The organism is Pantoea sp. S62 (assembly GCF_016658625.1).
In the GTDB taxonomy this organism is placed as follows: Bacteria; Pseudomonadota; Gammaproteobacteria; order Enterobacterales; family Enterobacteriaceae; genus Pantoea; species Pantoea vagans.
This window is the reverse complement of record NZ_JACVVI010000006.1, coordinates 109,680-225,022: the sequence shown is the minus strand read 5'-3', so window position 1 is coordinate 225,022 and position 115,343 is coordinate 109,680. Positions and strand designations below refer to the sequence as shown.

103 protein-coding genes (1 of these 103 only partly in view) are annotated in these 115,343 nt (G+C 56.8%); 61 read left to right on the top strand and 42 right to left on the bottom strand.

Annotation, left to right across the window (positions count from 1 at the left end):
- Positions 1–78: 78 nt before the first annotated feature.
- Positions 79–894, top strand: a complete 816-nt coding sequence (locus IBT54_RS11785) for a sugar phosphate isomerase/epimerase (RefSeq protein WP_201252196.1) — start codon at positions 79–81, stop codon at positions 892–894.
- On the opposite strand, the gene IBT54_RS11780 is transcribed toward IBT54_RS11785, so the two are convergent.
- From IBT54_RS11780 to IBT54_RS11770, 3 genes are all read right to left on the bottom strand, one after another.
- Positions 891–1,496, bottom strand: a complete 606-nt coding sequence (locus tag IBT54_RS11780) for an alpha/beta hydrolase (protein WP_013359412.1) — start codon at positions 1,494–1,496, stop codon at positions 891–893. The genes IBT54_RS11785 and IBT54_RS11780 overlap by 4 nt on opposite strands.
- Positions 1,497–1,507: 11 nt before the next feature.
- Positions 1,508–2,449: a glutathione S-transferase family protein gene (locus IBT54_RS11775; protein ID WP_201252195.1), complete on the bottom strand. Its 942-nt coding sequence runs from the start codon at positions 2,447–2,449 to the stop codon at positions 1,508–1,510.
- Between the two features lie 98 nt (positions 2,450–2,547).
- A complete protein-coding gene (locus IBT54_RS11770) occupies positions 2,548–3,453 on the bottom strand; it encodes a LysR family transcriptional regulator (protein WP_013359410.1) in 906 nt (301 codons plus the stop codon).
- A gap of 141 nt (positions 3,454–3,594) precedes the next feature.
- Here IBT54_RS11770 and IBT54_RS11765 point away from each other — a divergent pair, with 141 nt between their 5' ends.
- A complete protein-coding gene (locus IBT54_RS11765; protein ID WP_147789627.1) occupies positions 3,595–4,719 on the top strand; it encodes a GNAT family N-acetyltransferase in 1,125 nt (374 codons plus the stop codon).
- On the opposite strand, the gene IBT54_RS11760 is transcribed toward IBT54_RS11765, so the two are convergent.
- Positions 4,716–6,548, bottom strand: coding sequence for an ABC transporter ATP-binding protein (locus tag IBT54_RS11760; RefSeq protein ID WP_013359408.1), 1,833 nt, complete (start codon positions 6,546–6,548; stop codon positions 4,716–4,718). The genes IBT54_RS11765 and IBT54_RS11760 overlap by 4 nt on opposite strands.
- 72 nt (positions 6,549–6,620) lie before the next feature.
- Between IBT54_RS11760 and IBT54_RS11755 the strand changes: the two genes are divergently transcribed.
- The gene (locus IBT54_RS11755) at positions 6,621–7,121 is read left to right on the top strand and encodes a GNAT family N-acetyltransferase (protein WP_013359407.1); all 501 of its coding nucleotides are present in this window, start codon (positions 6,621–6,623) and stop codon (positions 7,119–7,121) included.
- Positions 7,122–7,156: 35 nt separating this feature from the next.
- Here IBT54_RS11755 and IBT54_RS11750 read toward each other — a convergent pair whose 3' ends face one another.
- Entirely contained in the window at positions 7,157–8,074 is a 918-nt protein-coding gene (locus IBT54_RS11750; RefSeq protein WP_147789626.1) for a sugar ABC transporter substrate-binding protein, read from the bottom strand.
- Positions 8,075–8,494: 420 nt separating this feature from the next.
- Here IBT54_RS11750 and IBT54_RS11745 point away from each other — a divergent pair, with 420 nt between their 5' ends.
- From IBT54_RS11745 to IBT54_RS11705, 9 genes are all read left to right on the top strand, one after another.
- Positions 8,495–9,886, top strand: coding sequence for an MFS transporter (locus IBT54_RS11745; RefSeq protein ID WP_110331033.1), 1,392 nt, complete (start codon positions 8,495–8,497; stop codon positions 9,884–9,886).
- Entirely contained in the window at positions 9,867–10,823 is a 957-nt protein-coding gene (locus IBT54_RS11740) for a 2-hydroxyacid dehydrogenase (protein ID WP_147789625.1), read from the top strand. The genes IBT54_RS11745 and IBT54_RS11740 overlap by 20 nt, the downstream gene beginning before the upstream one ends.
- Positions 10,824–10,980: 157 nt before the next feature.
- Positions 10,981–12,147, top strand: a complete 1,167-nt coding sequence (locus IBT54_RS11735) for an HD-GYP domain-containing protein (protein WP_201252194.1) — start codon at positions 10,981–10,983, stop codon at positions 12,145–12,147.
- Between the two features lie 108 nt (positions 12,148–12,255).
- A complete protein-coding gene (gene kdpF / locus IBT54_RS11730; RefSeq protein ID WP_010253443.1) occupies positions 12,256–12,345 on the top strand; it encodes a K(+)-transporting ATPase subunit F in 90 nt (29 codons plus the stop codon).
- Entirely contained in the window at positions 12,345–14,033 is a 1,689-nt protein-coding gene (kdpA, locus tag IBT54_RS11725; RefSeq protein WP_201252193.1) for a potassium-transporting ATPase subunit KdpA, read from the top strand. The genes kdpF and kdpA overlap by 1 nt, the downstream gene beginning before the upstream one ends.
- On the top strand, positions 14,030–16,078 hold the full coding sequence (gene kdpB, locus IBT54_RS11720) for a potassium-transporting ATPase subunit KdpB (RefSeq protein WP_033784240.1): 2,049 nt from the start codon (positions 14,030–14,032) through the stop codon (positions 16,076–16,078). The genes kdpA and kdpB overlap by 4 nt, the downstream gene beginning before the upstream one ends.
- Positions 16,079–16,088: 10 nt before the next feature.
- Positions 16,089–16,655 carry a potassium-transporting ATPase subunit KdpC gene (gene kdpC, locus IBT54_RS11715; RefSeq protein ID WP_201252192.1) on the top strand — a complete coding sequence of 189 codons (567 nt, stop codon included), beginning with the start codon at positions 16,089–16,091 and terminating at the stop codon, positions 16,653–16,655.
- A gap of 16 nt (positions 16,656–16,671) precedes the next feature.
- The gene (kdpD, locus tag IBT54_RS11710; protein ID WP_095706541.1) at positions 16,672–19,350 is read left to right on the top strand and encodes a two-component system sensor histidine kinase KdpD; all 2,679 of its coding nucleotides are present in this window, start codon (positions 16,672–16,674) and stop codon (positions 19,348–19,350) included.
- 54 nt (positions 19,351–19,404) lie between these two features.
- On the top strand, positions 19,405–19,902 hold the full coding sequence (locus IBT54_RS11705) for a TIGR00645 family protein (protein ID WP_003852093.1): 498 nt from the start codon (positions 19,405–19,407) through the stop codon (positions 19,900–19,902).
- Positions 19,903–19,939: 37 nt separating this feature from the next.
- Here IBT54_RS11705 and IBT54_RS11700 read toward each other — a convergent pair whose 3' ends face one another.
- Entirely contained in the window at positions 19,940–20,908 is a 969-nt protein-coding gene (locus tag IBT54_RS11700; RefSeq protein WP_013359398.1) for a LysR family transcriptional regulator, read from the bottom strand.
- Between the two features lie 93 nt (positions 20,909–21,001).
- Here IBT54_RS11700 and IBT54_RS11695 point away from each other — a divergent pair, with 93 nt between their 5' ends.
- From IBT54_RS11695 to IBT54_RS11680, 4 genes are all read left to right on the top strand, one after another.
- Positions 21,002–22,204, top strand: coding sequence for an MFS transporter (locus IBT54_RS11695; RefSeq protein ID WP_013359397.1), 1,203 nt, complete (start codon positions 21,002–21,004; stop codon positions 22,202–22,204).
- 61 nt (positions 22,205–22,265) lie between these two features.
- Positions 22,266–23,612, top strand: a complete 1,347-nt coding sequence (locus tag IBT54_RS11690) for a sodium:proton antiporter (RefSeq protein ID WP_201252191.1) — start codon at positions 22,266–22,268, stop codon at positions 23,610–23,612.
- 22 nt (positions 23,613–23,634) lie between these two features.
- Positions 23,635–23,979, top strand: a complete 345-nt coding sequence (locus tag IBT54_RS11685) for a hypothetical protein (protein ID WP_013359395.1) — start codon at positions 23,635–23,637, stop codon at positions 23,977–23,979.
- A gap of 168 nt (positions 23,980–24,147) precedes the next feature.
- Positions 24,148–25,044 carry an alpha/beta hydrolase gene (locus IBT54_RS11680; protein ID WP_013359394.1) on the top strand — a complete coding sequence of 299 codons (897 nt, stop codon included), beginning with the start codon at positions 24,148–24,150 and terminating at the stop codon, positions 25,042–25,044.
- A gap of 110 nt (positions 25,045–25,154) precedes the next feature.
- On the opposite strand, the gene gorA is transcribed toward IBT54_RS11680, so the two are convergent.
- Positions 25,155–26,507 carry a glutathione-disulfide reductase gene (gorA, locus tag IBT54_RS11675; protein ID WP_201252190.1) on the bottom strand — a complete coding sequence of 451 codons (1,353 nt, stop codon included), beginning with the start codon at positions 26,505–26,507 and terminating at the stop codon, positions 25,155–25,157.
- A 127-nt stretch (positions 26,508–26,634) separates the two neighbouring features.
- Here gorA and rnz point away from each other — a divergent pair, with 127 nt between their 5' ends.
- Positions 26,635–27,546 carry a ribonuclease Z gene (rnz, locus tag IBT54_RS11670; protein WP_013359392.1) on the top strand — a complete coding sequence of 304 codons (912 nt, stop codon included), beginning with the start codon at positions 26,635–26,637 and terminating at the stop codon, positions 27,544–27,546.
- On the opposite strand, the gene IBT54_RS11665 is transcribed toward rnz, so the two are convergent.
- Both IBT54_RS11665 and IBT54_RS11660 read right to left on the bottom strand, forming a co-directional pair.
- Entirely contained in the window at positions 27,543–28,361 is an 819-nt protein-coding gene (locus IBT54_RS11665) for a CPBP family intramembrane glutamic endopeptidase (protein WP_201252189.1), read from the bottom strand. The two genes, rnz and IBT54_RS11665, sit on opposite strands and share 4 nt — an antisense overlap.
- Before the next feature lie 6 nt (positions 28,362–28,367).
- On the bottom strand, positions 28,368–29,210 hold the full coding sequence (locus IBT54_RS11660; protein ID WP_095706545.1) for a 23S rRNA (adenine(2030)-N(6))-methyltransferase RlmJ: 843 nt from the start codon (positions 29,208–29,210) through the stop codon (positions 28,368–28,370).
- A gap of 406 nt (positions 29,211–29,616) precedes the next feature.
- On the opposite strand from IBT54_RS11660, the gene prlC reads away from it, so the two are divergent.
- Positions 29,617–31,659, top strand: coding sequence for an oligopeptidase A (gene prlC / locus IBT54_RS11655; RefSeq protein WP_013359389.1), 2,043 nt, complete (start codon positions 29,617–29,619; stop codon positions 31,657–31,659).
- 8 nt (positions 31,660–31,667) lie between these two features.
- Positions 31,668–32,426 carry a 16S rRNA (guanine(1516)-N(2))-methyltransferase RsmJ gene (gene rsmJ / locus IBT54_RS11650; protein WP_147789623.1) on the top strand — a complete coding sequence of 253 codons (759 nt, stop codon included), beginning with the start codon at positions 31,668–31,670 and terminating at the stop codon, positions 32,424–32,426.
- 189 nt (positions 32,427–32,615) lie between these two features.
- Here the strand turns inward: rsmJ and IBT54_RS11645 are convergent, their stop codons facing one another.
- Together IBT54_RS11645 and uspA are read right to left on the bottom strand one after the other, a co-directional pair.
- A complete protein-coding gene (locus IBT54_RS11645) occupies positions 32,616–32,858 on the bottom strand; it encodes a hypothetical protein (RefSeq protein WP_147789622.1) in 243 nt (80 codons plus the stop codon).
- Between the two features lie 441 nt (positions 32,859–33,299).
- The gene (gene uspA, locus IBT54_RS11640; RefSeq protein ID WP_147789621.1) at positions 33,300–33,737 is read right to left on the bottom strand and encodes a universal stress protein UspA; all 438 of its coding nucleotides are present in this window, start codon (positions 33,735–33,737) and stop codon (positions 33,300–33,302) included.
- A gap of 415 nt (positions 33,738–34,152) precedes the next feature.
- Here uspA and uspB point away from each other — a divergent pair, with 415 nt between their 5' ends.
- The gene (uspB, locus tag IBT54_RS11635) at positions 34,153–34,488 is read left to right on the top strand and encodes a universal stress protein UspB (RefSeq protein ID WP_013359386.1); all 336 of its coding nucleotides are present in this window, start codon (positions 34,153–34,155) and stop codon (positions 34,486–34,488) included.
- Between the two features lie 37 nt (positions 34,489–34,525).
- Here uspB and pitA read toward each other — a convergent pair whose 3' ends face one another.
- On the bottom strand, positions 34,526–36,028 hold the full coding sequence (gene pitA / locus IBT54_RS11630; RefSeq protein WP_143813135.1) for an inorganic phosphate transporter PitA: 1,503 nt from the start codon (positions 36,026–36,028) through the stop codon (positions 34,526–34,528).
- Between the two features lie 243 nt (positions 36,029–36,271).
- Here pitA and IBT54_RS11625 point away from each other — a divergent pair, with 243 nt between their 5' ends.
- On the top strand, positions 36,272–37,456 hold the full coding sequence (locus IBT54_RS11625) for an NAD(P)/FAD-dependent oxidoreductase (protein WP_201252188.1): 1,185 nt from the start codon (positions 36,272–36,274) through the stop codon (positions 37,454–37,456).
- Between the two features lie 7 nt (positions 37,457–37,463).
- On the opposite strand, the gene IBT54_RS11620 is transcribed toward IBT54_RS11625, so the two are convergent.
- Positions 37,464–38,450, bottom strand: a complete 987-nt coding sequence (locus tag IBT54_RS11620; protein WP_201252187.1) for an aldo/keto reductase — start codon at positions 38,448–38,450, stop codon at positions 37,464–37,466.
- 292 nt (positions 38,451–38,742) lie between these two features.
- Here IBT54_RS11620 and IBT54_RS11615 point away from each other — a divergent pair, with 292 nt between their 5' ends.
- Positions 38,743–38,940 (top strand): hypothetical protein, encoded by a 198-nt coding sequence (locus IBT54_RS11615; protein ID WP_201252186.1) that lies wholly within the window; start codon positions 38,743–38,745, stop codon positions 38,938–38,940.
- Position 38,941: 1 nt separating this feature from the next.
- A complete protein-coding gene (locus IBT54_RS11610) occupies positions 38,942–39,769 on the top strand; it encodes a hypothetical protein (protein ID WP_201252185.1) in 828 nt (275 codons plus the stop codon).
- 32 nt (positions 39,770–39,801) lie between these two features.
- On the opposite strand, the gene IBT54_RS11605 is transcribed toward IBT54_RS11610, so the two are convergent.
- Entirely contained in the window at positions 39,802–40,884 is a 1,083-nt protein-coding gene (locus tag IBT54_RS11605) for a type I restriction endonuclease (protein WP_095706550.1), read from the bottom strand.
- Between the two features lie 332 nt (positions 40,885–41,216).
- Complete coding sequence (locus IBT54_RS11600) at positions 41,217–42,236, bottom strand: LacI family DNA-binding transcriptional regulator (RefSeq protein WP_095706551.1); 1,020 nt, start codon at positions 42,234–42,236, stop codon at positions 41,217–41,219.
- Positions 42,237–42,463: 227 nt separating this feature from the next.
- Between IBT54_RS11600 and IBT54_RS11595 the strand changes: the two genes are divergently transcribed.
- A complete protein-coding gene (locus IBT54_RS11595) occupies positions 42,464–43,141 on the top strand; it encodes an SDR family oxidoreductase (protein ID WP_095706552.1) in 678 nt (225 codons plus the stop codon).
- A gap of 15 nt (positions 43,142–43,156) precedes the next feature.
- On the opposite strand, the gene IBT54_RS11590 is transcribed toward IBT54_RS11595, so the two are convergent.
- A complete protein-coding gene (locus IBT54_RS11590) occupies positions 43,157–44,545 on the bottom strand; it encodes a sugar porter family MFS transporter (RefSeq protein ID WP_095706553.1) in 1,389 nt (462 codons plus the stop codon).
- Between the two features lie 271 nt (positions 44,546–44,816).
- On the opposite strand from IBT54_RS11590, the gene IBT54_RS11585 reads away from it, so the two are divergent.
- Entirely contained in the window at positions 44,817–45,476 is a 660-nt protein-coding gene (locus IBT54_RS11585; protein ID WP_013359376.1) for an epoxyqueuosine reductase QueH, read from the top strand.
- Here the strand turns inward: IBT54_RS11585 and IBT54_RS11580 are convergent, their stop codons facing one another.
- Positions 45,477–45,977 (bottom strand): helix-turn-helix domain-containing protein, encoded by a 501-nt coding sequence (locus IBT54_RS11580; RefSeq protein ID WP_013359375.1) that lies wholly within the window; start codon positions 45,975–45,977, stop codon positions 45,477–45,479.
- Between the two features lie 345 nt (positions 45,978–46,322).
- On the opposite strand from IBT54_RS11580, the gene IBT54_RS11575 reads away from it, so the two are divergent.
- On the top strand, positions 46,323–47,345 hold the full coding sequence (locus IBT54_RS11575; RefSeq protein WP_033784224.1) for an alpha/beta fold hydrolase: 1,023 nt from the start codon (positions 46,323–46,325) through the stop codon (positions 47,343–47,345).
- Positions 47,346–47,371: 26 nt separating this feature from the next.
- On the opposite strand, the gene IBT54_RS11570 is transcribed toward IBT54_RS11575, so the two are convergent.
- From IBT54_RS11570 to uxuA, 5 genes are all read right to left on the bottom strand, one after another.
- Entirely contained in the window at positions 47,372–48,340 is a 969-nt protein-coding gene (locus IBT54_RS11570) for a diguanylate cyclase (RefSeq protein ID WP_013359373.1), read from the bottom strand.
- Positions 48,341–48,443: 103 nt separating this feature from the next.
- Positions 48,444–49,421 (bottom strand): porphobilinogen synthase, encoded by a 978-nt coding sequence (gene hemB / locus IBT54_RS11565; RefSeq protein ID WP_201252184.1) that lies wholly within the window; start codon positions 49,419–49,421, stop codon positions 48,444–48,446.
- Between the two features lie 127 nt (positions 49,422–49,548).
- Complete coding sequence (gene proP, locus IBT54_RS11560) at positions 49,549–51,054, bottom strand: glycine betaine/L-proline transporter ProP (RefSeq protein WP_013359372.1); 1,506 nt, start codon at positions 51,052–51,054, stop codon at positions 49,549–49,551.
- A gap of 438 nt (positions 51,055–51,492) precedes the next feature.
- A complete protein-coding gene (locus IBT54_RS11555; RefSeq protein WP_201252183.1) occupies positions 51,493–53,100 on the bottom strand; it encodes an EAL domain-containing protein in 1,608 nt (535 codons plus the stop codon).
- A 282-nt stretch (positions 53,101–53,382) separates the two neighbouring features.
- Positions 53,383–54,567: a mannonate dehydratase gene (gene uxuA / locus IBT54_RS11550; RefSeq protein ID WP_013359369.1), complete on the bottom strand. Its 1,185-nt coding sequence runs from the start codon at positions 54,565–54,567 to the stop codon at positions 53,383–53,385.
- Positions 54,568–54,715: 148 nt separating this feature from the next.
- On the opposite strand from uxuA, the gene IBT54_RS11545 reads away from it, so the two are divergent.
- The gene (locus IBT54_RS11545; protein ID WP_201252182.1) at positions 54,716–55,399 is read left to right on the top strand and encodes a FadR/GntR family transcriptional regulator; all 684 of its coding nucleotides are present in this window, start codon (positions 54,716–54,718) and stop codon (positions 55,397–55,399) included.
- On the opposite strand, the gene IBT54_RS11540 is transcribed toward IBT54_RS11545, so the two are convergent.
- Positions 55,388–56,443, bottom strand: coding sequence for an AI-2E family transporter (locus IBT54_RS11540; RefSeq protein WP_201252181.1), 1,056 nt, complete (start codon positions 56,441–56,443; stop codon positions 55,388–55,390). The genes IBT54_RS11545 and IBT54_RS11540 overlap by 12 nt on opposite strands.
- Before the next feature lie 276 nt (positions 56,444–56,719).
- On the opposite strand from IBT54_RS11540, the gene IBT54_RS11535 reads away from it, so the two are divergent.
- Positions 56,720–57,934: an MFS transporter gene (locus tag IBT54_RS11535; protein WP_201252180.1), complete on the top strand. Its 1,215-nt coding sequence runs from the start codon at positions 56,720–56,722 to the stop codon at positions 57,932–57,934.
- An 84-nt stretch (positions 57,935–58,018) separates the two neighbouring features.
- On the opposite strand, the gene IBT54_RS11530 is transcribed toward IBT54_RS11535, so the two are convergent.
- Positions 58,019–58,834, bottom strand: coding sequence for a TIM barrel protein (locus IBT54_RS11530; protein WP_201252179.1), 816 nt, complete (start codon positions 58,832–58,834; stop codon positions 58,019–58,021).
- 420 nt (positions 58,835–59,254) lie between these two features.
- Here IBT54_RS11530 and IBT54_RS11525 point away from each other — a divergent pair, with 420 nt between their 5' ends.
- Positions 59,255–60,760, top strand: coding sequence for a CoA-acylating methylmalonate-semialdehyde dehydrogenase (locus IBT54_RS11525; RefSeq protein ID WP_095706558.1), 1,506 nt, complete (start codon positions 59,255–59,257; stop codon positions 60,758–60,760).
- Positions 60,761–60,872: 112 nt separating this feature from the next.
- Entirely contained in the window at positions 60,873–61,691 is an 819-nt protein-coding gene (gene iolB / locus IBT54_RS11520; protein ID WP_013359363.1) for a 5-deoxy-glucuronate isomerase, read from the top strand.
- A 79-nt stretch (positions 61,692–61,770) separates the two neighbouring features.
- Here the strand turns inward: iolB and IBT54_RS11515 are convergent, their stop codons facing one another.
- Both IBT54_RS11515 and iolC read right to left on the bottom strand, forming a co-directional pair.
- Positions 61,771–62,619 (bottom strand): MurR/RpiR family transcriptional regulator, encoded by an 849-nt coding sequence (locus IBT54_RS11515; protein ID WP_033784214.1) that lies wholly within the window; start codon positions 62,617–62,619, stop codon positions 61,771–61,773.
- A gap of 561 nt (positions 62,620–63,180) precedes the next feature.
- Positions 63,181–65,094, bottom strand: coding sequence for a 5-dehydro-2-deoxygluconokinase (gene iolC / locus IBT54_RS11510; protein ID WP_013359361.1), 1,914 nt, complete (start codon positions 65,092–65,094; stop codon positions 63,181–63,183).
- 544 nt (positions 65,095–65,638) lie between these two features.
- Here iolC and iolD point away from each other — a divergent pair.
- From iolD to iolE, 3 genes are all read left to right on the top strand, one after another.
- Positions 65,639–67,579: a 3D-(3,5/4)-trihydroxycyclohexane-1,2-dione acylhydrolase (decyclizing) gene (gene iolD, locus IBT54_RS11505; protein ID WP_098052131.1), complete on the top strand. Its 1,941-nt coding sequence runs from the start codon at positions 65,639–65,641 to the stop codon at positions 67,577–67,579.
- Positions 67,580–67,641: 62 nt separating this feature from the next.
- A complete protein-coding gene (locus IBT54_RS11500) occupies positions 67,642–68,652 on the top strand; it encodes a Gfo/Idh/MocA family protein (RefSeq protein ID WP_013359358.1) in 1,011 nt (336 codons plus the stop codon).
- A gap of 47 nt (positions 68,653–68,699) precedes the next feature.
- Positions 68,700–69,596 (top strand): myo-inosose-2 dehydratase, encoded by an 897-nt coding sequence (gene iolE, locus IBT54_RS11495; protein WP_013359357.1) that lies wholly within the window; start codon positions 68,700–68,702, stop codon positions 69,594–69,596.
- A gap of 49 nt (positions 69,597–69,645) precedes the next feature.
- Here the strand turns inward: iolE and IBT54_RS11490 are convergent, their stop codons facing one another.
- Positions 69,646–70,200 (bottom strand): DcrB family lipoprotein, encoded by a 555-nt coding sequence (locus IBT54_RS11490; RefSeq protein WP_033734745.1) that lies wholly within the window; start codon positions 70,198–70,200, stop codon positions 69,646–69,648.
- Positions 70,201–70,317: 117 nt separating this feature from the next.
- Positions 70,318–70,983, bottom strand: coding sequence for a 7-cyano-7-deazaguanine/7-aminomethyl-7-deazaguanine transporter (locus IBT54_RS11485; RefSeq protein WP_033784210.1), 666 nt, complete (start codon positions 70,981–70,983; stop codon positions 70,318–70,320).
- Between the two features lie 204 nt (positions 70,984–71,187).
- On the opposite strand from IBT54_RS11485, the gene tusA reads away from it, so the two are divergent.
- Positions 71,188–71,439 carry a sulfurtransferase TusA gene (gene tusA, locus IBT54_RS11480; RefSeq protein WP_201252178.1) on the top strand — a complete coding sequence of 84 codons (252 nt, stop codon included), beginning with the start codon at positions 71,188–71,190 and terminating at the stop codon, positions 71,437–71,439.
- Positions 71,440–71,491: 52 nt separating this feature from the next.
- On the opposite strand, the gene IBT54_RS11475 is transcribed toward tusA, so the two are convergent.
- Together IBT54_RS11475 and IBT54_RS11470 are read right to left on the bottom strand one after the other, a co-directional pair.
- Complete coding sequence (locus IBT54_RS11475; RefSeq protein ID WP_201252177.1) at positions 71,492–73,768, bottom strand: zinc/cadmium/mercury/lead-transporting ATPase; 2,277 nt, start codon at positions 73,766–73,768, stop codon at positions 71,492–71,494.
- A gap of 93 nt (positions 73,769–73,861) precedes the next feature.
- A complete protein-coding gene (locus IBT54_RS11470; protein WP_013359353.1) occupies positions 73,862–74,491 on the bottom strand; it encodes a lysoplasmalogenase in 630 nt (209 codons plus the stop codon).
- 137 nt (positions 74,492–74,628) lie between these two features.
- On the opposite strand from IBT54_RS11470, the gene IBT54_RS11465 reads away from it, so the two are divergent.
- Entirely contained in the window at positions 74,629–74,985 is a 357-nt protein-coding gene (locus IBT54_RS11465) for a DUF2500 domain-containing protein (RefSeq protein WP_147789612.1), read from the top strand.
- 24 nt (positions 74,986–75,009) lie between these two features.
- Here IBT54_RS11465 and IBT54_RS11460 read toward each other — a convergent pair whose 3' ends face one another.
- Together IBT54_RS11460 and rsmD are read right to left on the bottom strand one after the other, a co-directional pair.
- Entirely contained in the window at positions 75,010–75,282 is a 273-nt protein-coding gene (locus IBT54_RS11460; protein ID WP_003852192.1) for a DUF1145 family protein, read from the bottom strand.
- The gene (gene rsmD / locus IBT54_RS11455; RefSeq protein ID WP_033784206.1) at positions 75,272–75,871 is read right to left on the bottom strand and encodes a 16S rRNA (guanine(966)-N(2))-methyltransferase; all 600 of its coding nucleotides are present in this window, start codon (positions 75,869–75,871) and stop codon (positions 75,272–75,274) included. The genes IBT54_RS11460 and rsmD overlap by 11 nt, the downstream gene beginning before the upstream one ends.
- A 231-nt stretch (positions 75,872–76,102) precedes the next feature.
- On the opposite strand from rsmD, the gene ftsY reads away from it, so the two are divergent.
- From ftsY to rpoH, 4 genes are all read left to right on the top strand, one after another.
- Positions 76,103–77,797 carry a signal recognition particle-docking protein FtsY gene (gene ftsY / locus IBT54_RS11450; protein WP_201252208.1) on the top strand — a complete coding sequence of 565 codons (1,695 nt, stop codon included), beginning with the start codon at positions 76,103–76,105 and terminating at the stop codon, positions 77,795–77,797.
- A 5-nt stretch (positions 77,798–77,802) separates the two neighbouring features.
- Complete coding sequence (gene ftsE, locus IBT54_RS11445) at positions 77,803–78,471, top strand: cell division ATP-binding protein FtsE (RefSeq protein WP_201252176.1); 669 nt, start codon at positions 77,803–77,805, stop codon at positions 78,469–78,471.
- Entirely contained in the window at positions 78,461–79,450 is a 990-nt protein-coding gene (gene ftsX, locus IBT54_RS11440) for a permease-like cell division protein FtsX (RefSeq protein ID WP_013359347.1), read from the top strand. The genes ftsE and ftsX overlap by 11 nt, the downstream gene beginning before the upstream one ends.
- Positions 79,451–79,689: 239 nt before the next feature.
- On the top strand, positions 79,690–80,547 hold the full coding sequence (gene rpoH, locus IBT54_RS11435; protein ID WP_003852201.1) for an RNA polymerase sigma factor RpoH: 858 nt from the start codon (positions 79,690–79,692) through the stop codon (positions 80,545–80,547).
- 60 nt (positions 80,548–80,607) lie between these two features.
- On the opposite strand, the gene panM is transcribed toward rpoH, so the two are convergent.
- Positions 80,608–81,003 (bottom strand): aspartate 1-decarboxylase autocleavage activator PanM, encoded by a 396-nt coding sequence (panM, locus tag IBT54_RS11430; RefSeq protein ID WP_013359346.1) that lies wholly within the window; start codon positions 81,001–81,003, stop codon positions 80,608–80,610.
- A 395-nt stretch (positions 81,004–81,398) separates the two neighbouring features.
- On the opposite strand from panM, the gene IBT54_RS11425 reads away from it, so the two are divergent.
- From IBT54_RS11425 to ugpQ, 10 genes are all read left to right on the top strand, one after another.
- Positions 81,399–82,511, top strand: a complete 1,113-nt coding sequence (locus IBT54_RS11425) for a branched-chain amino acid ABC transporter substrate-binding protein (protein ID WP_013359345.1) — start codon at positions 81,399–81,401, stop codon at positions 82,509–82,511.
- 134 nt (positions 82,512–82,645) lie between these two features.
- On the top strand, positions 82,646–83,572 hold the full coding sequence (livH, locus tag IBT54_RS11420; RefSeq protein WP_009087789.1) for a high-affinity branched-chain amino acid ABC transporter permease LivH: 927 nt from the start codon (positions 82,646–82,648) through the stop codon (positions 83,570–83,572).
- Complete coding sequence (locus IBT54_RS11415; RefSeq protein WP_033734298.1) at positions 83,569–84,840, top strand: high-affinity branched-chain amino acid ABC transporter permease LivM; 1,272 nt, start codon at positions 83,569–83,571, stop codon at positions 84,838–84,840. The genes livH and IBT54_RS11415 overlap by 4 nt, the downstream gene beginning before the upstream one ends.
- Complete coding sequence (gene livG / locus IBT54_RS11410) at positions 84,837–85,604, top strand: high-affinity branched-chain amino acid ABC transporter ATP-binding protein LivG (protein WP_013359342.1); 768 nt, start codon at positions 84,837–84,839, stop codon at positions 85,602–85,604. The genes IBT54_RS11415 and livG overlap by 4 nt, the downstream gene beginning before the upstream one ends.
- 1 nt (position 85,605) lies before the next feature.
- The gene (gene livF / locus IBT54_RS11405) at positions 85,606–86,319 is read left to right on the top strand and encodes a high-affinity branched-chain amino acid ABC transporter ATP-binding protein LivF (RefSeq protein WP_013359341.1); all 714 of its coding nucleotides are present in this window, start codon (positions 85,606–85,608) and stop codon (positions 86,317–86,319) included.
- 435 nt (positions 86,320–86,754) lie between these two features.
- Entirely contained in the window at positions 86,755–88,071 is a 1,317-nt protein-coding gene (gene ugpB / locus IBT54_RS11400) for a sn-glycerol-3-phosphate ABC transporter substrate-binding protein UgpB (RefSeq protein ID WP_095706566.1), read from the top strand.
- Between the two features lie 53 nt (positions 88,072–88,124).
- Positions 88,125–89,012: a sn-glycerol-3-phosphate ABC transporter permease UgpA gene (ugpA, locus tag IBT54_RS11395; protein WP_013359339.1), complete on the top strand. Its 888-nt coding sequence runs from the start codon at positions 88,125–88,127 to the stop codon at positions 89,010–89,012.
- Positions 89,009–89,854 (top strand): sn-glycerol-3-phosphate ABC transporter permease UgpE, encoded by an 846-nt coding sequence (ugpE, locus tag IBT54_RS11390; RefSeq protein WP_013359338.1) that lies wholly within the window; start codon positions 89,009–89,011, stop codon positions 89,852–89,854. Before ugpA ends, ugpE begins: the two co-directional genes overlap by 4 nt.
- Before the next feature lies 1 nt (position 89,855).
- Positions 89,856–90,929: a sn-glycerol-3-phosphate import ATP-binding protein UgpC gene (locus IBT54_RS11385; protein ID WP_201252175.1), complete on the top strand. Its 1,074-nt coding sequence runs from the start codon at positions 89,856–89,858 to the stop codon at positions 90,927–90,929.
- Complete coding sequence (gene ugpQ / locus IBT54_RS11380) at positions 90,926–91,669, top strand: glycerophosphodiester phosphodiesterase (RefSeq protein ID WP_201252174.1); 744 nt, start codon at positions 90,926–90,928, stop codon at positions 91,667–91,669. The genes IBT54_RS11385 and ugpQ overlap by 4 nt, the downstream gene beginning before the upstream one ends.
- On the opposite strand, the gene IBT54_RS11375 is transcribed toward ugpQ, so the two are convergent.
- Positions 91,666–91,953, bottom strand: coding sequence for a DUF2756 domain-containing protein (locus IBT54_RS11375; protein WP_013359335.1), 288 nt, complete (start codon positions 91,951–91,953; stop codon positions 91,666–91,668). The two genes, ugpQ and IBT54_RS11375, sit on opposite strands and share 4 nt — an antisense overlap.
- Before the next feature lie 208 nt (positions 91,954–92,161).
- Here IBT54_RS11375 and ggt point away from each other — a divergent pair, with 208 nt between their 5' ends.
- Positions 92,162–93,913 carry a gamma-glutamyltransferase gene (gene ggt, locus IBT54_RS11370; protein WP_147789606.1) on the top strand — a complete coding sequence of 584 codons (1,752 nt, stop codon included), beginning with the start codon at positions 92,162–92,164 and terminating at the stop codon, positions 93,911–93,913.
- 123 nt (positions 93,914–94,036) lie between these two features.
- Here ggt and IBT54_RS11365 read toward each other — a convergent pair whose 3' ends face one another.
- The 3 genes from IBT54_RS11365 to IBT54_RS11355 form a co-directional block, all read right to left on the bottom strand.
- Positions 94,037–94,219, bottom strand: a complete 183-nt coding sequence (locus tag IBT54_RS11365; protein WP_041457131.1) for a hypothetical protein — start codon at positions 94,217–94,219, stop codon at positions 94,037–94,039.
- Positions 94,216–94,908 (bottom strand): hypothetical protein, encoded by a 693-nt coding sequence (locus tag IBT54_RS11360; RefSeq protein WP_013359333.1) that lies wholly within the window; start codon positions 94,906–94,908, stop codon positions 94,216–94,218. Before IBT54_RS11360 ends, IBT54_RS11365 begins: the two co-directional genes overlap by 4 nt.
- A gap of 451 nt (positions 94,909–95,359) precedes the next feature.
- Entirely contained in the window at positions 95,360–95,854 is a 495-nt protein-coding gene (locus tag IBT54_RS11355; protein ID WP_013359332.1) for a GNAT family N-acetyltransferase, read from the bottom strand.
- A 348-nt stretch (positions 95,855–96,202) separates the two neighbouring features.
- On the opposite strand from IBT54_RS11355, the gene IBT54_RS11350 reads away from it, so the two are divergent.
- From IBT54_RS11350 to gntU, 4 genes are all read left to right on the top strand, one after another.
- On the top strand, positions 96,203–96,898 hold the full coding sequence (locus IBT54_RS11350) for a pirin family protein (protein ID WP_013359331.1): 696 nt from the start codon (positions 96,203–96,205) through the stop codon (positions 96,896–96,898).
- A 102-nt stretch (positions 96,899–97,000) separates the two neighbouring features.
- Positions 97,001–97,996, top strand: coding sequence for a gluconate operon transcriptional repressor GntR (gene gntR / locus IBT54_RS11345; RefSeq protein ID WP_013359330.1), 996 nt, complete (start codon positions 97,001–97,003; stop codon positions 97,994–97,996).
- 140 nt (positions 97,997–98,136) lie between these two features.
- The gene (gene gntK, locus IBT54_RS11340) at positions 98,137–98,673 is read left to right on the top strand and encodes a gluconokinase (RefSeq protein WP_033784195.1); all 537 of its coding nucleotides are present in this window, start codon (positions 98,137–98,139) and stop codon (positions 98,671–98,673) included.
- 2 nt (positions 98,674–98,675) lie between these two features.
- Positions 98,676–100,016 (top strand): gluconate transporter, encoded by a 1,341-nt coding sequence (gene gntU / locus IBT54_RS11335; protein WP_013359328.1) that lies wholly within the window; start codon positions 98,676–98,678, stop codon positions 100,014–100,016.
- 24 nt (positions 100,017–100,040) lie between these two features.
- On the opposite strand, the gene IBT54_RS11330 is transcribed toward gntU, so the two are convergent.
- The 4 genes from IBT54_RS11330 to IBT54_RS11315 all read right to left on the bottom strand — a co-directional run bounded on the left by IBT54_RS11330 (position 100,041) and on the right by IBT54_RS11315 (position 102,080).
- Positions 100,041–100,358 (bottom strand): DUF805 domain-containing protein, encoded by a 318-nt coding sequence (locus tag IBT54_RS11330; RefSeq protein ID WP_081463855.1) that lies wholly within the window; start codon positions 100,356–100,358, stop codon positions 100,041–100,043.
- Complete coding sequence (locus IBT54_RS11325) at positions 100,355–100,780, bottom strand: hypothetical protein (protein WP_013359326.1); 426 nt, start codon at positions 100,778–100,780, stop codon at positions 100,355–100,357. Before IBT54_RS11325 ends, IBT54_RS11330 begins: the two co-directional genes overlap by 4 nt.
- Entirely contained in the window at positions 100,777–101,256 is a 480-nt protein-coding gene (locus tag IBT54_RS11320) for a hypothetical protein (protein WP_236263108.1), read from the bottom strand. The genes IBT54_RS11325 and IBT54_RS11320 overlap by 4 nt, the downstream gene beginning before the upstream one ends.
- 230 nt (positions 101,257–101,486) lie before the next feature.
- Entirely contained in the window at positions 101,487–102,080 is a 594-nt protein-coding gene (locus IBT54_RS11315; protein ID WP_013359324.1) for a YhgN family NAAT transporter, read from the bottom strand.
- 217 nt (positions 102,081–102,297) lie between these two features.
- Between IBT54_RS11315 and asd the strand changes: the two genes are divergently transcribed.
- From asd to IBT54_RS11280, 7 genes are all read left to right on the top strand, one after another.
- Complete coding sequence (gene asd / locus IBT54_RS11310) at positions 102,298–103,407, top strand: aspartate-semialdehyde dehydrogenase (protein ID WP_013359322.1); 1,110 nt, start codon at positions 102,298–102,300, stop codon at positions 103,405–103,407.
- Positions 103,408–104,318: 911 nt separating this feature from the next.
- Complete coding sequence (gene glgB / locus IBT54_RS11305) at positions 104,319–106,502, top strand: 1,4-alpha-glucan branching enzyme (RefSeq protein ID WP_013359321.1); 2,184 nt, start codon at positions 104,319–104,321, stop codon at positions 106,500–106,502.
- Positions 106,499–108,481, top strand: coding sequence for a glycogen debranching protein GlgX (gene glgX / locus IBT54_RS11300; protein WP_110331000.1), 1,983 nt, complete (start codon positions 106,499–106,501; stop codon positions 108,479–108,481). The genes glgB and glgX overlap by 4 nt, the downstream gene beginning before the upstream one ends.
- 10 nt (positions 108,482–108,491) lie before the next feature.
- A complete protein-coding gene (gene glgC, locus IBT54_RS11295; RefSeq protein WP_013359319.1) occupies positions 108,492–109,784 on the top strand; it encodes a glucose-1-phosphate adenylyltransferase in 1,293 nt (430 codons plus the stop codon).
- Positions 109,785–109,847: 63 nt separating this feature from the next.
- Positions 109,848–111,281, top strand: a complete 1,434-nt coding sequence (gene glgA / locus IBT54_RS11290; protein ID WP_013359318.1) for a glycogen synthase GlgA — start codon at positions 109,848–109,850, stop codon at positions 111,279–111,281.
- A 19-nt stretch (positions 111,282–111,300) separates the two neighbouring features.
- Entirely contained in the window at positions 111,301–113,748 is a 2,448-nt protein-coding gene (gene glgP / locus IBT54_RS11285; protein ID WP_013359317.1) for a glycogen phosphorylase, read from the top strand.
- A 228-nt stretch (positions 113,749–113,976) separates the two neighbouring features.
- On the top strand, positions 113,977–114,903 hold the full coding sequence (locus IBT54_RS11280; RefSeq protein ID WP_033784187.1) for a LysR family transcriptional regulator: 927 nt from the start codon (positions 113,977–113,979) through the stop codon (positions 114,901–114,903).
- On the opposite strand, the gene mdcH is transcribed toward IBT54_RS11280, so the two are convergent.
- On the bottom strand, positions 114,893–115,343 hold the end of the coding sequence (mdcH, locus tag IBT54_RS11275) for a malonate decarboxylase subunit epsilon (protein WP_201252173.1). It continues 452 nt past the right edge of the window; the window shows 451 of its 903 coding nt (coding positions 453–903); its start codon lies off the right edge, out of view; its stop codon occupies positions 114,893–114,895. The two genes, IBT54_RS11280 and mdcH, sit on opposite strands and share 11 nt — an antisense overlap.

Here is a 115,343-nt window from a genome sequence, read left to right as displayed (position 1 = left end):
TCAGCGCCGTGCATCGGATAATGCGCGGCGCTGACGCTGACCCTCACCGATTATTCCGGACGATTAAGGAGCCGAGCAATGCGAACCCATCCCACCTTCCTTAACCTGGTGTTGTTAAACGGTGAACCCGGCCAGAAGCTCCAGGCGGCGCGTGACGCCGGTTTTGATCAGGTCGAGATCTGGCGCGAGGATGTTGAAGCCTGTGAAGGCGGTGCAGCGACACTGGCTGAGATCAGCGCACGACAGGGACCTGGCTTTACCAATCTGCAGGTGCTGCGTGATTTCACCGGCGCACCCAGTGCGTTGCGATCTCAGAAGCGCGAAGAGCTGCGTCAGTTCATACAGATTGCCCAGGCGCTGGGCTGTGACACCATTCAGGCACCGGCCAGCACCCGTGAGGATTGCTGTGCCGACCAGATTGATGATGACCTGCGCTGGATGGCCTCTGAAGCCGCGCGCTACAACATGCGCATTATGTATGAGCCGATGGCCTGGTGCAGCGTGGACAATACGCTGCCGCTGGCTTGGCAGCGATTGCAGCGGCTCGATCAGCCTAATATCGGGCTAGTGGTCGATCTGTTCCACATCTGCGCGCTGGGCGGTGATGCCTCCCATCTGGACGGCATTCCCGCCGATCGCATCTATGAAGTGCAGCTGTGTGATATGGCCGCCGTTCCCGCGCAGGATAAGCAGAGCCTGATGGCGATGGCGAAGCACCAGCGTCTGCTGCCCGGCGATGGGATTATCGACGTTAAGCGCTTTGTCGATAAGCTCAAAAGCGCGGGCTATCAGGGGCCGGTGGGGATTGAAGTCTTTAATGATGCGCTGAAACGCCTGCCGCCCGACGTGGCTGCCCGCCATGCCTGGCAGGCGTTAACGCGCTGCTGGGGTTAATCCTGTAAGCACTGCCCGATAAACGCGGCGGCGTGCATGGCACCCTGAGCGGAAATGGTGTGGCCGGTGGCGGGTTCAAAGCGCGCGTCGACCGGCACCGCCGCGGCTCGCAGCCGGGCCGCCGCAGATTCGCTCTCCTGCCACGGGATGACTTCATCGGCCTGGCCGTGGATCAGCAGGGCGGGCACATGAGCCTGCGGAGTTAATTCACCGTCAACCGCCAGACGACCGGAAAAGGCGACCACGCCCGCCAGCGGATAACGGCCAGACGCCAGCGCATCCAGCGCCATGATCGACCCCTGAGAGAAGCCCACCAGCACCACATCCTGCCAGCGGTCGGCAAAGCCGTGCTGCGCGACAATTTCATTGAGTGTCGCATCAAACGCGGCCCGTGCCGCCCGAACCCGACCAGGCCGGTTTTCTGGCGTTACGTCTGTCAGGCTGAACCACTGCCAGCCAAAACCGGCGGGAAAACGTTCAGGTGCATTGGGCGAGGCAAAAACCACATCCGGCAACAGCGTCGCCCAGTGACGGCCAATCGGAGCCAGATCGTCGCCGTTACTGCCCACGCCATGCAGAAAAATCACCAGTGCTTTTGCCATCATTGCTCCTTTTATAAACCGTATTCACTCAGATCAGGACCCGCCGGAACGATGCCGTTCGGGTTCAGCGCCTTGATCGAGTAGTAACCCTGTTTGATATGGTCAATGTTGACCGTTTCACGTACGCCAGAGACCGACAACATGCTCTTAAGATAGCGGTTCAGCAGCGTATAGTCGCGGATCCGGCGCAGGTTGCATTTGAACAGGCCATGATAGGCGACGTCAAAGCGAATCAGGGTCACAAACAGCCGGATGTCGGTTTCCGTCAGCCGTTCGCCCAGCAGGAAGGTACGACCATCGCTGAGCAGCGCCTCCAGTTCATCGAGCTGGCTGAAAACGTCATTAAACGCCTGCTGATAGCTGACAGAGGTCGTGGCGAAGCCCGCGCGATAAACACCGTTATTCAGACGCGGATAAAGGCTCTCATTCAGCGCATCAATCTCCGCACGCAGCGCGGCGGGATAAAGGTCGATGCGGTTATCGGCCAGATCGCCAAAGCCGCTGTTAAACATCCGCACAATGTCCGCAGACTCGTTGCTGACGATGGTGGCAGTTTTCCTGTCCCACAGCACCGGCACAGTGGCCCGCCCGGTGTAGTCGGGCGCGACGCGGGTGTAAATTTCATGCAGGTATTGCGCGTTATTCAGCGGGTCCGGCTGCGCGCCGGGAAAGTTGCCGAAGCGCCAGCCCTGAGAGCCAAGCTGCGGCTCGACCACCGTCACGCCGATCAGCGATTCCAGCCCCTTGAGCTTACGGGCGATCAGCGCACGCGACGCCCATGGGCAGATCAGCGCCACATAGAGGTGGTAGCGATCGGGTTCGGCGGCGAATGCCGTGGAGCCATCGCTGCTGATAAAGTCCCGGAAGCCGGACGTCTGACGGACAAAGCCGCCCTGTTTATCGGTAGCCTGCACCGGATGCCAGTCACTACTCCATTTGCCTTCTACTAACATCGCGCGACTCCTCTCTGTTTTGAGAAGCAGCTTAACTTATGACTAAACGGCTGATAATCCGGTCATAAAGACAATCATTTCTTCCATTATGGAAGGAATCACGCGGGCGGGAAGTGGGTAAAGTGGGTCACCAGAAAATCGATGAGCAGGCGCGCCCGGTGCGCCAGATGACGGGCGGGCGGATAGACCACAAACAGGCCCAGCGGCGGTGTGTCGAAGTTATCCAGCAGCCGGACAATATCACCCTGTTGCAGCGCGGGAGCGGCGATGAAACCGGGCAGACGCGCAATGCCTAATCCGGCCATCGCTGCCTGCAGACAGGCTTCAGTGTTGGCAAATCGCAGACGGCCCCGGACCGGCACGGTGACAATCTCGTTGCTGCCGTCACCGCTGACAAACGGCCAGTGCCAGGGATCGCGGAAATTGGTGTCGATAATGCACTGATGCTGCGCCATGTCCCGCCAGTGTTGTGGCGTACCGAACTGCTCAAGATAGATCGGTGACGCAGCAATGCGGACATGCACTTCGCCCAGCTTGCGCGCCACCAGACTGCTGTCGCTGAGGTTGCCGATGCGGATCGCCATATCAAATCCCTCATCGACGATGTTCACGGCCCGGTCGGAAAAGCTGACATCCAGTTCAATCAGTGGATAGCGCCGGGCAAACGCCACCAGCACCTGAGAAAGCACCGCCGTGCCAAAAGAGCCGGGCGCACTGATTTTCAGCCTGCCGGTGGGGGTGGTGGCGCTTTCACGCACGCTGGCATCCAGCGTTTCAAACGCATCGAGCAGGTTTTTTACCCGCTCATAATAACTACGGCCAACGTCGGTGGGCGAGAGGGCGCGCGTGCTACGCTTAAACAGCTGGACGCCGAGCTGCTGCTCCAGCTTTGAAACCAGTTTAGAAGCCTGACTGCTGCTGGTACCGAGACGCAGCGCTGCCGCTGAAAAGCTGCCGGTTTCCAGCACCGTGACAAACATCCGGTCACAATCGAGTCGATCCATGGCGAAGTCCTGAAAGGGTAAAGTCGCAGTATAGAAGCTGCGGCCAGGCGTTGCAGCCTTCACTTTGCGTGCCTTAACCCTTTCGCTGCCGCGGAAAACCTGCTTGACTGACGCTCTGCCCGACGTTCTCTGGAGTAATTCATGTCGCTGATTCACCTGACGTCACTGGCGGCGATCCCGGCCGCCGAGTGGGATGCGCTGTTGCCTGATGACCAGCCGTTTTTGCGCCACGCTTTTCTGCTCACCTTAGAAGAGAGCGGCAGCGTGCGGCCTGAGTCGGGCTGGCAGCCTGATCATCTGCTGTGGCGGGAAAAGGGCGTGACGCGCGCCGCGCTGCCGGGCTACCAGAAATATCATTCACAGGGTGAGTATGTTTTTGATCACGCCTGGGCGGATGCCAGCCAGCGCGCCGGGATCCGCTACTACCCGAAATGGCTGGGGGCGATTCCCTTCAGCCCGGTCAGCGGCGCGCGCCTGCTGGGTGACGCCTCTGCCGCCGCACAGCTGCTGTCGGCCCTGCCTGAGAGCCTGTTGCAGCACGGCTTAAGCGGCGCACACATCAACTTTACCGATGCGCAGGCGAACCTGCTGCTGGCCGATCAGCCCGACTGGCTCTCCCGGCTCGGCTGTCAGTATCACTGGCATAATCGTGGCTACCGTGATTTTCAGGATTTCCTGGACACGCTGATGTCGCGCAAGCGCAAACAGCTGCGTAAAGAGCGCGAGCAGGTGGCGCAGAGCGGCTTTGCGTTTGACCGCTATCGCGGTGACCAGTTGCGTGAAGATCAGTGGGATTTTGTCTACACCTGTTACGCCAACACCTACGCGGTGCGCGGCCAGCGGCCCTATCTGACGCGCAACTTCTTCAGCCTGCTGGCAGAGCGGATGCCGCAGAATATTGTGGTGGTAATCGCCCGCCTGCAGCAGCAACCGGCAGCGATGGCCTTTTATCTGCGCGACAGCAACACGCTCTATGGCCGCTACTGGGGCTGTCTGGCGGAGTTTGACCGGCTGCACTTCGAAACCTGTTTTTATCAGGGGATGGATTTAGCGATTGATGAAGGGCTGACGCGGTTTGATGCGGGGGCGCAGGGCGAGCACAAGCTGGTGCGCGGCTTTGAGCCGCAGATTACCCACTCCTGGCACTATCTGCTGCATCCCGGCCTGCGCGAGGCCGTGGCAGATTTTCTGGTGCAGGAGCGGGAAGGCGTACGCGGCTGGGCGGAAGAAGCGCGCGACGCCTTACCCTATCGACGCGGCGATTAATCGACGCCGACAAATCCGCCGGTCTGATGTTGCCACAGTCGGGCATAAAGACCGTTCTGCGCCAGCAGCTCCTGATGGCTGCCCATCTCGGCAATACCGCCTTTATCCAGCACCACCAGCCGATCCATCTTCGCAATGGTCGACAGGCGGTGCGCAATGGCGATAACGGTTTTGCCCTGCATTAAGGATTCCAGGCTCTCCTGAATGGCGGCTTCCACTTCAGAGTCGAGGGCTGAGGTCGCCTCATCCATGATCAGAACCGGCGCATCCTTCAGCAGCACGCGGGCAATCGCCACACGCTGACGCTGACCGCCCGACAGCTTCACGCCGCGCTCGCCCACGTGCGCGTCCAGCCCGGTGCGGCCCAGCGAGTCGGAGAGCAGCGGAATAAACTCATCGGCGCGGGCGCGGTGAATGGCCAGTTGCAGCTCCTCTTCAGTGGCGTCGGGACGGCCATAGAGCAGGTTTTCACGGATTGAGCGATGCAGCAGCGAGGTGTCCTGGGTGATCATGCCAATCTGGCTGCGCAGGCTCTCCTGGGTCACGACGGCAATATCCTGTTCGTCGATCACAATCCGCCCACCGTTCAGGTCATAAAGACGCAGCAGCAGGTTCACCAGCGTCGATTTACCGGCACCCGAGGGACCAATCAGACCAATCTTCTCACCGGGTCGGATGTCGAGGTTAAAACCGTTAATCACCTGACGGCCACCGCCATAATCGAAGCGCACATTCTCAAAGCGGATGTTGCCACGCGTCACCTTAAGCTGCTTCGCCTGCGGCGCATCCTGCACGCTCAGCGGTTGCGCAATGGTGTTCAGGCCATCCTGCACCATGCCGATGTTTTCGAAGATGCCGTTGACCACCCACATGATCCAGCCGGACATATTCACCAGACGGATCACCAGCCCGGTCGCCAGTGCAATCGCCCCGACGCTGATCAGCGACTGGCTCCACAGCCACAATGCCAGGCCGGATGTTGAAACAATCAGCAGGCCGTTCAGCGCCGACAGCGTCAGATCCATACTGGTGACCATGCGGCTGGCGTGCTGGGTTTTGTCGGTCTGCTCCTGAATCGCCTCACGCGCGTACTGACGTTCCAGGTCGCTGTGGGCGAACAGCTTGATGGTGGCGATGTTGGTGTAGCCGTCAACAATGGTGCCCATCAGCTTTGAGCGCGCTTCCGAGGAGACCACCGAACGGGCTTTGACGCGCGGTACAAAGAAACGCAGCGAGGCGCTGTAGGCCACCATCCAGATAATCAGCGGGATCATCAGCCGCCAGTCGGCACCGGCAAACAGTACCAGCGAGGTCACGGCGTAGATCAGCACGTGCCAGATGGCGTCCACCAGCTGCACCGCCGAGTCACGCAGTGAACTGCCGGTCTGCATAATGCGCTGGGCAATACGCCCGGCGAAATCGCTCTGGAAGAAGTTAAGGCTCTGACGCAGCACGTAGTTGTGATGCTGCCAGCGGATCATGCTGGTCATGCTCGGGCTGATACTCTGATGCACCAGCATATCGTGCAGGGCGATAAAAACCGGCCGCAGAATCAGCGCCACCGCGCCCATCCACAACAGTATCGGCCAGTTATCCCGGAACAGGGTGGCGGGCGTTGAGTGATTGACCATATCGATAATGCGGCTCAGATAGCTGAACAGCGACACTTCAATCAGGGCTGATGCCAGCCCAACCACCAGCAGCGCGGCAAAACTGGGCCAGACCTGCCGCAGATAGTAGAGGTAAAACGACCAGACCGTTGAGGGGGGCGAATCGGTGGGTGCGTCCTGAAATATATTGATAAAACGCTCAAAACGACGATACAACATAGCGATACTCTTTCCGTCCGGTAAAGAGCTACAGCTTAGTGCATGAACCCCATTCGGCTAACAGGAGAAAATATGGAAATCACAATTCGGGCACGGGAACCGCAGGACGCTGCCGCTTATCAGCGGCTTTACAGTCATCCCGACGTCTATCCCTGGACGCTGCAGTTGCCGTTTCCCAGCGTCGCCACCTGGGAGAAAAAAATCGCCAGAATGGATGCCGAGGGCTTTATCGCCTTTGTCGCCGAGATCGACGGCGTGCTGGCCGGCGAACTGACGCTGTTTGTGGATAACAAGCCGCGCACCCGCCACTGCATCAGCTTTGGGCTGGGCGTGCATCCCGATTTTGGTGGTCGCGGCGTTGGTGAGCGCCTGATCCGCACTGCGCTCGACTACTCCCGCAACTGGCTGGGCATTACCCGTATGGAGCTGGAAGTGTTTCACGACAACGATCGTGCGCTGCGGCTCTATGAGCGGCTGGGCTTTGAGCGGGAAGGGGTGAAACGCCAGGCCGCACTGCGTGACGGTCAGCTGCGCGATGTGGTGATGATGGCGAAGCTGCTGAACGGGGAGTGATAACCGGCGCGGCAGTGCTGCCGCGCCGTGTTGCGTTACGGATTTTTAGGGCTGTAGTGCTGCATGTTCTGCTGTGTGACCAGCTCAAACGGGATCCACTGGTGGGAATCCACCTTCTGGCCTTTGATCATCTGCTGCGCCACCTCAACCGATTTCCTGCCCTGGCCCACGGCATCCTGGAACACCGTCACCGCCAGTCTGCCGCTCGCCAGCGCTTTCAGGCCATCCGGCGTGGCATCAATGCCGCCGACCAGAATGGTTTTCTTCGGCTTCGCCTGAGCAATCGCCATGGTTGCACCAATCGCCATTTCGTCGTTGTTAGCGGCGACAATATCAATCGCTTCCCCGTTCGACAGCCAGTTGAGCATTAAATCCATGCCCTCATTGCGCGCATAGTTGGCAGTCTGCTTGAGCACAACTTTCATTCCGGGATACTTTGCCACTACCTGCTCCACATCCCGGGTGCGCTGCAGTGCGCCCGCATCGCTGAGGTTACCGATCATGATGGCGACATTGCCGCGGTAACCGGCCTGCTTCGCCAGCGCCTCCATCTGCAACGTGCCGGACTCGCGTTCGTCAGAGCCGACAAACACCACGCCCGGTGGCAGGGTTTTATCGCCCGGCGTGCGGTTAACGTAGACCAGCGGAATGTGCGCCTGCTGCGCCAGTTTCGTCAGGGCTGGGGTGCTGGCGGAGTCGACCGGATCGACAATAATCGCATCCACCCCGGCGCTGATAAAGCTCTGTACCTGATCGGTCTGACGGCCGACGTCGCCGCGTGCATCTTCGAACTGCGCATCCAGCTGACGCGCTTTCGCCTCTTTCTCAATCGACTGGCGAATAATAGTCAGGAAGTTCTGGTCGAAATAAGCCATCGAAACGCCAATCTTCTCTGCCAGCGCCGACGTGGAAAGAGAGAGCAGACAGAGTAAGGCCCATACGCGTGTTTTCATTGCGGACTCCCGAGGTTAACCGGATGGAATGGATTTTTCATTTATTATAAAAATGGATAAATAGGATCATCTGCAGCTTAGAAATTGCCGCCAGGTTTGACAAGCCGCCCGTTTCACTCTTGCTGGCGTCGCCACACTTTGCTGCAAATTCGTCGCGTCATAGCTGCCCGGGCCGGTTAAAACCCCGATCGGGTGCACACTCTGCGGCAGAGAGCAGCAGCTTTTTGCGCTTTTGTGCAGCGCCGCACGGGCGGTTGTGGCGGTTGCCAGAAAATCGCTGAATCGGACCCGTCGATCTCTACATCCGCACAATGACCGATGGTTAGCGGCCTATCTATATTTCCAGAAGCGGGAAATCTCAGCGTTATTCCTGAAAAAAAACTCGTGGCGCAACCTGCCGCTTTTTAAGGAATTCAGCTCATGCCTAAAGATGCAACGCCTCAACGGACCACCCATGTCCGCATCGGGATCCTCTGCCTGATCCTGTTTTTGTCAGTCGTGGCTTACGCCGACCGTTCGATCCTCTCGATCTCCGGATCGGCGATCAAAGAGGAGTTCGGCCTGTCAGCAATCCAGCTGGGACTGATCCTCTCTGCTTTCAGCTGGGCCTACGTTATCGGCCAGATCCCCGGTGGACTGTTTCTTGACCGCTTCGGGGCCAAAAAAGTGTATGGCATCACGCTGGCGCTCTGGTCGGTCTCGACACTGGCGATGGGATTTGTGGGTGAATTCTCCAGCGGTATGACCGGCGCACTGATGCTGATGTTTGGTCTGCGCTTTATGCTGGGACTCATTGAGGCACCCAGCTTTCCCGCCAATGCGCGCGTGGTGATTATGTGGTTCCCTGGCGCTGAGCGGGGACGGGCGTCATCGCTGTTCAGTTCGGCGCAATATTTTGCCGTCGCCATCTTCTCGCCGCTGTCAGGCTGGCTGGTGTCGCGCTTTGGCTGGGAGTGGCCATTCTTTGTGCTGGGCGGCATCGGCCTGCTGGCGGTGTTTGTCTGGACGGCCTGGATGCGCGAGCCGCGCAATCACCCCGGCGTGTCGGAAAGCGAACTGCGCCACATCATTGACGGCGGCGCGCTGGTGGATATCGACGCGGCGCAGACGCTGAAAGCGCGGCCACCGGTCAGCAAAGCGATGTTCAGAAAGCTGTTTACCAATCGTATGCTCTGGTGCGCCTATCTTGGTCAGTACTGCATCATTGCGCTCAGCTACTTCTTCATTACCTGGTTCCCGATCTATCTGGTGCAGGCACGCGGCATGAACATTATGGAGGCGGGATTCGCCACCATCGCCCCGGCGGTGTTTGGTTTTCTCGGCGGGATCAGCGGCGGTTACCTGTCAGATAAGTTAATCGCCCGGGGCTGGAGCGTCTCATGGGCGCGTAAAACCCCCTACATCGTCGGCATGCTGATGGCGTCGAGCCTGGTGCTGGCGGCGATCATTCCCGGTAATGGCGGCATTATCGCTATTATGTCCTTCGCCTTTTTCGGCAAAGGCATCGCGGCGGGCGCAGGCACCTGGACGGTGATCAGCGACACCGCGCCCAAAGAGGCGGTGGGTCTGGCGGGGTCCATTTTTAACGGCATCGGCAATATTGCCGGTTTCACCACGCCGCTGCTGTTCGGCATCATCGTCGGGCTGACCGGCAGCTACAGCATCGGGCTGGCATTTGTGGCGGCACACTGCGTGGTCGCGGCGCTGCTGTTCCTGCTGGTGATGGGACCGATTGAACGCGTCGGCGAAGAGACCAATCGCCCGGCAGCCTATAACCATCAGGAGAAAGAAGATGGCATTAAAGCAATGTAAGGTGCTGATCAAAGGGAAATTTCTGCCACCAGAGCTGATTGCGAATATCGAAAATGCGTTCACCGCCTTCCGGCTATGGGAGGCGGACGATGAGGCGGCTTTTCTGGCTGAACAGGGTGCTGCCATCGACATACTGGTCACCAGCGGCAACGCGGTGATGGGCGCACCCGCCGCACTGATCGCGGCATTGCCCAACCTCAAAGCGATCTGCAGTAACGGCGTCGGGTATGACAGCATTGATACGGAAGCCGCCCGGTCACGCGGCATTGTCGTCACCAACACGCCCGAGGTGCTGAATGATTGCGTCGCCGACCTGGGCATGGCGCTGCTGCTGGATGTGGCGCGCCGCATCAGTGAGGCCGATCGCTTCACGCGTGCCGGGCACTGGACGCAGGGTCGCTTTCCGCTGAGCAGTAAAATTGGCGGCAAGGTGTGCGGTATCGTCGGGCTGGGCAATATCGGCCAGGCGGTAGCCAGGCGCGCACAGGCGTTTGATATGCAGATTCACTATTACAACCCGCGTTCACGCCCCGACGTGCCCTTTACCCGGCATGAGAGTCTGATAGCGCTGGCGCAGCAGGCCGATTTTCTGGTGCTCACGCTGCCGGGCGGGGCCGCAACGCGGCATATTATCACTGCGGAAGTGCTGCAGGCGCTGGGCCCGCAGGGTTATCTGATCAACATCGCGCGCGGCAGCGTGGTGGATCAGCAGGCGCTGGTGGCGGCGCTGGAATCCGGGCAGATCGCCGGTGCCGGACTGGATGTTTTTGAACAGGAGCCGCAGGTGCCTGACGAATTGCGTCAGCGCGACAATGTGGTGATTACGCCACATATCGCCAGCAGCACCCGCGAAACCATGGCGGCGATGGCCGACCTGGTGTTTGAGAACATGCTGGCGTTTGCCCGTGGAGAGCCGGTGCTGACCCGCGTAGTCTAACGGCAACAACGACTTAACCATGATGGACAGAGAGTGAGGCAGGAGGCCTCTCCTCTGACCACTCGCCCGCACGCCGCCTCCGCACAAAACAGCCTGAAGAATATTTGTCCAGCTGCCGATATCACCTTACCACCCGCTGATCGTAAGGAGTGATAGCGTGATAAAGCTGATTACCATTGATGAACTGCGCCCAGGGATGTTTATCCACAAACTGGAGGTCTGGTGGATAAAGGACCAGCGTATTCATAATCAGATGCTGATCACCGATCCACGACAAATCGCCACGTTACGCAGTGAAGGGATCCGCCAGCTCTGGATCGACCTCGATCGATCCGTGCAGGCGCCGATCGCCACCTCGATCGCGAAAAGAACCATTGGACGCACCCCGTTTTTTCAGGAGCTGGACCAGGCACAGCTGATCTTTCAGCAGGGCAAACCGAAAGTACTGGCGATGTTCAACGAAGCGCGGCTGGGCAACGGCCTGAAACTCGATTATATGATGGATCTGGTGGATGAAATCGCCGGCTCGATCACGCGTGAACCCTCAGCGATGCTCAGCGTGGCACGGCTGAAAAATCATGATGACTACACCTATCTGCACTCTATGGCGGTCTGCGGGCTGATGATTGCGCTGGGTAAAAAACTCGGGCTGGATGAGCAGCAGCTGCGTCGGGTGGGCATGGGCGGTTTACTGCATGATGTGGGCAAAGCCGCTGTGCCGCTGGCGATCCTGAACAAAGCAGGCAAGCTGACGGAAGAGGAGTTCAGGGTGATGCGCGAGCATCCGGTGGTGGGTACGCAGATGCTGATTGAAGCCGACGCCGATGACGATCTGCTCGATATCGCCTTGCATCATCATGAAAAATATGATGGCAGCGGCTATCCGCACCGTCTGAAAGGCGAGGCGATTTCGTTCTACGCCCGGATGGCAGCGGTGTGTGATGTCTACGATGCTGTCACCTCAACCCGCTCCTATCGCAACGGCTGGACACCGGCAGAGGCGATGCACCAGATGCTGAGCTGGCGCGGCCACTTCGATCCGGGCCTGCTGCACACCTTCGTGCGAACTATCGGCATCTATCCGGTGGGATCGCTGGTGCGTCTGGCCTCCGGCCGGGTGGCGCTGGTGGTGAAAGCGGGGGAAAAATCGCTGATGCGTCCCTGTGTGCACGTCTTCTGGTCGCTGCACGCCCAGCGTGAAGTGAAACCGGAGGAGCTCGACCTCGGCGACAGTTTCTGCACCGACAGCATTGTGGGCGCAGAGGACAGTACGCTATGGGGTAAAGTCGATCTCAATCGCATCTGGGCGCTGGAAGTCGCCTGATTTTTCGCCATTTTTACACTATTTTTACGGCCGCCCGCTGCATTTTAACCCCTTCTTTATACGTCTCCGCGCAAGCTAAGCCATAAATCCAATCCTCTGGAGGTTCCTGTGAGCGTGGGCGTAATAACCGGCATTGTGCTGGTGGTGTTGTTACTGGGCTATCTGATCTATGCCCTGTTAAATGCGGAGGCCTTCTGATGGCGGCCAATGCTTTTTTACTCATCGCATTTTATCTGGTGCTGCTGATGGTGCTGGCACAGCCGCTTGGCCGGGGTCTGGCCGCGTTAGTGGCTGATAAACCGGTGTTTGCCCGTTTTGAAGCGCCGCTGTGGCGACTGCTGGGCGCGCAGCAATCGGAGATGCGCTGGCCGCACTACCTGCTGGCGATACTGCTGTTTAACGCGCTGGGCTTCGTGGTGCTGCTGGCCATACTGCTGCTGCAGGGCTCGCTGCCGCTGAATCCGCAGCAGCTGCCTGGCCTGAGCTGGCATCTGGCGCTCAACACCGCTGTGAGCTTCGTCACTAACACCAACTGGCAGTCCTACAGCGGCGAAAGCACCCTTAGCTATTTCAGCCAGATGGTGGGCCTGACGGTGCAGAACTTCCTCTCTGCCGCAACCGGGATCGCCGTGGCGTTTGCGCTGATCCGGGGTTTCGCTAATCGCAGCTCTGCATCTCTGGGTAACGCCTGGCGCGACCTGACACGCATCACGCTCTACGTCTTACTGCCGATCAGCCTGCTGATGGCGCTGTTCTTTGTCAATCAGGGCAGCATTCAGAACTTCGCGCCTTACCACAGCTTCACCACGCTGGAAGGCGTACAGCAGACGCTGTCGATGGGACCAGTGGCGTCGCAGGAAGCGATTAAAATGCTGGGCACCAATGGTGGCGGCTTCTTTAACGCCAACTCCGCCCATCCGTTTGAAAACCCGACGGTGCTGACCAACCTGGTGCAGATGCTGAGCATCTTCCTGATCCCGGCCGCGCTCTGCTTTGCGTTTGGCGAAAGCGTGCGTGACCGTCGTCAGGGCCACATGCTGCTATGGGCGATGACGCTGATGTTTGTCGCGGCGGTCGCCGTCGTGATGTGGGCCGAACTGCAGGGCAACCCGCATTTCCTCCAGCTGGGTGCCGACAGCGCCGTCAACATGGAAGGCAAAGAGACGCGCTTTGGCATTCTTAACAGCAGCCTGTTCGCGGTCATCACCACTGCGGCCTCCTGCGGTGCGGTGAATGCCATGCACGACTCCTTTACCGCGCTGGGCGGCATGGTGCCGATGTGGCTGATGCAGCTGGGTGAAGTGGTGTTTGGCGGCGTCGGTGCCGGTCTCTACGGCATGCTGCTGTTTGTGCTGCTGGCGGTATTTATCGCCGGGCTGATGATTGGCCGTACCCCGGAGTTCCTGGGTAAAAAAGTCGACGTGTGGGAGATGAAAATGACCGCGCTGGCGATTCTGGTCACCCCGGCGCTGGTGCTGATCGGCACCGCGCTGGCGATGATGACCGACGCTGGTCGCAGCGCAATGGCGAACCCCGGCATTCACGGCTTTAGCGAAGTGCTCTACGCCGTTTCCTCGGCGGCTAACAACAACGGCAGCGCCTTTGCCGGACTGAGTGCTAACACGCCGTTCTGGAACCTGTTACTGGCGGTCTGCATGCTGCTGGGCCGCTTCGGCATCATCATTCCGGTGATGGCGATTGCCGGTGCGATGGCGGTGAAAAAAGTGCAGCCGGTGGGTAACGGCACGCTGCCCACCCACGGCCCGCTGTTTATTGCCTTACTCATCGGCACGGTGCTGCTGGTGGGTGCACTGACCTTTATTCCTGCTCTGGCGCTGGGCCCGGTGGCTGAGCATCTGCAACTTGTTCAGGGACAATCCTCATGAGTCGTCAACAACAGGCGTTATTTGACGCAGCCCTGCTGCGTACCTCGGCCTGGGATGCGGTGAAAAAGCTCGATCCGCGGGTACAGTTCCGTAATCCGGTGATGTTTGTGGTCTGGCTCGGCAGCGTGCTGACCACGCTGCTGGCGCTGGCAATGTTATTCGGCAGGATCAGCGGCAGCGCCAGCTTTACCGGCGCGATTGCACTCTGGCTCTGGTTCACCGTGCTGTTCGCCAACCTGGCGGAGGCGCTGGCAGAAGGGCGCAGCAAGGCCCAGGCCAGCAGCCTGAAAGGGGTCAAAAAGACCAGCTTTGCTAAAAAACTGTCAGCGGCGCGCTATGGCGCGGAGTGGCAGCAGGTCAGCGCCGATGCGCTGCGTAAAGGCGACGCGGTGCTGGTCGAAGCGGGTGACATCATTCCCTGCGACGGTGAAGTGATGGAGGGCGGTGCCTCAGTGGATGAGAGCGCGATTACCGGTGAATCTGCACCGGTCATCCGTGAGTCAGGCGGTGACTTCGCCTCTGTGACGGGCGGTACGCGTATTCTCTCTGACTGGCTAGTGATCACCTGTAGCGCCAACCCGGGCGAAACCTTCCTTGACCGGATGATCGCCATGGTGGAAGGGGCGAAGCGCCGTAAAACCCCGAATGAGATCGCCCTGACCATCCTGCTGGTGTCACTGACCATCGTGTTCCTGCTGGCGACCGTCACACTCTGGCCGTTCTCGGCATGGGGCGGCACGCCGGTCAGCATCACCGTGCTGGTGGCGCTGCTGGTCTGTCTGATCCCGACCACTATCGGCGGCCTGCTGTCGGCGATTGGTGTGGCGGGAATGAGCCGGATGCTGGGTGCGAACGTCATTGCGACCAGTGGACGTGCGGTGGAAGCCGCCGGCGATGTGGATGTGCTGATGCTGGACAAAACCGGCACCATCACGCTGGGTAACCGTCAGGCGACCCAGTTCCTGCCCGCGCCGGGCGTCAGCGAAGAGCAGCTGGCCGACGCCGCGCAGCTCGCCTCGCTGGCTGATGAAACGCCAGAGGGCCGCAGCATCGTGGTGCTGGCGAAGCAGCGCTTTAATCTGCGTGAGCGCGATCTCAGCAGCATGGGTGCCAGCTTTATTCCGTTCTCAGCCCAGACCCGCATGAGTGGCGTAAACGTGCAGGAGCGGCTGATCCGCAAGGGCGCGGTCGATGCGGTCCGCCGTCATATCGAAGCGAACCATGGCCGTTTCCCTGCCGAGGTCAATGCGCAGGTGGAAGAGGTGGCCCGCAGTGGCGGCACGCCGCTGGTGGTGTCCGAGGGCGCGAACGTGCTGGGCGTGGTGGCGCTGAAAGATATCGTGAAAGGCGGCATCAAAGAGCGCTTTGCCGAACTGCGCAAAATGGGCATCAAAACGGTGATGATCACCGGCGATAACCCGCTGACCGCCGCGGCCATTGCGGCGGAAGCAGGCGTGGATGACTTCCTGTCAGAGGCGACCCCGGAAGCCAAGCTGGCGCTGATCCGCCAGTATCAGGCAGAAGGACGGTTAGTGGCGATGACCGGCGACGGCACCAACGATGCGCCTGCCCTGGCGCAGGCGGATGTGGCGGTGGCGATGAACTCCGGTACGCAGGCGGCGAAAGAGGCGGGCAACATGGTCGATCTCGACTCGAACCCGACCAAGCTGCTGGAAGTGGTGCACATCGGTAAACAGATGCTGATGACGCGCGGTTCCCTGACCACTTTCAGTATCGCCAACGACGTGGCGAAATATTTCGCCATTATTCCGGCGGCGTTTGCGGCGACCTATCCGCAGCTCAACATGCTGAACGTGATGCAGCTGCACTCGCCCGCCAGCGCAATTCTGTCAGCGGTGATCTTTAACGCCCTGGTGATTATCTTCCTGATCCCGCTGGCCCTGAAAGGCGTCAGCTACCGCCCGCTGAGTGCCGCTGCGCTGCTGCGCCGCAACCTGCTGATTTACGGTCTGGGTGGCCTGCTGGTGCCGTTTGTCGGCATCAAAGCGATCGATCTGCTGTTAGTGCTTTCAGGCATGGCCTGAGGAGAAAAAAATGAGTCAGTTACGTCCGGCAATTTTACTGTTGTTGCTGCTTACGCTTGTTACCGGCGTGGTTTATCCTTTCCTCACCACCGGGCTGGCGCAGTGGCTGTTTCCGGCCCAGGCCAATGGCTCGCTGCTGGAAGAAGATGGCGTGGCGCACGGATCCGCGCTGATTGGGCAGAACTTTACCCAGCCCGACTATTTCTGGGGCCGTCCTTCAGCCACCAGTGATAAAGCCTATAACCCGCTGGCCTCGGGAGGCAGTAATCTGGCCGCCAGCAACCCGGCGCTGGATAAAGCGGTCGCCGACCGCGTCGCTGCACTGCGTGTCGCCAATCCGCAGGCACCTGTAGCCGTGCCGGTTGAGCTGGTGACGGCTTCCGCCAGCGGGCTGGACCCGGATATTTCGCCCCAGGCTGCCCTGTGGCAGGCTCCGCGTATCGCTGCCAGCCGCAACGTGCCGGTCGCGCAGGTCGAGGCGCTGATTGAAAAGATGACGCATCGTCCGCTGATGCCCTTCCTCGGCACGCCGACCCTCAACGTGCTGCAGCTGAACATGGCCCTCAACGAACGGTAATGGTGTTAAGGAAGCGATGAACCACGACGAACCCCAGCGTCCCGATCCCGACGCGCTGCTGCAGGCTAACCGCGAAAGTCATCGCGGGCAGCTGAAGATTTACTTTGGTGCCTGTGCGGGCGTGGGCAAAACCTACGCCATGCTGCAGGAGGCACAGCGGCTGCGTGCGCAGGGTCTGGATGTGCTGATTGGCGTGGTAGAAACCCACGAACGGCCGGAAACCGCGCAGCTGCTGACAGGCTTAACCCTGCTGCCGCGGCGCGCAACCGGCCGCTCGCGTCATGCGGAGTTTGATCTTGATGCTGCGCTGGCCCGCCATCCGGCGGTGATTCTGATGGATGAGCTGGCGCACACCAACGTACAGGGCTCGCGCCATCCCAAGCGCTGGCAGGATATCGAAGAGCTGCTGGAAGCGGGCATCGACGTGCTGACCACCGTCAACGTGCAGCACCTTGAAAGCCTCAACGATGTGGTCGGCGGCGTCACCGGCATTCAGGTGCGCGAAACTGTGCCCGATCCCTTTTTCGACAGCGCTGATGAAGTGGTGCTGGTCGATCTGCCGCCCGACGATCTGCGGCAGCGGCTGAAAGAGGGCAAAGTCTACATTGGCGACCGCGCGGAACGCGCCATCGAAAACTTTTTCCGCAAAGGTAACCTGTTCGCCCTGCGTGAACTGGCCCTGCGTCGCACTGCCGATCGTGTGGACGACCAGATGCGCGCCTGGCGCGATCAGCAGGGACGGGATCGCGTCTGGCACACCCGCGACGCTATTCTGCTCTGCATTGGTGACGACAGTGGCAGTGAAAAGCTGGTGCGTACCGCTGCCCGGCTGGCGGCACGGCTCGGCAGTGAATGGCACGCGGTCTATGTCGAAACACCCCGGCTTAACCGGCTGCCCGAAGCGCGGCGACGGGCGATTCTGCGCACCTTACAGCTGGCGCAGGAGCTGGGTGCGGAAACGGCCACGCTGTCGGAACCGGATGAAGCGGAAGCGGTGCTGGGCTACGCCCGCGAGCACAACCTGGGCAAAATCGTCACCGGTCGTCGCCCGCTGCGACGCTGGCGGCGTGACAGTTTTGCCGAACGTCTGGGCCAGCTCGGCCCCGATCTCGACCTGCTGGTTGTCGCACTGGATGAGCCGCTGAAAGATGCGCCGCATCCGCTGCCGGATGGCCGCGTGACCAGTGAAAAATGGCGCATTCAGCTGCGCGGCGTGATGATGGCGCTGGTGCTCTGCATCGTCGTCACCGCAGCCGGACAGTCGGTACTGATCAATTTCGATCCTGCCAACTGTGTGATGATCTACCTGCTGGCGGTGGTGATCGTGGCGCTGCGCTATGGCCGCTGGCCGTCGGTGATTGCCACGGTGATGAATATCGTCGCCTTCGACCTCTTTTTTGTGGCCCCCACCGGCACGGTGGCGGTCTCCGACCTGCAATATCTGGTGACCTTTGGCGTAATGCTGGCGGTGGGCGTCATTGTCGGCAACCTTACGGCAGGCGTGCGTTATCAGGCGCGGGTGGCGCGCTACCGCGAGCAGCGGGCGCGGCAGCTCTACGAGATGGCAAAATCGCTGGGCAGCGCGCTGACGCCGCAGGATATCGCCGCCACCAGCCAGCGGGTGCTCGACGCCACTTTGCAGGCGCGCTGCCTGCTGTTGCTGCCGGATGAGCAGGGTGAGCTGCAACCGGTGGGCGAGGCGTTACCGGCCAGCGAACCGGATCGCGCCATCGCGAAATGGAGTTACAGCAAAGGCCAGCCTGCGGGCGCGGGCACCGATACCTTACCGGCGGTGCCCTATCAGATCCTGCCGCTGAAAAGCGGTGCACACTGTCGGGGTCTGCTGGTGGTGGAGCCGCAGAACCTGCGTCAGCTGATGATCCCCGAACAGCAGCGGCTGGTGGAAACCTTTACGGTACTGATTGCCAATGCGCTGGAGCGAATGGCGCTGTCGCACAGCGAGGCGGCATCCCGGCTCTCGGCCGAGCGTGAACAGCTGCGCAATGCGCTGCTCTCGGCGCTGTCCCACGACCTGCGCACCCCGCTGACCGTGCTGTTTGGTCAGGCGGAAATGCTGATGCTCGACCTGGCCAGCGACAACTCAAAATATGTGCCGCAGGCCAGCCAGATCCGTGAGCAGACGCTGAGCACCATCCGGCTGGTGAGCAACATGCTGGATATGGCACGCATTCAGTCGGGCGGCCTTAACCTGCGGGAAGAGTGGCTGGCGCTGGAAGAGGTGATCGGCGGCGCGCTGAGCAGCATGGCACCGTCGCTGAAAGGGCATGAGGTTCAGCTCGATCTGCCGGATGACATCGTGCTGATTAAAGGCGACAGCACGCTGCTGGAACGCGTCTTCACCAACCTGATTGAGAACAGCCTGAAGTATGCCGGTAACAGCGCGCCGCGTGGCATCCGCGCCTGGCGTGCTGCAACACGGCTGGAGATTGCGGTGTGGGACAGCGGACCGGGCATTGCCGAGGACGATTTAACCCGGATATTCGATAAGTTCTGGCGCGGTGATAAAGAGTCGGCGGTGCCGGGTGTCGGGCTGGGTCTGGCAATCTGTAAAACCATTATCGAGAGCCACGGTGGCCAGATCTGGGCAGAGAACCGACCCGAAGGCGGCGCTGCATTTCGTCTCTCACTGCCGCTGCCGCCGGTCCCTGAAATTTCTGACGAAGGGCTGAAATAACTTCACAGTGGATCGGTTATACTTCCGGACCTGTTTGATTATTCGTGGGATTGTATGGAACGTTTTACCGAAAACCTGATGTATGCATCGCGCTGGTTGCTGGCTCCGGTTTACATTGGACTTTCGCTGGGATTGCTGGCGCTGACCATTAAATTTTTCCAGGAAATTTTCCACCTGCTGCCCAACATTTTCAGCATTGCGGAAAACGATCTGATCCTGCTGCTGCTGTCGCTGGTGGATATGACGCTGGTGGGCGGCCTGCTGGTGATGGTGATGCTGTCGGGTTATGAGAACTTCATCTCCAAGCTTGATATCGACGAAGACAAAGAGAAGCTGAGCTGGCTGGGCAAGATGGACTCCGGCTCGCTGAAAAACAAAGTCGCGGCTTCTATCGTGGCCATCTCCTCGATTCACCTGCTGCGGGTGTTTATGGAAGCGCGCAACGTCGAAAACGACAAGCTGATGTGGTACGTGATTATCCACCTGACCTTTGTGCTCTCGGCCTTTGTGATGGGCTGGCTGGACAAAATGTCGCGCTACGATAAAAAGTAATTTATCACCTGGCGACCCGCTGACGCGGGCGCCTGCTTTATCCCTTCCGCTCTGCTTCCCCTGAACGACCTGCCGGCTGCGACGCCGGGCGCGTGCCCGCCAGCTGTGGCATCACCTCTTTGATCATGGCAAAAAAGTGTTGCAGCCTGGCCGGGTAGTAACTCGCCCAGGGATAGGTCAGCCATACCGGCAGCGGCGGGGCCTGCCAGGCGGGCATCAGCTGAACCAGACTGCCATCCGCTAAGTCCTCCTGCACCGCCCACGAGGAGACAATCGCCGCGCCCATCCCGGCCAGCGCCGCTTTGCGCACTGCATATAAGCTGTCGCTGCTCAGCCGGGGCGTAATCGCCAGGTTCACTGGCTGGCCGTCGTCAATCTTCTGCAACGCCACTTCATTACGGTAAAAGCTGGTCAGCGCCAGCCAGGGCAGATCGCGCAGCTGTGCCACACGTTCAATAGGCGGATGCTGCGCCAGCAGGTGCGGGGCCGCCACCACAATGCGCGGCACTTCGGCCAGCAGAATCGCCACGACCGAAGGATCGGTGGGCGCACCGACCTGAATGGCGCAGTCGACGTTCTCCGCCATGAAGTCGGGCGTGCGGTCATTCAGCATCCACTCGATATTGAGGCGGGGATAGCGGTGCAGATAGTCCACCAGCGGCGCGATCAGCTGATCCTGACCAAAGGCGTGCGGCGCACGAACCCGCAGCGTACCGACCGGGTCATCGCTGGCACCGGTCAGCTCATCTTCCAGCGCATGCCAGGTCGCCAGCAACTGCCGTGCCTGGGCGTAGCAGCGTTCGCCATCATCGGTGAGTTTCAGCGCATGGGTGGTGCGCAGGATTAGCTTGAGGCCCAGCCGCTGCTCCAGGGTCTGCAATCGGCGGCTGACGGTGGGCTGTGTCGTGCCAAGCTGGGCTGCTGCTGCGGACAGGCTGCCGCTCTCAACGATACGGATAAATGTCTGCATCAGGTCGATGCGATCGCTGCTGTTGGGATTGTTCATACGCGCCACGCATAACGGTTTTGTCTGGTATCAGTCTACCGCGTATAACCATAATGCGCTTTAATGGCTGCACGAAATGATGAGGATTACAGCATGTCAGCCATACAGACTCAGACGCAAAATGAATCGCTCTCTACGCCGCTGGTGTTTACCCTGGCGGCCGGAGCCGGGCTCAGCGTTGCATCGATTTACTACAGCCAGCCGATGCTGGATATCATCAGTAAGCAGTTTAATGCAGGCATCGGCGCAGTTGGCATGGTGCCGATGCTGACTCAGGCGGGCTATGCGCTGGGTATTCTGCTGCTGGCCCCGCTGGGGGATCGTCATGACCGCCGCACCATTATCTTTATCAAAGGCTTACTGCTGGTCGCGGCGCTGCTGCTGTGTGGCTTTTCCGGTGGACTCAGCGCGCTGCTGGTTGCCAGTTTTATTACCGGCCTGACCGCCACCGTGGCGCAGGATATTGTGCCCGCGTCGGCGACGCTGGCCCCGGAACGCAGCCGGGGTAAAACGGTCGGCACGGTGATGACCGGACTGCTGGTCGGCATCCTCCTGTCGCGGGTAGTCAGCGGGGTGGTGGCGGAATATTTCGGCTGGCGCACCATGTACATGATCGCCGCACTGGCGGTACTGCTGATTACGCTGACGCTGTGGCGGGTGTTGCCACGCTTCGCGCCGGGCACCTCAGTGAGCTATCCGCGCCTGTTGCTGTCACTGGTGCATCTGTGGCGTCACCATCAGACGCTGCGCCGCGCCGCGCTGGCTCAGGGTCTGCTGTCGGTCGCCTTCAGCGCCTTCTGGTCGACGCTGGCGTTAATGCTCAGCGACCGCTTTCATCTCGACAGTGCGGTGGCTGGGGCGTTTGGTTTAGCCGGTGCAGCAGGCGCTATGGCAGCACCGCTAGCGGGCAGTTTTGCTGACCGCATCGGCCCGGCACGCGTCACGCAGGCCGGTGCCGCGCTGGTGACGATCTCTTTTGCGCTGATGTTTCTGCTGCCACTGCTGCCCATGCCCGCACAGCTGGCGCTGATTGTGGTCTGTACCATCGGCTTTGATTTAGGGGTGCAGGCCACGCTGGTGGCGCATCAGACGCTGGTCTATGGCCTGGCACCGGAAGCACGCAGTCGCCTGAATGCATTGCTGTTTACTGTGGTGTTTATCGGTATGGCGACCGGTGCGGCGCTGGGCAGTCTGGCGCTGGCTCACTGGGGCTGGAATGGCGTCGTTGCGCTCGCCACTTTAGCCGGTGCCGCGGCTCTCGCGGTCCGCTTCGCCAGTCGTCACCTGAAAAACTGACGCCTCGCCCGTCAAAAAATGTGCCAGGCTTATTCATAAACCCGAAATATTGTGGAGTGTTATGAACTTTTTAGCCTGGACAGCAGCGACGGGCGGCCTTCTGCTGCTGATGTCGCTGGCTTCCGGTTGGATTCACCGGGGGCCAGTCACCTCATTTGGTCTGTTCCTGATCGCGGGCATGCTGTGCGGCCCGTGGGGATTTGATGTTATCCACCTCGATATCGTCACCCATTCCGAAGCCGTGGCCCATATCACCGAAATCACCATGGCGGCCTCGCTGTTTATCACCGGTCTCAAGCTGCGTCAGCCGCTGCAGAACAACTGCTGGCACACCGGGCTGAAACTGGCGTTTCCCGCCATGCTGCTTACCGTTGCCGCGATGACCCTGCTGGCACACTTCCTGGTGGGATTAGACTGGCCGATTGCGCTGGCGTTTGGGGCGATTGTCGCGCCGACCGATCCGGTGCTGGCGAGCTTAATCTCGGTCAACGATGCGCAGGATGATGACTCGCTGCGGGTGGCGATCTCCAGTGAAGCGGGCATGAACGATGGCTCCGCATTACCCCTGCTGATGCTGGCGCTGCTGCTGTTTAATGGCGAGAGCCTGAGTGGCGCGATGCTGGCGCACTGGGGCGCGGTCGAGGTGCTCTGGGCGATTGGCGGCGGTCTGATCATTGGCTTTGTTCTGGGGCAATTAATCGGCATGCTGGCGACCCGACTGCGCAATGCGAATGGCGACGTTGCGCCCAATGATTTCCTGGCGCTGGCGCTGATAGCCCTCAGTTATTCGCTGGTGGAGTACCTGGGTGCCTCCGGCTTCCTGGCCGCCTTCGCCGCCGGACTGGGGTTACGCCGTGCCGAACTGGGTGTGTTCCATCGTCATCAGCCGGAAGACCTCTCTGACGATGAGCGCGTATTGCCCTCTGAGGCGCTGGTGAATCCTAACAAACGCCTGGCCCATCAGGGCGGCAATAATATGGTGAAGTCGATTGGGTTTGTAGTAGGCGACGCGCTCTCTTTTGGCGATACTATTGAACGTTTACTGGCGGCTGGCATGATGGTCGTACTGGGCGTCACACTGGCGCAGCACTGGAACATCTATGGCGTGCTGATTGGGCTGGTACTGTTTGCCGTAGTACGACCGATGGCCGTCTGGCTGGTGACGCTGCGCGCCGGACTGCCGCTCGGGCAGCGCTTGCTGATTGGCTGGCTGGGCATCCGGGGAATTGGCAGCCTGAACTACATCGCCTATGCCTGGACGCACGGCATGCAAGGCCCGCAGATGGAAATCATGACGAATATAGCGTTAACGCTGGTGGTCTGCAGCGTGGTGGTTCACGGCACCACCGTGACGCCGCTGCTGAACTGGCGTCAGAAGCGCCTCGAAGCCCTTCAGCGCAAGGTTTAACCTGAACGAACAGGAGTTAAAAATGAAAGTCACTCAGATAGTGCTGCTAAGCCTCCTTGCCTCCGGCAGCGCGCTGGCAGCGGACGACGCTGATACTGAGCAGAATGTTTACGCCAGTCAGTTGTGCCACATTGTCAGCGGCGAGAAAAAGGTCGCGAGTGCGGATCAATATGTTGAACAGATGAAATCGTCAGTCGCGAGCAGTCAGTCATCATCGGCGATGAATCAGCCGGAATTTGATGAAGAGTCCGCGCGTGAAGTGGCCAGTGCCTGGCTGCAACTTGGCGATGATGAGCGGGCCAAACTGCGCGTCAACGAACAGCAGTGTGAACAGGCCGTGATGGCGCAGTTCCAGCAGGAAGATTAACCATACGGAATGAAATAAAAACGCGCCTGCCCGGCGCGTTTTTTTATGGCTTTCCTGGGGCTATTGCGTACATAATCGCCACCCATGGCACCAGACTTGCATCTGTTACTTCTTCTGTAGCCTGCCGCAACGGCTTGCTCATTACTCTGGCATCACACAACAGGCATTATGATTACGCGTCGACGCTTTATTCTCGGCACGGGAGCGCTCGGGCTCTCCATGACCACCGGCAAATTATTTGCCCGCGATGACATTATTCCCCTCTGGCCGGACGATCCGCCCGGCGGCGGCGGCCCATCCGGCCAGTTGCATATTAACAGCAGTGGTTCCTGGTCAAATATCGTCAGCCCGGCGATTCAGCGGTTTAAACCAGAAAATCCGAATGGCGAAGCGGTATTAATCGCCGCAGGCGGCGGGTATCGCTGGATCGGCATGGCGCGTGAAGCCTGGCCGGTAGCGCGCTGGCTGAATGCCAGTGGCTATACTGCCTATGTGCTCAGCTATCGGTTGCCGCATGAGAAGTGGCAGGCGGGTCGGCTGGCGCCACTGCAGGATGCGCAGCGCGCCATCCGGCTGGTGCGATCTTTCGAACGCAAGGTGCATGTGCTGGGTTTCTCGGCAGGCGGACATCTGCTGGGGCTGGCGGCGGCGCGGCCAGACTTTGAATCTTATCCGGCCATCGATCCGCTGGATGAAGTGGTGCCGAAAGTCGACAGCGTCGGCCTGATCTATCCGGTCATTACCCTGGAAGCGCCTTATCAGCACACCAATACGCATCTGATGATGGTAGGTAAAAATGCCACGCCGCAGGATGAGGCGAACTGGTCAGTGCAGAACTATGTGACCCGGCAATATCCGCCGACGTTTCTGGCGCAGGCCGAGGACGATCACACCTCCAATCCGTTTAACACCGAGCTGATGCGCGACACCTGTCGCCGCAACCGCGTGCCGGTTGAGCTGATTCAGATCAGCAAAGGCGGACACGGATTTGGCCTCGGCAAGGCGGGTACGCCCGCAGCGTTGTGGGATCAGGCGTATGTCCGCTGGCTGGATCGCGTAAGCTGAAGTGCACTGACGCAGTGCTATGCTGCACGGTCAGAAAGCGGAAGTGGATGCGGCATAAAAAAACAGGCGACCTTAAGGTCGCCTGTTCTGTTTCTGAAGCCCGGTGCGGATTAACGCATTGTCACAAATTCTTCCGCCGCGGTCGGGTGGATGGCCACGGTGTTATCGAAGTCTTTCTTGGTCGCGCCCATCTTCAGCGCCACGGCGAAGCCCTGCAGCATCTCATCCATACCGGATCCGATGCCGTGAATGCCGACGATCTTCTCATCGGCACCCACACAAACCAGCTTCATGCGGCACGGCTGACGATGCTGGGTGACCGCGGTGTACATGGCGGTAAACGACGATTTATAGACCTTCACCTGATCGTCGCCATACTGTTCGCGCGCCTGCGGCTCGGTCAGTCCTACAGTGCCAATCGGCGGATGGCTGAACACCACGGTCGGGACGTTGCTGTAATCCAGATGCTCGTCCGGCTTGTTGTTAAACAGACGCTCAGAGAGACGACGTCCTGCGGCAACCGCAACCGGCGTCAGCTCAACCGCACCGGTGTTGTCGCCCACGGCGTAAACGCCTGAGACATTGGTGTTCTGGAATTTATCGACGCTGATATAGCCTTTCTCGTTCAGCGCCACGCCTGCGGCCTGAATATTGAGATTGTCCGTTTCAGGCTCACGGCCAATCGCCCAGACCAGGCAATCCACGGTGTAGTCGCTGCCATTTTCCAGCTGCAGCGTCAGGCTGCCATCGCTGTTTTTAACTACAGCCTTAGGAATGGCTTCGGTGTGCAGCGCCGGACCTTCGGTCTTCATTACTTCGACCAGCGTCTCGGTGAGCAGCGGGTCGAAGCTGCGCAGCGGCGCGTGTTTACGCACGAACAGGTGGGTTTCTGAACCCAGCGCGTTCACCACGCCCGCCAGCTCAACCGCGATATAGCCCGCGCCGACAACCGCGGTGCGTTTTGGCAGCGCGTCCAGCTCGAAGAAGCCGTCGGAATCAATGCCGTACTCCGCACCCGGAATAGAAGGGTGAACCGGACGACCGCCAGTGGCGATCAGAATGTGGTTAGCCGTAATAATCTCGCCGTTCACTTCAACGCTGTGCGCATCGACAAAGCGGGCAAAGCCTTTGATCACTTCAACTTTGTTTTTACCCAGCACGTTGTCATAAGAGCTGTGGATGCGATCGATATAGGCGCTGCGGTTTTTGACCAGCGTGGCCCAGTCAAAGCGGTTTACGGTGGTGTCGAAGCCATAATCCGGGCCATAAAGATGGATAGCTTCGGCGATTTGCGCGGCGTGCCACATGATTTTCTTCGGCACGCAACCCACGTTCACGCAGGTGCCACCCAGCTCTTTTGCTTCAATCAGGGCGCATTTCTGGCCATACATAGCTGCACGGTTAATCGAGGCGATGCCGCCGCTGCCGCCGCCAATGGCGAGATAGTCGAAATGTCGGGTCATTGAAGTATCCATCCGGTTGCATAAAAAATTGGGGTTGAGTGTAACGCTGCGAGTCGAAATGACGCAAAGTTTGCGCCTATGATTGTAATAGGGTTCTGTTTTTCACTCGCTTACAGGGAAGCATACCATGCACCTTACTTTTCTTGGCACCGGCGGCGGTGCTCCCAGCCTGCAACGTAACGTGACCTCCATTGCTTTTACCCGCGCGCTGAGTGGTGAAACCTGGCTGTTCGACTGCGGGGAGGGCACGCAGTTACAGTTTATGCGCTCCAGCCTGAAACCGGGCAAGCTGGATAAGATTTTTATCACCCATCTGCATGGCGATCATATCTTCGGCCTGCCGGGCTTACTTACCAGCCGGTCGATGGCCGGACTGACCTCACCCATGACGGTTTATGGCCCCAGAGGATTGAAGACCTTTGTTGAGACGGCGCTGTCGATCAGCGGTTCCTACACCGATTACCCGCTGAACATTGTTGAGATTGAGGCGGGCTGGACGCTGGATGACGGTGAGTTTCGTATCAGTGCCTGGCCGCTGAGCCATCCGGTGGAGTGTTTTGGCTATCGCATTGAACAGCATGACAAACCCGGCCTGCTGGATGCCGAGCGGCTGAAAGCCGAAGGCGTGCCCCGCGGCCCGTGGTTCCAGCAGCTGAAGCAGGGGGAATGTGTGACGCTGGAAGATGGGCGGGTAATTAACGGCGCTGACTACCTTGGCCCGGCGACACCCGGTAAAAAGCTGGCCATCTTTGGCGATACGGCTCCCACGGAGGTTGCGCTGCAGCTGGCGGCGGAGGTTGACCTGATGGTGCATGAAACCACGCTGGAGGCGGCGATGGTGGAGAAAGCCAACGGGCGCGGGCACTCCACAACCCTGCAGGCGGCGGAGGTGGCAAAGCGCGCCGGGGCAAAGCGGATGATCGCCACCCATTTCAGCTCCCGCTATCTGGCAAAGGACATGAGCCGCCTGCTGGCGGAGTGCCAGACCATTTTCCCCCGCACCGAGCTGGCCTCGGACCTGGCGGTGTTTACGGTTTAGTGATGCAGCGCCGGATAAGTAAACAGCAGCAGATGAGTGAGGTTAAGCGCGAAGTGCAGGGCGGCTGCCAGCCATAAGCGGCCGCTCCAGTGCCACGCCAGACCATAAAGCAGCCCGGCCAGCGTCGCGAAAACTACCAGCAGTACGCCGCCGGTTGCATGCGCCAGCCCGAACAGCAGCGTGCTAATCAGCAGCGCGGGCAACCCACCCAGCTTCTCGCTCAGCCGCTGTTGCAGATAGCCCCGGAACAGCGCCTCTTCGGCCAGCGAGACAAAGAACAGATTCGCCAGCATAAACGCGGGCAGCCAGGGCGGAAAATGAGGCTCCACGGCCAGACCGCCCAGCAGCACGGCGCTACCCAGCAGCAGCGGCACGGCGGCGATCAATGCCAGCACAGCGATCCACGGATAACGTGGTGGACAGGCCCGGGCGCGGAACAGCGTCGGCAGGCAGGCCAGTAGTACAAAGGGGATCAGCGCTTTATCGAAGTTGAAGGAGAAACTGAACGGCAGGCTCTGTACGCCCACCTTAACCTCATCGACCACGAGGGGATTGTGAAAGCCGGGAAAAAGATGGAGGAACAATCCCAGCGAAATCAGCACCAGCAGCGCTTCACTCAGAATGTGCTGCCGGGAACGGATTGGGTCAAAGCGGCGCAGCGCGACCAGTGCCGCGATCCCGGCCAGCAGCGGCAGCACTGGCCATGTCAGGACGTCGTGATAAAACCCCAGCAGCGCAGCGAGCGCTAACAGCAGTAGCGCCAGCCGCCGGGCGGGTTGCAGCGCGCCCAGCGCGCCTGCCAGCAGAATCCACATAATCGGTTATTCAGGAACGATCTGGTTCACCACGAAGTGACCGGTACCGGCCGGAACCAGTTTTTTGTGCAGCCATGGCAGCAGGGTATTCATCTGATCGGCCAGCTTCCACGGCGGGTTAATCACGATCATGCCGGAGGCGGTCATGCCGCGCTGATCGCTGTCCGGACGGGCAGCCAGTTCGATCTGCAGGATATTGCGGATGCCGGTTGCTTCCAGGTCGCGCAGCATGTGTTTGATCTGCTGACGTAACACCACCGGATACCACAGCGCAAAGACGCCGGTGCCAAACCGTTTATGACCTTCCTGAATGCCTTTCACCACTGCCTGGTAGTCGCTTTTCATCTCATAAGGCGGGTCGATCAGCACCAGACCGCGACGCGACGGCGGTGGCAGTTTCGATTTTAACTGCTGATAACCGTCGGCACGGTCGACGCGCGCGCGGTTGTCTTTGCTGAACTCGTTGCGCAGCAGCGGATAGTCGCTGGAGTGCAGCTCGGTGAGTTGCAGCCGGTCATCTTCACGCAGCAGATGACGGGCAATCAGCGGTGAACCCGGATAGTAGCGCAGAGAAGGGCCACGATTCAGCGCACCGATGGCGTCAAAATAGGGTTGCAGCAGTTCCGGTGCATCGGGCTGTTGCCAGATACGCGCGATGCCTTCCAGATATTCACCGGTACGCTCGGCGTGCTCGCCGCTCAGCTGGTAGCGGCCTGCGCCCGCATGGGTATCCAGGTAGAAAAACGGTTTCTCTTTCTCTTTCAGCGCCGTGATGATCAGGCTCAGAACAGTGTGCTTCAGCACGTCGGCGTGGTTGCCCGCATGGAAGCTATGGCGATAACTCAGCATTGTTTATCCTGTTGAATGTATAAGGTTTTAATTGATGGAAAATCAATTTATACCAATTATTACCTCACGTATTACCTACAGAACGACGCACAGCAACCGACGCAGGAAAAGCATGAGAATCCGCGATTATATCAGGGATGGCCTGGCGATGGGCCAGAAGCGTGATAACAAATCGGGATTACAGGGCGCGGCATCCTGTTGCAGGCATGCAGGTACGGAAAGCTGCCCGACGCGCTCATCGCAATCGCAGCCATAGTTTAAAAGCAGCGGGCTTTCGGGTAGCCATTCGCGCGTTTCTTCCCCACCTCATCCTGACCCCCATTGATTTTCACTACACTAAGCCGCATGTTACTTAGATTGCGTTGCGCGACCCGCTGCGCCCCATACATCGATAAAGGACTGCGCTATGACCAATCCGCTACTGACATCTTTTACGCTCCCCCCTTTTTCTGCTATCCAGCCTGAACATGTTGTTCCTGCCGTGACGGAAGTGCTGAGCCAATGCCGCGCAGAAGTCGAAAAAGTGGTGGCGCAGGGTGCGCCGTACACCTGGGATAACTTGGTTCAGCCGCTGGCGGAAACCGACGATCGCCTGAGCCGTATTTTCTCCCCGGTCAGCCATCTTAATTCGGTAAAAAACAGCCCGGAGCTGCGTGAAGCCTATGAGCAGACGCTGCCGCTGCTCTCTGAATACAGCACCTGGGTCGGTCAGCATGAAGGGCTGTATCAGGCGTATCGCAACCTGAAAGAGGGCGATCAATACGCGGCACTGGATCTGGCGCAGAAGAAAGCGGTCGATAACGCCCTGCGTGATTTCGAACTCTCTGGAATCGGCCTGCCAAAGGATAAACAGCAGCGCTATGGCGAAATCGCCGCGCGCCTCTCTGAGCTGGGTTCGGCTTACAGCAACAACGTGCTCGATGCGACCATGGGCTGGAGCAAGCTGATCACCGATGAAAGCGAGCTGGCCGGTATGCCGGAAAGCGCGCTGGCGGCGGCGAAAGCTCAGGCTGAAGCCAAAGAGCAGGAAGGCTGGCTGCTGACGCTGGATATTCCAAGCTATCTGCCGGTCATGACCTACTGCGATAACGCGGCGCTGCGCGAAGAGATGTATCGCGCCTATGCGACGCGTGCTTCCGATCAGGGTCCGAACGCCGGTAAATGGGACAACGGTCCTATCATGGCGGAAGAGCTGGCGCTGCGTCACGAGCTGGCTCAGCTGCTGGGCTTCGACTCCTACGCGGATAAATCGCTGGCGACCAAAATGGCGCAAAGCCCGTCTCAGGTGATCGACTTCCTGAATGACCTGGCTGAACGCGCCCGTCCGCAGGGTGAAAAAGAGCTGGAGCAGCTGCGCGCCTTCGCGCAGAAAGAGCATGGCGTTGAGCAGCTGAATCCATGGGATCTCACTTATTATGGTGAAAAGCAGAAGCAGCATCTCTACACCATCAGCGATGAGCAGCTGCGTCCTTACTTCCCGGAAGAGCGCGCGGTCGCCGGTCTGTTCGAAGTGGTGAAACGCATTTACGGTATCACTGCGAAGCAGCGTACCGACGTTGAGGTTTATCATCCTGACGTGAAGTTCTTCGATTTGTTCGATGAAACCGGTGAACTGCGCGGCAGCTTCTATCTCGACCTCTACGCCCGCGAGCACAAACGTGGCGGTGCCTGGATGGATGACTGCGTGGGCCAGATGCGTAAAGCCGATGGCAGCCTGCAGAAGCCCGTTGCTTACCTGACCTGTAACTTTAACCGTCCGGTGAAAGGCAAACCTGCGCTGTTCACCCATGACGAAGTGATTACCCTGTTCCATGAGTTTGGTCACGGCCTGCACCACATGCTGACCCGCATCGAAGCGCCTGGCGTTTCCGGTATCAGCGGTGTGCCATGGGATGCGGTCGAACTGCCAAGCCAGTTCATGGAAAACTGGTGCTGGGAACCGGATGCGCTGGCCTTTATCTCCGGTCACTTTGAGACCGGCGAACCGCTGCCGAAAGAACTGCTGGATAAAATGCTGGCGGCGAAAAACTATCAGGCCGCGCTGTTTATCCTGCGTCAGCTGGAGTTCGGCCTGTTCGATTTCCGTCTGCATACCGAGTTTAATCCGGAGAAAGGCGCACAGATTCTGGAAACCCTGCGCGAAGTGAAAAGCCGCGTAGCAGTCGTTCCGAGTCCGGAATGGGGCCGTTTCCCGCACGCCTTCAGCCACATCTTTGCCGGTGGCTATGCAGCAGGTTACTACAGCTATCTTTGGGCGGACGTGCTGGCGGCGGATGCTTACTCCCGCTTCGAGGAAGAGGGCATCTTTAACCGTGAAACTGGTCAGTCGTTCCTGGATAACATCCTGACGCGTGGCGGTTCTGAAGAGCCGATGGAGCTGTTCAAACGCTTCCGTGGCCGTGAGCCACAGCTCGATGCGATGCTGGAACATTACGGCATTCAGGGATAAGTCGGTTCGTGAAAATCTGTTTGCTCGATGAATCAGGCGCCGGAGACGGCGCCTTATCACGTTTAGCGCAGCGCTGGCAGCTGGAGCACGACGAAGACGCGCTGCTGGCGCTGGTGCAGACGCCGACGCACCTTGAGCTGCGCAAGCGTGATGAGCCAAAGCTGGGCGGTATTTTTGTTGATTTCGTCACCGGGGCAATGGCGCATCGCCGTCGCTTCGGCGGTGGACGTGGCGAAGCTGTCGCCAAAGCGGTTGGCATTAAAGGCGGCTATCTGCCGGATGTGGTGGATGCGACGGCCGGACTTGGACGTGATGCGTTTGTGCTGGCGGCGCTCGGCTGCCGGGTGCGGATGCTGGAACGCCATCCTGTCGTGGCTGCGCTGCTGGAAGATGGCCTGCAGCGCGGTTATCAGGATGCGGAAATTGGCCCCTGGCTGCGCGACCGCCTGACGCTGATTCATGCAGCCAGTGCGCAGGCGCTGGGCGAGATTACGCCGCAGCCGGATGTGGTCTATCTTGATCCGATGTATCCCCATCGCCAGAAAAGTGCGCTGGTAAAAAAGGAGATGCGGGTCTTTCAGTCGCTGGTAGGGCCGGATGAAGATGCCGATGCGCTACTGGAACCGGCCCGGCGGCTGGCGAAGAAACGGATTGTGGTCAAACGGCCAGACTATGCACCGCCGCTGGCGGGTATCGTGACGCAGGCGGCTGTGGTGACGAAAAGCCATCGCTTTGATATTTATACGCCGCTGGTCAGTACGCTTTAGACGAATGACGATCTGAAGCGATTGCTTCAGGCCATAATAATTTTCCTGCTGCTTATCTCCGTATGCCTGGTCTGAAAGTGACCCGGCATAATATTTTTGCTAAATAAAAAAGCCTGCCTGAAATACTATCAGGCAGGCTTTAATTATCCGCACGGGCGTTGTCGCGTTAATGCGGTGTTACTGATTCGGTCAGGCGGCTAATTTAGTCAGGAAGCCTGAAAATGCGTTCAAAAAGCTTTTGGCGAAGTTCAGACCAATGGCTTTGTAGGTCAGACCTAGAGTCTGACCCAGATCAGTGCTTTCCTTGATTGATGCGACGGTGGTGTCGTATAAACCTGATACTTCAGTCAGTGCGGTATTAACCTCACCCAGAAATTCAGTCAGGCCCGCGCCGCTAACGGCAGCAATTTCTGTCTGATTAATCTCTCTCATTTTTAATATCCTTATTGGTTTTTTTAAATAATGGGAATCATTATTCTGCTTTACCCGTTGCCTGCGCAGCAGATAAGCCAGCGAAAGATAACGGATGAATTAAGCTTTTCCTATAGTAAGATTTTGATAAATTACGCTTTGCTATTAATAAAGTTTCTATCATTAGCGACTGGATGAATGAGCAATGTAATGATGGCTTTGAATTTATGTATAGGACTGTAGTTACAGTGCTAAAAGGAGGTAATATAAAAGGAGATTAGAAATGATAAAGCAGCATATATTGAGTTTTGTGTAAAGTCAGGCTGGTGGATATGTTTATAAATAAAAAGAAATTCAGGTGGCGTGGTCCGGGAATAAGGAACTTAAATCGCGAGCCAGAATAAAGAGTAAATATATTCAGCCCGATAAAAAGCCGGCTTACACCGGCTTTAATAACAGCGGTTACTCTTCGTCTTCATCGCGCAGCGGCACAATCAGCATGTCGATATGCACGGTATTGATCAACTGACGAGCTGAAGACATCAGCTTGCTCCAGAAATCCTGATGATGACCGCACACCACCAGGTCAACGTCATATTTTTTGATCGCATCAACCAGCACCTGGCCGAGGTCGCCACTGCCGCTCAGCGTCTCGCTGATCGGATAGCCCGCGGCATCTGATAACCCTTTCAGTGCCGTATGCGTCTCTTCAGAGATGCGCTTCTGCATATCCCCTAAGTTGACATCAATCAGGCCGGTGTAGAGGTCGGAGTAATTCACATCAACGTGAATCAGGGAAATTCTGGCATCGTACGGGCGAGCCAGCGAGACGGCCTTATCCACCAGTAACTGACTTTCGGGAGAAAGGTCTACTGCAATCAGGATGTGTTTATAAGCCATGATAAAACTCCTTTCACGAGATTAAGGATGGCATCCGGTGTTCCTGCCGCGTCACAGCTTAGCGAAATCCTTTGCGCGAGCGGGCGATGAGCGCCACCAAAGTGTCTACCTGCGTTGCAGGTGATGATGTTGTTATGTTCTGAGTATAGCCTTCTCTCACTGCAAATGCTGCCGTTGCCGCCTGGCTTATGAATAAGATCAAGGCTATGCCAGATTTACTCGCGCTGAACGAAAATCATCGTTGGAAAAAATGTAAAGAATTCTCCTACACTGAAAAAAGGCGGTCCGGTTCGCAGCCGCTCAGGGGGTCGAAAATTTTCGCAGTCCGGTGATTCAGTGGCTGGTTTTTTCTGCAGGCGGATACAGTGTCTGACGCTGGGTCTGTTGCTGCGATGCCAGTCGGGAGGGGGAGAATATGATCAACACTATTGCGCTTTTTTGGGCTCTTTGTGTGGTGTGTATCGTGAATATGGCGCGCTATTTTTCATCGCTGCGTGCCCTGCTGGCGGTATTACGGGGCTGTGATCCGCTGCTGTATCAGTATGTCGATGGGGCGGGATTCTTCACCTCTCACGGTCAGCCGAGCAAGCAGGTGCGGCTGGTCACCTATATCTGGGCAAAGCGCTATCTTGATCATCATGACGATGAGTTTATCCGGCGCTGCGAGCGGGTGCGGGGGCAGTTTCTTCTGACCAGTGCACTGTGCGGACTGGTAGTGATAAGTCTGGTGGCGCTGGCGATCTGGCATTAAAAAAGGGCGACTTACGTCGCCCTTTTGTCTGCTGGCATCACACCAGTTTCAAGGCAATCCAGTAGAGCGAACCTGACAGCAGAATACAGACCGGCAGGGTGAAGATCCACGCCATGGCGATGTTCTTGATGGTCCGGCTCTGCAGTCCGCCCCCGTCAACCAGCATCGTACCGGCTACCGATGAAGATAGGATATGCGTAGTGGAGACTGGCATGCCGGTATAGCTGGCGACGCCAATCGACAGCGCGGCGGTCACTTGCGCTGACATGCCCTGTGCATAGGTCATGCCTTTTTTACCAATCTTCTCACCAATGGTGGTGGCAACACGACGCCAGCCAATCATGGTGCCGATGCCCAGCGCCAGCGCGACGGCCACAATAATCCAGATCGGCGCATACTCGATGGTGCCAAGCAGGTCGCTTTTCAGCTTATTGAGGAAGCGCTTGTCATCTGGCGAGGTCTCTTCCAGACGGGCCGCTTTATCGGCGGTGTCTGAGATACACAGCAGCAGACGACGCATCTGGCCGCGCTGATCAACCGTCAGCTGATCGTAGCTCTGCAGATTATTCAGCAACACCTGAGCACGCTGAACCGCCTGCAGTGCGCGTGCGCTGTCACAGTGGAACTCCTGCGGGCTGGTCGCTGGCACTTCTTCCGGCGTTGGCAGCTTAGGCGGTGCCATCTGGATGATGTGCGTCAGCGAGGCGTTATGCTGCTGGTAATACTGCTCCAGGTGATTAACCGCATCGCGGGTACGCGTAATGTCATAACCGGAGGCATTCATATTTACCACGAAACCGGCCGGAGCCACGCCAATCAGGACCAGCATGATCAGGCCAATGCCTTTCTGACCGTCATTCGCGCCGTGCGAATAGCTCACGCCAATTGCCGAAACAATCAGGGCGATACGGGTCCAGAACGGCGGCTTTTTCTTGCCGTCGATCTTCTCGCGGTCAGCAGGCGTCATATGAATACGCGCACGCTTTTTGGTATTACTCCAGTAGCGACGCAGAATGAAGATCAAGCCGCCCGCCATCACCAGGCCGACAATCGGCGACAGGATCAGAGAAAGGAAGATGTTCAGGACTTTCGGGATGTTGAGTGCATCAACTACCGAGGTTCCGGTCATCAGGGCGTTGGTCAGACCGATACCGATAATGGCGCCGATCAGGGTATGGGAGCTTGAGGCCGGCAGACCGAGATACCAGGTGCCGAGGTTCCAGATAATCGCCGCCAGCAGCATAGAAAACACCATGGCGAGACCGTGAGCCGATCCAACATTTAACAACAGATCGGTGGGAAGCATATGAACAATAGCGTAAGCGACACTCAATCCACCGAGCAGCACGCCAAGGAAGTTGAATACACCCGCCATCACCACAGCAAGCTGGGCACGCATGGCACGCGTATAGATGACCGTCGCAACTGCGTTGGCCGTGTCGTGGAAACCGTTGATCGCTTCGTAAAACAATACAAACAGCAGGGCAAGAACCAATAACAGGCTAGTACTGAGGTCTAGACCAGCAAACAGATGTAGCATAAACGTTACGCCATTTTTGGAGGACATGAACGCGGCGCATTATCCGCGACAACGTGCTGTATGGGAAAGGAAAATATAGCGTTAATTTGACCTTTCGTCGTAAGGCTGAAGGGTAACTCAGCTAAAAAGGGTTAGATATTAAGCAGATACAATATGACACATTTACGGCAATTTTTTGACGCTGGCGTCTCAGTGAGCAGATCACTACAATCTGCGCCTTTCCAGTTAAGTGAGTGAACCGCAGTGGAACAGTTTGACGTTATCATCATTGGTGCCGGCGCCGCCGGTCTGTTCTGTGCCGCCCAGGCCGGACAGCGGGGACGCCGCGTGTTACTGCTGGATAACGGCAAAAAGCCGGGACGCAAGATTCTGATGTCGGGCGGTGGCCGCTGTAACTTCACCAACCTCTATACCGAACCGGCGGCCTATCTGTCGCACAATCCCCACTTCTGTAAATCGGCGCTGGCGCGTTATACCCAGTGGGATTTTATCGATCTGGTCAATCGTCATGGTATTGCCCGGCATGAGAAAACCCTGGGTCAGCTCTTCTGTGATGACTCGGCTCAGCAGATTGTCGATCTGCTGCTGGCCGAATGTGACAAGGGCAATGTCACCCTGCGGCTGCGCAGTGAAGTGCTCAGCGTGGCGCGCGATGAAAGCGGTTATACCCTGCAACTCAACGGCAGTACGGTTCAGGCGGAGAAGCTGGTCATCGCCAGCGGCGGCCTGTCGATGCCAGGTCTGGGGGCTTCGCCATTTGGCTATAAAATTGCGGAGCAGTTCGGCCTGAGCGTCTTTCCGACGCGGGCGGCGCTGGTGCCTTTTACTCTGCACAAGCCGCTGCTGGAGCAGCTGCAGACGCTGTCAGGCGTGGCGCTGGAGACCACGATTGATGCGCAGGATGGCACCCGCTTCAAAGAGGCGATGCTCTTCACCCATCGCGGCCTGTCCGGTCCGGCGGTATTGCAGATTTCCAGCTACTGGCAGCCGGGTGAATTCGTCACTATCGATCTGTCGCCCGCCACACCGCTTGAGGCGTTTCTGACGGCACAGCGTGAAGCACATCCGAATCTCAGCCTGAAAAACAGCCTGGCGAAAATTCTGCCGAAGCGCTTGGTGGAAGTCCTGCAGGCGCTGAAGGTGGTGCCGGACATCACGCTGAAGCAGCTCAACAGCAAACAGCAAACTGAGCTGGCGCAGACGCTGCACGCCTGGCGCATCCAGCCAAACGGCACAGAGGGCTATCGTACGGCGGAAGTAACGCTGGGCGGCGTGGATACGACGCAACTCTCCTCGAAAACCATGGAGGCGCGTGCGGTGCCGGGGCTTTACTTTATTGGCGAAGTGGCCGATGTCACCGGCTGGCTGGGCGGCTATAACTTCCAGTGGGCCTGGAGTTCCGCCTGGGCCTGTGCCCAGGCGTTGTAACGCGCGTTTACCAGCGCTGATGGACGTGAGGCGCGATCTTCTCCTGATAGATCTGCTTTAGCGCTGCCATCGTCTCCTCAGAGAGCGCATCGACATCGCTGGCGCGGGCATTGGCTTCAGCCTGTTCGCGATTTTTCGCGCCAGGAATCACCACGCTGACATCTTCGTTCATCAGGATCCAGCGCAGCGCAAACATCGCCATGGTGGTGTCCCCGGTGACGAAGCGGCGAATCTCCTCAACCGCTTCCAGCGCCACCTCATACGGCACGCCGGAGAAGGTCTCGCCCTTATCGAACGCTTCGCCATTGCGATTAAAGGTGCGATGGTCGTCAGCGGCAAACACGCTGTCGGCATTCATTTTACCGGTCAGCAGACCTGACGCCAGTGGCACACGGGCGATGATCGCCACATCACGGCGTTTCGCCTCACGCAGTAGCAGTTCCGCCGGACGCTGGCGGAAAATGTTGTAGATCAGCTGAATCGACGAGACGTTGGGAAATTCCAGCGCCTTCAGCCCTTCCTCGACTTTCTCAACGGAAACACCGTAGTGACGGATTTTTCCGGCGGCCACCATCTCATCCATCACCGCGAAGACGTCCGGGTTGTAGTAGATCTCGGTCGGCGGGCAATGAAGTTGCACCAGATCCAGCGTTTCGGTCTGCAGATTTTCACGTGAGCGATCAATAAAGGCGTTGAGATTTTCGGCGTTGTAGCCCTCAGCCACGTGCGGTGAAAGGCGACGTCCCAGCTTGGTGGCGACAAACGGACGTTCCCCGCCGCGCTGGTTCAGCACCTCCGCGATAATCTTTTCGGAGCGACCATCGCCATAGACATCGGCGGTATCAATAAAGGTGATGCCCGCATCCAGCGCGGCGTTCAGCGCGGCTTTGGCATCCTCCATGCTCACTTCTCCCCAGGTTCCGCCAATGGCCCATGCGCCAAAGCCAATTTCAGAGACGCGCTGACCGGTTCGGCCCAGTGTTCGTAATTTCATGCAAACCTTCCTCGATGCGTTTCAGACAGGGTGACAGAAAAGGGCTAACCATTGAGCTTAGCGCTTTCCGGCGGTGAGGCGATTCGGCGTTGTTGCATACCAGACCCGTATAAACAGGAGGCTTTTGCGGCAGGCTGCTGGTTACGTTGAAGATTTCTGCAAAAAACAGGCCGGATCGTGTGGATACCGCTTCGCTAATTAATTGATTTTAAGAAATTTCACCTGAAATTAAACAGGCGAGAGTGTGGATTCGGTCACATACTTCAATTTTCAGGCCAACAATGGGATCGCTATGTTTAAATTTGTTAAGTCGGTCTTTGCCAGTCCCGAGAAGTTTTTGCAGATCATGACCCGTCAGGATATCAACGACTCAATCGCTGAAGGTGAGCGCATCATTATTGATGAGAACGGCAATATCTCGGTCAACACGCTGAGCGAGGATGTCCATGAAGATTTTGCCCGCCACGTGAATACGTTAAAGGGAGTGTAAGGTGGGTACCGCAATATTTATGGTGCTGATGGTCAGTGGTTACTGGTACACCAGCCGTGATTTAAACAGCCGCTTTAAAATCCGCCGCTCGTCGGGCTGGGATGTCTATTTTCTGGTCGCGCTTTACGGCTGTATTTTTGTTCTGCAGGGCGTGTTCGCCACTGGCATCGTCTGGCTGCTGCTGCTCTGTATGTCCGGTATCGCCAATGCCCTGCAGATGATCCCCGGCGTGCATCTGAAGTGGCAGGTGGAGTTCATGAACTGGAGTTTCCTGGGCATCCAGGCACCGGTTGTCATTATGCTCGCCTTCGCCATTCTGCTCTGCCTCTATCGCTCAAACTGGGCGGGCAGCGCACGCCTGAATGTATCAGGGCGTAAAGATCTCTATCAGCGGCTGTCACGATCCAACGGCGTGGAGCAACTGCTGTTTCAGTGCATGGAAGAGGGTGAACTGGCGTGGATTACGCTGAAGTCGCGCCGTATTTACATCGGCATGGTGCATGCCTCGACCTTTGAATATGAGAGTACTAAAAACATCGTGCTGATCCCGATGCTGAGCGGATACCGCGACAGCAAGACACTGAAGCTGGCGGTGGAACATAACTACAGCAAGTGGTACGCCGAGCATGAGATCACGCTCGACTCGAAACCCAAAGATGCGATGTCGTTCCGCAAAGTGATCATGGTTGACCAGATTGAAAGTCTGTCACTGTTCGATCCCGCCAGTGCCGCCGCGCTTTCAATGGGACATCCGCAGGAAGTGGAGAAGAGTCAGGGTACTGACGACGCGGACAGTCCGGACGATAAAAGCCGCGATGCAGCGGGTTAAGAAAGCCAGGAAAGGGTCCTGGCTTCTGACTATCAACAGTATTGCTGCGCCGTATCTCTTAAAAGATCAGTGAAGTTATAGATATCGTTGAGTGAGGTGATTGGATGGCGAGTCTCTTTTTTCTCGCCATCAAACATCCCGATATATAACTGACTACGATTGAAATGAAGACGGCAAATGGGTTTACGATTATTATCATCGATCAAAATACCAAGGTAACTTTGGGTATCGCGGAAGGTAATGCGTTGAGGCTCAATAACTTTTCTGATGATTGATTTTACGATATGAAATCCTTCAATCTCCATTTCAGTAGTAACAATGGTACCGTTATCCGCCTCGCTTTTATCACCACTGTTTTTCGATAAATCTTCATTATTAGGCTGGTTTGATACCATTGCTCCACCGCTGATAGCAGATTTAAGTCTCTCATTAACCTGATCATTAAGCCATTGAGTTGCAGCTTTTTTAGTTAGTATAGAGAATTGCTCTCTGACTTTTTGCGTAAGTATGCCGTCATAAACACGTGAAGCAAAAAGTTTAACGAAGTCCTCATCTGGTTCGCTGAATTGGCTGGAAATCATTTTTTTTATCTGACTGATAAATTTAAGTTCGCCAGCTGCACTGACAATCGAATCAACATCAAAAGCGCTTTTGGTGAGTTTAACCAATTCTGGAACCACGTGTTCATCAATATCCAATAAATCCAGTTCTAAAAATGGCTTCTCATCCATTTTATTCGGTGCATCCAGATCGGTAAAAAATTTATAAAGCTGACCATTTGTTAAGATAGAAATGCGTGCATTTGTCACATGAAAGTAGCGGAAGAGTTGAGAGGCATGCTTAACGTTTAAAGGTTCACCAATTTTTTTACATTCTATCAGGATCTGGATTTCACCCCCTTTAGATATGGCATAATCGATCTTTTCACCTTTCTTAGTACCGACATCACAAATGAACTCAGGGATAACTTCTGTCGGGTCAAAAACATCATATCCAAGTATCTGACTGATGAAAGGCATAACAAAAGCACTTTTAGTGGCTTCTTCTGTCTGAATAATTGCTGCTTGCTGCTGGATCTTAGCTGAAAGACCATTGAGGTTATTGAAAATATCCATTGCTCACCCTGTTTTTGTTCGACTCAAGTCGTGTTTGAGATTCATTAGTTGATTTAATGAAGTTGCCGGGATGTAACATGTTGAAAAGTTTTATTTTTTATATAAATCATTTACTTAATTTATTTTTGGCAGGTCGAATTGTTCCTTCAATTCACTTTAAAGTAAGGAAAAATTATCAGAAAAAAATGAAATTGGCTATTTAGCTGTCGCTAATTATTGACTTTTTTTTCATAAGGACTGGTTCTCATAGCAAATGTTGAATTTTTGCGGTTACGGTATTCAGCAACGCTATGATCATTTATCGTTTTGCCATAGCCTGGAAAAAAACTGCCTCACGCCATATTTTCCGCCGTAAACAGTCTGAACGCCACTTTACCCGCCTGATAGATATCCGGTTGATAGCCGGTTTCCAGATGACTCAGCATCAGATCGATCGCTAACCGGGCATGCTGCTGAGCGTGCTGATCCAGGGTAAATGCTACTTCATCGTTCAGCAGCAGCTGGCGGGTGACATCATAAAGCTCATGGGTGATGTAGGTGCATTTACCCAGTAACTGATGGGCGCGCAGGGTGTCGCTGACATCGGTATTGCCCATGCCGGTGTTATAGACACCCGCAATCGCCTGTGACGAACGCAGATTGCGGGCCAGCTCGCTGCGGATGGTTTCCCGCTGATCCTGACCCGACAGCACCTCACGCAGATAACGCTGCGGCGCACGCTGCTCCATGGCTTCACGGAAGCCGGCGATACGCTGACGGTGGGCGCGATAATCAAAGCGGCCGCTGACCATCAGAATGTCGCCGGGCTGGTTCAGGGTTTTACTCATCAGCAGGCCCGCGGTGCGGCCTGCCTGATACTGGTCGATGCCAACATGACACAGGCGGTCAGCGTCGGGCAGATCGGTGACGATGGTGATCACCGGCACATTGCGGCTGCGGCACAGCGCCAGTGCCCGATAGACAGGCGGTGAGTCATGTGCAAACACGATAATGCCGTCGCGGGTGCTGCTGCGGGCGACAATGCTCTGCGCCAGCTGCTCGGGCTGCGCTTCGGCCACGAGCGTTTTGTGCAGCTTCAGGCGGCGATAGCCAAGCTGACTGGCGATCTCGCTGAAACAGGTGGTGAGCTGCTGAAAAAAGGATGAGCCGTTGTTACTAAGGAAGACTTCGATTTGCCACGGATGCTGATACTCCTCTGGCAGCAGACGCCGGAGTCCCGCTTCACGCGCGGCCTTCAGAACTTTGCGGCTGGTCTCCAGCGAGACGCCGCCGCGCTCATTCAGCACCCGGTCAACCGTCGCAATCCCGACGCCCGCCATTTTTGCCACCACCTCTAAGGTGAGCTTTTTCATTCAGACTCCACGCGTAAATGGCGATTAGCTGCTGCCTGCCAGACTGTTTATCTCTTCTAACCGGTTAAAAGTAAAAGATAAAGTAATTTGATGATGGAAAACCATCAACAGCGTTGCGCCATGCGCTTTTACCCTCAGTGCGGTCGTCAGGTTAAAAAGCACAGCGGGCCGCTGTCCGGGCGGAAATACCGTTAAGCTTGTAGCGAGACAATTAACGAGGAGTGAATATGGCGCAGCAAAAAGAAGTTCTGATTATTGGTGCTTCACGCGGTATCGGTCTGGCGGTCGTGCAGGCGTTTGCCGGTGAGGGCTGGCAGATCACGGCCACCCATCGCAGCGGTGTTCCGGAGCAGGGCAACAGGCCAGGTATCGACTGGCAGGCGCTGGATATGACCGACGCATCGGCGGTTCAGCAGCTTGCTGGCCAGCTCAGTGGCAACGCGTTCGATGCGATTCTCATCAATGCCGGAATTTCCGGGCCTTCGCACCAGAAGGTGTCGCAGAGTGACGATCAGGAACTGGCACAGCTGTTCCTGACCAATGCGATAGCCCCGGTTCGCACTGCAGAGATTCTGCTGCCGCTGCTGAAGCCGGAGGGCGTACTGGCGCTGACCTCATCCCAGCTCGGCAGCCTGAATGAAAATCCGGAGGCGCAGATGCCGATTTACTCGGCCAGCAAAGCCGCACTGAATATGCTGAGCCGCACCCTGACCCCGGCGGTTGAAGCACAGAACGGGACGCTGCTGACGCTGCATCCCGGCTGGGTGAAAACGGACATGGGCGGCGAGAGTGCGCCGCTGACGGCAGAAGAGAGCGCCGCCGGTATCGTTCAGCAGCTGACCCAATGGCGCGGACGCGGGGGTCATCACTACGTCGATTACGCCGGCCAGCAGCTGCAGTGGTAGGCTGATACGGGGCGGTTACGCCCCGATGTCACGCAGTGCCTTACCCTTCATCAGATTACGTTCAATGTGTTCCAGCGTTACATGTTTGGTCTCGGGTACCAGCATCATCGTCAGCACGATAAAGACCAGGTTGAGCGCGCCGTAGAACCAGAAGGTGTTGGCATTCCCCAGTTGATCCAGCATCGTCAGGAAAGTGGCTCCCACTATCATGTTGCCGACCCAGTTGGTGGTGGTGGAAGCAGTAATGCCGAAGTCACGCCCTTTCAGCGGCTGAATTTCTGAACAGAGCAGCCAGATGACCGGTCCGGCCGCCATTGCAAAGCCAACGATAAACATCAGCAGCATCGTGACCGCAAAGTATTTGCGGAAATCTGTTTCGACGCCGATATGCAGCAGCGTGCCCAGTACGCCCATGCCCACCGCCATCACCAGAAAACTGGTGGTGAGCATAGGCTTGCGACCCCAGCGATCGACAAAAAAGATGGCAATCAGCGTGGCCAGCATGTTGACCAGCCCGACAATCACCGTGCCCCACATCTGCTCACTGGTGCTGGAGAAACCGGCAATATTGAAGATTTTAGGGGCGTAATACATCACCACGTTCATGCCGGTAAACTGCTGCATTACCTGTAGCAGCATCCCCAGCCAGACCGCGCGGCGGAAATTGCCATTAGAGCGGAACAGCGACCAGCCGCGCTGTTTCACCTGGAGGCTTTCCCGGATCTCTTCCAGCTCCTCCCGTGCCTGTTCGCTGCTGTTACGCAGCCGATCCAGCACGCGCTGCGCCTCGTTGAAACGTCCGTGCGCCGCCAGCCAGCGCGGACTGTTGGGCAAAAACAGCACGCCGATAAACAGGATCACCGCCGGAATAGCGATAACGCCGAGCATCCCGCGCCAGTTGCCGCTGTAACTGAACGCGGTGTCGGAGAGATAAGCGACCACGATGCCGGTGGTCAGCATCAGCTGGTACATCGAAATCATTGAGCCACGAATACGTTCCGGCGCAATCTCCGCCAGATAGAGTGGCGCGGTATAAGAGGCGATCCCTACCGCCAACCCCAGCATCACACGGGCACAGACCAGCGACTCCACATCGGGAGAAAAGGCGGACCACAGCGAACCAATCACAAACAGCGTCGCGCCCGCCAGCATGCTTTTCTTACGTCCCAGCTTTGAGGACATCCAGCCCGCCGCCAGCGCACCCAGCGCCGCACCAAACATCATTGAACTCACCACCCACTCCTGCTGATGGTTGGTAATCTGCAAATCTTTCGCCAGGAACGGCAAGGCCCCTGCGATGACGCCGATATCCAGACCAAACAACAGGCCGGACAGCGCCGCCATAAAACAGACGAACCAGGTAAAACGGTTCTGATGATTTCCCGATTTTTTAGCCGCGGCCATGCGAGTCTCCTTGCGGTGATTCAGTGTCAATATTGTTAATGTTATGTAAACATAGTCGATATCAATGTGGGTCCGATCACACTTCCGGCTATCGCTGGGGTCGCACAACATGGCTGTGAAAAGAAAGCATCGGAGATCAGCAGGTTGATGCAGAAACGGGAAACCGCAGCCAAGGCACGAATATGCAAAGCAGCCTGCATCAGGTCAGATTTTGCAACTGACCGCCTGCGGCATTACACTTCCGCCTTTCTGCTATTGATTGAAGGTACTTATGTCTGAACCTTTCCAGCGTCAGCCGCTGCCCTTGCCGGGCGGCCATAAAAAAGTTTTACTGCACTCCTGCTGCGCACCCTGTTCGGGGGAAGTGATGGAAGCGATGCTGGCCTCCGGCATTGAATACACCATCTATTTCTACAACCCGAATATTCATCCGCTCAAAGAGTATGAGCTGCGCAAAGAGGAGAATATTCGCTTTGCCGAGAAATTTGGCGTGCCGTTTGTCGATGCTGACTACGACCGGGATAACTGGTTTGAGCGGGCGCGCGGGCTGGAGTGGTCGCCGGAACGGGGTGAGCGCTGCACCATGTGCTTTGATATGCGTTTTGAGCGCACAGCACTCTATGCCCATGAAAACGGATTCCCGGTAATGACCAGTTGTCTGGGTATTTCACGCTGGAAAGATATGAAGCAGATTAATAGCTGTGGTGTCCGCGCAGCGGCGGCGTATCCGGATCTGCTCTACTGGGATTTTAACTGGCGTAAAGGTGGCGGATCGGCGCGAATGATTGAAATCAGCAAGCGCGAGAGCTTCTATCAGCAGGAATATTGCGGCTGCGTCTATTCACTGCGCGACACCAATCGTCATCGCGTCACCCAGGGACGTGAGCGTATTAAGATTGGTGTGCAATATTATCAGCCGGATGAATCCTGATTAACTGATATCGCAGAAAGCATCTGCCTGCGCATAGCCGCGCGCTGAGCGCGTAACAGGCCGGACTGTTACGCCACAGCTCTGCTTTATACTGCCTGGCCGGACGTAGCTGCACAGCGCGCAGGGGTCGTCAACGTCGGCCATCTGCTGCTTCGCTTCTTCACTCATCAGTCGTTTACGGCAGGCGCTTGGCGTGCAGCCCATAATCTGCTTAAACGAGCGGGTAAAAGATTGCTGGCTTTCAAAATGGTATTTCAGCGCCAAGCTGATGATGGGCGTGCGGCTGTTTTTTAAATCATTCACACTGGCGTTAAGTTTTTTCTTACGAATATAGCGCGCCAGCGTTTCATTATGATAACGGGCAAAGAGTTTCTGTAAATACCATTTCGAATACCCGGCTTTTTCTGCAATATCATCCACGCTTAAACGCTGGTCGAGATTATTGTTAATCCACTCAGTGATAGAGACGATCACGCTTTCGTTATATCTGTTTTCTTTCATAGCTGTTCTCCCCTGTTTAATTCAGCGGAATTATGAATTATTTATCTTAATGTGCTTATTCTTTGCGTAAAGTTCTTTCAATATTTGAATCGTTATCTCTGAAGAGATTCATATGAACAGCAGTTATTAATAAAACAGATGAATTGTAATTAGTCTGTTGTTAATTATAAGGGGAATAATTGATCCCGGGCGGATAACGATAAACGCGAGCATAGTATTTCGCTTGCCGCTTCGCGGTTAAGGCGGCCAGCGTCTGTGAAATCAACACCATAGCACGGACCATCAATAGATTTTCTGCCGCGACATGCCAGGCTTACGACTCACCTTTAACCTGGAGAACCCCGGATGAGCCCGACATACGCGTTGAAAAAACCGCTTGCCGCTTTGCTCACCTCGCTGGCTTTATTTGCGCATGCGCCCGCCAGTGCCGCGCCTGTTTATGGCGAACAGCTGGAAGGATTTCATTACCCCTATCCTCTGCAGCATTTCGATTTTCAGTCCCAGCAGCAAACGCTGAGTATGGGCTATATGGATGTGAAGCCGGTGCAACAGGCCAACGGCAAAACGGTGGTGCTGATGCACGGTAAAAACTTCTGTGGTGCAACGTGGGAAGAGACCATTCGCGCGCTGAGTCAGCAGGGCTATCGCGTTATCGCGCCTGACCAGATTGGCTTCTGCAGCTCGACCAAGCCCGCCAGCTATCAATACAGCTTTCAGCAGCTGGCTGAAAACACCCATCAGCTGCTCGCCCGGCTGGGTGTGGAGAAGGCGGTGATCATCGGTCACTCTACGGGCGGAATGCTGGCCACGCGTTATGCGCTGATGTACCCGGAACAGACGCAGAAGCTGGTGCTGGTCAACCCGATTGGGCTGGAGGACTGGAAAGCCAAAGGCGCACCGTGGCGGTCGGTGGATCAGTGGTATCAGCGCGAACTGAAACTCAGCGCAGAGGGCATTAAGAAGTATGAGCAGCAGACCTACTATGTCGGGCGCTGGAAACCGGAATATGACAGGTGGGTCGATATGCTGGCCGGGCTCAACAGCGGGCCGGGACATCAGAAAGTGGCGTGGAACTCCGCTCTCATCTACGACATGATTTTCACGCAGCCAGTATTTTATGAATTTGGCGATCTGAAAGTCCCGACCACTCTGATGATCGGCACCTCAGACACCACGGCCATCGGCAGTGATATCGCCTCAGCAAAGGTCAAAACCCGGCTGGGCGATTACGCGGTGTTGGGTAAAGAGGCCGCAAAACGTATTCCGGGCGCGCGCTTAATTGAATTTCCCGGGATGGGGCACGCGCCACAAATGGAAGAACCGGCAACGTTTAATCAGACGCTGCTCGACGATCTGGCGCGGCCCTGAATGGTCAGGCGCTGCGGCGCCTGATCTCAAACCGCTACGCGTTTCTGCTTTTTCCTGAGGTACATCTGCTCATCGCTGTCGTGCAGCAACTGTTCCAGCGACTGTGGATGCGCTGCGTCAAACTCCACCACGCCGGACGAGAATTGCAGGCGGTAACGACGATTCAGACTGACTGACTGCTGTTGCAGATAATGGTCGAACCGGGCGAGTAACGCTTCGCTCTGCTGCTGCTGCAGGCCGTTAAACAGCACCACGAACTCATCGCCGCCCAGACGGGCAAACAGATCGGAGTGCTTAAACACCACCTTCATCGCATCGGCAAAGTCCATTAGCGCGCGGTCGCCTTCACGGTGGCCCAGCGTGTCGTTAATCTGCTTAAACTTGTCGAGATCGAGAAAGGTCAGGCAGGCGGGCCGGTTTTTCATCAGGCACTCATTCAGAACCATCTGCCCCAGCGTCATAAAGCCGCGACGGTTGGTAATCTGGGTCAGCTCATCGCAGGTGGCGGTCTGAAAGGCGACCAGTTCCGCTTCGGCCATCGCGGCCAGGTCGCGCATCGTGGCCTGATCCTCTTCGTTGAACTGACGCGGTTCGCGACCAATAATGCAGAGCGTACCCATTTTCGCGCCGCCGGGCGCACGCAGTGGACAGCCTGCATAAAAGCGAATATGCGGTTCGCCAGTCACCAGCGGGTTATCATGAAAACGCGCATCTTTTTGCGCATCTTCAACGATCATGATCTCATCCTGCAGGATGGCGTGGCCGCAAAAGGAGATGTTGCGGGGTGATCCTTTAGGTTCATAGCCCTGAGCAGATTTAAACCACTGATGGTCATTTTCCAGCAGGCTGACTAACGCGATAGGGACGTCATACAGGCGGCGCGCCAGGCGGGTTAAACGATCAAACCGCTCTTCCGCTGGCGTGTTCATTATGTTCAGCGCACGCAACTGCGATAAACGTTGTGCCTCGTCGGCAGGGATTTCAGGTGCTTTCATCACAGAGACCTTTATTGTTTTAGCGGAAGCCAGGTTCTGGTGTTTGCCTTACGGCGAAGAAGAAGAGCGTGACATAGCAACCACGCTCTTTATGAGGAGGGGATCAGAGCACTTTTTGTTCTGCGAGATCAAGGGCGAAATAGCTGAAAATCAGGTCCGCACCGGCGCGTTTAATCGCACCGAGACTTTCCAGCACCACATTACGCTCATCAATGGCACCGGCCTGTGCGGCAAATTTAATCATCGCGTATTCGCCGCTCACCTGATACGCCGCCAGCGGCAGTTCGGTGCGTTCACGAATGTCGCGCAGAATATCCAGATAGGCACCTGCCGGCTTCACCATCAATGAATCCGCGCCCTGGGCCGCATCAAGCAGCGATTCACGGATCGCTTCACGGCGGTTCATCGGGTTCATCTGGTAGGTTTTACGGTCGCCTTTCAGCGCCGTTCCGGCGGCTTCACGGAACGGGCCGTAAAACGATGAAGCGAATTTGGTGGAGTAGGACATGATGGCGGTCTGGGTAAAGCCCGCCGCGTCCAGTGCCCGGCGAATCGCCTCAACCTGACCATCCATTGCCGCTGACGGCGCAATGAAATCCGCACCGGCTGCGGCGGCAACCACGGCCTGCTTACCCAGATTGGCCAGGGTTACATCGTTATCGACGCCGTGATCGCAGAGCACGCCACAGTGACCGTGGCTGGTGTATTCGCAGAAGCAGGTGTCAGACATCACGATCATTTCCGGCACGGTGTCTTTGCAGATGCGGGACATGCGTGCCACCAGACCGTTTTCGTTCCAGGCATCGCTGCCGGTCGCATCGGTATGGTGCGAAATACCAAAGGTCATCACCGAGCGAATGCCCGCTTTGGCGATGCGCTCAATCTCAAAGGCGAGACGTTTTTCCGGAATACGCATCACGCCAGGCATCGCCTGAATCGCTTTGTAATCGTCGACTTCTTCTTCAACAAAAATAGGCAGAGCCAGATCGTTCAGGCTCAGAGAAGACTCCTGGAACATTTCACGCATTGAAGCGCTGGCGCGCAATCTTCTTGGGCGCTGGATAAGGGAATAATCAGACATTTTCATTCTTACGCAGGTGAAAAAAGTGACGACAGTTTACTCTCTTTGCCCGCGAGGCATGAAGGTTTGTGTGCGGTAATAAGAGGGGAAAAGGACTCTCCCGCCGGGCGGCGGGAGAGCAGAACGATTACTCGTTGATATCCGGATGCTGCTGCACCAGGTTTTTACGTTTCGCTTCCAGGCGGGCAATTTCTTCGTCGATATCTTCGATTTTGTGCTCGATGTTATCGTGATGCTCCTGCAGGATTTCGCGCGCTTCTTCCATGTCTGAGGCCGCTGGCGTCGCACCTTTCAGTGGCTTGTTTGCCGTCTCTTTCATGAACAGACCGGTAATCAGACCAATCACCGCCACCACCATGAGATAGTAGGCTGGCATGTAGAGGTTGCTGGTGGTTTCTACCAGCCAGGCCGCCAGCGTTGGCGTCAGACCGGCAACCAGTACTGAGATGTTAAACGCACTCGCCAGCGCACTGTAGCGGATGTGCGTCGGGAACATCGCAGGCAGTGACGAGGCCATCACACCGGTAAAGGCGTTGAGGATCACCGCCATCAGCAGCAGACCACCAAAAATCAGGCCCAGCACGCCACTGTTGATCATCATAAAGGCGGGAATTGCGAAGACCAGCAGGGCAATACTGCCGATGATGACAAACGGACGACGGCCAAAACGGTCACTCATCATGCCGATCATCGGCTGAACAAACAGCATACCGATCATAATGGCGATGATAATCATCACGCCGTGATCTTCGCTGTAGTGCAGGTTGTGCGACAGGTAGCTCGGCATGTACGTCAGCAACATGTAGTAGGTGACGTTCGTCGCGATAACCAGACCGATACAGGAGAGCAGGCTGCGCCAGTGTTTGGTCGCAATCTCTTTAAACGAAACCTGCGGACCATCCTGCAGGCCTTCGCGGTCGCCCTGTTCCAGTTTGTCCACGTGCTGCTGGAATGCCGGGGTCTCTTCCAGCGCATGACGCAGGTAAAGACCGATGATGCCCAGCGGTAGCGCGACGAAGAACGGCAGACGCCAGCCCCACTCAAGGAAGCTTTCTTCCCCGATAATGGAGGAGATCAGCACCACCAGGCCCGCACCGAGCACGAAGCCCGCAATCGAACCGAAGTCGAGCCAGCTCCCCATAAAGCCACGTTTACGGTCAGGCGAATATTCGGCGACAAAGATTGAAGCACCGGTATATTCACCGCCTACCGAGAAGCCCTGTGCCATCTTAGCTAACAGCAGCAGAATCGGCGCCCAGATGCCGATGGAGGCATAGGAGGGTATCAGGCCGATACAGAACGTACTGACCGACATGATGATGATGGTGATGGAAAGGATTTTCTGACGACCATATTTGTCGCCCAGCATACCGAAGAACAGACCACCCAGCGGACGGATCAGGAAGGGTACAGAGAAGGTACCCAGCGCGGCGATCATCTGCACGCCTGGTGATGCATCCGGGAAGAAGACTTTACCCAGTGCATAGGCCACAAAGCCATAAACACCGAAGTCGAACCACTCCATCGCGTTACCCAGAGAGGCCGCGGTGATGGCTTTACGTAAACGGGCATCATCGATGATGGTCACATCATCGATCCCAATTGGTTTTACACGCTTCCTACGCAATTTCATAGAATTACCCTGTAATGGAACACGAAAGTCCTCAACGGCGCGAGCCGCGGTGAGTCATCAGACCGCTGCGTTGAGAAATTTAAGCATAGCTTCAAATAAGCGCGGTTTACGCGCCCACTGACACAATAATTACTGTTGTTATTATTGCGAACAGCGACAGAGTATACCGTTTTTGTGTGATATCTGTCATGTTTGGGCTACATACAGGCTATTTTTACCACTGATACGGCTGATTAGCTGCGCAAAAAAATTATCACGCTGCGTGACGACCGCCGTTTTTTTCAGCAAATTGGGGGCGGGAAGGGGTGATGAGCGGCGATACCGACGCCGCAGGTGGTTATTCGCTATACAGAGCAGGGTGGCAGTAAGCCATGCGACCTAACGAAAGACACACAGACGCCGATATTGCGCGGCAAGCCTGTTAAGTTCAGGGTCGGTTCAGATGCTGGCTGTCTGATGAGTCTCAGGGGCGTGATCCGCTTTAACCAGCTGTTCGCCCTGTCTGGCGAGCCAGGCAATCAACGCCGCGTTGTCCATCGGGCGGGCATAATAAAAGCCCTGGATAAAGACCACGCCGCGCCGTTGCAGATAGCTGAACTGCAATGCGCTCTCGACGCCTTCCCCCAGCACTTCCAGCTCAAGCTCATGACTGAGCTGAATGATTGCATCCAGCACCGGGGTTCTGCCCTCCAGGGATTCAATCGCGTTGATAAAGCCGCGATCGATCTTCAGATAGTCCATGGTGAAGGTCTGTAAGTAACTCAGCGAACAGTGACCGGTACCAAAATCATCAATCGCCACTTTCATTCCGCAACCGCGCAGCTGCTCCAGCTTGCGTGCCACCTCAACGCCATCTTTGATCAGGCTGCGTTCGGTCAGCTCCAGGGTAATCAGGAACTGCTTATCTTTAACCCGGTCAGCAAAGTGCAGCATATCGTCGACAAAGTCCGGGTGCTGCAGATGATCGGCCGCCACGTTAATGGCCAGATGGAAGCCTGGTTCAACCTGCCACGCCTGCACATCCTCTGCAATTAAATCGAGCAGATGACGGGTAAGCGGCACAATCATGCCTTCCGCTTCAGCGGCACCGATAAAAATATCGGGCCGGATGCCGTTACCGTCGGGCGTTGTCCAGCGCAGCAGTGCCTCTGCGCCGCTACAGCGCTGCAGCCGGTTGTCATAGACCGGCTGATAGTGCGCCCTGAAATGACTGCTGGCGATGGCCCGCCGAATCTCATCGCGCCAGGAAATACGCCGTTGCAGCCAGTTCGCCATCAGCATCATCAACAGAATCGAGAAAATGATCGCCATCGGCATGATGATCAACATTACCTGACGCCAGGCCAGGATCAGCTCAGAGGGTGAGGCAATAAGGGTGACAGAGAGCGGATAGCGGCTGGAACTGGCCTGATAAATCAGCGGTTCAAACCAGCCGGACAGGGCGATTTGCGGATCGCCAAACGAGATCGGCGCGCCGTCGTTAAATTCCATGCTGAAATGATAGAGATGGGTACTGCTGATGGCGCGCATAAAATCGATCAGATACTGGCCATCAACGACTGCCCAGAACCCCTCACCATCGGGCAGATCGCGCATAAAAATCACTGCGGGACGGTCCGGCACACCCGCCGTTCCGGCAATCGACAGGCTCCACCAGGCTTTTCCGGTGACCGGCGCATCACGCATGATCATATCGCTCAGAAAAGCAGGCTTCGTACCATAGGCTGAAGAGCAGGCAATTCTGTTTTCTTCCATTTTACCAATGGCGCGAAAATAGGGATTCAGCGCACCGATGCGCTGTAACTGGTTTTCAATCTGGCTGCAGGGCTGATGCTGAAACTGGCGCAGCTCAGTAATCATATTCCAGGCGCTGTCGCTCATTCTCTCGGCCTGAGATAACAGCGTCTTTGCCGCGTTCACCTGCTGCTGCCGCACGGTGTGGCGCGCATCTAGGGCCGTGAAAAAAATGCCAATAATCAGAGGCAGCACGCCGGAGATAATAATCACCAGCCTGGCGTAGTCGCGTTTTCGTTTCAGTAGCGGCACCGCTAAATCCTCTGGATATTATTGGTATTATACGGAGGGGCTAATCAGTGGCGCAGCATAGCATTTCTCCGGGCGGTGCAGATTAGCGTTTTTGCGATCAACTGAACTGACTCAGGTCAATTATCGACCAGACTTTACATTTTATTGACAGGTTGTTTTGCCTTTATTGGTATTCAGCAAAAAAACAGGTGAGAACGGGAGGCAGGGCAGAAGGACGAATCGCTGCTGCCGCCTGGGGTGACCCTGGCCCGCCTGAGCGCGGACGCAGGGTAAAGGTGATTCTTAATCAGCAAAATAGATCTGTTTCAGCGCCACTTCAACGCCGCGCAGCTCAGCCAGTCCTTTCAGCCGGCCAATGGCAGAATAGCCGGGATTGGTACGTTTATGCAGGTCGTCCAGCATCTGATGGCCGTGATCGGGGCGCATCGGAATTGCTCGCTGATTGCCCGTCCGCCGCCGCCGCTGCTCTTCCGCCAGAATGACCCTGATGACGCCGACCATATCGACGTCGCCCGCCAGGTGCGCGGCTTCATGGAAGCTGCTGGGGTTTGCCTCGCGCTTTGTGGCGCGCAGGTGGACAAAGTTGATGCGGTCGGCATAGGTTTCCGCCATCTCAACCAGCGCATTGTCGGCACGCACGCCATAGGAACCAGTACAGAAGCAGAAACCGTTGTGCAGACTGTCCACGGTTTCCTTCAGCCACTGCATATCTTCCTGGGTAGAGATGATGCGCGGCAGGCCCAGAATCGGTCGCGGTGGATCGTCCGGATGCACTGCCAGTTTAATCCCCACTTCCTCCGCAACCGGCACGATAGCGCGCAGGAAGGTTGCCATATGCTCGCGCAGTTTCGCTTTGTCGATGCCGTCATACTGTGCCAGCTGCGCCTGGAACTGCTCCAGGGTGTAACCCTCTTCGGCACCAGGCAGACCGGCGATAATATTGCGCACCAGCGTACTTTTATCCTCAGCGCTCATGGTGGCAAAGCGCTGAGCGGCGGCCTGCTGTTCAGCCGCGCTGTAATCCTGCTCCGCGCCCGGACGCTGCAGCAGATAAAGTTCGAAGGCGGCGAAAGCGTCGGCGTCGAAGCGTAGCGCTTTTGCGCCATCCGGCAGCGTCCAGGCGAGGTCGGTGCGTGTCCAGTCCAGCACCGGCATAAAGTTGTAGCAGACGGTATCGATGCCACAGGCGGCCAGATTGCGTATCGACTGCTGATAGCTGGCGATATAGCGAAGGTAGTCACCGCGCTGGGTTTTGATCGCCTCATGAACCGGGATGCTCTCCACCACCGACCAGACCAGACCCTTTTCCGCCAGCAGTGCCTGACGCGCTTTAATCTCCTCAACCGGCCATACTTCACCGTTAGGGATATGGTGCAGCGCCGTCACAATACCGGTTGCGCCCGCCTGACGCGCATCATCCAGGGAGACCGGATCGTTCGGGCCGTACCATCGCCATGTATGTTCCATTTTTACTCCTCAACTGTGATGTGGCCCAGTGGTCAGGCCGCTGGGCCAAGAGTATGATAGTGGACACATCAGGGCCGTGATCCGGATCGCAGCATGACAAACTGCATCCGGCAAGTGAGCGGTTTATGCTGAATAAAAGGAGAGGGTAATGAGCCTGCCAGTCATCAAGACGGAGCGCCTGTATCGGCAGATCGCCAACGCCATTATGGCCGGTATCACGCGCGGTGATTTTGTGGCGGGCGGCCTGCTGCCGCCCGAACGCGAGCTGGCAAAACAGTTAGGTGTCAGCCGTTCGTCAGTGCGTGAAGCATTGATTGCGCTGGAGATGACCGGCTGGGTCGATATCCGCACCGGCAACGGTATCTACGTCGCTCAGCCGCTGCCACAGGCCGCCATCCCGCAGGAGAGTGAAACCTGCAGCCTGCAGGATCTTTTACAGGCGCGTGAAGCCTTTGAAGGCATGCTGGCAGGATTTGCCGCCCGTAACGGTACCGCCGGGCAGCGGGAGGCACTGCTGGCGCTGACCGCTGAACTGCAGCACTACAATGAAAACGATGCGGCGTTTCTGGAGCAGGATAAACGCTTCCATCTGCTGATCGGCGAGATGAGCGGCAATGACGTGTTACGCGACCTGCTGGAGCAGCTCTGGAACCGGCGTCACAGTCCGCACGTGCAGCGGCTGGAACGCCATTATGCCGATAACAGCTTTGCGCAGGCGATGAACGCTGATCATCAGCAGATTGCCGACGCGATTGTGGCAGGCGATGAAGCAGCGGCTCGCCAGGCGATGGAGAGCCATCTGCAGCACGTGCAGCAGAGGCTACTTGGTTAGTCCCCGGACGCGTTTAGGTCGTCCGGTGCCCAGCATAATCGCCAGACGGCTGCCGCCCGGCGTGGTCTCCATCAGGATTTTGGTAATGCTGGTCAGCGGCACCGAGAGCAGCATGCCGACCGGACCGAGCAGCCAGCCCCAGAAGACCAGAGACAGGAACACTACCAGCGTTGATAAGCCCAGGCCGCGACCCATCAGGCGCGGTTCCAGCATATTGCCGAACACCATATGAATCGCGGTAAACAGCGCAGCCACCATCGCGGCATCAAACAGGCTGTTCAGTAACAGCGCCTGCAGAAAGGGCGGAATGCCGGCAATAATCGGGCCGATATTAGGAATATAGTTGAGGATAAAGGCCACGACGCCCCACAGCAGCGCGAACTTCACATCCAGCAGATAGAGACTCAGCCAGACGGCGATGCCGGTGATGAGACTCACCAGGGTTTTCAGCGCCAGATAGTGCGTCACACCTTTCAGCGCCTTATGCAGCCCGGCGATACGAATTTTCGGGTTCACCAGCGCGTTACGCATTTTGTAAGGCAGATGATGAACCTCAAACAGCATAAAGACCACGGTTAGCACCAGCAGCACAGTATTAGTCATCGCACCCGAAAAGCCGCTGAGCGCCGCGCTCGCCAGGTTCACCATGGTATTCGGATCGAAACGCTGCACCAGCGCGTCGGTAGAAATATTGAGATGAAAGCCCGCCGCCAGATGTTGCAGCACCGTCATTTTCTGTTCCATGGTGGCGCGCAGTTGCGGGTAAAGGTCAGAAAACTCGCTCATTGAGCTGGCGATGATGGCACCCAGCAGCAGGATACCGCAGAAGATCACAGTAATGACCAGCCCAATCGCCAGTCCACGGCGGAAGCCACGACGCATCAGCATTGTCACCAGCGGGTTGAGCACAATGGCAAAGAACGCCGCCAGCAGAAGCGAGACCAGAATATCGGACGCGGCCCGAACCCCGGCAAGAATGATGACCAGCATCGCCAGTTTTATCAGAATATTTTGTCCAATTTTTTCCCGTTGCAGCTCGCTCATTGCCTCTCCCGTGACGTAATCTGGCTGTTGGAAGTGTAGCTGAAAGAAAATTAACAATCTGATTTATCAGAGAAACGGTAAAGCGCGGCGGCATAATAGCGTGATAATCAGCGCCACCGCACTCAGCTATGACGGCAGGACCGCGACCTCCTGCTGTTCCTGTTTTTGCGCCGCGTTTTACTGCCCGATAACCGTGCCAGTGTGATGCGCCGGTGGCGAAAGCAGGTATAGTTAAAGGATAAACCTTATCATTCAGCCAACTACGTGCGAGAACCTATGCCTGAACAGCCTGCAGCGGAACAGAATGCTCCATCCGGAAGCCTGAACATCTCGCTGCTGATCCTCTCTATCGTCGCCTACAACTTTGCCAGCTATCTCACCATTGGTCTGCCGCTGGCGGTCCTGCCTGGCTGGGTGCATGACCAACTGGGCTTCAGCGCATTCTGGGCGGGCGTGGTGATCAGCCTGCAATATGTGGCGACGCTGCTGAGCCGGCCACATGCCGGGCGCTATGCCGATCTCTGGGGGCCAAAGAAAGTGGTGGTGACGGGCCTGGTGGGCTGTCTGATTAGCGGGTTGTGTATTCTGCTGGCGGCGCTGATCGCATCCCCGCTCTGGAGCCTGATACTGCTCTGTGTGGGCCGGTTGATTCTGGGTGTGGGCCAGAGCTTTACCGGCACCGGCACTTCGTTGTGGGGGGTAGCGCGGGTCGGTTCACTGCACATTGGCCGCGTAATTTCCTGGAACGGCATCGTCACCTATGGCGCGATGGCGATAGGTGCGCCGCTGGGCGTGGTGATCTTCCGGGCCGGCGGGCTGCTGTGGCTATCGCTGGTGATTGTGGCCATCTGCATGGTTGGCATCGTCTGCGCGGTCCCGCGTCCGGCGGTAAAAGCCAGCCGCGCCAGACCGCTGCCGTTTCGGGCGGTGCTGGGGAAAATCGCTGGCTTTGGCGCGATTCTGGCGATGGGGTCAGCGGGTTTCGGCGTGATTGCCACCTTTATCACGCTGTTCTATCAGGATAAAGGCTGGGAGGGAGCCGCCTTTGCGCTTTCCCTGTTCAGCGGCGCTTTTGTCGGGGCGCGCCTGCTGTTCCCGAATGCGATTAACCGTCACGGTGGCCTGCGGGTCGCCAGCGTTTGTCTGGCGGTTGAGGCTGCCGGGCTCTTTCTGGTCGCCGCCGCAGGCGATCCGTGGATGGCAAAAACGGGCGCGTTTATGACCGGCGCCGGGTTTTCACTGGTGTTTCCGGCACTGGGCGTGGTGGCGGTAAAAGTGGTGCCGCAGCAGAATCAGGGCAGCGCCCTGGCGACCTATACCGCTTTTATGGATCTGTCGCTGGGAATAACCGGGCCACTGGCCGGATTCATCATGAATTATGCCGGTGTCTCACGCGTCTACTTGCTCACGGCGCTGCTGGTCTGCGTCGCTTTCTTCTGCACGCTGCGCCTGCAGCGGCGTCAGGCTTCAGAGCCCGTAAGCGGGGATTGATCAGGATAAAAAAATGGCCCAGCAGCGGGCCATAACGTCTTTTCAGACACAGATAAACCAATAAATTTCGGGCGCGAACAGGTTTCAGGCCTGCAGCAGTTCAATACTGTGGCGGATCTGGCGTTCAATCTCCGCCGGTGTCCAGTTGTTGAGCTGACCGGAGAACGGCTCAAAAGCGTAGACGCCCTTGTAGCCGAGCATCTCCAGCCGTTTAACCTGCACCACGCTCTTCAGCACATCGTTGTCACTCAGCATGATGCGTTCGTCGTCGGTCAGTTCGGCAGTCGGGCGCCGATCTTCCACACCCGAAAGATGCACCAGCCCAATCTGGTCAATATCGATACCCGCCGGAAATTCCTGTTCAGCCTGTTCATAGAGATGATGGTGAAAGGTATCCAGCAGCAGCCTGAAGGGCACATCCGCCGCGGCGATCAACTGCTGCGCCTGTACGATCGAACGCAGTGAGCTGACCGGAAACCCCAGCGGCTCGACCAGCCCCTGAATGCCATAGTGTGCAAAGCGCGGCGCCAGCTGCTGCATTGCCGCCTGCGTCTGCTGAGGCGACACGGTAATCCCCTCATTCAGCGGACACATCACCAGTGCTTTTGCGCCGATCTGTTGTGCTGTCTGTAACAGCGACTCCGCCCGCGTCAGCAGCGCGTCATCGATGCGGTTAAAGGGATAGAGTGCATTAATCGTGACGATATCGATGTGATATTTATCCGCCAGGGCGCGCAGCTGATCGGTGCTGAAGTCATCGGTGACGCTGCCGCCCGGCATGTCATTACGCAGTTCGACCTTGCTTAGCCCCAGACGCTGAACCAGCTGAAAGAAGGCCTCCAGCGAGAGCCGGGGCGCAATTTTGCGGTTGATACAGAAACGTGTGGGATCGATGGCCATGCGCTGACTCCGGGACAGGAGAAGGATGGACTAAAGAAAACATTTATTTCATTAATAGTGAATTATGAAATACAGATTATTAGATCGGTCTCGCATTAATTTCATATTCCGTTTCAGTCCGATGCATAAACGCTGGATCAACTTCGCAGGAATACCCGCTCTATCCGCCTCTGCTTTTCGCCTGCCTGACTAAGGCTGAGCGCTGGTAAACGCCTCCTGCCATCAGGACATCGTCAGTGGCTTGAGGGCGGCAAAAATGCGATCCGTGCCGCTAAAAGCAAATTTTCCAAAAAGAACTATTTGAAAAATTTATTCCACTGTAATAGCTTCATAGCACGCTTTCAGGTTTGCCTGGTCAGGCAGTGTGGCAGGCCACAGGGCCCGTCTGCAGGGAACTTAACCATCTTAAGAGGCAACATCATGACAATCATAGGTAACTTTATTGGCGGCAAAACGACTTTCAGCGCCAGCAACGAAACCATTCCTGTTTACGATCCGGCAACCGGCAAAGTGGTACGTGAACTGACGCAAAGTACCGCCGATGAAGTGGCCCAGGCGATTGGTGTCGCGCATGACGCATTTGCTGCCTGGTCAAAAACCTCGCCGCTGCGTCGCGCCCGCGTTCTGTTTAACTTTAAAGCCCTGATGGAGCAGCATCGTGAAGAGATGGCGGCGCTGATTGTCTCTGAGCATGGCAAAGTCTGGTCTGATGCGTTAGGTGAACTGACGCGCGGCATTGAAGTGATTGAGTTTGCCTGCGGGATCCCCCATCTGCTTAAAGGTGAATATTCCCCGAACGTCGGCGGCGGCGTTGACAGCTTTTCGCTGATGCAGCCGGTGGGTGTCGTAGCGGGTATTACGCCGTTTAACTTCCCGGCGATGGTGCCGCTGTGGATGTTCCCGATCGCGCTGGCCTGCGGTAATACCTTTGTTCTGAAGCCACCGGCGCTGGATCCCTCTGCGGCCGTGCGCATGGCCGAGCTGCTGACCGAAGCGGGCCTGCCGGATGGCGTATTCAACGTGGTGCACAGCTCTAACGAAGATGCTGAGCAGCTCTATAAAGATCCGCGCATCGCAGCGGTGAGCTTCGTCGGCTCGTCCGGTGTGGCTGAGCATATCTATAAAACTGCCAGCGCCCACGGTAAGCGGGTGCAGGCGTTTGGCGCGGCGAAAAACCACGCTATCGTTATGCCGGATGCCGATCTGGATGCCACCGTTAACGCGATTATGGGCGGTGCGTTTGGCTCGGCCGGTGAACGCTGCATGGCGCTGCCGGTTGTGGTCGCGGTGGGCGATGACACAGCTGACAAGCTGATTGCCCGTCTGACGCCACTGGTGAAAGCGCTGCGGATCGGTCCTGGGATCAATCAGGGTGCCGATGAAAATGAGATGGGACCGGTTGTCTCAGCCGCGCATCAGAAGAAGGTGCTGGGTTACATCGACAAAGGCGAGCAGGAAGGCGCGAAGCTGGTGGTCGATGGTCGTAACGTGCAGGTTGCAGGTCACGCCGAAGGTTACTACGTTGGCGGCACGCTGTTTGATAACGTCACCTCTGAGATGGTGATCTGGCGTGAAGAGATTTTTGGGCCGGTGCTGAGCATCATGCGTGCACCGGACTACGACAGCGCGCTGCAGCTGGTCAACAGCCATGAGTTTGGTAACGGCAGCGCAATTTTCACCAGCAACGGTCACACCGCGCGTGAGTTTGTGCAGAACGTTGAAGCGGGCATGGTCGGTGTGAACGTGCCGGTTCCGGTGCCGATGGCATTCCACAGCTTCGGTGGCTGGAAGCGTTCCGTGTTTGGTGCGCTTAATGTTCACGGGCCGGATGGCGTGCGCTTCTATACCCGCATGAAAACCGCCACCGTGCGCTGGCCGTCCGGTCAGCAGACCGTGTCTGAATTCAGTATGCCAACCTTAGGCTGATCTATTTCAACGCTGATCGCGACCGGCAGGAGACTCTGCCGGTCGCTTTGTTCGCGGGCACCTCGCCCGTGAAACGACCGCAGCGTCAATCGTGACAGAGAGGAGGATCAGGATGTCTTTACTGTCGAAAGCACAGGCCCCGGACGCACAGGGCCGTATTCAGCATGTCACGCCTGAGCGTGCTGGCTGGCGTTATGTTGGCTTTGATGCTTATCTGCTGAAAAAAGGGGAAACTCTGCGCCTGACCAGCGGTGACAAAGAGCTGTGTCTGGTGCTGGTGGCCGGGCTGGCCTCGGTGAAAACCCGCCATGCTGAGTTTCCCGGAATCGGTAAGCGCATGTCGCCTTTCGAACGCGTGCCGCCGTATTCCGTGTATGTGCCGCATGACGATGAAGTGGAAGTCTATGCTGACAGCGATCTTGAGCTGGCCGTCTGTAACGCGCCCGGTCAGGGCAATCTGCCTGCAAGACTGATTGCGCCAGCCGATGTCGGTGTTGAGCATCGCGGTAAAGGGCGCAACCAGCGTCTGGTGCATAATATCCTGCCTGATACTGAACCCGCTGACAGTCTGCTGGTGGTGGAGGTTTATACCAACGAAGGCGATACCAGCTCCTATCCCAGCCACAAGCATGATCAGGAGGAGAGTGAAAACGAAACCTACCTGGAAGAGACCTACTATCACCGTTTCGATCCGGAACCTGGTTTTGCCATGCAGCGCGTTTACACCGACGATCGCTCACTGGATGCCTGTATGGCACCCTATAACCGCGACGTCGTGATGGTGCCGCGTGGCTATCATCCGGTGGCGACGCTGGCCGGATACAACAACTACTATCTGAACGTGATGGCAGGGCCGGTACGGCTGTGGAAATTCAGCTGGGAAAAAGATCACGCCTGGGTGAACAGCGACAGCTATCCACGATCAGAGTAAGGCTCAGCGGTTTTATCAGCGCATGCCTGTAAAAAAGGGCAGCCGGTTAGGCTGCCCTTTTTACTGTGCGAAACGCAGGTTACTGAGCGGAACTATCGGCGTTATTCAGCGCCAGTGACACCGCCAGCGTCTGTGCCAGGCAGAGTGAGGCGACCTGCGAACGGAAGCCATCGACCTGCGCTTCACGCACCACAAAGCAGACATCGCTAAAGGCAGCCAGCGGGCTGACCTGGCTGTCGGTAATGGCGATCTGATGCGCGCCACGCTTGGCCCCCATTTCGACGACCTCGACCGCTTCACGCGCATAGGGCGAGTAGCTGATCGCAATCACCACATCTTTCGGATTAACCAGGCTGAGCTGCTCGGTAAACATCCCGCCCAGACCATCAATCAGAAACGCACGACGCTCCAGATGACGCAACGCGTAGACCAGATAGGAGGCGACGCTGAACGAGCGACGCAGGCCAATGACATAGATGTTCTCAGCCTCATTCAGCAGTTTTACTGCTTTGTTCAGCTGCTCAGGATTCACCTGCATCGCCAGCTGCTGCAGCGCCTGGCTGTTCACCATGGTAAAGACGTTGAGGATTTCCGCCGGACTCTCAGGCGCACTGGCGCTGTCGTCCGTTGAGGTCTGACGAAACAGACGCGCGCGCTCGGTATAGTTGACCGTCTCTTCCATCAGGTGCTGACGAAAAACCTGTTTCATTTCGTTGAAGCCGCTGAAGCCAAACGCATTCGCAAAACGGATCAGCGTCGACGGTGGTACATCGGCCTGCTGAGCAATCGAGGCGACGGTATCGAAAGCAATACTGTTACTGTTATCAAGGATGTAGCGCGCAACCTGTTTAAGACGCTTGCTCAGCGTTTCGTAGCGGCGACGAATATCGTCCTGCAAGAGAGAAAGTTGGGTGGGATTATTGTTCATCACTTCTGCCCGTATCATTAGAATTATGGCTGCATAATGAGCGCTATAGTATCAGATGGATGGAAAATTTCATTTGTTTGCGTCAACGAAGCGGTTTATTTCATGGCTTTATGAAATGGTTCACAGATTGGCTTTAGCGCGCCCAGGCGGGCAATGACAGGGTGAAAACCGGGATGAAATGACAGCAGGGATTAAGGGTAACCAGTAAAACGCCATCCCGGTTGGGATGGCGTGATATTACTAAAAAGTCTGTCTCTGCCTGCTATGAGTCCGCACAGGCTCAGGTAACACGGTCAGATCGGAAAGTCGCTCAAGCCATCCATGGCTGCTCGGCCCGCGCGATTACGCACCTCATCCATGAGGTGCGCCCGTTGCCGGGCCAACGCTTCGCGTTGTTCAAAAACGCTCCCGGCGTTTTTGTCCCTGGCGCGGGACGCTTTCCTCTTCTGACCGTGTTACCTGCGCGCTGAGCTTATTCGTTGCTGCAACATTCACCCTGCTTTGAGTGAGTCAGCAGTCTGAGGCCATCGCGGTTGAGACAGTCTGGGGCAGAGCAGCAAATCAGGCGCGGGCCGCCCGCCAGTACGCAATCAACCGCAGATAGTTGCCTTTTACGGTCTCAATCAGTGCCTGATCGTCCAGTTCACCCTGCAACCATTGACGCGAAGGCTGACCAAAGATGGTGCGACCCACCGCAAAACCTTTTACCCATGGCGCGTTGGCCGCCGCAGCGAAGCCCGCTTTAAGCTTCTCTTCGGGTGCATCCAGACCCAGCAACAGAATGCCGCGACAGAGAGAATCCTGCTCCTCAATCAGACGACTGATCGCCTGCCAGCTCTCTGCGGATAGCGGAGGCAGTTTCCACCAGTCCGGCTGTATACCCAGGCTGTAGAAATGGCTAAGAATATCAAGGTAATAGGCTTCATTCTTATCCGGGTTGCTCTCGGGAAGAATCACTTCCAGCAGCAGCTCATGGCCACTTTTGTTACAGCCTTTCCAGACGTCGAGCACCAGGTCATCCTGCTCTTTGCGCAGTTCAGCACTGTCATGCGGATGATAGAAAACCAGACATTTCACGACATGCTCGGCGGGCCAGTCGATTAGCTGCGAGCCGATGTTGCCATGCTCCAGACGCAGTGGACGTGAGCTGGGCAGCTCGATCGGTCGGCCAATCCACCACTTCTTACCCGTGATGGCATTCAGGGCTTTCTGACCATACGTGGTATCCGCCAGAATGCCGCTTTTGTTCTCTAATCCCGCCTCACTGGCCGCCTGCTGAGCGGCTTCCAGCAGCAGCAGTTTCAGCTGTGGAATACGGCTCTCATCAACACCCGCTTCCTGCGCCATATCCGCTAGCTGTTTGCGATGGTCAAAAGCGAACACGTTCAGCTCCGGCCATTGCTGCTTACGGGTGGTCACACGGTGCAGATGGTTCAGACGACTGTCGAGATCGGGACGTTTCACCTCTGTGTCGCGGCTCAGGAAATCATCCAGCTCCGCTTTGGTTGGCATGGCAGGGGCACAGCCGTGGCGTGACACGACCAGCGCGCCACAGGCGTTAGCATAACGGCACGCCTGCTCCCAGCCTTCATCATTCAGCCAGCCGCGCAGCAGGCCAGACATAAAGGCATCGCCCGCGCCCAGCACGTTGAGCACGTCGACGCGCACGCCGGTGTGCAGCTGAGTCTGTTCCCAGCTATCCGGAATTTCACCTTCAAACACCACGCAACCCAGCGGACCGCGTTTGCAGACCAGCGTCGCCTGGCTCGCCTGACGCACGTTCTTCAGCGCAGTCAGGGTATCGGTGCTGCCACCGGCAATATGAAACTCCTCTTCGGTGCCAACGATCAAATCGAAATAGTGCACCACTTCCTGCAACTGCTGAGTGACCTGAGACGACTCAATGAAACGTGTTTCACCGTCACCCAGAGAAGTCAGTCCCCATAACACCGGGCGGTAATCGATATCCAGCGCCGTTCGCAGGCCATTGCGGCGGGCGATATCCAGCGCTTTCAGCACCGCTTCACGGGTCTGCGGATGAGATAAGTGCGTGCCGGTGACTGCCACCGCGCGGGACGAGGTAATAAAGCCTTCGTCGATATCGTCCGGTACCAGACCCATATCAGCGCAGTTATCACGGTAGAAAATCAGCGGAAAAGTCTCTTCATCTTTAATCCCCAGAATCACCATGCCGGTCAGGCGTTTTGCATCGGTGATCAGAGCATCGGTGTTGCAGCCCACGCGCTGCAATTCCTCACGCAGAAAGCGACCATTGTGCTCATCTCCCACCCGCGCCAGCATCGCCGATTTCAGCCCCTGAATCGCGGTGCCATAAGCGACGTTGCCCGATGATCCGCCCAGATATTTAGCAAAGGAGGTGACATCTTCCAGCCGTGCCCCAATCTGCTGGCCATAAAAATCAACGGCGATGCGCCCGATACAAATCACATCAAGCGGCTTCTGTTGTGTACTCATACCTGTGGTTTCCTTCTGTGATTCGCAGAGCTGGCGGGCGAAAAGATCGATCCAGGCAGGCTCTGCTTCCGGGTCTGTGGGTATCTGGCTGGCTATGAGAGAAGTATGAGGAATAAAAATTCCATATTCAATATGAAATGAAATATTCATCGCAATTTTGTGAACCAGGTAAAACTCCTGATTGCCTCCCGCCTGCGCGGTCTCTGCTGTCACGATGTGCGGTATGTCAGGGTTGTGAAGGCGATCGCAGGAATCCGTACGCCAGTCAGGCAAGCTGCCCCATTGAAATGAATTTTTTCATCATGAACCACTCTCTGCTAAACGTTCCAGATTTCCCCGTCGTGATCGCCCGCCAGACCTGTTGCCATCGTTAAATTTGATCTCACTCGCAAAATGAAATGTTTCTTCTGTAATCGTGTTTTATGAAAAATATATTTGTTTATAATCGCCTCACGTTTCAGTTATTCCGGCCGCTTTTCCGCCAATGACAACGCCTTGCGCGCTGTCGCGGAAGTCGGGGTCCACCAGCATGTAAGGAAGAAACATGGGCACAATCAGACTGACCACGGCACAGGCGCTGGTTAAATTTCTTGATAATCAATTCATCGATGTTGATGGCACTGAGACGAAGTTCGTCAAAGGCATCTTCGCGATTTTCGGCCATGGCAACGTGCTGGGGCTGGGCCAGGCGCTGGAACAGGATAGCGGCGATCTGGTGGTCTGGCAGGGTCGTAACGAGCAGGGCATGGCCCATGCTGCCACCGGCTTTGCCCGTCAGTCGCTGCGCCGTCAGATTATCGCCTGCAGTTCGTCTGTGGGACCGGGTGCGGCTAACATGATTACTGCCGCCGCCACTGCGACCGCTAACCGCATTCCTTTGCTGCTACTGCCTGGCGACGTCTTCGCCACCCGTCAGCCCGATCCGGTGCTGCAACAGATTGAGCAGAGCTACGATCTCAGCATCAGCACCAACGACGCCTTCCGCGCCGTCAGCAAATACTGGGATCGCGTCAGCCGCCCTGAGCAGCTGATGTCCGCCTGTATCAATGCCATGCGCGTGCTGACCGATCCGGCCGAAACCGGCGCGGTCACGCTGTCGCTGCCGCAGGATGTGCAGGGTGAGGCCTGGGATTACCCGGACTACTTCTTCCAGAAACGCGTGCACCGTCTGGATCGCCGCCTGCCGGTCGCGGCGCAGCTGGCGGATGCCCTGACGCTGATTAACCGTAAGCGCAAGCCGATAATTATCTGCGGCGGCGGGGTGAAATACTCTGAAGCGGGCGAGGCGCTGCGCCAGTTTGCCGAGCGCTATCAGATCCCCTTTGCCGAGACGCAGGCGGGCAAGGGCACGCTGGTCTCTGACCATCCGCTGAATGTCGGCGGCGTAGGCGAAACCGGCTGTCTGGCCGCGAACCTGCTGGCGAAAGAGGCCGATTTAGTCATCGGCATCGGCACCCGCTACACCGACTTTACCACCGCATCGAAATGGATTTTCCAGCATCCCGATGTCAGCTTCCTGAACATTAACGTCAGCAACTTCGACAGCTACAAGCTCGATGGCGTGCAGCTGCTGGCCGATGCCCGTGAAGGGCTGACCGCGCTCACCGCTGCACTGGCCTCACAGCACTACAGTAATGACTGGGGCAACCAGATTGAGCAGGCGCAGAGCCAGCTGCTGAAAGAGACGCAGCGCGTCTATCAGGTGGAATATCACGATGGCGACTTTGTGCCGGAGATAGCTGACCATCTCGACCGCGAAGCGGTGTTCGCAGAATTTAACCGCCTGACTCAGTCACTGCTGACGCAAAGCAGCGTGCTTGGCACCTTAAACGAGCAGCTGCCGAAAGATGCGGTCGTGGTAGCCGCCGCAGGCAGCCTGCCGGGCGACCTGCAGCGCGTCTGGCGCACCAAAGATTACAACGCTTACCACGTCGAATATGGCTACTCCTGCATGGGCTATGAAGTCAATGCCGCGCTGGGTGCAAAACTGGCGCAGCCGCAGCGCGAGGTCTATGCGCTGGTCGGCGATGGCTCCTTTATGATGCTGCACTCTGAGCTGGTCACCTCGATTCAGGAAGGGGCGAAGATCAACGTCGTGCTGCTGGATAACATGACTAACGGCTGTATCAACAACCTGCAGATGGAACACGGTATGGACAGCTTCACCACCGAGTTCCGTTTCCGTAACGCGGAAAGCGGCAGGCTGGACGGCGGCTTTATCCCGGTCGATTTCGCGGCTATTGCTGCCGGTTATGGCTGCAAAACTTATCGCGTCACCAGCCTGGAACAGCTTAAAGCGGCGCTGGAAGATGCCCGCACCCAGACGGTCTCCACCCTTATCGACATCAAAGTGCTGCCAAAAACCATGATCCACAAATATTTCAGCTGGTGGCATGTTGGCGTGGCGCAGGCGTCGAAAACCGAACGCGCTCAGGCGGTGGCGGACAAGCTCAACAGCCATCTGGATCAGGCGCGCAAATACTGATTTCCGGGCCGTGCTGCGGCCCGTTTTCCTCTTCTCCGTACGAACCCTACACAGGTGTAATTATGACTTTGAAACTTGGCGTCATCGGTACAGGTGCAATTGGTCAGGAACATATTCGCCGCTGCAGCCATGTGCTGCAGGGTGCCCAGGTGGTTGCCGTCTCTGACATCAATGTCGACGGCGCGCGGGCCGCACTGCAACGCCTGAACATTGAGGCGGAGGTGTTCGAAAATGGCCACGATGTGATTCAGTCACCCAACGTCGATGCGGTGCTGGTCACCTCATGGGATCCGACCCACGAAGAGTTCACCTTAGCGGCGATTGCCGCCGGTAAACCGGTCTTCTGTGAAAAACCGCTGGCGATGAGCGCCGAGGGCTGCCGCCGGGTGGTGGATGCAGAGATTCAGGCGGGTAAACGCCTGGTGCAGGTTGGTTTTATGCGTCCTTACGATGCGGGCTATCGCGCCCTGAAAAAAGTGATCACCGATGGCGATATCGGTGAGCCGCTGATGCTGCACTGCGCGCACCGTAACCCGACCGTGCCAGAAAACTACACCACGCCAATGGCGATCACCAACACACTGATCCACGAGCTGGATGTGCTGCGCTGGCTGACAAACGACGACTATAAAACGGTGCAGGTGATCTTCCCTCGTGTGACGTCAAAGTCCCACGGTCAGCTGAAAGACCCGCAGATCGTCCTGTTCGAAACCCACAAAGGGGTGCGCATTGACGTCGAGATTTTCGTTAACTGCGCTTACGGCTATGACATTCAGTGTGAAGTGGTCGGTGAAGAGGGGATTGCCCGCCTGCCAGAGCCTTCTTCGGTGCAGCTTCGCAAAGATGCCCGCCTGTCGAACACCATTCTGGTGGACTGGAAAGATCGTTTTATCGAGGCGTATGACGTTGAGCTGCAGGCGTTTATCAACGACATCAAAGCGGGCCAGCTTACCGGTCCTTCTGCCTGGGATGGCTTCGCCGCTTCAGTGGCCGCCGATGCCTGTATCAAAGCGCAGAACAGTGGTGCGATTGAGCCGGTAGAGATGCCGCCACGTCCTGCTTTCTATAACTGATTTAGCTCTCTCTGCGGCCTGGCCGCTCTCCGCCTGGGAATAAGAAGATGAACAAAGAGAATGTAAAACTGGCGATCGCGCCGATCGGCTGGACCAACGATGACATGCCGGATCTCGGCAGTGAAAATACCTTCCAGCAGACCGTCAGTGAGATGGCGCTGGCGGGCTTTACCGGCAGCGAAGTGGGCAGCAAATATCCGCGCGATCCGGCGATTCTGAAACCGATGCTCGATATTCGCGGCATCGAAATCTGCAACGCCTGGTTCAGCACCTTTTTTGCCAACGGCGACAAAGAGAAAACCATCGAACAGTTCATCGAGCATATGAACTTCCTGCATGCGATGGGCGCGCGGGTGATTGGCTGTTCTGAGCAGAGTAAAAGTATTCAGGGCACCACGCTGGCAGTGTTTGAAGAGAAAGCGATTTTCAGCGATGAAGAGTGGCGGTTAACCGCAGAGGGCTACAACGAACTGGCTCGCATCGCAGCAGAGAAGGGGATGCGCGTGACGCTGCATCACCACATGGGCACCGGCATTCAGACCACTGAAGAGATCGACCGGTTTATGGCGATGACCGACGAGCAGGTTGGTTTGCTCTATGACACCGGCCACGTCTACTACTCCGAAGGCTCCCAGCAGAAGATGCTGGCGGTACTGGAAAAATATCTGCCGCGCATCTTCCACGTGCATCTCAAGGATGTGCGTGATGAGGTGGTCGCTGAGGTACGCGAGAATCATCTCTCGTTCCTGGAAGGGGTGAAAAAGGGCACCTTTACCGTGCCGGGCGATGGCGTGATCGACTTTAAGCCAGTGTTTAAAATCCTGGACGATTTCGGCTACAAAGGCTGGATGGTGGTGGAAGCGGAGCAGGATCCGGCGCTGGCCAATCCGTTTGAGTATGCGGTGAAAGCGCGGAAATATATCCGGGAAAATACAGGGTTATAACGTGCTCTGAATAAAGGCGGGCTTCCCTGTGGGAAGCCCGCCTTTTGTTTTACTTCAGCGTAATGCTTTTCACAATGCTGTCAGCATCGCTCTGGGCCTGCTGCTGGTTATCGCCTGGCAGCGTAATCTGCAGCGTCACCAGTTTGCCATCCACTTTTGCCAGAACCACGGAAGACCATGAAGTCTGGTTGTTGGCAGAAATCACGGTATCCAGCTGCTGTGCGGGCTGATCTTTCAGCGTCACAGATTTGTTCGACACCACCTGCAGCTGCGGATCGCGGTTGCGCTGCTGCTGTTCCATGCGCTTCGACAGCACATCCAGCCCGTCACTGGTCGGGTCACCGGCAATCACAATAATCGCGCGGGCTCCGGTTTCATCCGCATACACATGCATGTTCGTGGTCTGCGAACCCAGTTTACCGCTTTTATCTGACATGCCTGGTGGCAGTGAGAAGCTCAGTTTGCCATCCATCAGCGTGACGGTCTGCGCCGACTGACTGGCACTGACGCCGTTGTCGTTCGCCGCTTCATCTTTCTTCTGGTCACAGGCCGCCAGGCCAAGTACCAGTAAACCCATTCCTACATATTTCACCAGGTTGCGCATCAGAATCCCTTTTTTAAGTTTCCAGTCAGGCATTAATACAACAGGAATCAGGTTGCAAACGCAACCTGATGATTGTCAGAAGATCTTAGCGGGTAATGGCGGAAATTATATAAGTTCTTAGCCGAAATTGACCTGGCGGGCGGTCTGGCGTTCAGCCAGACGTTTTAGCGCGGCATTGAGCAGCACGCCGTAGGCGGGCAGGAAGAAGACCATGCAGATCAGCACCTTGAAGCTGTAATCCACCAGGGCGATCTCGACCCAGTGCTGCGCCATAAACGCATCGGGGCTTTTATAGAAGGCGATAAAGAAGAAGGCCAGCGTATCGCTGATATTCCCCAGGAACATGGCGCAGCCGGGTGCTATCCACCACTGAGGCAGACGACGCAGACGGTTAAATACATGAACGTCGAGGATCTGACCCAGTGCATAAGCCATAAAGCTGGCGCAGGCGATACGGGCAACAAACAGGTTCATCACTTCCAGCGCCTGCCAGCCCTGCCATTCACCCTGATAGAACAGCGCCGAGACAGCGTAAGAGATAAACAGCGCCGGGATCATCACGGCCAGAATAATGCGTCGGGCCAGCGGTGCGCCAAAAATACGCACGGTGAGATCGGTCGCCAGGAAGATAAACGGAAAGCTGAACGCACCCCATGTGGTGTGGAAGCCAAAGACAGAGATCGGCAACTGAACCAGGTAGTTACTGGAGGTGATCACCAGCAGGTGAAACAGCGATAACCAGAAAAGCGCATGCATGCGCTGACGTGAAGAAAATGCGAGCATATTCAACCTTTTTAATGTTGGGGTGAGGGAACCCATTGCGGGACGCCGTTCGGGCAGCGCCTGGCAGTTTTATGAGCAAAAAGCGGCGGCATATTACCGCGTTGTGCTTTTTATGCAATGGTTAATTTTAACGCAATCGTTATCGCCTTGCTTCACCGCCAACACGCGCTAGAATGAGCGCCCCTTACCTGAACCGAGTTGATTATGAGCGATGCTTTTTCCTCTGCCGACCATCAGCTGGACGCCCGTGGCCTGCGTTGCCCGGAGCCGGTGATGATGGTGCGCAAAACCGTACGCAGCCTGCAGGATGGCGAGACGTTACTGATTATCGCCGATGATCCGGCGACGACCCGCGATATTCCCGGCTTCTGCCGCTTCATGGAACATGGCCTGCTGGCACAGCAGACCGACGCGCTGCCCTATCAGTTTCTGATCCGCAAAGGTATGGCGGGTTAATAGCAGCCGTTCAGGCCGCCGTTAACCCTACTCTTCAGACAGAGCCTTTTACTCAGTCACGGCGCCGCAGTAACCGCAGCGCGTTGGCGGTGACCAGCGCGGTCGCACCGGAATCTGCCAGCACCGCCAGCCAGAGTCCGGTCAGACCCAGCAGGGTGGTGACCAGGAAAATCGCCTTCAGCCCCAGCGCAATGCCGATATTCTGGCGGATGATGCGCCGCGTACGACGCGCCAGCGCAATCATCGGGGCCAGGTTGCTGAGCTGATTCCGCGTCAGGGCCGCATCGGCCGCTTCCAGCGCGACATCGGTGCCGCTGCCCATCGCAATGCCCAGCGTCGCCGCTTTCATCGCCGGGGCGTCGTTAATGCCATCTCCGATCATCGCCAGCGGCTGCTGCTGACTCAGTTCACGGATGGCCGCCACCTTATCGGCGGGCAGCAGGCTGGCGCGATAATCAATATCGAGCTGGCGGGCAATGGTTGCTGCCGCGCGCGGGTTATCGCCGGTCAGCATCAGGCTCTCAATGCCCAGCTTTTTCAGCGCTTTTAACGCCTCCACGGCATCGTCGCGCAGCTGATCGCGCAGGGCCAGCGCACCGAGCGCCTCGCCATCGCGCATCAGTACCACCAGGGTTTCACCTTCGGCTTCCTGCTGCGCAATCTGCGCGCTTTGCTGCGGCGTCAGGCCGGGCGTATGGCCGGGCGTCAGCAGCTGAATCTGCTGGCCTGAGACCCGCGCACTGATGCCGCGTCCCGCCTGCACCTGCTGAGCCTGCGCGTCAGGAATGACCAGATCACGCGCCTGCGCGGCCGCCACGATAGCGCTGGCCAGCGGATGGGTCGCACCCTGTTCCGCCGCAGCGCTTAACGCCAGCATCTCTGACTCGCTAGCTGTGCCAAACCGCAGGATCTGCGTCAGCTGGGGCTTGCCCAGCGTCAGGGTGCCGGTTTTATCAAAGGCCATCCTGCGCAGCGAACTCAGGCGTTCCAGCGCCGCACCACCTTTAATCAGTGCACCCTGACGCGCCGCCGCAGCCAGCCCTGAGGTAATCGCGGCTGGCACAGAGATCACCAGCGCACAGGGGCAGCCAATCAGCAGCAGGGTCAGTCCTTTGTAGATCCACGGCTGCCAGTCGCCTGCGAAGAGCAGGGGTGGCACGACCATCACCAGCAGCGACAGCAGCATCACCAGCGGCGTATAGATGCGGCTGAACTGATCGATAAAGCGTTCAACCGGCGCACGGTGCGTTTCTGCTTCCTCAATCAGCTGCAGGATACGGTCAATCGCGCTTTCCCCCGGTTTCGACACCACTTCCAGCGTCACCAGCCGATCCACGCTGGTGGCACCGGCCAGGATTTTTTCACCGCTGGCGCGGGTGACCGGCAGTGACTCACCGGTCAGCGCGCTCTCATCGAAACTGGCGAGCGGGCTGATTAAACAACCATCGACCGGCAAACGGCTGCCCGCCGCGACTTCAATCACATCACCCGGTTGCAGCGCCGCCAGCGGCACCTCACTGCGCTTGCCTTGTTCCAGGCGAATCGCTGATTCAGGCCGCAACGCCATCAGGCTGGTGACGCCGCTGCGTGCCCTGGACGCGGCATAGCTTTCCAGCTGTTCGCCCAGCTGAAACAGCACCAGCACCATGGCGGCTTCTGCATGCGCGCCAATGATCAACGCGCCTGCCGACGCCAGCGTCATTAATGTCTCAATGGTAAAAGGCGATCCGCTGCGCAGACGCTGCCAGGCACCGCGCGCGACCGGGACCAGGCCGACCAGGGTGGTCAGCACAAACAGCCGATCGCCCCAGACGGGTGCAAACTGGCTGAGAACGCTGCTGGCGAGCACCAGCAGCGCCAGCAAAATCAGTATCCGGTTCTGCTGCCAGCGCGAGCTTGCGGACGGCGTCTCCGAAGGTGTAGCAAGCTGGAAACCGGCTTTTTTTACCGCCTGTTCAACGGCGCTTTGTACATCGTTGTCAGCGTTCACCACCAGCTTCTCGCTGCTGAACAGCACGCGGGCATTGGTCACGCCTTTTACCTGGCGGACGGCGGTTTCAATGGTGCGGGCGCAGCCCGGGCAATCCATGCCGCTGACCTGCCAGCTAAAGGGCCAGGCACCTCGCCGGTCGCTTTCCTCAGCAGTGTCGGCCTCATTGCCAGGGCTGCTGTTGCAGTCACAGCAGCAGCCTGCCGTATCCGCCGTCACGGGCGTAGCAGCATGAATAGAAAGGGAGAGTGGACGGGCCTGACGAACCTGGCACAGCGGTTTTGCTGCGGCGTGGCTGGCACGCGGTTTGCCGCAGCCACAGGCGTGATGTTGATGCATATGACCTCCGGAGTGTAAGAGTCGCGGGATGAGCAACGTTGCTCATCCCTTATCCTACACTCTGGAGTGAACTCCAGAGTCAAGACTAATTTTTCAGACGACCCACAGTGAACGCACGATCATAAAGTGACCGGCAAAGTAGCAGGCGGCCACAATCGCACTGTCAGCGCTGAAGCGACGACGATAGTGCGAGATAAACCAGACCGCGTTGGCCAGCAGCAGCAGACCGGCACCGACCATGATCGAGAAGCTGTAATCGGTCGGACGGAAGAAGTACTGCTCGGTCGCTATCCAGGTCATCACTACCGTCATGCCAATAAAGGTGCAGACAGGCCAGCGCAGATCCTCCAGTCGGCTCCAGATAATGCCAATCAGGGCGGCACCGATGATGAGCAGCGTCAGCGGAATCGGCCAGAAGAAGGTCATGGTCATACTGGCGGCGAAGCAGAGCGTATAGAGCAGGTGCGACAGGAAAAACGCCCCGACGGCATAGAGCATCTGCTGACGCGGCAGCAGCGTTAACGCATCACCGACCAGTGTCGCAACCAGACCGGCCAGAATCAGATAGTCCGTGGTTTGCAGCACCGGAGCCTGCCAGGCGAGCCCGACCAGCAGCAGCAGCGTGACGGGCTTAAACAGCCAGCGCTGCCATTGTGGGCCGCGATAGGTGGCATCGACATAGAGCCAGCCGGAGAAAAGTACAGCGAGGAAAGACCAGAGCATTGTTTCTCCCTTTTTTACTCAAAATGGTGAAAGATCCCAAAATATCACTTCCAGTTTAGGTTAAGCCTCTGAGATGTGACAATCAGGCAACTCTGGTTGTATGCTTTGCCGCCTGATTTAACAGGCATGAGAGCGCTATGAGCAAACCACCGTTAATCTTTATCATCGTTCTGGCGACTATCGCTGTGCTGGCGAGTCGTCAGTTTATTAAGCAACGGCGTGAGGCTGCGGTGAATGATGCCTCCCCCACGCGTGCTCTGCAGGCTGAAGTCAAAACTAAGCGTGAATTCCCTTCGCCTAATCGTCGTTCACGGCAGCGTGAAGTCATCGCCGGGGAAGAGATGCGGTATGAGGTGCTGTTTCATCCGCTGAACGGTGACAGCGACATCAAAGTGCAGCTTAAAGAGGGGGAGTATCATCAGCTGGATAAAGGCGCGAGAGGAGAGCTGAAGATGCAGGGCACGCGCTTTATCAGCTTCACGCCCGTGCAGTAAGGCGGGCATTGCGCCCGCCCGACACTACTTTTTGCGTGGGAAGTTTTTCTTCTGCCAGGCGACCAGTTCAAACACGCCAAACAGAAACACTTTCGCCTGGGTGACGCGGTCAATCGGCGGTGCATCTTTGGTCTGCGTCGTGCGCAGTAATACCAGTTGCAGACCATGCATCAGGATCATGAAGATCAGTGCAACGTTGATAAAATAAGTCAGTGGCTTCGGGTAGGGATGGACCAGATTAGCCAGTAAAAATCCCCACACGCATAGCATCAACAGACGCCCCAAATTAAGTAACATCCTGCGTCTCCTGTTGACGTTGATACAAACGATAAGCCACTTGTCCGGCTATTTTCTCGCGATAAAGATCCCACTCTGGCGGCACCGGCGGTGCGCCATTTTCCACTTCACTTTCGACGTAAATCAGCGCCTGATCGGCCAGCCAGTTATTCTGCTCCAGCAACTGTAGCGTCTGCTCCAGCAATCCCTGACGAAACGGCGGATCGATAAACACCACGTCAAAGGGTGTACCCGCCTGTGCCAGCCAGTTTAGCGCATTGGTCTGAACCACGGTGGCATTCGTAGCGCGCAGCGTCTGCAGATTTTTTGTTAACTGCTGTGCCACCGGACGTTCCAGTTCCAGCAACGTCGCCGATCCCGCGTAACGCGACAGCGCTTCCAGTCCTAATGCGCCGCTACCGGCAAAGCAATCAAGGCAGCGCGCTTCTGGCAGCACCGGGGCCAGCCAGTTAAACAGCGTCTCGCGAACCCGATCGGTGGTCGGGCGCAGTCCGGCGCTGTCCGGCACCGGCAATTTGCGTCCGCGCCACTGACCGCCAATGATGCGAATCTGCCCGGCACCGCCTGTACTGCGGGGGTTTTTATTCATCTTGCTCACAACTCGTCATAATTTGTTGCGTAGTTTAACGGGCGAATCGGTGAGAAGAAACGTTAAAAAAGGGTGCTGTGGTGAGCTGGCTGGAAAGTGTTAGACTACTGAGTTGCTGAAGTCATGCATTATTCTGCGGTTTACGCCGGTCTGGCGCTGACCAATTTCATTGATTTACCCCTGGAAACCACGCGCGACCGGGACAAAGCCATCGAGGAGTGTCGTCACACAATGGCAAAAGAGAAAAAACGTGGCTTTTTTTCCTGGCTGGGATTTGGCAAAGAGGAAGAGAAACAACCTGCAGCGGAGGAGCAGACACCAGAGGTCGCTCAGCCCGAACAGCAGCAGACAGAACAGGAAGCCCCGGCATTAAGCCAGGCTGAAGCACAAGCGGAAGAGACTGTCGTCATCACCGAAACGGTGGCCGGACAGCAGCGTGAGGCGGAAGTCACTGCGGCAGCGCCGCATGAATCAGCACCTGCGGTGCTGGATGAGGCTGAGCCGATTGAGGCCGACCCTGAAGCGCTACTGGAAGTTGCTGCACCTGAACATGACGCGACGCCGGTTATCGACGCCGACGATGTGGTTACGCCGATCGCTGATGCGGAACCCGCAGACGCGCCGTTAAGCCAAGAGGAGCTGACGGCACTGGCGCTCGGCGACGCAGAGATCGTTGACATCCCGCACAGCGAAACCGAGGCACCGTTAAGCGAAGAAGAGCTGACGGCGCTGGCGCTGGGCGATGCAGAGATCGTCGAACCCCCGCACAGCGAAGCACCGTTAAACAACGAAGTGCTCACGCCACAGGTGCTGGATGACGCAGCGATCGCGGAAACTCAGGATAGCGAAGCAGATGCGCCGCTGACCGAGGAAGAGCTGACCGCACTGGCACTGGGTGACGCCGACGTCACTGACCAGGAACCGACTGAGTCGTTATCCGATACCGTCAGCGATCTGCCGCTGGCCGCCGCACCGCTCATCGTGCAGGAGCAGGAGCGTCCTAGCAAAGAGGGTTTCTTTGCCCGCCTGAAGCGCAGCCTGGTCAAGACCCGTCAGAACCTCGGTTCCGGTTTTGTCAGCCTGTTCCGTGGCAAAAAGATTGATGATGACCTGTTTGACGAGCTGGAAGAGCAGTTGCTGATTGCGGATGTGGGCGTGGATACCACGCGCCGCATCATCACCAACCTTACCCAGCAGGCAAACCGCAAGCAGTTGCGTGACGCGGAAGCGCTCTACGGCCTGCTGAAAGCAGAGATGGCCTCGATTCTGGCGAAAGTGGATGCGCCACTGGACGTGTCAGGCAAAACGCCGTTTGTCATCCTGATGGTGGGCGTCAATGGCGTGGGTAAAACCACTACCATCGGTAAGCTGGCGCGCCAGTATCAGGCCGAGGGCAAGTCCGTGATGTTAGCGGCCGGTGATACCTTCCGTGCCGCGGCGGTTGAGCAGCTGCAGGTGTGGGGCCAGCGTAATAACATTCCGGTCATTGCGCAGCATACCGGCGCAGATTCCGCTTCGGTGATCTTCGATGCCATTCAGGCCGCGAAATCACGCGGCGTTGACGTGCTAATTGCCGATACGGCGGGTCGTCTGCAGAACAAATCGCACCTGATGGAAGAGCTGAAGAAAATTACCCGCGTGATGAAAAAGCTGGATGATTCCGCGCCTCACGAAGTGATGCTGACGCTGGATGCCAGCACCGGACAGAATGCGGTCAGCCAGGCCCGACTGTTTAATGAAGCCGTCGGCCTGACCGGGATTGCGCTCACTAAGCTGGATGGCACCGCCAAAGGCGGCGTGATCTTCTCGGTGGCCGATCAGTTCGGTATCCCGATTCGCTACATCGGCGTCGGTGAAGGCATTGAAGATTTACGGCCGTTTAAGGCGGAAGATTTTATTGAGGCACTGTTTGCCCGAGAGGACTAATTAGGATGATTCGCTTTGAAGAGGTCAGTAAGGCATATCTCGGCGGACGTCAGGCGCTGCAGGGGGTAGATTTCCATCTGCGTCCCGGCGAAATGGCGTTTCTGACCGGCCACTCCGGTGCCGGTAAAAGTACCTTGCTGAAGCTGATTTGTGGCATTGAGCGCCCGAGTGCCGGAAAAATCTGGTTCAGCGGCCATGACATTTCCCGCCTGGGTAACAGTGAGGTGCCTTTCCTGCGTCGTCAGATTGGCATGATCTTCCAGGATCACCACCTGCTGATGGATCGGTCGGTTTATGACAATGTGGCGATCCCGCTGATTATTTCCGGTGCCAGCGGTGAGGATATCCGTCGTCGCGTTTCGGCGGCGCTGGATAAAGTGGGCCTGCTCGACAAAGCGAAAAGTTATCCGATTCAGCTTTCGGGCGGTGAACAGCAGCGTGTGGGCATCGCCCGTGCGGTGGTGAACAAGCCGGCCGTGCTGCTGGCCGATGAACCGACTGGTAACCTGGACGACGCGCTGTCAGAAGACATTCTGCGCCTGTTCGAAGAGTTTAACCGCGTCGGCGTCACCGTCCTGATGGCGACGCATGACAGCGGCCTGATCGCCCGACGCAACTACCGGATGATGACGCTGAATCAGGGACGTCTGCACGGAGGCCACGATGGTCAATAAACGTATTAAACGTCCGGCTGCACCGAAAGCGAAGCAGCCGTCGAAGTCGAAGAGTAAAGCGCTGAAGGGCGGCTGGCAGGAGCAGTGGCGCTATGCGCTGCGCGGCACACTTTCGGACATGTGGCGTCAGCCACTAGCGACGCTGCTGACGGTGATGGTCATCGCCATTTCGTTGACGCTGCCCAGCGTCTGCTACATGGTGTGGAAAAACGTCAGCCAGGCGGCCACGCAGTGGTACCCGGCGCCGCAGTTGACCGTTTATCTCTCCAAAACGCTGGATGATACGGCGGCAGAAAATGTGGTGGCACAGCTCAAGCAGGTTGAAGGCGTGGATAACGTCAACTACCTGACGCGGGAAGAGGCGCTGAACGAATTCCGTAACTGGTCAGGCTTTGGTGGCGCAATGGATATGCTGGAGCAGAATCCGCTGCCTGCGGTGGCCATCATCACGCCTAAGCTCAACTTCCAGAACTCAGACACCATGCAGAGCCTGCGCGATCGGGTGAGCAAAGTGCAGGGCGTGGATGAAGTGCGAATGGATGACAGCTGGTTTGCGCGGCTGGCGGCGCTGACTGGGTTGGTGGGGCAAATCGCCTCAATGATTGGCGTGCTGATGATTGTAGCGGTCTTCCTGGTGATCGGTAACAGCGTCCGTCTTAGCATCTTTGCCCGGCGCGACACCATTAACGTGCAGAAGCTGATTGGTGCCACTGACGGCTTTATCCTGCGTCCGTTCCTCTACGGCGGAGCGCTGCTGGGCTTCAGTGGGGCAGTGCTGTCGCTGCTGCTGTCAGAAGTGCTGGTGCTGCGTCTGCAGTCGGTCGTCGCCAGTGTGGCAACCGTATTTGGTACCACTTTCTCGCTGGAAGGCTTTTCCTGGGATGAAGCGCTACTGCTGCTGCTGATTGCGGCCATCATCGGCTGGGTCGCAGCCTGGCTGGCGACGGTACAACATTTACGTCGATTTACGCCGCAGTAAACGCCTGCAACATTTTTTTGTTATAATGGTCCTCTGCTACCGATGGTGGGTGCAGAGGATTTTCCCCTCTTCCCTTCCTGTCATCTGTGTGTAAAATATTCACTGCTATAATTGAACTTGTGGATAACTTTATCACTCTAAGTAGCACAGATTGCTTTCGGATCTCGCGTGACGTTGACGTAATGTATCGTCTGCGCAGGGAAATGTGCGGCAATTCCACTGAATTTGTGAGGGTTTGAATGACCAAAGAAATGCAAACTTTAGCTATTGCTCCTCTTGGCAACCTGGAGTCTTACGTCCGGGCGGCGAATACCTGGCCGATGCTTTCGGCAGAAGAGGAAAAAGCGCTGGCTGAACGGCTGCATTACCAGGGCGATCTGGAAGCAGCTAAGACGCTGATCCTGTCACACCTACGCTTTGTAGTTCATATCGCTCGTAATTACTCCGGCTATGGTCTGCCACAGGCTGACCTGGTCCAGGAAGGTAACATCGGCCTGATGAAAGCGGTGCGTCGCTTCAACCCTGAAGTGGGCGTGCGTCTGGTTTCGTTCGCCGTGCACTGGATTAAAGCGGAGATTCACGAATACGTGCTGCGTAACTGGCGTATCGTGAAAGTCGCGACCACCAAAGCACAGCGTAAGCTGTTCTTTAACCTGCGTAAAACCAAGCAGCGTCTGGGCTGGTTCAATCAGGACGAAGTCGAGATGGTTGCGCGCGAGTTGGGCGTAAGCAGCAAAGACGTGCGCGAAATGGAATCGCGTATGGCCGCGCAGGATATGACCTTTGATATGTCTGCCGACGACGAGAGCAGCGAAGGCCGTTCTATGGCACCGGTGCTGTATCTGCAGGATAAAACCTCTGACTTTGCCGACGGCATCGAAGAGGATAACTGGGATGCGCACGCGGCTGACAAGCTGAGCTATGCGATGGAAGGTCTGGATGAGCGTAGTCAGCACATTATTCGCGCCCGCTGGCTGGACGAAGACAATAAAACCACGCTGCAGGAGCTGGCCGATCAGTACGGCGTATCCGCCGAACGTGTCCGGCAGCTGGAAAAGAACGCCATGAAGAAACTGCGTATGGCGATTGAAGCGTAACGCACTTCAACACCTTAAGGGGCGACAGATGATGTCGCCCTTTTTGTTTTCTGCGTCCGGCTAGTCTGCCGCCCGTATCCAGCCGTCACTCTGCGCCCTGAAGCCACACGCCTGCATAAACGCCGCGCGTACCTGCTGATCGTCACTGCCATCATCGGCAATCCACCAGTCCGCGATTGAACCATTCTGCCTGATCGTCTCCTCCAGCAAATACTGGCCTACCCCGCGTCGCCGGGTGACATCGCGCACCGCCAGCCGGTGAACCTTGCCGTGGATGCCGGAAATTTCCAGCTGCAAACCCGCCAGCAGGCGATCGTTAAAACGCGCCGCGTAAAGACGATGAGACTCACTCAAACCCTGTTCCAGTTTTTCCATCTCCAGATCCGGCCAGACTTTGCCAAGATCGATGCGGTCCTGCGGCGTCAGCGCGGTCAGGCGCTGGATAGTGAGCTTCATAACAAAAACCTCTAAAAAAGGGGAAAGTGTAGCGAAAGTATACAACCAGAGGGCCGCCACATTTTCATCAATAAAACAGGTCAAAAGATGGCCTGGATGCCAGGATAACAGGAGTAAACCTGGATAGCGGGCGATCAATCCAGCATAACGCGCTGGCAAAGTGGTTATAAACCGGCCGTTGCATCCAGTGTATTATGCTGTTTAACCCGGTCAATTCTGAATGTGTCAGTTGATTTACAGAAGAAACTTCCTGTTTAATAACCTGAAAAATAAAGCCTTATTACTAATAAATGTCAGAAAAGTACGCTAACTCATTCATCATTAATCAGTTTTCGACTTTATCTGGCAACGCAAGCACTCACAACATACACGACAAAACAAATGGGGTAGTCAGGATGAAAATGAAAGGTCGCGCATTACTGGCGGGATGTGTAGCACTGGCGATGAGCCATGCGGCGCTGGCTGAAGATATCAAAGTGGCCATTGTCGGCGCAATGTCGGGTCCGGTGGCGCAGTACGGCGACATGCAGTTCGCCGGTGCAACGCAGGCGATTGAAGATATCAATGCCAAAGGCGGCGTTAACGGCAACAAGCTGGTGGCGGTGAAATATGACGACGCCTGTGATCCGAAACAGGCGGTTGCGGTCGCGAACAAGGTGATTAACGACGGCATCCGCTACGTCATCGGCCACCTTTGCTCTTCCTCCACCCAGCCGGCGTCTGACATCTATGAAGATGAAGGCGTGCTGATGATCACCCCGGCCGCGACCGCACCTGACCTGACTTCCCGTGGCTATAAACTGATTATGCGCACCACCGGCCTCGACTCCGATCAAGGGCCGACCGCCGCGAAATACGTAATGACCGAGCTGAAACCGCAGCGTATCGCTGTGGTGCATGACAAACAGCAGTATGGCGAAGGCCTGGCGCGCTCCGTGCAGGAGAGCCTGAAAAAGCAGGGCGCCAATATCGTAATGTTTGAAGGGATCACCGCAGGCGATAAAGATTTCTCTACGCTGGTGGCCCGCTTCAAGAAAGAGAACGTCGATTTCGTCTATTTCGGCGGTTACTACCCGGAAATGGGGCAGATCGTGCGTCAGGCGCGCGCTGCGGGTCTGAAAACTCAATTTATGGGACCAGAAGGCGTGGGTAACGCCTCGCTGTCGAACATCGCCGGTGCAGCCTCTGAAGGCATGCTGGTGACTCTGCCGAAACGCTACGACCAGGTTGAAACCAACAAACCGATTGTGGACGCGCTGAAAGCGAAGAAACTGGATCCGACCGGCCCGTTCGTCTGGACCACCTATGCAGCACTGCAGTCGCTGGCAACCGGCATGGAGCGCAGCAAGAGCGCAGAGCCGGACGCTATCGTGAAAAACCTCAAGGAAGGCGCTGCGGTCCCAACCGTGATGGGCAACCTGAACTGGGATGAGAAGGGCGATCTCAAGGGCTTTGAATTCGGCGTCTTCAAATGGCATGCCGATGGCACCTCGACCGCTGTGAAATAAACCAGGCTGTTTTGTGGTGAGCGGGAAGCCGGATAACCGGTTTCTCCTGACCAGCGACACGAACGCCTGGTGCCCGTTTGCCAGGCGTTTTTTGTACCCCGATCGCCTGCGATCGGTTAAGTAAGGGTCAAGGTATGTCCGAGCAGTTCCTCTATTTTATTCAGCAGATGTTTAATGGTGTGACCCTGGGAAGCACCTACGCGCTGATCGCCATCGGTTACACCATGGTTTACGGCATTATCGGCATGATTAACTTCGCCCACGGCGAGGTTTACATGATCGGTAGCTATGTCTCCTTTATCGTGATTGCCGCCCTGATGATGATGGGCATCGACACCACCTGGCTGATGATTGCAGCTGGCTTTGTGATGGCCGTCATTATCTCCAGCGCTTACGGCTGGAGCATTGAGCGCGTCGCCTACCGGCCTGTGCGTTCATCCAAGCGCCTGATTGCGCTGATCTCCGCCATCGGGATGTCGATATTCCTGCAAAACTACGTCAGCCTGACCCAGGGTTCACGCGACCTGGCGCTGCCGAGCCTGATCACCGGACAGTGGACGGTAGGCGAGAGCAACGGTTTTGCCGCGACCATCTCTACCATGCAGATTGTGATCTGGGTGGTGACCTTCCTGGCGATGCTGGCGCTGACCACCTTTATCCGTTACTCCCGCATGGGCCGCGCCTGTCGCGCCTGCGCAGAAGACCTGAAAATGGCCAGCCTGCTGGGGATTAACACCGACCGCGTGATCTCGCTGACCTTTGTGATCGGTGCCGCGATGGCGGCAGTCGCGGGCGTATTACTGGGCCAGTTTTACGGTTCGATCAACCCCTTCATCGGCTTTATGGCGGGCATGAAAGCCTTCACCGCTGCCGTGCTGGGTGGGATTGGCAGTATTCCGGGTGCCATGATTGGCGGCCTGGTGCTGGGGATTGCTGAAGCGCTGACTTCTGCGTATCTCAGCACGGAATATAAAGATGTGGTTTCGTTTGCCCTGCTGATTGTGGTCCTGCTGGTGATGCCGACCGGGATTCTGGGTCGTCCGGAGGTCGAAAAAGTATGAAGACCTCTTTTATCAACGCCCTGATCTCCTCCCTGATGCTGCTGGTGCTGGCCACCTTCTTTATGGGACTGCGCCTGAATCTGGACGGCACGAATCTGGTGGTGCAGAACGCCGGTAGCGTGCGCTGGAACTGGATCGCCGCAGGCTGTGCGGTGGTGTTTCTGTTCCAGCTGCTGCGTCCGATCTGGCAAAGCGGCCTGAAGAAAATCTCTGGTCCGGCGCTGGTGTTGCCTGGTCTGGATGGCTCGACGCCGAAGCAGAAGCTGGTGATGGCGGTGCTGATTATCGCCGCGATTGCCTGGCCATTCCTGGTGTCACGCGGCACCGTCGATATCGCTACCATGACGCTGATCTACGTGATGCTGGGTCTGGGCTTAAACGTCGTCGTCGGCCTCTCTGGCCTGCTGGTACTGGGTTATGGCGGCTTCTACGCCATCGGCGCTTATACTTTTGCGCTGCTGAACCACTATTACGGTCTTGGCTTCTGGCAGTGCCTGCCGCTCTCTGGCATGGTTGCGGCGCTGTTTGGCCTGCTGCTGGGCTTCCCGGTACTGCGACTGCGCGGCGACTATCTGGCGATTGTGACGCTGGGCTTCGGTGAGATCGTACGTATTCTGCTGCTGAACAATACCGCCCTGACCGGCGGGCCAAATGGCATCAGCCAGATCCCGAAACCGACGCTGTTTGGTCTGGAGTTTGGCCGTACGCCGCGTGAAGGCGGCTGGGATACTTTCCACAACTTCTTTGGGCTGAAGTACGATCCCAGCGACCGCATCATCTTTCTCTACCTGGTGGCGCTGCTGCTGGTAGTACTGACGCTTTTTGTGATCAACCGGCTGCTGCGGATGCCGCTGGGCCGGGCCTGGGAAGCGCTGCGCGAGGATGAGATTGCCTGCCGTTCACTGGGCCTGAGTCCGACCCGCATCAAGCTGACCGCCTTTACCATCAGTGCCGCATTTGCGGGCTTTGCCGGTAGTCTGTTCGCGGCGCGTCAGGGCTTTGTCAGTCCGGAGTCCTTTACCTTTGTCGAGTCCGCCTTTGTGCTGGCGATTGTGGTACTGGGTGGGATGGGCTCGCAGTTTGCGGTGATTCTGGCCGCCATTCTGCTGGTGGTGTCACGCGAGCTGATGCGCGATCTTAATGAGTACAGCATGCTGGTGCTGGGTGGCCTGATGGTGTTGATGATGATCTGGCGTCCGCAGGGATTATTACCGATGAAGCGTCCGCATCTGAAGCTCAGAGCCGCTAAAAAAGGAGAACAGGCATGATTCAGCCTTTATTAGCCGTTGAAGGCCTGATGATGCGCTTCGGCGGTCTGTTAGCCGTGAACAATGTGGCACTGGAGCTGCGTCCGCAGGAGATCGTTTCACTGATTGGCCCCAACGGTGCCGGTAAAACCACCGTGTTCAACTGCCTGACCGGCTTTTACAAGCCCACCGGCGGCACGATCAAATTGCGTGAGCAGCATCTGGAAGGGCTGCCGGGCCAGAAGATTGCGCGGATGGGCATCGTGCGCACTTTCCAGCATGTGCGCCTGTTCCGTGAGATGACGGTGATTGAGAACCTGCTGGTCGCGCAGCATCAGCATCTGAAAAGCGGCGTATTTTCCGGCCTGCTGAAAACCCCGGCGTTTCGCCGCAGTGAGAGCGAGGCGCTGGATCGTGCGGCGACCTGGCTGGAGCGGGTGGGTCTGCTGGATCTGGCAAACCGTCAGGCGGGTAATCTGGCCTATGGTCAGCAGCGTCGGCTGGAGATTGCGCGCTGCATGGTGACGCGCCCGGAGATCCTGATGCTGGATGAACCGGCAGCGGGTCTTAACCCGAAAGAGACCCATGAGCTGGACGCGCTGATTGCGGAGCTGCGTGGCGAACACAAGGTGTCGGTGCTGTTGATTGAACATGATATGAAGCTGGTGATGGGTATTTCTGACCGTATTTACGTGGTTAATCAGGGAACGCCGCTGGCTAACGGAACGCCGGAGGAGATTCGTAATAATCCGGATGTCATTCGTGCCTATTTAGGAGAGGCCTGAGATGGCAAATGCGATGTTAACCATTGAGAACGTCAGCGCTCACTACGGCAAAATTCAGGCGCTGCACAACGTCAGCCTCTATATCAATCAGGGCGAAATTGTCACCCTGATTGGCGCTAACGGAGCCGGAAAAACCACGCTGCTGGGCACGCTGTGCGGCGAACCCCGCGCGACCCAGGGCACTATCACCTTTGATGGCAAAGCGATTACCGACTGGCAAACGGCGCGCATTATGCGTGAAGCAATCGCCATCGTGCCAGAGGGACGGCGGGTGTTTTCGCGCATGACGGTGGAAGAGAACCTGGCGATGGGCGGCTTTTTTGCCAGCCGCCCGGAGTATCTGACGCGGATTAAGCGCGTGTATGAACTCTTCCCGCGGCTGGAGGAGCGTAAAATCCAGCGCGCCGGAACGATGTCAGGCGGCGAACAGCAGATGCTGGCGATTGGCCGTGCGCTGATGAGCCAGCCGCGCCTGCTGCTGCTGGATGAGCCGTCGCTGGGACTGGCACCGATCATTATTCAGCAGATCTTCGACACCATTGAGCAGTTGCGCAGCGAAGGGATGACGATTTTCCTGGTGGAGCAGAATGCGAATCAGGCGCTGAAGCTGGCGGATCGGGGCTATGTGCTGGAGAACGGGCATGTCGTGCTCGAAGATAGCGGTGCAGCTCTTCTCTCCAACGAAGCCGTCCGCAGCGCTTACTTAGGTGCCTGATGGGGCACGGCCTGGCTTACTTGCCAGGTTCCGGTTGGGCAGTGCTCGCCATCCTCACGTACTACGTGTACGCTCCGGTGGCTGCGCGCTGTCCGCCCGCAACCTGGCTGCGCCGCCGACGGCCTTTGAAAGTGATGCGGAATGTGCCGCCGACGGCCTTGAGCATCGATTTGGGGGAGCTGAGGATGGCCTTGTGGGCGTGGTTTAAAACCTCAGTCATGCCTTTTCAGCTTCCAATTGCTCTGCAATTTATGTAACTAAAAACTGGCAGCGTGGGCGTTTTGCCGCCGTGCTGCCAGCGTCCTCTTTTCCTCAATAAAGCCTGTCACCCCGCTGTCATCTGCCTGTTATTAATCCGTCATTTCCCCGTGTCATGTTACTTCGCGAACCAGAAATCCGTGATTTCACGCGTATTTACCTGCACAGGAAAATTCTATGTCCGTCGTTACCTTTCGTCGTAGCCTGATGAGCGTGCTGCTCGGTCTGACGCTCAGCAGCCATGCCATGGCCGCCACTGAGATCCCCTTCTGGCACTCTATGGAAGGCGAGTTAGGCAAAGAAGTGGATTCGCTGGCACAGCGTTTTAACGAGACGCATCCCGATTACAAAATTGTTCCGACCTACAAAGGTAACTACGAGCAGAGTCTGGCGGCAGGGATTGCGGCCGTGCGCAGCGGTAAAGCGCCTGCGGTGCTGCAGGTCTATGAAGTCGGTACGGCGACCATGATGGCCTCTAAGGCGATTGTGCCAGTGCATCAGGTTTTCAAAGATGCCGGCATCCCCTTTGATGAAAAACAGTTCGTACCCACGGTGGCGGGCTACTACAGCGACAGCAAAGGTCAGCTGATCTCTCAGCCGTTTAACAGCTCGACGCCGGTGCTCTACTACAACAAGGACGCCTTCAAAAAAGCGGGTCTGAACCCGGATCAGCCACCGAAAACCTGGCAGGAGCTGGCGACCGATGCCGCGGCACTGCGCAAAGCAGGCATGAGCTGTGGCTACGCCAGCGGCTGGCAGGGCTGGATCCAGATCGAAAACTTCAGTGCCTGGCATGCTCTGCCGGTAGCGACGGAGAACAACGGATTTGACGGCCTCGACGCGGTGCTGGAGTTCAACAAGCCGGTGCAGGTTCGTCATATCGACCTGCTGGAAGCGATGAATAAGAAAGGGGACTTCACCTACTTTGGCCGCAAAGATGAGTCCACTGCCAAGTTCTACAACGGCGACTGCGGTATCACCACCGCTTCATCCGGTTCGCTGGCCGATATCCGTCATTACGCTAAATTCAACTTCGGCGTCGGCATGATGCCGTATGACGACACCGTACCGAATGCGCCGCAGAACGCCCTGATTGGTGGTGCGAGCCTGTGGGTGATGAAAGGCAAAGATGCGGCAACCTACAAAGGCGTGGCTGAGTTTATGCAGTTCCTGGCGAAACCGGAAATCGCTGCGGAATGGCATCAGAAAACCGGCTATCTGCCGATTACCACCGCCGCCTACGAGCTGACGAAACAGCAGGGCTTTTACGACAAAAATCCGGGTGCAGATATCGCCACCCGCCAGATGATGAACAAGCCGCCACTGCCGTTCACCAAAGGGATGCGTCTGGGCAACATGCCGCAGATTCGTACCGTGATCGACGAGGAGCTGGAAAGCGTCTGGACCGGTAAACAGTCACCGCAAAGCGCGCTGGATAACGCAGTGAAACGCGGCAACGAGCTGCTGCGCCGCTTCCAGCAGCAAATGAAGTAATCTCTCCCCTGGCCAGCCCAGGCTGGCCCCTCTTTTCTGACGTCAGGTACGCCATGTCTTCATCCCGTCCGGTCTTTCGCACCAGCCTGTTGCCTTATCTTCTGGTGCTGCCGCAACTGCTGATTACCGCCATCTTCTTTCTCTGGCCTGCCGGTGAAGCGCTGTGGTACTCGCTGCAAAGTCTCGATCCCTTTGGCATCTCCAGCAGCTTTGTTGGGCTGGAAAACTTCAGACGCCTGTTTGCCGATCCCTACTATCTGGATTCGTTCTGGACCACCATCAAATTCAGCAGCATGGTCACGGTCTTCGGCATGGTGTTTTCGCTGCTGCTGGCGGCGCTGGTGGATTATGTGGTGCGACTGCGCCGCCTCTATCAGACCCTGCTGCTGCTGCCCTACGCCGTTGCCCCGGTGGTGGCCGCGGTGCTCTGGATGTTTCTGTTTAACCCCGGTCTGGGCCTGTTCAGCTATCTGCTGAACCACATCGGCTACAACTGGAACTATGCGCAGAACAGCGGTCAGGCGATGTTCCTGATTGTGCTGGCGTCGATCTGGCAGCAGATGAGCTACAACTTCCTGTTCTTCTTCGCCGCACTGCAATCAATCCCCAAATCGCTGGTGGAAGCCGCCGCCATCGACGGTGCCGGGCCGGTGCGTCGCTTCTTCAACCTTTCTCTGCCGCTGATTACGCCGGTCAGCTTCTTTCTGCTGGTGGTGAACCTGATCTACGCCTTCTTCGATACCTTCCCGGTGATCGATGCCGCAACCGGCGGCGGGCCGGTGCAGGCGACCACCACGCTGATCTATAAAATCTATCGCGAAGGATTTACCGGTCTGGATCTCTCCTCATCCGCGGCGCAGTCGGTGGTGCTGATGCTGCTGGTCATCGGGCTGACGGTGCTCCAGTTCCGCTTTGTTGAACGTAAGGTGCAATACCAATGATTGAGAATCGACGCGGACTGGATCTCTTCAGCCACATCGTACTGGTGCTGGGCGTGCTTACCATCCTGTTTCCGCTCTATGTTGCCTTTGTGGCGGCGACGCTGGATAACGAGGCGGTCTATCAGGTGCCGATGACGCTGGTACCGGGCACGCATCTGTGGGAGAACATCTCGCGCATCTGGACGCACGGCGTTAACGGCAGCGGACCGGCGTTTGGCCTGATGTTGCTCAACAGCATGATCATGGCGCTGGGCATTACCTTCGGCAAAATCACGGTGTCGATGCTGTCGGCGTTTGCCCTGGTCTGGTTTCGCTTTCCGCTACGCACGCTCTTTTTCTGGCTGATCTTCATCACGCTGATGCTGCCGGTTGAGGTGCGTATCTTCCCCACGGTGCAGGTGATTGCCGACCTTAATCTGCTCGACAGCTACAGCGGCTTAACCCTGCCGCTGATGGCCTCAGCGACCGCCACTTTTCTGTTTCGTCAGTTCTTTATGTCACTGCCGGATGAACTGGTGGAAGCGGCGCGCATCGACGGTGCCAGTGCGATGCGCTTCTTCATCGACATTGTTCTGCCGCTGTCGAAAACCAATCTGGCGGCGCTGTTCGTGATCACCTTTATCTACGGCTGGAACCAGTATCTCTGGCCGCTGCTGATCATCAATGACGCCAGCCTCGGCACCGCGGTGGCGGGGATCAAAAGCATGATCTCCTCCAGCGGATCGCCAACCCAGTGGAACGAAGTGATGGCGGCAATGTTATTAACCCTGATCCCACCGCTGGCGGTGGTGTTAGTCATGCAGCGTGCCTTTGTGCGCGGTCTGGTTGAGAGTGAGAAATAAGATGGCAGGCGTAACCCTTCAGGCAGTAACCAAATCCTACGATGGCAAAAATCAGATCATTCAGCCGCTGAACGTCACCATCAATGACGGCGAGTTTATGGTGATGGTCGGGCCATCCGGCTGCGGGAAGTCGACCCTGCTGCGCATGGTGGCCGGACTGGAGCGCGTTACCTCCGGCGATATCTATATCGACAACCGGCGTGTCACTCAGGAAGAGCCGAAAGATCGCGGCATTGCGATGGTGTTCCAGAACTACGCGCTCTATCCCCATATGTCGGTGGAGGAGAATATGGCCTATGGCCTGAAAATCCGTGGGATGGGCAAAGAGCAGATCCGCCAGCGGGTGCTCGACGCGGCGCGCAGTCTGGAGCTGGATCACCTGCTGATGCGCCGGCCTCGCGAGCTTTCGGGCGGACAGCGCCAGCGCGTGGCGATGGGGCGCGCCATCGTGCGTGAACCGGCGGTGTTTCTGTTCGATGAGCCGCTGTCTAATCTCGACGCCCGCCTGCGGGTGCAGATGCGGCTGGAGCTGCAGCAGCTGCATCGCCGCTTACAGACCACCAGCCTCTATGTGACGCACGATCAGGTTGAGGCGATGACCCTGGCGCAGCGGGTGATGGTGATGAATAAAGGTGTCGTCGAGCAGATCGGCACGCCGGTCGATGTGTATGAACGTCCCGCCAGCCAGTTTGTCGCCTCGTTTATCGGCGCGCCCGCGATGAATCTGCTGAAAGGGCAGATCAGCAGCGATGGTTCGCGCTTTAATCTCGATGCCTCGCACGCACTGCCGCTCAGTGACAGTAAACCGAAATGGGCTAACCAGCCGGTGGTGCTGGGTATCCGGCCAGAGCATATCCGGCAAAGCAGCCGTGAGCAGGGCGGCGTACCGCTACGCTTCGATACGCTGGAGATGCTGGGCGCCGATAATCTGGCACATGGTCGCATCGGGGACACGCCACTGGTGGTACGCTTAGCCCACAGCGAACGGCCGCAGCCAGGCAGTACGCTGTGGCTGCATCTGCCGTCAGATGCGTTACACTTCTTCGATTCAACCCATGGAAAGCGTCTGGAATGAGCACACAACACTGGCCCTATCCCCGCATCGTTGCCCATCGCGGTGGCGGTAAACTGGCACCGGAAAACACCCTGGCGGCAATTGATGTCGGCGCAAAGTATGGTCATCAAATGATTGAGTTTGATGCCAAATTATCAATGGATACGCAGATCTTCCTGCTGCATGACGACACGCTGGATCGCACCAGCAACGGCTGGGGCGTGGCAGGTCAGCTGCCGTGGGAGAAGCTGTCGCAGCTTGATGCGGGCAGCTGGTTTGGCAACGCATTTACCGGCGAAAAGCTGGCGCGGCTGGACGAAGTAGCGGCACGCTGTCGTCAGCATCAGATGATGGCGAACATCGAGATCAAACCGACCACCGGCAGCGACGCTGAAACCGGACGCGCCGTGGCGCAGGCTGCCGCGGTTCTGTGGCAGGATCAGACCGCACCGCTGCTCTCGTCGTTCTCTTTTGAGGCGCTGGAAGCGGCGATGCAGGTCGAGCCGCAGTTGCCGCGTGGCCTGCTGTCGCACAGCTGGGATCCCGAGTGGCAGGAGAAAACGAGCGCGCTGGCGTGCGTCTCCATTCATCTCAATCACAAGGTCCTGACCGCTGAGCGGGTCACCGAACTGAAAGCAGGCGGACTGAAGATTCTGGTGTATACCGTGAACAGCCCGGACCGGGCGCGGGAATTGCTGAAGTGGGGCGTCGATGCCATCTGTACTGACAGCATCGACATCATTGGCCCCGATTTTCATTAGTTCTGATTCGGATTCTGGTTCTGCTGGCCCGGCTGCGTGGTAATCACCCGCTGCTGGGCGCTGTTGCGCTGCTCCTGCATTTTACGCTGCATGTCCTGCGTCTGACGCTGCTGATCCTGGCGCAGCTTCAGCTGTTGCTGCTGTTGCTGGCTCTGCATCTGCGACTGCATCCGCTGCTGACTCGGGTTATAACCCGGTTTATTCGGATCGTTGGTGCTGTTCAGCGTGTTCGCCTGACTGGCGAAAGGCAGCAGGGCGGCTAAAACAATCATCCACTTTTTCATCTTTCCTCCTTCCTTTATCGCGACAGGTTTTTTGGGTGCACAACGGCGCACACCGATATCAGGGTCGCACCCATAAGTTTACGCGATATCACAGACCTTACTTTCAGATGTATTCCTGATTTGACTTAACCCCGGTTATTTTGCTGTATTTGTAGGCACTTGCAGAAATGATAAAAAAATGTAAATAACAACATGGGATGGTGGCAGGATGAAAATGCAGCAGACAGTGCGTCAGCTTAGCTGGTCGCTGGTGATGAGTTTTACCGTGGTGGCAGGCGCGAACGCCGCGCCCACTCAGGCTCCGCCGGTCTCCTACGGTGTGGACAGTGATACTTTTCACCCGGTAAAAGCGCAGCACGGCATGGTGGCGTCGGTGGATGCGCTGGCAACTCAGGTGGGCGTGGAAATTCTGCGTCAGGGCGGGAATGCGGTGGATGCCGCGGTCGCCGTGGGCTTTGCGCTGGCCGTGACCCATCCGCAGGCGGGCAACCTGGGCGGAGGCGGCTTTATGCTGCTGCGCACCGCCTCTGGTCGCGCTACTGCTATCGATTTCCGTGAAATGGCGCCGGGCCATGCGTCGCGCGACATGTTCCTGGATAAGCAGGGCAACGCCGACAGTAAGCTGTCGCTGACTTCTCATCTCGCCTCCGGCACGCCGGGCACCGTCGCTGGACTGGCGCTGGCTGCGCAGAAATATGGCACTCTGCCGCTGAGCACTCTGCTGGCACCGGCTATCAGACTGGCGCGTGACGGTATTCCAGTCAACGATGCGCTGGCGGATGACCTGAAGACCTACGGCAAAGAGGTGCTGATTACCCATCCCAACAGCAAAGCGATCTTCTACAAACCGGACGGCACGCCGTGGCAGAAGGGCGATCGGCTGGTGCAGAAGAATCTCGCGCACAGTCTGCAACTGATTGCCCGCCAGGGGCCGGATGCCTTTTACAAAGGTGAAATCGCGGATGAGATCGCCGGCGAGATGGCGCAGCACGGCGGGCTGATCAGCAAAGCTGACCTGGCGGCCTATCGGGCGGTCGAGCGTCAGCCCATCAGTGGTACCTACCGCGGTTATGAAGTCTTCTCAATGCCACCGCCCTCATCCGGTGGTATCCACATCGTGCAGATTCTCAATATCCTGGAGAACTTCGATCTGGCGAAGATGGGCTTTGGCAGCGCTGACGCCATGCAAGTGATGGCGGAAGCGGAAAAATATGCCTACGCGGACCGCTCGGAATATCTCGGCGACCCCGATTTCGTGAAGGTGCCCTGGCAGGCGCTGACCAGTAAAGCCTATGCTAAAACGCTGGCGCAGCAGATTGACGTGGCAAAGGCGCGGCCTTCCAGTGAGATCAAACCGGGCAAGCTCGAACCTTACGAAAGTAACCAGACCACCCATTTCTCGGTGGTGGATAAGCAGGGCAATGCCGTTGCGGTCACCTACACGCTGAACACCTATTTCGGCAGCGGAATTGTGGCGGGCAAGAGTGGCATCCTGATGAATAATGAGATGGATGACTTCTCCGCCAAGCCGGGCACGCCCAATGTCTACGGGCTGGTGGGCGGGGAAGCGAATGCGGTGCAGCCGGCGAAACGTCCGTTGTCATCAATGTCGCCGACCATCGTCGCTAAAGGCGGCAAAACCTGGCTGGTGACCGGCAGTCCGGGCGGCAGCCGCATTATCACCACGGTGTTGCAGATGGTGGTGAACAGCATTGATTTCGGGATGAACGTGGCGGAAGCCACCAACGCACCACGCTTCCATCATCAGTGGCTGCCGGATCAGCTGCGGGTGGAGAAGGGCTTCAGCCCTGATACATTGCGTCTGCTGGAAGCTAAAGGCCAGCATGTGAAAGTGCTGCCGTCGATGGGCAGTACGCAGAGCATCATGATTGGGCCGGATGGCATGCTGTATGGTGCTTCCGATCCGCGCAGCATTGATGATTTGAGTGCGGGTTACTGATATCTGAGAATAAAGTGGCGGCTGGATTTAGCCTGCTCAGGGAACACGGTCAGATCGGAAAGACGCAAAAGCATCACCCCCTGTATGCCGCTAATGAGCATACAGTGGGTGATGTGCAATTCTTTAAACGAGCCAGAAAGTCAGGCCTATAACCAGAACGGCAAAGACGGCTGTTGAGCTCCATGCAAAGGCTGGCCAGAAGGTGACGGCCAGCATGCCGAATCCGATAATAAGCGCTGCCGGGATTAGGGTGGCCGCGAAATAGCGGAGCTGCCGGTGCAGCCATTTGATAAAATAATTATTCATCTAAGAACTCGCATGATGGCGTTGGCGATTTCGTCCTCTGAAGACAAAGTAGAAATCAGATGTACATTCTGATTGATTACCGGCTCAATGATGAAATAAAGCATTTCTAACTTTTCAGCGTAAAGCGCGCTGTAATAAATAGGGCTGAGCTGTAAGAGCCTGTGTGCAGCCTCTGCCGCTTCCTGAACATAGCCGTAATAGCTTGCAAGAGTGACTGATACAGCAGAGATTTTGGCAAGTTTGGTATCTACGGATATTTTCATCCCGAAGCTAAAACCCAGAGCGGCGGCGATAGCAGAACTAAGTCCCTGATTGGTCAGCGAGGATGACGCGATAGTCGCCCCTTTTTTTATCAGAGCCTGCTGAATTCTGCGTGTGCTTTCAGAGGAGCGGGTACTCAGAAGGTGCTCAACGTAGATCTGAAACATTCTTTTGATGACATCATGGCGCTTTACCAACTGAACCAGTGCTTCCATAAAACGCACGTCTTCACTTTTCTGTGCTGCACATACGTCCTGGTAATTGTCGGTAAAACATGAGCTGTAAAAAGCCAGACGTGTGACACCCATGTTTACATGCCGGGCCTGATCCAGAACGGCATCTTTTACGCCGGCCAGTGCCTTATCAAGGCGTACTCCCAGCAGACTGTCAGCCTGCATTTTTGTAATAACTGTATGATTGTCAGTCATAAATAATCATCCTCTCTCTCACTACCCCGGTTCCGTTTTTTTGTAATCTGCAGCCAGGTCTGCAGTGCCCTCAAATTTCAGTACTACTGATCGTTCCAGAACTCTGAGCAAAGCACTTTATGCCGGTATATAAATCAGCGCGACTGCGCATCACCTGCATCCGAAATAATTTCCAGCTTATCAAAAACATTTTGCAAGACGTAAGCCATAGCTGGTGATCAGTGCAGCGTAATCCTCACAAACATCGCATGACGGGCGTGCCAGGCGTAGTGAGGTCAACGCATTGCATTGTTCAAAAACGCTCCGGGCGTTGTTTTCCGGGCGGCGGGACGCTTTCCTCTTCTGACCGTATTCCCTGCGCGTCAGGCTAATACGTTGCTACCCGATTCACCGTACTTTGAATTTGTCATTAATCTGAAGGGCACTTCGGTGCCCTTTCTGCTTCCACACGTCAGGCTTTAACCCGCGCCATATAATGCGCGTCGATGAGTTCACCGTGCCGTATGGCGAAACCTCTGGCCGTTCCCTCAATCTCAAAACCGAAACGCTGATACAGGGCGATAGCCGGGCCATTATCGACGAACACCGTCAGCTCCATCCGGCTCACCTGTAGCCAGTTGTCGCACAACGAGACCATTTCTCGCATGAGTGCAGTGCCGACGCCTCGCTGCCGGTAGCGTTCATCCACGCCCATCCCCAAAGAGGCGACGTGACGGCGTCTGGGGCGCTCCTCCACATGCAATGCGCACTGGCCAACAACCTCTTTGTCGATGCAGGCCACCAGCAGATGTGAATGAGGCTGTGGCGAAGCGAGTCGGGTCTGCCACATCTGTAGCGATGAGTGAGGCAGATGCAGCGTGCTGGCCTGGGTATCTGGCTGACTGTAAATCCTGTGCAGCGCGGCTGCATCTTCTGGCATGACGTGGCGGACAACTATTTCACTCATGATCGCTCCTTTCTCCCATAAAAACCTTTTAAACATCAAGGTATTCAGATCATTAATCAAGCTAAAAAAAGTGAAAATGACTTTACAGACGCGAATGATAATGATTATTATTGCCATGCGTTTCCGGGAGGTCGCCCGACAGCCTGGAAAAGCACGACATTGCTCACATTGCTTCCAGTATTATTTCGCCAGCTTAGATGCTGGCTTTTTTTTGCCTGCTCTCCTTCAATGCTTTTCAGCCACTCCTGCACGATCATTCAATGAATTTGAACAGAGGAGTGAAGTTTTTCAGCTATCAATCAAACCGCCTCAGGGACACACTATAAAAAACATTGAGGAGATTTGAACATGATCTATGTACGCAAAGCTGAAGAACGCGGTCACGCAAACCATGGCTGGCTGGATAGCTGGCACACCTTCTCTTTCGCCAGCTATCACGATGCGAACTTCATGGGTTTCTCCGCGCTGCGGGTCATCAATGAAGATGTGATCGATGGCGGTCAGGGATTTGGCACCCATCCGCATAAAGATATGGAAATCCTGACCTACGTGCTTTCCGGTACGGTTGAGCATCAGGACAGCATGGGCAACAAAGAGCAGATCCCGGCAGGGGAGTTCCAGATCATGAGTGCCGGCACCGGTGTGCGTCACTCTGAGTACAACGCCAGCGAAAGCGAACCGCTGCACCTCTATCAGATCTGGATCATTCCTGAGCGTACCGGTATTGAGCCACGCTACGATCAGCGCCGCTTCCCGGATGTGCAGGGACGCCAGCTGGTGTTAAGCCCGGATGCCCGTGAAGGGTCGCTGAAAGTTTATCAGGACATGACCTTGTCGCGCTGGGTACTGGCTGCCGGTGAGCAGGATAACGTTGCGATTGATGCGGGACGTCGTATCTGGATTCAGGTCGTGAAAGGTGATGTTACCGTTAACGGCAACGCGGTCACCACCAGCGACGCCCTGGCGATCTGGGACGAAAGCGCGCTGACGATTGAAGCCAGCTCGGCGGCCGAAGTCCTGCTGTTTGATCTGCCACCTGTCTAAGCAGATAACGGGCGCGCCTCGTCGCGCCCGGTTAGGAATTTTGTGACAGAAAAGTGATAGACTCATCGTACTTTAGCTTTCAGGGCGATCCCAGGCGCTACGATGAAGAAGAAAAGACCGGTATTACAGGACGTTGCCGATCGCGTCGGCATTACTAAAATGACCGTCAGCCGTTACCTGCGTAATCCTGAGCAGGTCTCTGTTGCCCTGCGGGACAAGATTGCAGTGGCACTGGATGAGCTGGGTTATATCCCCAATCGCGCCCCCGATATGCTTTCTAACGCGACCAGCCGTGCCATCGGTGTGCTGCTGCCGTCGCTCACCAACCAGGTTTTTGCTGACGTATTGCGCGGCATTGAAGCCGTCACTGACGAAGCCAACTATCAGACGCTGGTCGCCCACTTTGGTTACAACCCGCAAAAAGAGGAGCTGCAACTGCGCTCGCTGCTGGGCTGGAACATCGATGGCGTTATCCTCACCGAACGCACCCATACGCCAGGCACGCTGCGTATGCTGGAAGTGGCCGGTATTCCGGTGATTGAGGTGATGGACAGCGTTACACCCTGCCTGGATATGGCTGTCGGCTTTGATAACGTCGAAGCGGCCCGGCAGATGACACAGGCGATCCTCAGCAAAGGCCATCGTCACACTGTCTATCTTGGCGCACGCCTTGATGAACGCACGCTGCAAAAGCAGCGCGGTTATGAAATCGCCATGCGCGAAGCGGGTCTGACGCCGCACAGCGTGATGATGGAGGATGCCTCATCATTCAGCGCCGGTGGCGATCTGCTGCGTGAAGCACAACGTCTCTATCCTGAAACGGATAGCCTGTTCTGTACCAATGATGATCTGGCGGTCGGCGCGATGTTTGAGTGTCAGCGCCAGGGATTGCAGGTACCCACTCAGATGGCGATAGCGGGTTTTCACGGCCATGATATCAGTCAGGTCGTCACACCACAGCTGGCGACAGTGCTGACGCCGCGCGACCGAATGGGCCGTGAAGCGGCGGCAATGTTGCTGGCGCGTATTGCCGGTGAGAGCAGTGATGATCCGCTACGGGATATCGGTTTTGAGATCAGTGAAGGTGGCAGCATCTGATTGTGATGTTTTTATGAGTCAGCTCACACTTTCATGCTTTTCCTGGTAAAAAGGTTGCCAGGCTGTTAACCGGCCAGGAGAATGAGAAACGACATTGTTATCGGTAACATTGGCAAATTCTCACCTGCCGGAGCAGAAAAATGACAACGCAATCCCCGTCGCATCACGTTTTTATCCTGATGGGCGTTTCAGGCAGCGGAAAATCTGCTGTCGCCAACCAGGTCTCTCACCAGCTGAATACCGCTTTTCTTGACGGTGATTTTCTCCACCCGCGCGCCAACATCCTGAAGATGGCCGATGGTCATCCGCTGGATGACAGCGATCGCCAGCCGTGGTTACAGGCGCTGAATGATGCCGCGTTTGCCATGCAGCGCACCCAGGCGATCTCCATCATTGTCTGCTCAGCTCTGAAAAAAAGTTATCGCGACATTCTTCGTCAGGGCAACGATAACCTGCGTTTCGTTTACCTGAAAGGCGATTTCGACACCATCGAAGCCCGCCTGAAGGCGCGTAAAGGCCACTTCTTCAAGCCGCAGATGCTGGTCACCCAGTTTGCCACGCTGGAAGAGCCGGGCAGTGATGAGCCGGATGTCCTGGTCGTGGATATCGCGCATTCACTGGACGAGGTGGTGGCGGCTACGGTTGCGACTATCCAGGACGCTATCAGCCAGGATTAGAGATGAATACCGCAACACTCGTTTTGACCGCAGCAGGCTCCGTCCTGCTGCTGCTTTTTCTGGTGATGAAGGCCCGTATGCACGCCTTTGTCGCGCTGATGTTAGTCTCCATCGGTGCCGGACTCTTCTCCGGCATGCCACTGAACAAAATCGCGGAAACCATGCAGAAGGGGATGGGCGGCACGCTCGGCTTCCTTGCCATTGTGGTCGCGCTGGGCGCGATGTTCGGCAAAATCCTGCATGAAACCGGCGCCGTGGATCAGATCGCTATCCGGATGCTGAAAACCTTTGGTCAGAGCCGCGCCCATTATGCGATGGGCATTGCCGGTCTGATCTGCGCGCTGCCGCTTTTCTTTGAGGTGGCGGTGGTGCTGTTAATCAGCATCGCGTTTGCGGTGGCGCGGCGTACCGGCGGCAATCTCGTGAAGCTGGTGATCCCGCTGTTTGCCGGTGTGGCCGCGGCGGCGGCGTTCCTGCTGCCCGGACCGGCTCCAATGCTGCTGGCTTCACAGATGCACGCGGACTTCGGCTGGATGATATTGCTGGGTCTTTGCGCGGCGATCCCGGGCATGCTGATTGCCGGGCCGCTGTTTGGCAACTTCATCGGCAATCACGTTACCTTCAGCGCACCGCCGGAAGATCATCAGCCGGATGTCGATGAGAGCAAGCTGCCGTCGTTTGGCTTCAGCCTCTCACTGATCCTGTTCCCGCTGGTGCTGGTCGGCCTGAAAACCATCGGCGCACGCTTCACGACCGAAGGCACCACGCTGTACGAGTGGCTGGAATTTATCGGCCATCCTTTCACTGCCATTCTGCTGGCGCTGCTGGTGGCGATTTATGGCCTGGCTTACCGTCAGGGTATGGATAAAGAGCGGGTGATGCAGGTGTGCGGCAGCGCGCTGCAACCGGCCGGGATTATCCTGCTGGTGATTGGTGCGGGTGGCGTATTCAAGCAGGTGCTGGTGGATTCAGGCGTAGGGCCGGTGCTGGGCAATGCGCTGACCGGCGCGGGTCTGCCGATTGCGCTGGCCTGCTTTATTCTGTCGGGCGCGGTGCGGGTGATTCAGGGGTCGGCGACGGTCGCCTGTCTGACCACCGTGGGCTTAATCATGCCGGTGATTGAACCGCTGCATTACAGCGGTGCGCAACTGGCGGCACTGTCGATCTGTATCGGCGGTGGCTCTATCATCATCAGTCATGTAAACGATGCCGGTTTCTGGCTGTTTGGCCGCTTCACCGGGGCCAGCGAAGCGGAAACGCTGAAGACCTGGACGCTGATGGAGACCATTCTCGGCACCGTGGGCGCGATCGTCGGGATGATTGCGTTCGAACTGCTTTCCTGACCAACCTGACGGGCTATCTGCCCGTCAGGTTTTTTCCCGCGAGCGGGGGAAGAGTAAAAAAGGGAACAGCAAATAAGGCGCTACCACCAAAAGGACAATGACGCCGCGTGAATAGCCTGCGTCATTTATTCTCCTCACTCCGCAGGAAAAAACAGGCAAAATAAACAGCAGCAGCGCGGTTAAGCCTATTTCATGCTCTGGCCCGGTTAACCATTGCAGATAACTGCAGAACCAGACCAGTTGGAACAGCAGGAAAATAAAATAGCTCGTCCTTCCTTCACGCCCTTGATAGTTAAACGTGCGCAGCAGACAGCTTTTGATAATCTGCAGCAGCCTGTTCATGCCCATTTTCTTCTTATCAGCGCAAAACTAACCAGCGTAATGGCGGCGGCAAGTAAGTAAACCCAGGCAAAATCAGTAACGTCAACCTGCATCAGTTGCACGTCATTCAACGCCGCTTTCTGTCCCGAGACGGATAATACGGTTAAGCCAGCTAAACAGAAGATATTTGCCAGAAAGAATAGCGCCTGAAAGGCTGTTTCTTTAGCTACGGACAGGAAGGCAATTTTTCTGAAACCCCACCAGGCTACCAGATAAACCAGCAGCCAGAACAGCGCGCAGAGTAGCGGGGCAACCAGATAACTGCGCATATCTGTGATCACCCCTGAATGCCCGCTGTTGGCATACTGCAGGACTTCCTGAAGGGAGAAGTAACCTGTAATCAGATAGAGCGCGCCGAAAAAAAAGGGTAATAACAATCTCATTGCATTTCCCTCCAGGTTTTCAAACGCTGCATCAGCTGCGGCAGCTCTTTTCCGGGGTCCACCATCACCAGCTGTTTACTTTTTGCATCGTATTTCGCGGCGGCGGTCGGGTCACCTTTACCGCCCTCCGCCATCACAAAGCGGGCATCTGAACGGCCATAAAGGCCAACATGCGGAAAAGGATCGCTGCCAAACGCCAGCACGTTGCGGCCAGGCAGGGTATATTCTCTGGTCAAAAAATCCGGGATTCTTTTTGAGTCGATACCTGATAAAGGCGTAGTGACAAAGCGGGAACCTGCGTAGTCGAGGGAAAAGCAGATCTTGTTATCGGCTGCATTTTTCTGCACTAAATCCGCGCCAAACAGGATTTTTAAACGCTGCCAAACCGTCGCGCTGTCGGGTTCGATCTTCTCGCCTTCCAGATAAACATCTTGTTTATGATAAAGTTGGTAAACCATTTTGTGAATCTGCATCATGGAGGCGCCAACACCGTGCCAGTTCGGCCCATCCCTGCTGTAAAGCCGCTCAACGATAATAAAGACGCCTGTCCCGGCATAATTTTCGATACTGCCCGCCATAGAAACCTCCTTTTTTTACAGCATTATATAAATATTATTGTTCATTTCAACGCTGTGACTTTGTGATAAACAGGCTGGATTAATGTGGCTGCCTGCCGGCCTGGCAGGGTAAAGAGACAAAGGTGTGCTTACAACTTCAGATAAGCGCGAATGCCATCCAGGAACATCTGGGTTGCCAGCATAATCAGTATTAATCCCATCAGACGCTCCAGCGCATTCACACCCTTATCGCCCAGCAGACGCAGGAACAGACCTGACATCAGCAGAATAGCGACCGTTACGCCCCATGCGATCAGCAGCGCACCCACCAGATGCGACATCTGATGCGGATACTGATGCGACAGCAGCATCAATGTGGCCAGCAGCGATGGCCCGGCCACCAGTGGAATCGCCAGTGGCACCAGGAACGGTTCTTCGCCCGCCGGTAAGCCAGAACTGCTGCTTTCAGCCGACGGGAAAATCATCTTGATGGCGATCAGAAACAGGATGATCCCGCCAGAAATCGACACGGTTTCGGTGCGCAGATTCAAAAACGCCAGGATGCGTTCGCCGGTAAACAGGAACAGCAGCATGATGATCAGGGCAATCAGCATTTCACGGATTAGCACCACCCGCCGCCGTTTCGGCTCCAGATGCTTTAAAACCGACATAAAAATCGGCAGATTGCCCAGTGGATCCATAATTAACAACAATAATATTGTTGCCGAAATCATTTCAGTCATCGGTTTTGCGCCATGTTGTTCGCGAAAAAGCGGAGTTATTAGTTACGCTGCTGAAAAAGTTAGCGTAATCGAATTAATTCACTTGCTACCCGGCCTGCATTTTGTAGAGTGAGGGGACACAGGTAAATCCTATTATTACGCAGAGCGGCGTGAAAATAGCACGCGGCTCTCTCCTCTGAAATGAAAAGCAGGTGTAACTGCCTTAGACGGACACGACATGAAGAATGTAGGTTTTGTTGGTTGGCGCGGCATGGTCGGCTCAGTGCTGATGTCCCGCATGAGTGAAGAGCGTGATTTTGATGCAATCAATCCGGTCTTCTTCTCGACGTCGCAGCATGGTCAGGCGGCACCCGCGTTTGCGGGCAAACAGCAGGGCACCCTGCAGGATGCGTTTGATATTGAAGCGCTGCGCGCGCTGGATATCATTATCACCTGCCAGGGCGGCGACTACACCAGTGACGTCTATCCAAAGCTGCGCGCCAGCGGCTGGCAGGGATACTGGATTGATGCGGCCTCTACGCTGCGCATGAAGGATGATGCCATCATCATTCTCGATCCGGTCAACCATGCTGTGATTCGCCAGGGCATTGACCGTGGCATCAAAACCTTTGTCGGCGGTAACTGTACCGTCAGCCTGATGCTGATGTCGCTGGGCGGCCTGTTTGCGCAGGATCTGGTGGAGTGGGCCTCGGTTGCCACCTATCAGGCAGCCTCTGGCGGCGGTGCGCGCCACATGCGCGAACTGCTGACCCAGATGGGCATGCTGCACGATCACGTTGCGCCTGCGCTGCAGAACCCGGCTTCCGCCATCCTCGACATCGAGCGTAGCGTGACCGACTTCACCCGTTCCGGCACCTTACCAACCGACAACTTCGGCGTCCCGCTGGCGGGCAGCCTGATTCCGTGGATCGACAAGCAGCTGGAAAACGGTCAGAGTCGCGAAGAGTGGAAAGGCCAGGCGGAGACCAACAAGATCCTCGCCACCTCTAAGGTCATCCCGGTTGATGGATTATGCGTGCGCGTCGGCGCGCTGCGTTGCCACAGCCAGGCGTTTACCCTGAAGCTGAAACGCGATCTGCCACTGGCTGAAATCGAACAGTTGCTGGCCTCCCATAATGAGTGGGTCAAAGTGGTGCCGAATGATCGCGAGCTGACGATGCGTGAACTGACGCCTGCCGCCGTGACCGGCACGCTGACCACGCCGGTTGGCCGTCTGCGTAAACTGAACATGGGGCCGGAGTACCTTTCCGCCTTCACGGTAGGCGACCAACTGTTATGGGGCGCTGCCGAACCGCTGCGTCGCATGCTGCGGTTGCTGACCAACTAACCAGCAAACATCGCCTGAGTCATGCCGATCGGATAAGACAAAAAAGATCGGATGGCTATATGAAAGCCCGTAATCATCATTGATGGTTGCGGGCTTTTTTGCTGACTGGCCTGGAATGGTGTTATTGCGTTTTAAGCAACATACCGCTCTGTACTTCATGGCTTGTATGGCCACTGATGGCTGGCGTCTGGCTGTGTGGCGTGCTTAACCTGTTTTTCGATAACCCATTCTTTTTGCATCCTTACAGAGTGTCTGTGCAGTCAGGGCGTTGAGTCATAACGACAATGTTACTCTGCCTGTAATACAGAGCAGGCGACACGAAGATGCTGAGCAGGATGAAGTACAGGTGCCCTGTATCTTAGCCATTATATGCTCTTATCTCTGAGTCGATTAGAAACATGCTGTTAACCATCGCTTTACAACACGTTATCAGGTAGCTTTTCTCCATCGCCGTCTGCGTTCATCACGCCGGGTGTCTGACATTGTCTGCCGGCAGAGATGCTGTTCCAGTCCGGTGAAAAATGCAGCGTCTTTCATCCGGACACGCCGGGCAGCATAAATGACACTAATCCGCGGATTTATCCGGCCTTTTTTGTCCCTTTCGTACACGAAACAATCTGCCGTTTCGCTTACTAAGTGATCAGCTTCCCTTTTTTGCCGATCGCTAAAGAATATTTTGCTTAAGTCCATGGCAACTGCCGCGACCAAGCTATGATTTAACCATGATGTGCCACAGGTCACTCTTGTGCTTTCCGGACTAAATGGTTGTGGTACACGGCAAAAAAATTTTCCCACGGAATGGCCTGACTTCTTTGTCGTTGTACGTATGGCTCAATGAAGAGCAGCGCAGGTGAAGCGTGACAGGCTATGTTGCGTTCATTTCGGCTGCCAATTATCACAGGAAGAAAGTCATGTCAGAGCTTCCCGATCGCGATGCGATCAATGCCCTGTTTGCGGGTAATTATGCCGACCCTTTTTCGTTACTAGGGATGCACCGAACTCAGCAAGGCCTGGAAGTCAGGGCATTGCTCCCCGAAGCGCTCGAAGTGTGGGTCATTGAAACCTCCACCGGGCGTAAACTGGCCCAGCTGGTGTGCGAGGATGCACGCGGCTTCTTCAGTGGCGTCATTCCACGCCGTAAAAATCATTTCCGCTACCAGTTGGCGGTGAACTGGCACGGCCAGCAAAATCTGGTCGATGATGCCTACCGCTTTGGCCCGCTGCTGCAGGAGATGGATCTGTGGCTGCTGGCGGAAGGAACACACCTGCGTCCTTACGAGACGCTGGGCGCGCATGGCGACGTCATCGATGGCGTCTTCGGTACCCGCTTCTGCGTCTGGGCACCCAACGCCCGTCGCGTCTCAGTGGTTGGTGACTTCAACTTCTGGGATGGCCGCCGTCATCCGATGCGCCTGCGTCAGGAACTGGGCATCTGGGAGCTGTTTGTACCGGGCGCGGTCAACGGTCAGCTCTACAAATATGAAATTATCGATGCCAATGGTGAACTGCGCATCAAAGCGGATCCTTACGCCTTTGAAGCGCAGATGCGCCCGCAAACTGCGTCGATGATCTGTGGCCTGCCAGAGCCGGTTGAGATGAAAGAGGAGCGTAAAGCCGCCAACGGTTTTGACGCGCCCATCTCCATCTATGAAGTGCATCTGGGCTCCTGGCGTCGTCACACCGACAACAACTTCTGGCTGAGCTACAAAGAGCTGGCTGAACAGCTGGTGCCTTACGTTAAAGAGATGGGCTTTACCCATATCGAACTGCTGCCGATCAACGAGCATCCGTTTGATGGCAGCTGGGGCTATCAGCCACTGGGCATGTATGCACCGACCCGCCGTTTTGGAACCCGTGATGAGTTCCGCGCCTTTATTGACGCCGCCCATGAAGCGGGCCTCAACGTGCTGCTCGACTGGGTGCCGGGTCATTTCCCCAGCGATGATTTCGGTCTGGCGCGCTTCGACGGCACGCAGCTCTATGAGCACAGCGACCCGCGTGAAGGCTTCCATCAGGACTGGAACACCCTGATTTACAACTTTGGCCGCCGCGAAGTAAGCAATTACCTGTCGGGCAATGCGCTCTACTGGACCGAACGTTTTGGCATTGATGGCCTGCGCGTGGATGCGGTGGCGTCGATGATCTACCGCGATTACAGCCGTAACGAAGGGGAGTGGGTGCCGAATCAGTTCGGTGGCCGTGAGAACCTCGAAGCGATCGAATTTCTGCGTTACACCAACCGCACGCTCGGCACCGTCGCGTCCGGGTCGGTAACCATGGCTGAAGAGTCCACCGACTATCCTGGCGTGACACGTCCGACCGAAGGCGGCGGGCTGGGCTTCTGGTTCAAATGGAATCTGGGCTGGATGCACGACACGCTCGACTACATGCAGGTCGATCCCATCTACCGTAAGCACCATCACAACCTGATGAGCTTCGGCATGATGTACAACTACACCGAAAACTTTGTGCTGCCGCTGTCGCATGACGAAGTGGTGCACGGTAAGCGCTCGATTCTCGATCGTATGCCGGGCGACGCCTGGCAGAAGTTCGCCAACCTGCGTGCCTACTACGGCTGGATGTGGGGCTTCCCGGGCAAGAAACTGCTGTTCATGGGCAATGAATTTGCTCAGGGCCGCGAGTGGAACCACGACGTCAGCCTGGACTGGCATCTGCTGGAAGGGGATGACAACTGGCATCACGGTGTTCAGCGTCTGGTGCGCGACCTCAACCACACCTATCAGCACTACACACCGCTGCATCAGCTGGACTTTGATCCGGCAGGCTTTGAGTGGCTGGTGGTGAACGATGCGGAACACTCCGTCTTCGCCTTTGTCCGCCGCGACCGTGAAGGCAACGAAGTGATCGTCATCAGCAATTTCACCCCGGTGGCGCGTCCGGGCTATCGCTTTGGCGTTAATCAGCCTGGCTACTGGCGTGAAGTGCTGAACACAGATCAGCACGAGTATCACGGCAGTGACGTGCGCATTCATCGGGTGCATACCGATGAGCAGGAGAGTCACGGACGACCGCAGTCGCTGAGTCTCAATCTGCCGCCGCTGGCAACAGTCTGGCTGGTGCGGGAGGCTGAATGACCATTACTGCCGGCGATCCCGAACCGCTGGGTGCCAGTTACGATGGCAAAGGCGTTAACTTCACTCTGTTCTCACAGCATGCTGCGCGCGTAGAGCTCTGCCTGTTTGATGAACAGGGCGCAGAACAGCGTCTTGACCTGCCTGGCCGCAGTGGGGATATCTGGCACGGTTATGTTCCGGCGTTAAAACCGGGACAGCGCTACGGTTACCGGGTTTATGGCCCCTGGTCGCCGCAGCAGGGACATCGCTTTAATCCGGCAAAGCTGCTGGTTGACCCCTGCGCCCGCGCGGTGCAAGGCGATGTTCCGGATGACCCGCTGTTTCAGGGCGGCGAAGCGCAGCCCGATCCGCATGACAACGCCGCGATTGCGCCTAAAGGTGTGGTGGTAGCCGAAGATTTTGACTGGCAGGGCGATGTCGCGCCACGTACGGCCTGGGGCAACACGGTAATTTATGAAGCCCATGTGCGCGGCCTGACGCAGCAGCATCCGGAAATTCCGGAAACGCTGCGCGGGACTTACGCGGCGCTGGGTCATCCTGTTATGGTGGATTACCTGCGCAAGCTGGGAATTACCACTCTTGAGCTGCTGCCAGTGGCCCACTTCGCCAGCGAACCGCGATTGCTGCAGCTTGGCCTGAGCAACTACTGGGGTTATAACCCTTTTGCGCTCTGGGCGGTGGATCCCCGTTACGCCTCCGGTCAGCCGGGTGTGACGCCGTTGCAGGAGTTTCAGCAGGCGGTCAAGAGCCTGCACGCCGCGGGTATTGAAGTACTGCTGGATGTGGTATTCAACCACACTGCCGAACTGGACGAGATTGGCCCGACGATCTCGATGCGCGGTATCGACAATGCCAGCTACTACTGGCTCGATGAGCAGGGCGGTTATCAGAACTGGACCGGCTGCGGCAACACGCTGAATATCCACCATCCGCAAGTGATGGCGTGGACCTTAGAGGCGCTGCGCTACTGGGTGCGCGTTTGCCATGTCGACGGCTTCCGCTTTGACCTTGCGCCGGTTCTGGGCCGCACACCCGATTACCAGCGTGATGCACCCTTTTTTGAGGCGATACGCGCCTGTCCGCTGCTCTCTCAGGTCAAGCTGATTGCAGAACCCTGGGATATCGGCCCTGACGGCTATCAGGTTGGCCGTTTTCCGCCACCGTTTGCCGAATGGAACGATAAGTTTCGCGACACCGCGCGTCGTTACTGGCTGCATGGCGGCTTAAGCAATGGCGAGTTCGTTCGGCGCTTTGCCGCCTCCAGCGATCTCTATCAGCATGATGACCGGCCGCCACACGCCACGGTTAACCTGATCACCGCCCATGACGGCTTTACGCTGTGGGATGTGGTGAGCTTCGAACGTAAACACAACGAAGCGAATGGGGAAGATAACCGCGATGGCCACGGTGATAACTACAGCCACAACCACGGCAAAGAGGGACTGAACGTCAGCTTTGACGTGATCGAACGCCGCCGCCGCAGCGTGCGGGCACTGCTGACGACGCTGCTGCTGTCACAGGGCACGCCAATGCTGCTGGCCGGCGATGAGCGCGGCCATACGCAGCGCGGCAACAACAACGCCTACTGTCAGGATAACGCCCTGAGCTGGCTTGACTGGCAGGCGGATGAGAAGGGATTAGTCGGATTCACCGCAGCACTGATTGCTCTGCGCCAGCGCATTCCGGCGCTGACCGCAGATCGCTGGTGGCAGGACGGTGACGGTAATGTGCAGTGGCTCAATGCCGGTGGCCAGCCACTGCAACACGATGAATGGGCACAGGGGATGCACAGATTGCAGATCCTGCTGTCCGGCCGCTGGTTAATAACAATAAACGCCACGGATACGGTGAATGACATCGTGTTACCAGACGGAGAATGGCGTGCCCTTCCTCCTTTCGCCGGGGACGATAACCCCATCCTGCTAACTGTCTGGCATGGTCCCGCACACGGTGTGTGCGTGTTCCAAAAGCAATCATAAGGAGTCAGACATGGTTAAGTTAGACAGAACAGATCACCTGATGCTGGCCCGCCAGCTCCCTACACAGACGGTTGCTCTGATCCTTGCCGGCGGACGCGGCACGCGCCTGGTCGATTTAACGGCCAAACGTGCTAAACCGGCGGTGCATTTCGGCGGCAAGTTCCGCATTATCGACTTTGCCCTCTCCAACTGCGTCAACTCCGGTATCCGACGGATTGGCGTGATTACCCAGTATCAGTCTCATACCCTGACTCAGCATATCCAGCGTGGCTGGTCGATCTTCAATGAAGAGATGAATGAGTTTGTCGATTTGCTGCCAGCGCAGCAGCGCTTTTCGACCGAACAGTGGTATCGCGGAACGGCCGATGCCGTGACGCAAAACCTTGATGTAATTCGCCGCTATCAGGCGCAGTACATCGTGATCCTTGCCGGGGACCACATTTATAAGATGGATTATTCACGCATGCTGCTGGATCACGTGGTGAACGAGGCGAAATGTACCATCGCCTGTTTACCGGTGCCGGTACATGAGGCTACGGCCTTTGGCGTGATGGCGGTGGACGAAGATAACATGGTGATCGACTTCGTGGAGAAACCCGCGAAACCGCCCACCATGCCGGGTGATGACACGCAGTCGCTCGCCAGCATGGGGATTTACGTGTTTAACGCGGACTATCTCTATGAGCTGCTGGAGGAGGATCTGCAGACGCCAGGCTCTAACCATGATTTCGGCAAAGATATCCTGCCGAAAATCGTGGCAAGCGGCGAAGGCTATGCGCACTCCTTTGCGCTCTCCTGCGTCCAGAACGATGACAATGCGCCGCCTTACTGGCGCGACGTCGGAACGCTGGAAGCTTACTGGCGCGCCAATCTTGACCTGGCCTCGGTGATGCCTGAGCTGGATATGTATGACGTCACCTGGCCGATTCGTACTCACATGGAGCCGCTGCCGCCGGCCAAATTTGTTCAGGATCGTTCCGGCAGTCACGGGATGACCATGAACTCACTGGTATCGGGCGGCTGCATCATCTCCGGTTCGGTGGTGGTCAATTCCGTGCTGTTCCCACGCGTCCGCGTTAACTCGTTTTGCAATATTGATTCAACTGTACTGTTGCCTGATGTGGTAGTGGGCCGATCGTGTCGCCTGCGTCGCTGTGTGATTGATCGCGCCTGCGAACTGCCGGAGGGCATGGTTATTGGCGAAAACCCCGATGAAGACAGTCGCCGGTTTCACCGTTCGGATGAAGGGATCGTACTGGTCACCCGCGCCATGCTGGCAAGGCTGGCCAAAGCGGGGCTGTAAGCGATAAGCGGAACTTACGCAATCGGCACGCGGAGCGTGCCGGATAACTTAATGAGGTCGAGGATGCAGGTTTTACATGTCTGTTCAGAACTTTTCCCGCTGCTGAAAACGGGCGGACTGGCTGATGTAGTCGGGGCATTACCTCAGGCGCAGATTGCGGGCGGCACGGATACACGGGTACTGTTGCCCGCTTTTCCCGCATTGCGCAAAGGCATACCCGATCTCCAGGTAGTGACGGAGCGAGAGACATTTGCCGGTCATATACGTCTGCTATTTGGTGAATTTAATGGTGTGGGCATTTACTTAATTGATGCGCCCGGCCTCTACGATCGTCCCGGCAGTCCCTACCATGACGAGTCGCAGTTTGCATATGTCGACAACTATCTGCGCTTTGCGCTGCTGGGCTGGGTCGGCTGTGAACTGGCGTGCGGCATGGACTCTATGTGGCGTCCTGAGATCGTGCATGCGCATGACTGGCATGCTGGCCTGACCTGCGCCTATCTGGAAGCGCGTGGTCGTCCGGCTAAATCCGTCTTCACCGTACATAACCTGGCATACCAGGGGCTGTTCATGGCGCATCACATGGATGAGATTGGCCTGCCGTGGTCGTTCTTTAACATGCATGGGCTGGAGTTCTTTGGTCAGATCTCCTTCCTGAAAGCGGGACTCTTTTACGCTGACCACATTACGGCGGTGAGCCCGACTTACGCTCATGAAATTACCTCTGCCGAATTTGCTTATGGCATGGAAAGCCTGCTGGCGCAGCGGATGCGGGAAGGCCGTCTTAGCGGGATCCTCAATGGCGTCGATCCCTCTATCTGGGACCCGGCGCACGACCTGCTGCTGAGTGCGCGCTATAACCGCGACACGCTGGAAGCGAAAGCGGAAAACAAACGGCAGCTGCAGGTGGCGATGGGGCTGAAGGTGGATGATAAAGCGCCGGTATTCTGCGTGATCAGCCGACTGACTAAACAGAAAGGCCTGGACCTGGTGCTGGAAGCGCTGCCTGGCCTGCTGGCGCAGGGCGGACAGCTGGTGCTGCTGGGACAGGGTGATGCCGAGCTGCAACAGGGATTCCTGGCGGCAGCGGCGGAGCATCCGGGCAGCGTGGGTGTGCAGATTGGCTATCACGAAGCGTTCTCCCATCGCATTGTCGGTGGCGCGGATGTGATCGTGGTGCCGAGTCGCTTTGAGCCCTGCGGCCTGACTCAACTTTATGGCCTGAAGTATGGTACGTTGCCGTTAGTGCGCCGCACCGGCGGGCTGGCAGATACCGTCAATGACAGCTCTCTGGAGAACCTGGCCGACGGTATCGCCAGTGGCTTCAGCTTTGAAGATGCCAACGCCTGGTCGCTGTTGCGGGCCATCCGGCGCGCGTTTGTGTTGTGGTCCCGTCCTTCACTGTGGCGTTACGTTCAGCGTCAGGCGATGGGCATGGACTTTAGCTGGCAGGTGGCCGCACAAGCCTACCGTGATCTCTACCAACGTTTGATGTAACGGATTGGGAAAACTGGATATGAATGCACCTTTCACTTACGCCTCACCAACGTTGACGGTTGATGCCTTAAAGCATTCGATTGCCTACAAACTGATGTTCACTATCGGCAAAGATCCCTCGATCGCCAACAAGCACGAGTGGCTCAACGCCTCGCTGCTGGCAGTGCGCGACCGGATGGTGGAGCGCTGGCTGCGTTCCAGCCGTGCCCAGCTCTCTCAGGATGTCCGCCAGGTCTATTACCTGTCGATGGAGTTCCTGATGGGCCGCACGTTAGGGAATGCGCTGCTGGCGATGGGGATCTATGACGATCTCAACCAGGCACTGGATGAGATGGGTCTGGATCTGGCCGAGCTGATGGAAGAGGAGAACGATCCGGGGCTGGGCAACGGTGGTCTGGGTCGCCTGGCGGCCTGTTTCCTCGATTCACTGGCGACGCTGGGCATGCCGGGCCGCGGTTATGGCATCCGCTATGATTACGGCATGTTCAAACAGAACATCGTGGAAGGTGAGCAGAAAGAGTCGCCGGATTACTGGCTCGAATATGGTAATCCGTGGGAATTCCAGCGTTTCAATACCCGTTACAAAGTCCGTTTTGGCGGTCGCGTTCAGCATGAAGGCACGAAGGTGCGCTGGCTGGAGACCGAAGAGATCCTGGCGATGGCCTATGACCAGATCATTCCGGGCTTCGACACGGATGCCACCAATACCCTAAGACTGTGGGGTGCGCAGGCCAGCAACGAAATCAACCTCGGCAAGTTCAACCAGGGTGACTATTTTGCGGCGGTGGAAGATAAAAACCACTCTGAAAACGTGTCGCGCGTGCTCTACCCGGATGACTCCACCTATTCAGGCCGTGAGCTGCGTCTGCGTCAGGAATATTTCCTGGTCTCCGCGACCGTGCAGGACATCCTGAATCGCCACTGGCGGATGCACCAGACCTGGGACAACCTGGCGGACAAGATCGCCATTCACCTGAATGATACCCATCCGGTGCTGGCGATCCCCGAACTGATGCGCCTGCTGATTGACGAACATAAATTCAGCTGGGACAGCGCTTTCGACGTCTGCTGTCAGGTCTTCTCCTATACCAACCATACGCTGATGACCGAAGCGCTCGAGACCTGGCCGGTCGATATGATCGGTAAGATCCTGCCGCGCCACCTCAGCATCATTTTCGAGATTAACGACTTCTTCCTCAAGACGATTCAGGATCACTATCCTGATGACCTGGATCTGCTGTCGCGCATTTCGATCATCGACGAGAACGATGGACGCCGGATACGCATGGGCTGGCTGGCCGTCGTTGTCAGTCATAAAGTGAATGGCGTGTCAGAGCTGCACTCCAATTTAATGGTGCAGTCACTGTTTGCCGACTTCTCCCGTCTGTTCCCGGGCCGCTTCTGCAACAAAACCAACGGCGTCACTCCACGTCGCTGGCTGGCGCTGGCGAACCCGGCGCTGTCAGAGGTGCTGGATGAGGAGATTGGTCGCAACTGGCGTACCGATCTCAGCCAGCTGGATGAGCTGAAAGCCCAGATCGACTATCCGGCGTTTATCGAAAAAGTCGCGGTTGCCAAGCATCAGAACAAGCGTCGGCTGGCCGACTGGGTAGCGAAGAATCTGGATGTGGTGCTCGACCCGAACGCGCTGTTTGATGTACAGATCAAGCGTATTCACGAGTACAAACGTCAGCTGCTCAACGTGCTGCATGTGATCACCCGTTACAACCGTATCAAGGCCGATCCGCAGGCGGATTGGGTGCCGCGCGTGAATATCTTTGCCGGTAAAGCAGCGTCGGCTTATTACGTCGCCAAGCACATCATTCATCTGATCAACGATGTCGCGAATGTGATCAACAACGATCCGCAGGTGAAGAACAAACTGAAGGTGGTCTTCGTCCCGAACTACAGCGTGAGCCTGGCGCAGATCATTATCCCGGCGGCCGATCTCTCTGAGCAGATCTCGACCGCAGGGACGGAAGCGTCCGGCACCAGTAACATGAAGTTTGCGCTGAACGGTGCGCTGACGATCGGTACGCTGGATGGCGCCAACGTTGAGATGCTGGATCACGTCGGGGAAGAGAACATCTTTATCTTTGGTAATACCACGCCGCAGGTCGAAGCGCTGCGTAAGGGCGGCTATAACCCGCGTGACTATTACGAAAAGGACGATGAGCTGCATCAGGTGCTGACTCAGATTGCCTCTGGCGTATTCAGCCCGCAGGATCCGGGTCGCTACCGCAATCTGTTCGATTCTCTGGTTAACTTCGGCGATCACTACCAGTTACTGGCGGATTATCGCAGCTATGTGGATACCCAGGATAAGGTGGATGCGCTCTATCGTAAACCGGATGAGTGGCAGCGCCGCGCAGCGAAAAATATCGCCGGCATGGGCTACTTCTCGTCGGACCGTACCATTCAGGAGTACGCCGATGAGATCTGGAACATTACACCAATAAGGCTGTAGGGTCCGGGCAGTACGCCTTTCTGAGGTTCTTTGCGGCCGGGTAACCGGCCGCCACATTGCCATCTTCTCTTCAGACCCTCCCGCCATCCCTCACCCTTTTTCACAGGGTTCAGCGTCTCATGATTTCTGTGCCTGTATCTGCCCGTAGAGCGAGCCAGATCATTACACCCTGGCTGAGAATCGCTACTATGCGGGAAAGCAAAACGACCCGACAGGCAACCGCGGCCCATGAGTGACAACATCAATCAGGAAATTACCTTTCGCAAGCTCAGCGTCTTTATGATGTTTATGAGCAAAGGGAATATCGCCCGCACGGCGGAAGCGCTGGCCCTGAGCAGCGTCAGCGTGCACCGCGCGCTGCACACGCTGGAAGAGGGCATCGACTGTCCGCTGTTTATCCACAAAGGCCGTAACCTGGTGCCGTTGCCTGCCGCCTGGACGCTGCTGGACTACTGTCGTGACGTGACCACCCTGATGGGTAAAGGTATTGAAGAGGCGCGCAAGGTGGCGGGTATCGGTGTGGGTCGTCTGCGGCTTGGCACGCTCTACTCGCTGACGCTTGAAACCATCCCCCGACTGATTATGGGCATGAAACTGCGCCGGCCCACGCTGGAGCTTGATCTGACCATGGGCTCCAATCAGATGCTGCTGAACATGCTGGAAGATGACGCGCTGGATGCCATTCTGATCGCCACCGATGACGGCGAACTCAGCGATGCGCATTTTGATGTGATTCCGCTGTTTGAAGACCGTATCTTTCTGGCCGCGCCAGCCGGGGAGACGCGGGAGGGAACCGGCCCGGTGGATCTGCGTGATTTTGCCGACCGTGATTTTGTTTCACTGGCTGAGGGATTTGCCACCTATACCGGTTCGCAGGAGGCGTTTCAGATAGCCGGATTTGAACCGCGCATGGTCACGCAGGTAAATGACATCTTCTCAATGATAAGCCTGGTGCAGGCGGGCATTGGCCTGGCGCTGATCCCGGGACGGATGAAGAAGGTATATGAAAACAACATTCAGTTGCTGCCGCTGGCTGAGCCTTATCAGATGCGTCAGCAGATCTCGATTGTCTACTCACATCGTCGCGAACGCGATAATGACCTGCTGGCCCTGGCGGCAGAAGGGCGGATGTACGCCCGCAGCCTTACTGACTGAGTCGTTTAGCCAGATGCAGCGCAACGTCGATACTGTTACGCTCCAGACAAATCGCTTCGCCCTGCCAGCCCGCCTGCAGCGTCAGGCCGGTCAGCACATTGCCAGGCGGCATCTCAATCGCCAGTCGGGCATCGCGCTGATTAGCTGAAACCATCGCATCATTCCACTGCACCGTGCGCGCCATATTAAAGGCGAGATCGTCAGCAATCTTCTCCGGCTCCCAAATCACCCGTCCGGTGGAGCCGCTGAGGTAAGCGCAATCGGGCCGCGAGAGGCTGACGGACGCAAACGCGCGCGCCAGTTCAGCGGCGGGTTTATCCAGCAGCGCGCAGTGCGACGGCACGCTCACCGCGAGTTTAACGGCTTTACTGGCACCGGCATCCAGTGCTTTCTGCGCCACGACAGCCATATCCTCGTCACGACCGGCAATGACAATCTGC

Coding starts and splice junctions, on each gene's coding strand:
- IBT54_RS11785 (WP_201252196.1), top strand. CDS start 79: ATGCGAACCCATCCCACCTTCCTTAACCTGGTGTTGTTAAACGGTGAA.
- IBT54_RS11780 (WP_013359412.1), bottom strand. CDS start 1,496: ATGGCAAAAGCACTGGTGATTTTTCTGCATGGCGTGGGCAGTAACGGC.
- IBT54_RS11775 (WP_201252195.1), bottom strand. CDS start 2,449: ATGTTAGTAGAAGGCAAATGGAGTAGTGACTGGCATCCGGTGCAGGCT.
- IBT54_RS11770 (WP_013359410.1), bottom strand. CDS start 3,453: ATGGATCGACTCGATTGTGACCGGATGTTTGTCACGGTGCTGGAAACC.
- IBT54_RS11765 (WP_147789627.1), top strand. CDS start 3,595: ATGTCGCTGATTCACCTGACGTCACTGGCGGCGATCCCGGCCGCCGAG.
- IBT54_RS11760 (WP_013359408.1), bottom strand. CDS start 6,548: ATGTTGTATCGTCGTTTTGAGCGTTTTATCAATATATTTCAGGACGCA.
- IBT54_RS11755 (WP_013359407.1), top strand. CDS start 6,621: ATGGAAATCACAATTCGGGCACGGGAACCGCAGGACGCTGCCGCTTAT.
- IBT54_RS11750 (WP_147789626.1), bottom strand. CDS start 8,074: ATGAAAACACGCGTATGGGCCTTACTCTGTCTGCTCTCTCTTTCCACG.
- IBT54_RS11745 (WP_110331033.1), top strand. CDS start 8,495: ATGCCTAAAGATGCAACGCCTCAACGGACCACCCATGTCCGCATCGGG.
- IBT54_RS11740 (WP_147789625.1), top strand. CDS start 9,867: ATGGCATTAAAGCAATGTAAGGTGCTGATCAAAGGGAAATTTCTGCCA.
- kdpA (WP_201252193.1), top strand. CDS start 12,345: ATGGCGGCCAATGCTTTTTTACTCATCGCATTTTATCTGGTGCTGCTG.
- kdpB (WP_033784240.1), top strand. CDS start 14,030: ATGAGTCGTCAACAACAGGCGTTATTTGACGCAGCCCTGCTGCGTACC.
- kdpC (WP_201252192.1), top strand. CDS start 16,089: ATGAGTCAGTTACGTCCGGCAATTTTACTGTTGTTGCTGCTTACGCTT.
- kdpD (WP_095706541.1), top strand. CDS start 16,672: ATGAACCACGACGAACCCCAGCGTCCCGATCCCGACGCGCTGCTGCAG.
- IBT54_RS11705 (WP_003852093.1), top strand. CDS start 19,405: ATGGAACGTTTTACCGAAAACCTGATGTATGCATCGCGCTGGTTGCTG.
- IBT54_RS11700 (WP_013359398.1), bottom strand. CDS start 20,908: ATGAACAATCCCAACAGCAGCGATCGCATCGACCTGATGCAGACATTT.
- IBT54_RS11695 (WP_013359397.1), top strand. CDS start 21,002: ATGTCAGCCATACAGACTCAGACGCAAAATGAATCGCTCTCTACGCCG.
- IBT54_RS11690 (WP_201252191.1), top strand. CDS start 22,266: ATGAACTTTTTAGCCTGGACAGCAGCGACGGGCGGCCTTCTGCTGCTG.
- IBT54_RS11685 (WP_013359395.1), top strand. CDS start 23,635: ATGAAAGTCACTCAGATAGTGCTGCTAAGCCTCCTTGCCTCCGGCAGC.
- IBT54_RS11680 (WP_013359394.1), top strand. CDS start 24,148: ATGATTACGCGTCGACGCTTTATTCTCGGCACGGGAGCGCTCGGGCTC.
- gorA (WP_201252190.1), bottom strand. CDS start 26,507: ATGACCCGACATTTCGACTATCTCGCCATTGGCGGCGGCAGCGGCGGC.
- rnz (WP_013359392.1), top strand. CDS start 26,635: ATGCACCTTACTTTTCTTGGCACCGGCGGCGGTGCTCCCAGCCTGCAA.
- IBT54_RS11665 (WP_201252189.1), bottom strand. CDS start 28,361: ATGTGGATTCTGCTGGCAGGCGCGCTGGGCGCGCTGCAACCCGCCCGG.
- IBT54_RS11660 (WP_095706545.1), bottom strand. CDS start 29,210: ATGCTGAGTTATCGCCATAGCTTCCATGCGGGCAACCACGCCGACGTG.
- prlC (WP_013359389.1), top strand. CDS start 29,617: ATGACCAATCCGCTACTGACATCTTTTACGCTCCCCCCTTTTTCTGCT.
- IBT54_RS11645 (WP_147789622.1), bottom strand. CDS start 32,858: ATGAGAGAGATTAATCAGACAGAAATTGCTGCCGTTAGCGGCGCGGGC.
- uspA (WP_147789621.1), bottom strand. CDS start 33,737: ATGGCTTATAAACACATCCTGATTGCAGTAGACCTTTCTCCCGAAAGT.
- uspB (WP_013359386.1), top strand. CDS start 34,153: ATGATCAACACTATTGCGCTTTTTTGGGCTCTTTGTGTGGTGTGTATC.
- pitA (WP_143813135.1), bottom strand. CDS start 36,028: ATGCTACATCTGTTTGCTGGTCTAGACCTCAGTACTAGCCTGTTATTG.
- IBT54_RS11620 (WP_201252187.1), bottom strand. CDS start 38,450: ATGAAATTACGAACACTGGGCCGAACCGGTCAGCGCGTCTCTGAAATT.
- IBT54_RS11615 (WP_201252186.1), top strand. CDS start 38,743: ATGTTTAAATTTGTTAAGTCGGTCTTTGCCAGTCCCGAGAAGTTTTTG.
- IBT54_RS11605 (WP_095706550.1), bottom strand. CDS start 40,884: ATGGATATTTTCAATAACCTCAATGGTCTTTCAGCTAAGATCCAGCAG.
- IBT54_RS11600 (WP_095706551.1), bottom strand. CDS start 42,236: ATGAAAAAGCTCACCTTAGAGGTGGTGGCAAAAATGGCGGGCGTCGGG.
- IBT54_RS11595 (WP_095706552.1), top strand. CDS start 42,464: ATGGCGCAGCAAAAAGAAGTTCTGATTATTGGTGCTTCACGCGGTATC.
- IBT54_RS11590 (WP_095706553.1), bottom strand. CDS start 44,545: ATGGCCGCGGCTAAAAAATCGGGAAATCATCAGAACCGTTTTACCTGG.
- IBT54_RS11585 (WP_013359376.1), top strand. CDS start 44,817: ATGTCTGAACCTTTCCAGCGTCAGCCGCTGCCCTTGCCGGGCGGCCAT.
- IBT54_RS11580 (WP_013359375.1), bottom strand. CDS start 45,977: ATGAAAGAAAACAGATATAACGAAAGCGTGATCGTCTCTATCACTGAG.
- IBT54_RS11575 (WP_033784224.1), top strand. CDS start 46,323: ATGAGCCCGACATACGCGTTGAAAAAACCGCTTGCCGCTTTGCTCACC.
- IBT54_RS11570 (WP_013359373.1), bottom strand. CDS start 48,340: ATGAAAGCACCTGAAATCCCTGCCGACGAGGCACAACGTTTATCGCAG.
- hemB (WP_201252184.1), bottom strand. CDS start 49,421: ATGTCTGATTATTCCCTTATCCAGCGCCCAAGAAGATTGCGCGCCAGC.
- proP (WP_013359372.1), bottom strand. CDS start 51,054: ATGAAATTGCGTAGGAAGCGTGTAAAACCAATTGGGATCGATGATGTG.
- uxuA (WP_013359369.1), bottom strand. CDS start 54,567: ATGGAACATACATGGCGATGGTACGGCCCGAACGATCCGGTCTCCCTG.
- IBT54_RS11545 (WP_201252182.1), top strand. CDS start 54,716: ATGAGCCTGCCAGTCATCAAGACGGAGCGCCTGTATCGGCAGATCGCC.
- IBT54_RS11540 (WP_201252181.1), bottom strand. CDS start 56,443: ATGAGCGAGCTGCAACGGGAAAAAATTGGACAAAATATTCTGATAAAA.
- IBT54_RS11535 (WP_201252180.1), top strand. CDS start 56,720: ATGCCTGAACAGCCTGCAGCGGAACAGAATGCTCCATCCGGAAGCCTG.
- IBT54_RS11530 (WP_201252179.1), bottom strand. CDS start 58,834: ATGGCCATCGATCCCACACGTTTCTGTATCAACCGCAAAATTGCGCCC.
- IBT54_RS11525 (WP_095706558.1), top strand. CDS start 59,255: ATGACAATCATAGGTAACTTTATTGGCGGCAAAACGACTTTCAGCGCC.
- iolB (WP_013359363.1), top strand. CDS start 60,873: ATGTCTTTACTGTCGAAAGCACAGGCCCCGGACGCACAGGGCCGTATT.
- IBT54_RS11515 (WP_033784214.1), bottom strand. CDS start 62,619: ATGAACAATAATCCCACCCAACTTTCTCTCTTGCAGGACGATATTCGT.
- iolC (WP_013359361.1), bottom strand. CDS start 65,094: ATGAGTACACAACAGAAGCCGCTTGATGTGATTTGTATCGGGCGCATC.
- iolD (WP_098052131.1), top strand. CDS start 65,639: ATGGGCACAATCAGACTGACCACGGCACAGGCGCTGGTTAAATTTCTT.
- IBT54_RS11500 (WP_013359358.1), top strand. CDS start 67,642: ATGACTTTGAAACTTGGCGTCATCGGTACAGGTGCAATTGGTCAGGAA.
- iolE (WP_013359357.1), top strand. CDS start 68,700: ATGAACAAAGAGAATGTAAAACTGGCGATCGCGCCGATCGGCTGGACC.
- IBT54_RS11490 (WP_033734745.1), bottom strand. CDS start 70,200: ATGCGCAACCTGGTGAAATATGTAGGAATGGGTTTACTGGTACTTGGC.
- IBT54_RS11485 (WP_033784210.1), bottom strand. CDS start 70,983: ATGCTCGCATTTTCTTCACGTCAGCGCATGCATGCGCTTTTCTGGTTA.
- tusA (WP_201252178.1), top strand. CDS start 71,188: ATGAGCGATGCTTTTTCCTCTGCCGACCATCAGCTGGACGCCCGTGGC.
- IBT54_RS11475 (WP_201252177.1), bottom strand. CDS start 73,768: ATGCATCAACATCACGCCTGTGGCTGCGGCAAACCGCGTGCCAGCCAC.
- IBT54_RS11470 (WP_013359353.1), bottom strand. CDS start 74,491: ATGCTCTGGTCTTTCCTCGCTGTACTTTTCTCCGGCTGGCTCTATGTC.
- IBT54_RS11465 (WP_147789612.1), top strand. CDS start 74,629: ATGAGCAAACCACCGTTAATCTTTATCATCGTTCTGGCGACTATCGCT.
- IBT54_RS11460 (WP_003852192.1), bottom strand. CDS start 75,282: ATGTTACTTAATTTGGGGCGTCTGTTGATGCTATGCGTGTGGGGATTT.
- rsmD (WP_033784206.1), bottom strand. CDS start 75,871: ATGAATAAAAACCCCCGCAGTACAGGCGGTGCCGGGCAGATTCGCATC.
- ftsY (WP_201252208.1), top strand. CDS start 76,103: ATGGCAAAAGAGAAAAAACGTGGCTTTTTTTCCTGGCTGGGATTTGGC.
- ftsE (WP_201252176.1), top strand. CDS start 77,803: ATGATTCGCTTTGAAGAGGTCAGTAAGGCATATCTCGGCGGACGTCAG.
- ftsX (WP_013359347.1), top strand. CDS start 78,461: ATGGTCAATAAACGTATTAAACGTCCGGCTGCACCGAAAGCGAAGCAG.
- rpoH (WP_003852201.1), top strand. CDS start 79,690: ATGACCAAAGAAATGCAAACTTTAGCTATTGCTCCTCTTGGCAACCTG.
- panM (WP_013359346.1), bottom strand. CDS start 81,003: ATGAAGCTCACTATCCAGCGCCTGACCGCGCTGACGCCGCAGGACCGC.
- IBT54_RS11425 (WP_013359345.1), top strand. CDS start 81,399: ATGAAAATGAAAGGTCGCGCATTACTGGCGGGATGTGTAGCACTGGCG.
- livH (WP_009087789.1), top strand. CDS start 82,646: ATGTCCGAGCAGTTCCTCTATTTTATTCAGCAGATGTTTAATGGTGTG.
- IBT54_RS11415 (WP_033734298.1), top strand. CDS start 83,569: ATGAAGACCTCTTTTATCAACGCCCTGATCTCCTCCCTGATGCTGCTG.
- livG (WP_013359342.1), top strand. CDS start 84,837: ATGATTCAGCCTTTATTAGCCGTTGAAGGCCTGATGATGCGCTTCGGC.
- livF (WP_013359341.1), top strand. CDS start 85,606: ATGGCAAATGCGATGTTAACCATTGAGAACGTCAGCGCTCACTACGGC.
- ugpB (WP_095706566.1), top strand. CDS start 86,755: ATGTCCGTCGTTACCTTTCGTCGTAGCCTGATGAGCGTGCTGCTCGGT.
- ugpA (WP_013359339.1), top strand. CDS start 88,125: ATGTCTTCATCCCGTCCGGTCTTTCGCACCAGCCTGTTGCCTTATCTT.
- ugpE (WP_013359338.1), top strand. CDS start 89,009: ATGATTGAGAATCGACGCGGACTGGATCTCTTCAGCCACATCGTACTG.
- IBT54_RS11385 (WP_201252175.1), top strand. CDS start 89,856: ATGGCAGGCGTAACCCTTCAGGCAGTAACCAAATCCTACGATGGCAAA.
- ugpQ (WP_201252174.1), top strand. CDS start 90,926: ATGAGCACACAACACTGGCCCTATCCCCGCATCGTTGCCCATCGCGGT.
- IBT54_RS11375 (WP_013359335.1), bottom strand. CDS start 91,953: ATGAAAAAGTGGATGATTGTTTTAGCCGCCCTGCTGCCTTTCGCCAGT.
- ggt (WP_147789606.1), top strand. CDS start 92,162: ATGAAAATGCAGCAGACAGTGCGTCAGCTTAGCTGGTCGCTGGTGATG.
- IBT54_RS11365 (WP_041457131.1), bottom strand. CDS start 94,219: ATGAATAATTATTTTATCAAATGGCTGCACCGGCAGCTCCGCTATTTC.
- IBT54_RS11360 (WP_013359333.1), bottom strand. CDS start 94,908: ATGACTGACAATCATACAGTTATTACAAAAATGCAGGCTGACAGTCTG.
- IBT54_RS11355 (WP_013359332.1), bottom strand. CDS start 95,854: ATGAGTGAAATAGTTGTCCGCCACGTCATGCCAGAAGATGCAGCCGCG.
- IBT54_RS11350 (WP_013359331.1), top strand. CDS start 96,203: ATGATCTATGTACGCAAAGCTGAAGAACGCGGTCACGCAAACCATGGC.
- gntR (WP_013359330.1), top strand. CDS start 97,001: ATGAAGAAGAAAAGACCGGTATTACAGGACGTTGCCGATCGCGTCGGC.
- gntK (WP_033784195.1), top strand. CDS start 98,137: ATGACAACGCAATCCCCGTCGCATCACGTTTTTATCCTGATGGGCGTT.
- gntU (WP_013359328.1), top strand. CDS start 98,676: ATGAATACCGCAACACTCGTTTTGACCGCAGCAGGCTCCGTCCTGCTG.
- IBT54_RS11330 (WP_081463855.1), bottom strand. CDS start 100,358: ATGAACAGGCTGCTGCAGATTATCAAAAGCTGTCTGCTGCGCACGTTT.
- IBT54_RS11325 (WP_013359326.1), bottom strand. CDS start 100,780: ATGAGATTGTTATTACCCTTTTTTTTCGGCGCGCTCTATCTGATTACA.
- IBT54_RS11320 (WP_236263108.1), bottom strand. CDS start 101,256: ATGATGCAGATTCACAAAATGGTTTACCAACTTTATCATAAACAAGAT.
- IBT54_RS11315 (WP_013359324.1), bottom strand. CDS start 102,080: ATGACTGAAATGATTTCGGCAACAATATTATTGTTGTTAATTATGGAT.
- asd (WP_013359322.1), top strand. CDS start 102,298: ATGAAGAATGTAGGTTTTGTTGGTTGGCGCGGCATGGTCGGCTCAGTG.
- glgB (WP_013359321.1), top strand. CDS start 104,319: ATGTCAGAGCTTCCCGATCGCGATGCGATCAATGCCCTGTTTGCGGGT.
- glgX (WP_110331000.1), top strand. CDS start 106,499: ATGACCATTACTGCCGGCGATCCCGAACCGCTGGGTGCCAGTTACGAT.
- glgC (WP_013359319.1), top strand. CDS start 108,492: ATGGTTAAGTTAGACAGAACAGATCACCTGATGCTGGCCCGCCAGCTC.
- glgA (WP_013359318.1), top strand. CDS start 109,848: ATGCAGGTTTTACATGTCTGTTCAGAACTTTTCCCGCTGCTGAAAACG.
- glgP (WP_013359317.1), top strand. CDS start 111,301: ATGAATGCACCTTTCACTTACGCCTCACCAACGTTGACGGTTGATGCC.
- IBT54_RS11280 (WP_033784187.1), top strand. CDS start 113,977: ATGAGTGACAACATCAATCAGGAAATTACCTTTCGCAAGCTCAGCGTC.